This is a genomic window from Phenylobacterium conjunctum (genome assembly GCF_042679085.1).
Lineage (GTDB): Bacteria > Pseudomonadota > Alphaproteobacteria > Caulobacterales > Caulobacteraceae > Phenylobacterium > Phenylobacterium conjunctum.
Genome location: NZ_JBHTLQ010000006.1, coordinates 1 through 105,875 on the forward strand (window position 1 = coordinate 1; position 105,875 = coordinate 105,875).

General features: G+C 68.2%; 133 protein-coding genes, 2 tRNA genes and 1 pseudogene (1 of these 136 running past the window's edge). 76 read left to right on the plus strand and 60 right to left on the minus strand.

From position 1 onward, the window contains the following. Positions 1 to 432 (plus strand): annotated as a pseudogene (locus ACFQ27_RS03650) (hypothetical protein); the annotation flags it as partial. A gap of 98 nt (positions 433 to 530) precedes the next feature. After that, complete coding sequence (locus ACFQ27_RS03655; RefSeq protein WP_377352761.1) at positions 531 to 2,324, plus strand: ABCB family ABC transporter ATP-binding protein/permease; 1,794 nt, start codon at positions 531 to 533, stop codon at positions 2,322 to 2,324. Positions 2,325 to 2,346: 22 nt separating this feature from the next. On the opposite strand, the gene ACFQ27_RS03660 is transcribed toward ACFQ27_RS03655, so the two are convergent. Both ACFQ27_RS03660 and ACFQ27_RS03665 read right to left on the minus strand, forming a co-directional pair. Then, positions 2,347 to 2,763 (minus strand): NUDIX domain-containing protein, encoded by a 417-nt coding sequence (locus tag ACFQ27_RS03660; protein WP_377352552.1) that lies wholly within the window; start codon positions 2,761 to 2,763, stop codon positions 2,347 to 2,349. Between the two features lie 9 nt (positions 2,764 to 2,772). Then, positions 2,773 to 3,339, minus strand: coding sequence for a TetR/AcrR family transcriptional regulator (locus tag ACFQ27_RS03665; protein WP_374346177.1), 567 nt, complete (start codon positions 3,337 to 3,339; stop codon positions 2,773 to 2,775). 122 nt (positions 3,340 to 3,461) lie between these two features. On the opposite strand from ACFQ27_RS03665, the gene ACFQ27_RS03670 reads away from it, so the two are divergent. From ACFQ27_RS03670 to ACFQ27_RS03695, 6 genes are all read left to right on the plus strand, one after another. After that, positions 3,462 to 4,046, plus strand: coding sequence for a 2-hydroxychromene-2-carboxylate isomerase (locus ACFQ27_RS03670; RefSeq protein ID WP_377352554.1), 585 nt, complete (start codon positions 3,462 to 3,464; stop codon positions 4,044 to 4,046). Next, a complete protein-coding gene (locus ACFQ27_RS03675; protein ID WP_377352555.1) occupies positions 4,043 to 4,741 on the plus strand; it encodes an SDR family NAD(P)-dependent oxidoreductase in 699 nt (232 codons plus the stop codon). Before ACFQ27_RS03670 ends, ACFQ27_RS03675 begins: the two co-directional genes overlap by 4 nt. A 5-nt stretch (positions 4,742 to 4,746) precedes the next feature. After that, positions 4,747 to 5,220, plus strand: a complete 474-nt coding sequence (locus ACFQ27_RS03680; protein ID WP_377352557.1) for a PaaI family thioesterase — start codon at positions 4,747 to 4,749, stop codon at positions 5,218 to 5,220. Next, the gene (locus ACFQ27_RS03685) at positions 5,213 to 6,421 is read left to right on the plus strand and encodes a multidrug effflux MFS transporter (RefSeq protein ID WP_377352559.1); all 1,209 of its coding nucleotides are present in this window, start codon (positions 5,213 to 5,215) and stop codon (positions 6,419 to 6,421) included. Before ACFQ27_RS03680 ends, ACFQ27_RS03685 begins: the two co-directional genes overlap by 8 nt. A 116-nt stretch (positions 6,422 to 6,537) precedes the next feature. Continuing rightward, on the plus strand, positions 6,538 to 6,954 hold the full coding sequence (locus ACFQ27_RS03690) for a hypothetical protein (protein WP_377352560.1): 417 nt from the start codon (positions 6,538 to 6,540) through the stop codon (positions 6,952 to 6,954). Next, entirely contained in the window at positions 6,951 to 7,175 is a 225-nt protein-coding gene (locus ACFQ27_RS03695; RefSeq protein ID WP_377352561.1) for a helix-turn-helix transcriptional regulator, read from the plus strand. Before ACFQ27_RS03690 ends, ACFQ27_RS03695 begins: the two co-directional genes overlap by 4 nt. Positions 7,176 to 7,188: 13 nt before the next feature. On the opposite strand, the gene ACFQ27_RS03700 is transcribed toward ACFQ27_RS03695, so the two are convergent. From ACFQ27_RS03700 to ACFQ27_RS03720, 5 genes are all read right to left on the minus strand, one after another. Beyond that, complete coding sequence (locus ACFQ27_RS03700; RefSeq protein WP_377352562.1) at positions 7,189 to 7,551, minus strand: ArsR/SmtB family transcription factor; 363 nt, start codon at positions 7,549 to 7,551, stop codon at positions 7,189 to 7,191. Beyond that, positions 7,551 to 8,213: an SRPBCC family protein gene (locus ACFQ27_RS03705; RefSeq protein WP_377352563.1), complete on the minus strand. Its 663-nt coding sequence runs from the start codon at positions 8,211 to 8,213 to the stop codon at positions 7,551 to 7,553. Before ACFQ27_RS03705 ends, ACFQ27_RS03700 begins: the two co-directional genes overlap by 1 nt. A gap of 83 nt (positions 8,214 to 8,296) precedes the next feature. Beyond that, positions 8,297 to 9,223, minus strand: coding sequence for a tetratricopeptide repeat protein (locus ACFQ27_RS03710; protein WP_377352565.1), 927 nt, complete (start codon positions 9,221 to 9,223; stop codon positions 8,297 to 8,299). Positions 9,224 to 9,313: 90 nt separating this feature from the next. Beyond that, the gene (locus ACFQ27_RS03715; protein WP_377352567.1) at positions 9,314 to 12,526 is read right to left on the minus strand and encodes an efflux RND transporter permease subunit; all 3,213 of its coding nucleotides are present in this window, start codon (positions 12,524 to 12,526) and stop codon (positions 9,314 to 9,316) included. 81 nt (positions 12,527 to 12,607) lie between these two features. Continuing rightward, on the minus strand, positions 12,608 to 13,678 hold the full coding sequence (locus tag ACFQ27_RS03720; protein ID WP_374346164.1) for an efflux RND transporter periplasmic adaptor subunit: 1,071 nt from the start codon (positions 13,676 to 13,678) through the stop codon (positions 12,608 to 12,610). A gap of 238 nt (positions 13,679 to 13,916) precedes the next feature. Here ACFQ27_RS03720 and ACFQ27_RS03725 point away from each other — a divergent pair, with 238 nt between their 5' ends. After that, positions 13,917 to 14,375 (plus strand): VOC family protein, encoded by a 459-nt coding sequence (locus ACFQ27_RS03725; RefSeq protein WP_377352569.1) that lies wholly within the window; start codon positions 13,917 to 13,919, stop codon positions 14,373 to 14,375. Between the two features lies 1 nt (position 14,376). Here the strand turns inward: ACFQ27_RS03725 and ACFQ27_RS03730 are convergent, their stop codons facing one another. After that, positions 14,377 to 16,035: a tetratricopeptide repeat-containing sulfotransferase family protein gene (locus ACFQ27_RS03730; RefSeq protein WP_377352571.1), complete on the minus strand. Its 1,659-nt coding sequence runs from the start codon at positions 16,033 to 16,035 to the stop codon at positions 14,377 to 14,379. A 125-nt stretch (positions 16,036 to 16,160) separates the two neighbouring features. On the opposite strand from ACFQ27_RS03730, the gene ACFQ27_RS03735 reads away from it, so the two are divergent. Next, positions 16,161 to 16,994, plus strand: a complete 834-nt coding sequence (locus ACFQ27_RS03735; protein ID WP_377352572.1) for an FAS1-like dehydratase domain-containing protein — start codon at positions 16,161 to 16,163, stop codon at positions 16,992 to 16,994. Positions 16,995 to 17,223: 229 nt separating this feature from the next. Here ACFQ27_RS03735 and ACFQ27_RS03740 read toward each other — a convergent pair whose 3' ends face one another. From ACFQ27_RS03740 to ACFQ27_RS03755, 4 genes are read right to left on the minus strand one after another with little or no spacing between them, the layout of a single operon-like run. Beyond that, positions 17,224 to 18,189, minus strand: coding sequence for an HpcH/HpaI aldolase/citrate lyase family protein (locus ACFQ27_RS03740; protein WP_377352573.1), 966 nt, complete (start codon positions 18,187 to 18,189; stop codon positions 17,224 to 17,226). Positions 18,190 to 18,241: 52 nt separating this feature from the next. Further along, positions 18,242 to 19,237 (minus strand): HupE/UreJ family protein, encoded by a 996-nt coding sequence (locus tag ACFQ27_RS03745; RefSeq protein WP_377352575.1) that lies wholly within the window; start codon positions 19,235 to 19,237, stop codon positions 18,242 to 18,244. Continuing rightward, a complete protein-coding gene (locus tag ACFQ27_RS03750; RefSeq protein ID WP_377352577.1) occupies positions 19,234 to 20,055 on the minus strand; it encodes a peptidyl-prolyl cis-trans isomerase in 822 nt (273 codons plus the stop codon). Before ACFQ27_RS03750 ends, ACFQ27_RS03745 begins: the two co-directional genes overlap by 4 nt. A 9-nt stretch (positions 20,056 to 20,064) precedes the next feature. Then, positions 20,065 to 22,002, minus strand: coding sequence for a DUF3604 domain-containing protein (locus tag ACFQ27_RS03755; protein ID WP_377352578.1), 1,938 nt, complete (start codon positions 22,000 to 22,002; stop codon positions 20,065 to 20,067). Between the two features lie 341 nt (positions 22,003 to 22,343). Here ACFQ27_RS03755 and ACFQ27_RS03760 point away from each other — a divergent pair, with 341 nt between their 5' ends. Then, positions 22,344 to 23,552, plus strand: coding sequence for a tyrosine-type recombinase/integrase (locus ACFQ27_RS03760; protein WP_377352580.1), 1,209 nt, complete (start codon positions 22,344 to 22,346; stop codon positions 23,550 to 23,552). Here ACFQ27_RS03760 and ACFQ27_RS03765 read toward each other — a convergent pair. The 34 genes from ACFQ27_RS03765 to ACFQ27_RS03930 all read right to left on the minus strand — a co-directional run bounded on the left by ACFQ27_RS03765 (position 23,491) and on the right by ACFQ27_RS03930 (position 36,868). Next, positions 23,491 to 23,676: a helix-turn-helix domain-containing protein gene (locus ACFQ27_RS03765; protein ID WP_377352582.1), complete on the minus strand. Its 186-nt coding sequence runs from the start codon at positions 23,674 to 23,676 to the stop codon at positions 23,491 to 23,493. The genes ACFQ27_RS03760 and ACFQ27_RS03765 overlap by 62 nt on opposite strands. Further along, positions 23,669 to 24,055 (minus strand): DUF2493 domain-containing protein, encoded by a 387-nt coding sequence (locus ACFQ27_RS03770; protein ID WP_377352583.1) that lies wholly within the window; start codon positions 24,053 to 24,055, stop codon positions 23,669 to 23,671. Before ACFQ27_RS03770 ends, ACFQ27_RS03765 begins: the two co-directional genes overlap by 8 nt. Then, positions 24,045 to 24,479, minus strand: a complete 435-nt coding sequence (locus tag ACFQ27_RS03775; RefSeq protein WP_377352585.1) for a hypothetical protein — start codon at positions 24,477 to 24,479, stop codon at positions 24,045 to 24,047. The genes ACFQ27_RS03770 and ACFQ27_RS03775 overlap by 11 nt, the downstream gene beginning before the upstream one ends. Next, on the minus strand, positions 24,476 to 24,781 hold the full coding sequence (locus tag ACFQ27_RS03780; RefSeq protein ID WP_377352588.1) for a hypothetical protein: 306 nt from the start codon (positions 24,779 to 24,781) through the stop codon (positions 24,476 to 24,478). Before ACFQ27_RS03780 ends, ACFQ27_RS03775 begins: the two co-directional genes overlap by 4 nt. After that, complete coding sequence (locus tag ACFQ27_RS03785) at positions 24,771 to 25,010, minus strand: hypothetical protein (protein ID WP_377352591.1); 240 nt, start codon at positions 25,008 to 25,010, stop codon at positions 24,771 to 24,773. Before ACFQ27_RS03785 ends, ACFQ27_RS03780 begins: the two co-directional genes overlap by 11 nt. Beyond that, complete coding sequence (locus tag ACFQ27_RS03790; RefSeq protein ID WP_377352592.1) at positions 25,003 to 25,512, minus strand: Lar family restriction alleviation protein; 510 nt, start codon at positions 25,510 to 25,512, stop codon at positions 25,003 to 25,005. The genes ACFQ27_RS03785 and ACFQ27_RS03790 overlap by 8 nt, the downstream gene beginning before the upstream one ends. Continuing rightward, a complete protein-coding gene (locus tag ACFQ27_RS03795; protein WP_377352594.1) occupies positions 25,502 to 25,786 on the minus strand; it encodes a hypothetical protein in 285 nt (94 codons plus the stop codon). Before ACFQ27_RS03795 ends, ACFQ27_RS03790 begins: the two co-directional genes overlap by 11 nt. A gap of 1 nt (position 25,787) precedes the next feature. Continuing rightward, positions 25,788 to 26,096: a hypothetical protein gene (locus ACFQ27_RS03800; protein WP_377352595.1), complete on the minus strand. Its 309-nt coding sequence runs from the start codon at positions 26,094 to 26,096 to the stop codon at positions 25,788 to 25,790. A gap of 5 nt (positions 26,097 to 26,101) precedes the next feature. Beyond that, positions 26,102 to 26,347, minus strand: coding sequence for a hypothetical protein (locus ACFQ27_RS03805; protein ID WP_377352597.1), 246 nt, complete (start codon positions 26,345 to 26,347; stop codon positions 26,102 to 26,104). Then, positions 26,340 to 26,564: a hypothetical protein gene (locus ACFQ27_RS03810; RefSeq protein ID WP_377352599.1), complete on the minus strand. Its 225-nt coding sequence runs from the start codon at positions 26,562 to 26,564 to the stop codon at positions 26,340 to 26,342. Before ACFQ27_RS03810 ends, ACFQ27_RS03805 begins: the two co-directional genes overlap by 8 nt. A 234-nt stretch (positions 26,565 to 26,798) precedes the next feature. Further along, entirely contained in the window at positions 26,799 to 27,137 is a 339-nt protein-coding gene (locus ACFQ27_RS03815; RefSeq protein ID WP_377352600.1) for a hypothetical protein, read from the minus strand. Then, positions 27,134 to 27,295 carry a hypothetical protein gene (locus ACFQ27_RS03820; protein WP_377352603.1) on the minus strand — a complete coding sequence of 54 codons (162 nt, stop codon included), beginning with the start codon at positions 27,293 to 27,295 and terminating at the stop codon, positions 27,134 to 27,136. The genes ACFQ27_RS03815 and ACFQ27_RS03820 overlap by 4 nt, the downstream gene beginning before the upstream one ends. Beyond that, positions 27,292 to 27,486, minus strand: a complete 195-nt coding sequence (locus ACFQ27_RS03825; RefSeq protein WP_377352605.1) for a hypothetical protein — start codon at positions 27,484 to 27,486, stop codon at positions 27,292 to 27,294. Before ACFQ27_RS03825 ends, ACFQ27_RS03820 begins: the two co-directional genes overlap by 4 nt. Next, the gene (locus ACFQ27_RS03830; RefSeq protein WP_377352606.1) at positions 27,483 to 27,686 is read right to left on the minus strand and encodes a hypothetical protein; all 204 of its coding nucleotides are present in this window, start codon (positions 27,684 to 27,686) and stop codon (positions 27,483 to 27,485) included. The genes ACFQ27_RS03825 and ACFQ27_RS03830 overlap by 4 nt, the downstream gene beginning before the upstream one ends. Then, positions 27,670 to 27,900, minus strand: coding sequence for a hypothetical protein (locus tag ACFQ27_RS03835; RefSeq protein WP_377352607.1), 231 nt, complete (start codon positions 27,898 to 27,900; stop codon positions 27,670 to 27,672). Before ACFQ27_RS03835 ends, ACFQ27_RS03830 begins: the two co-directional genes overlap by 17 nt. Then, the gene (locus ACFQ27_RS03840) at positions 27,897 to 28,994 is read right to left on the minus strand and encodes a DNA cytosine methyltransferase (RefSeq protein WP_377352610.1); all 1,098 of its coding nucleotides are present in this window, start codon (positions 28,992 to 28,994) and stop codon (positions 27,897 to 27,899) included. Before ACFQ27_RS03840 ends, ACFQ27_RS03835 begins: the two co-directional genes overlap by 4 nt. Further along, on the minus strand, positions 28,994 to 29,311 hold the full coding sequence (locus ACFQ27_RS03845) for a hypothetical protein (RefSeq protein ID WP_377352612.1): 318 nt from the start codon (positions 29,309 to 29,311) through the stop codon (positions 28,994 to 28,996). Before ACFQ27_RS03845 ends, ACFQ27_RS03840 begins: the two co-directional genes overlap by 1 nt. Continuing rightward, the gene (locus ACFQ27_RS03850) at positions 29,311 to 29,754 is read right to left on the minus strand and encodes a hypothetical protein (protein ID WP_377352614.1); all 444 of its coding nucleotides are present in this window, start codon (positions 29,752 to 29,754) and stop codon (positions 29,311 to 29,313) included. The genes ACFQ27_RS03845 and ACFQ27_RS03850 overlap by 1 nt, the downstream gene beginning before the upstream one ends. After that, positions 29,754 to 30,155: a helix-turn-helix domain-containing protein gene (locus ACFQ27_RS03855; protein ID WP_377352616.1), complete on the minus strand. Its 402-nt coding sequence runs from the start codon at positions 30,153 to 30,155 to the stop codon at positions 29,754 to 29,756. Before ACFQ27_RS03855 ends, ACFQ27_RS03850 begins: the two co-directional genes overlap by 1 nt. An 8-nt stretch (positions 30,156 to 30,163) precedes the next feature. Next, complete coding sequence (locus ACFQ27_RS03860) at positions 30,164 to 30,403, minus strand: hypothetical protein (RefSeq protein WP_377352618.1); 240 nt, start codon at positions 30,401 to 30,403, stop codon at positions 30,164 to 30,166. Next, entirely contained in the window at positions 30,396 to 30,917 is a 522-nt protein-coding gene (locus tag ACFQ27_RS03865; protein WP_377352620.1) for a hypothetical protein, read from the minus strand. Before ACFQ27_RS03865 ends, ACFQ27_RS03860 begins: the two co-directional genes overlap by 8 nt. Beyond that, positions 30,914 to 31,990: a recombinase RecT gene (locus ACFQ27_RS03870; RefSeq protein WP_377352622.1), complete on the minus strand. Its 1,077-nt coding sequence runs from the start codon at positions 31,988 to 31,990 to the stop codon at positions 30,914 to 30,916. The genes ACFQ27_RS03865 and ACFQ27_RS03870 overlap by 4 nt, the downstream gene beginning before the upstream one ends. Next, complete coding sequence (locus tag ACFQ27_RS03875; RefSeq protein WP_377352623.1) at positions 31,987 to 32,895, minus strand: PD-(D/E)XK nuclease-like domain-containing protein; 909 nt, start codon at positions 32,893 to 32,895, stop codon at positions 31,987 to 31,989. The genes ACFQ27_RS03870 and ACFQ27_RS03875 overlap by 4 nt, the downstream gene beginning before the upstream one ends. A gap of 74 nt (positions 32,896 to 32,969) precedes the next feature. Further along, a complete protein-coding gene (locus ACFQ27_RS03880; RefSeq protein WP_377352624.1) occupies positions 32,970 to 34,142 on the minus strand; it encodes a hypothetical protein in 1,173 nt (390 codons plus the stop codon). Between the two features lie 10 nt (positions 34,143 to 34,152). Then, a complete protein-coding gene (locus ACFQ27_RS03885) occupies positions 34,153 to 34,443 on the minus strand; it encodes a hypothetical protein (RefSeq protein ID WP_377352626.1) in 291 nt (96 codons plus the stop codon). Then, positions 34,440 to 34,643, minus strand: a complete 204-nt coding sequence (locus ACFQ27_RS03890; protein WP_377352627.1) for a hypothetical protein — start codon at positions 34,641 to 34,643, stop codon at positions 34,440 to 34,442. The genes ACFQ27_RS03885 and ACFQ27_RS03890 overlap by 4 nt, the downstream gene beginning before the upstream one ends. After that, a complete protein-coding gene (locus ACFQ27_RS03895; protein ID WP_377352629.1) occupies positions 34,640 to 34,858 on the minus strand; it encodes a DUF1153 domain-containing protein in 219 nt (72 codons plus the stop codon). The genes ACFQ27_RS03890 and ACFQ27_RS03895 overlap by 4 nt, the downstream gene beginning before the upstream one ends. Positions 34,859 to 34,961: 103 nt before the next feature. Beyond that, positions 34,962 to 35,108 carry a hypothetical protein gene (locus tag ACFQ27_RS03900; protein ID WP_377352630.1) on the minus strand — a complete coding sequence of 49 codons (147 nt, stop codon included), beginning with the start codon at positions 35,106 to 35,108 and terminating at the stop codon, positions 34,962 to 34,964. Further along, positions 35,105 to 35,377: a hypothetical protein gene (locus ACFQ27_RS03905; protein ID WP_377352631.1), complete on the minus strand. Its 273-nt coding sequence runs from the start codon at positions 35,375 to 35,377 to the stop codon at positions 35,105 to 35,107. The genes ACFQ27_RS03900 and ACFQ27_RS03905 overlap by 4 nt, the downstream gene beginning before the upstream one ends. Continuing rightward, entirely contained in the window at positions 35,374 to 35,655 is a 282-nt protein-coding gene (locus ACFQ27_RS03910; protein WP_377352632.1) for a hypothetical protein, read from the minus strand. The genes ACFQ27_RS03905 and ACFQ27_RS03910 overlap by 4 nt, the downstream gene beginning before the upstream one ends. Next, positions 35,652 to 35,831: a hypothetical protein gene (locus ACFQ27_RS03915; RefSeq protein WP_377352634.1), complete on the minus strand. Its 180-nt coding sequence runs from the start codon at positions 35,829 to 35,831 to the stop codon at positions 35,652 to 35,654. The genes ACFQ27_RS03910 and ACFQ27_RS03915 overlap by 4 nt, the downstream gene beginning before the upstream one ends. Further along, a complete protein-coding gene (locus ACFQ27_RS03920; RefSeq protein ID WP_377352635.1) occupies positions 35,831 to 36,205 on the minus strand; it encodes a hypothetical protein in 375 nt (124 codons plus the stop codon). Before ACFQ27_RS03920 ends, ACFQ27_RS03915 begins: the two co-directional genes overlap by 1 nt. A gap of 94 nt (positions 36,206 to 36,299) precedes the next feature. Beyond that, positions 36,300 to 36,512 carry a hypothetical protein gene (locus ACFQ27_RS03925; protein WP_377352637.1) on the minus strand — a complete coding sequence of 71 codons (213 nt, stop codon included), beginning with the start codon at positions 36,510 to 36,512 and terminating at the stop codon, positions 36,300 to 36,302. Beyond that, positions 36,512 to 36,868, minus strand: coding sequence for a hypothetical protein (locus ACFQ27_RS03930; RefSeq protein ID WP_377352638.1), 357 nt, complete (start codon positions 36,866 to 36,868; stop codon positions 36,512 to 36,514). Before ACFQ27_RS03930 ends, ACFQ27_RS03925 begins: the two co-directional genes overlap by 1 nt. 152 nt (positions 36,869 to 37,020) lie before the next feature. On the opposite strand from ACFQ27_RS03930, the gene ACFQ27_RS03935 reads away from it, so the two are divergent. Further along, positions 37,021 to 37,431: a DUF2513 domain-containing protein gene (locus tag ACFQ27_RS03935; RefSeq protein ID WP_377352640.1), complete on the plus strand. Its 411-nt coding sequence runs from the start codon at positions 37,021 to 37,023 to the stop codon at positions 37,429 to 37,431. Positions 37,432 to 37,675: 244 nt separating this feature from the next. On the opposite strand, the gene ACFQ27_RS03940 is transcribed toward ACFQ27_RS03935, so the two are convergent. From ACFQ27_RS03940 to ACFQ27_RS03950, 3 genes are all read right to left on the minus strand, one after another. After that, positions 37,676 to 37,927 carry a hypothetical protein gene (locus ACFQ27_RS03940; RefSeq protein ID WP_377352642.1) on the minus strand — a complete coding sequence of 84 codons (252 nt, stop codon included), beginning with the start codon at positions 37,925 to 37,927 and terminating at the stop codon, positions 37,676 to 37,678. A gap of 73 nt (positions 37,928 to 38,000) precedes the next feature. Then, positions 38,001 to 38,564, minus strand: coding sequence for a carboxypeptidase-like regulatory domain-containing protein (locus ACFQ27_RS03945; protein WP_377352643.1), 564 nt, complete (start codon positions 38,562 to 38,564; stop codon positions 38,001 to 38,003). Then, positions 38,543 to 39,199 carry a LexA family transcriptional regulator gene (locus tag ACFQ27_RS03950; RefSeq protein WP_377352645.1) on the minus strand — a complete coding sequence of 219 codons (657 nt, stop codon included), beginning with the start codon at positions 39,197 to 39,199 and terminating at the stop codon, positions 38,543 to 38,545. The genes ACFQ27_RS03945 and ACFQ27_RS03950 overlap by 22 nt, the downstream gene beginning before the upstream one ends. A gap of 149 nt (positions 39,200 to 39,348) precedes the next feature. Between ACFQ27_RS03950 and ACFQ27_RS03955 the strand changes: the two genes are divergently transcribed. From ACFQ27_RS03955 to ACFQ27_RS04015, 13 genes are all read left to right on the plus strand, one after another. After that, positions 39,349 to 39,555: a hypothetical protein gene (locus tag ACFQ27_RS03955; RefSeq protein ID WP_377352646.1), complete on the plus strand. Its 207-nt coding sequence runs from the start codon at positions 39,349 to 39,351 to the stop codon at positions 39,553 to 39,555. A gap of 422 nt (positions 39,556 to 39,977) precedes the next feature. Then, on the plus strand, positions 39,978 to 40,460 hold the full coding sequence (locus ACFQ27_RS03960; protein ID WP_377352647.1) for a hypothetical protein: 483 nt from the start codon (positions 39,978 to 39,980) through the stop codon (positions 40,458 to 40,460). A 55-nt stretch (positions 40,461 to 40,515) separates the two neighbouring features. Continuing rightward, positions 40,516 to 41,202, plus strand: a complete 687-nt coding sequence (locus ACFQ27_RS03965; protein ID WP_377352649.1) for a hypothetical protein — start codon at positions 40,516 to 40,518, stop codon at positions 41,200 to 41,202. Next, positions 41,203 to 41,655, plus strand: a complete 453-nt coding sequence (locus ACFQ27_RS03970) for a hypothetical protein (protein WP_377352650.1) — start codon at positions 41,203 to 41,205, stop codon at positions 41,653 to 41,655. Beyond that, positions 41,652 to 41,939, plus strand: a complete 288-nt coding sequence (locus tag ACFQ27_RS03975) for a LexA family protein (protein WP_377352651.1) — start codon at positions 41,652 to 41,654, stop codon at positions 41,937 to 41,939. The genes ACFQ27_RS03970 and ACFQ27_RS03975 overlap by 4 nt, the downstream gene beginning before the upstream one ends. Positions 41,940 to 42,001: 62 nt before the next feature. Further along, positions 42,002 to 43,432 carry a GP88 family protein gene (locus ACFQ27_RS03980; protein WP_377352653.1) on the plus strand — a complete coding sequence of 477 codons (1,431 nt, stop codon included), beginning with the start codon at positions 42,002 to 42,004 and terminating at the stop codon, positions 43,430 to 43,432. Further along, on the plus strand, positions 43,429 to 43,695 hold the full coding sequence (locus ACFQ27_RS03985; protein WP_377352655.1) for a hypothetical protein: 267 nt from the start codon (positions 43,429 to 43,431) through the stop codon (positions 43,693 to 43,695). The genes ACFQ27_RS03980 and ACFQ27_RS03985 overlap by 4 nt, the downstream gene beginning before the upstream one ends. Next, complete coding sequence (locus ACFQ27_RS03990) at positions 43,692 to 43,892, plus strand: hypothetical protein (protein WP_377352656.1); 201 nt, start codon at positions 43,692 to 43,694, stop codon at positions 43,890 to 43,892. Before ACFQ27_RS03985 ends, ACFQ27_RS03990 begins: the two co-directional genes overlap by 4 nt. Next, on the plus strand, positions 43,889 to 44,065 hold the full coding sequence (locus ACFQ27_RS03995) for a hypothetical protein (protein ID WP_377352658.1): 177 nt from the start codon (positions 43,889 to 43,891) through the stop codon (positions 44,063 to 44,065). The genes ACFQ27_RS03990 and ACFQ27_RS03995 overlap by 4 nt, the downstream gene beginning before the upstream one ends. 220 nt (positions 44,066 to 44,285) lie before the next feature. Further along, positions 44,286 to 45,791: a replicative DNA helicase gene (locus ACFQ27_RS04000; RefSeq protein WP_377352659.1), complete on the plus strand. Its 1,506-nt coding sequence runs from the start codon at positions 44,286 to 44,288 to the stop codon at positions 45,789 to 45,791. After that, positions 45,791 to 46,702, plus strand: a complete 912-nt coding sequence (locus tag ACFQ27_RS04005) for a YdaU family protein (RefSeq protein WP_377352660.1) — start codon at positions 45,791 to 45,793, stop codon at positions 46,700 to 46,702. The genes ACFQ27_RS04000 and ACFQ27_RS04005 overlap by 1 nt, the downstream gene beginning before the upstream one ends. After that, on the plus strand, positions 46,699 to 47,058 hold the full coding sequence (locus ACFQ27_RS04010) for a hypothetical protein (RefSeq protein WP_377352662.1): 360 nt from the start codon (positions 46,699 to 46,701) through the stop codon (positions 47,056 to 47,058). The genes ACFQ27_RS04005 and ACFQ27_RS04010 overlap by 4 nt, the downstream gene beginning before the upstream one ends. After that, a complete protein-coding gene (locus tag ACFQ27_RS04015; RefSeq protein ID WP_377352664.1) occupies positions 47,058 to 47,897 on the plus strand; it encodes a hypothetical protein in 840 nt (279 codons plus the stop codon). The genes ACFQ27_RS04010 and ACFQ27_RS04015 overlap by 1 nt, the downstream gene beginning before the upstream one ends. A gap of 409 nt (positions 47,898 to 48,306) precedes the next feature. On the opposite strand, the gene ACFQ27_RS04020 is transcribed toward ACFQ27_RS04015, so the two are convergent. Together ACFQ27_RS04020 and ACFQ27_RS04025 are read right to left on the minus strand one after the other, a co-directional pair. Next, positions 48,307 to 48,600, minus strand: a complete 294-nt coding sequence (locus ACFQ27_RS04020) for a hypothetical protein (RefSeq protein ID WP_377352665.1) — start codon at positions 48,598 to 48,600, stop codon at positions 48,307 to 48,309. A gap of 342 nt (positions 48,601 to 48,942) precedes the next feature. After that, positions 48,943 to 49,191 carry a hypothetical protein gene (locus ACFQ27_RS04025; RefSeq protein ID WP_377352666.1) on the minus strand — a complete coding sequence of 83 codons (249 nt, stop codon included), beginning with the start codon at positions 49,189 to 49,191 and terminating at the stop codon, positions 48,943 to 48,945. Positions 49,192 to 49,423: 232 nt separating this feature from the next. Between ACFQ27_RS04025 and ACFQ27_RS04030 the strand changes: the two genes are divergently transcribed. The 31 genes from ACFQ27_RS04030 to ACFQ27_RS04180 all read left to right on the plus strand — a co-directional run bounded on the left by ACFQ27_RS04030 (position 49,424) and on the right by ACFQ27_RS04180 (position 73,354). Then, positions 49,424 to 49,873: a terminase small subunit-like protein gene (locus tag ACFQ27_RS04030; RefSeq protein WP_377352668.1), complete on the plus strand. Its 450-nt coding sequence runs from the start codon at positions 49,424 to 49,426 to the stop codon at positions 49,871 to 49,873. After that, complete coding sequence (gene terL, locus ACFQ27_RS04035; RefSeq protein WP_377352670.1) at positions 49,873 to 51,465, plus strand: phage terminase large subunit; 1,593 nt, start codon at positions 49,873 to 49,875, stop codon at positions 51,463 to 51,465. Before ACFQ27_RS04030 ends, terL begins: the two co-directional genes overlap by 1 nt. A 10-nt stretch (positions 51,466 to 51,475) precedes the next feature. Further along, positions 51,476 to 52,930, plus strand: coding sequence for a DUF4055 domain-containing protein (locus tag ACFQ27_RS04040; protein WP_377352671.1), 1,455 nt, complete (start codon positions 51,476 to 51,478; stop codon positions 52,928 to 52,930). After that, complete coding sequence (locus ACFQ27_RS04045) at positions 52,930 to 53,946, plus strand: minor capsid protein (protein WP_377352673.1); 1,017 nt, start codon at positions 52,930 to 52,932, stop codon at positions 53,944 to 53,946. The genes ACFQ27_RS04040 and ACFQ27_RS04045 overlap by 1 nt, the downstream gene beginning before the upstream one ends. A gap of 26 nt (positions 53,947 to 53,972) precedes the next feature. Then, on the plus strand, positions 53,973 to 54,230 hold the full coding sequence (locus tag ACFQ27_RS04050; RefSeq protein WP_377352674.1) for a hypothetical protein: 258 nt from the start codon (positions 53,973 to 53,975) through the stop codon (positions 54,228 to 54,230). A gap of 136 nt (positions 54,231 to 54,366) precedes the next feature. Then, a complete protein-coding gene (locus tag ACFQ27_RS04055) occupies positions 54,367 to 55,122 on the plus strand; it encodes a DUF6651 domain-containing protein (RefSeq protein WP_377352675.1) in 756 nt (251 codons plus the stop codon). Between the two features lie 116 nt (positions 55,123 to 55,238). Then, entirely contained in the window at positions 55,239 to 56,372 is a 1,134-nt protein-coding gene (locus ACFQ27_RS04060) for a hypothetical protein (protein WP_377352677.1), read from the plus strand. A gap of 116 nt (positions 56,373 to 56,488) precedes the next feature. Further along, positions 56,489 to 56,851: a hypothetical protein gene (locus tag ACFQ27_RS04065; protein ID WP_377352678.1), complete on the plus strand. Its 363-nt coding sequence runs from the start codon at positions 56,489 to 56,491 to the stop codon at positions 56,849 to 56,851. A gap of 38 nt (positions 56,852 to 56,889) precedes the next feature. Beyond that, positions 56,890 to 57,477, plus strand: coding sequence for a hypothetical protein (locus tag ACFQ27_RS04070; protein WP_377352680.1), 588 nt, complete (start codon positions 56,890 to 56,892; stop codon positions 57,475 to 57,477). Between the two features lie 3 nt (positions 57,478 to 57,480). Then, positions 57,481 to 57,942, plus strand: a complete 462-nt coding sequence (locus ACFQ27_RS04075; protein ID WP_377352681.1) for a hypothetical protein — start codon at positions 57,481 to 57,483, stop codon at positions 57,940 to 57,942. Continuing rightward, complete coding sequence (locus tag ACFQ27_RS04080) at positions 57,926 to 58,453, plus strand: DnaT-like ssDNA-binding protein (protein ID WP_377352683.1); 528 nt, start codon at positions 57,926 to 57,928, stop codon at positions 58,451 to 58,453. The genes ACFQ27_RS04075 and ACFQ27_RS04080 overlap by 17 nt, the downstream gene beginning before the upstream one ends. After that, positions 58,453 to 58,875 (plus strand): hypothetical protein, encoded by a 423-nt coding sequence (locus ACFQ27_RS04085; RefSeq protein ID WP_377352685.1) that lies wholly within the window; start codon positions 58,453 to 58,455, stop codon positions 58,873 to 58,875. Before ACFQ27_RS04080 ends, ACFQ27_RS04085 begins: the two co-directional genes overlap by 1 nt. Continuing rightward, positions 58,875 to 59,267 carry a hypothetical protein gene (locus tag ACFQ27_RS04090; RefSeq protein ID WP_377352686.1) on the plus strand — a complete coding sequence of 131 codons (393 nt, stop codon included), beginning with the start codon at positions 58,875 to 58,877 and terminating at the stop codon, positions 59,265 to 59,267. Before ACFQ27_RS04085 ends, ACFQ27_RS04090 begins: the two co-directional genes overlap by 1 nt. Continuing rightward, positions 59,264 to 59,668 carry a phage tail terminator-like protein gene (locus tag ACFQ27_RS04095; protein WP_377352688.1) on the plus strand — a complete coding sequence of 135 codons (405 nt, stop codon included), beginning with the start codon at positions 59,264 to 59,266 and terminating at the stop codon, positions 59,666 to 59,668. Before ACFQ27_RS04090 ends, ACFQ27_RS04095 begins: the two co-directional genes overlap by 4 nt. Positions 59,669 to 59,722: 54 nt before the next feature. Further along, a complete protein-coding gene (locus tag ACFQ27_RS04100; RefSeq protein WP_377352689.1) occupies positions 59,723 to 60,961 on the plus strand; it encodes a phage tail tube protein in 1,239 nt (412 codons plus the stop codon). Between the two features lie 101 nt (positions 60,962 to 61,062). After that, positions 61,063 to 61,488, plus strand: coding sequence for a hypothetical protein (locus tag ACFQ27_RS04105; protein ID WP_377352691.1), 426 nt, complete (start codon positions 61,063 to 61,065; stop codon positions 61,486 to 61,488). A 35-nt stretch (positions 61,489 to 61,523) separates the two neighbouring features. Further along, positions 61,524 to 61,847 carry a phage tail assembly chaperone gene (locus tag ACFQ27_RS04110; protein WP_377352693.1) on the plus strand — a complete coding sequence of 108 codons (324 nt, stop codon included), beginning with the start codon at positions 61,524 to 61,526 and terminating at the stop codon, positions 61,845 to 61,847. Positions 61,848 to 61,865: 18 nt separating this feature from the next. After that, positions 61,866 to 65,264, plus strand: coding sequence for a phage tail length tape measure family protein (locus tag ACFQ27_RS04115; protein ID WP_377352694.1), 3,399 nt, complete (start codon positions 61,866 to 61,868; stop codon positions 65,262 to 65,264). Next, entirely contained in the window at positions 65,264 to 66,778 is a 1,515-nt protein-coding gene (locus ACFQ27_RS04120; RefSeq protein WP_377352696.1) for a hypothetical protein, read from the plus strand. The genes ACFQ27_RS04115 and ACFQ27_RS04120 overlap by 1 nt, the downstream gene beginning before the upstream one ends. Before the next feature lie 15 nt (positions 66,779 to 66,793). After that, on the plus strand, positions 66,794 to 67,645 hold the full coding sequence (locus ACFQ27_RS04125) for a hypothetical protein (RefSeq protein WP_377352698.1): 852 nt from the start codon (positions 66,794 to 66,796) through the stop codon (positions 67,643 to 67,645). Further along, positions 67,645 to 68,583, plus strand: a complete 939-nt coding sequence (locus ACFQ27_RS04130; RefSeq protein ID WP_377352700.1) for a hypothetical protein — start codon at positions 67,645 to 67,647, stop codon at positions 68,581 to 68,583. The genes ACFQ27_RS04125 and ACFQ27_RS04130 overlap by 1 nt, the downstream gene beginning before the upstream one ends. A 4-nt stretch (positions 68,584 to 68,587) precedes the next feature. After that, positions 68,588 to 69,154, plus strand: a complete 567-nt coding sequence (locus ACFQ27_RS04135; RefSeq protein ID WP_377352702.1) for a hypothetical protein — start codon at positions 68,588 to 68,590, stop codon at positions 69,152 to 69,154. 9 nt (positions 69,155 to 69,163) lie between these two features. Next, the gene (locus ACFQ27_RS04140; RefSeq protein ID WP_377352704.1) at positions 69,164 to 69,724 is read left to right on the plus strand and encodes a hypothetical protein; all 561 of its coding nucleotides are present in this window, start codon (positions 69,164 to 69,166) and stop codon (positions 69,722 to 69,724) included. 34 nt (positions 69,725 to 69,758) lie between these two features. Then, entirely contained in the window at positions 69,759 to 70,283 is a 525-nt protein-coding gene (locus tag ACFQ27_RS04145; RefSeq protein WP_377352705.1) for a hypothetical protein, read from the plus strand. Then, the gene (locus ACFQ27_RS04150; protein ID WP_377352707.1) at positions 70,280 to 70,588 is read left to right on the plus strand and encodes a hypothetical protein; all 309 of its coding nucleotides are present in this window, start codon (positions 70,280 to 70,282) and stop codon (positions 70,586 to 70,588) included. Before ACFQ27_RS04145 ends, ACFQ27_RS04150 begins: the two co-directional genes overlap by 4 nt. A 165-nt stretch (positions 70,589 to 70,753) precedes the next feature. Beyond that, positions 70,754 to 71,932, plus strand: coding sequence for a hypothetical protein (locus ACFQ27_RS04155; RefSeq protein WP_377352710.1), 1,179 nt, complete (start codon positions 70,754 to 70,756; stop codon positions 71,930 to 71,932). After that, positions 71,929 to 72,312, plus strand: coding sequence for a M15 family metallopeptidase (locus ACFQ27_RS04160; protein ID WP_377352712.1), 384 nt, complete (start codon positions 71,929 to 71,931; stop codon positions 72,310 to 72,312). Before ACFQ27_RS04155 ends, ACFQ27_RS04160 begins: the two co-directional genes overlap by 4 nt. A 97-nt stretch (positions 72,313 to 72,409) precedes the next feature. Further along, positions 72,410 to 72,541: a hypothetical protein gene (locus tag ACFQ27_RS04165; RefSeq protein ID WP_377352714.1), complete on the plus strand. Its 132-nt coding sequence runs from the start codon at positions 72,410 to 72,412 to the stop codon at positions 72,539 to 72,541. Positions 72,542 to 72,550: 9 nt separating this feature from the next. After that, complete coding sequence (locus ACFQ27_RS04170; protein WP_377352716.1) at positions 72,551 to 72,814, plus strand: hypothetical protein; 264 nt, start codon at positions 72,551 to 72,553, stop codon at positions 72,812 to 72,814. Beyond that, a complete protein-coding gene (locus tag ACFQ27_RS04175) occupies positions 72,814 to 73,176 on the plus strand; it encodes a hypothetical protein (RefSeq protein ID WP_377352717.1) in 363 nt (120 codons plus the stop codon). The genes ACFQ27_RS04170 and ACFQ27_RS04175 overlap by 1 nt, the downstream gene beginning before the upstream one ends. Before the next feature lie 34 nt (positions 73,177 to 73,210). Continuing rightward, complete coding sequence (locus ACFQ27_RS04180) at positions 73,211 to 73,354, plus strand: hypothetical protein (RefSeq protein ID WP_377352718.1); 144 nt, start codon at positions 73,211 to 73,213, stop codon at positions 73,352 to 73,354. A 276-nt stretch (positions 73,355 to 73,630) separates the two neighbouring features. On the opposite strand, the gene ACFQ27_RS04185 is transcribed toward ACFQ27_RS04180, so the two are convergent. Then, positions 73,631 to 73,706, minus strand: a tRNA-Asn gene (locus ACFQ27_RS04185). Between the two features lie 109 nt (positions 73,707 to 73,815). Then, positions 73,816 to 74,856, minus strand: a complete 1,041-nt coding sequence (locus ACFQ27_RS04190; RefSeq protein WP_377352719.1) for a DUF7064 domain-containing protein — start codon at positions 74,854 to 74,856, stop codon at positions 73,816 to 73,818. 339 nt (positions 74,857 to 75,195) lie between these two features. Here ACFQ27_RS04190 and ACFQ27_RS04195 point away from each other — a divergent pair, with 339 nt between their 5' ends. Further along, positions 75,196 to 76,596, plus strand: a complete 1,401-nt coding sequence (locus tag ACFQ27_RS04195) for a Mur ligase domain-containing protein (protein WP_377352720.1) — start codon at positions 75,196 to 75,198, stop codon at positions 76,594 to 76,596. Positions 76,597 to 76,808: 212 nt separating this feature from the next. Here the strand turns inward: ACFQ27_RS04195 and ACFQ27_RS04200 are convergent, their stop codons facing one another. Then, complete coding sequence (locus tag ACFQ27_RS04200) at positions 76,809 to 78,146, minus strand: acyl-CoA dehydrogenase family protein (RefSeq protein WP_377352721.1); 1,338 nt, start codon at positions 78,144 to 78,146, stop codon at positions 76,809 to 76,811. A 206-nt stretch (positions 78,147 to 78,352) separates the two neighbouring features. Between ACFQ27_RS04200 and ACFQ27_RS04205 the strand changes: the two genes are divergently transcribed. The 8 genes from ACFQ27_RS04205 (at position 78,353) to ACFQ27_RS04240 (ending at position 85,527) form a co-directional block, all read left to right on the plus strand. Next, on the plus strand, positions 78,353 to 79,267 hold the full coding sequence (locus ACFQ27_RS04205; protein WP_377352722.1) for a phosphotransferase family protein: 915 nt from the start codon (positions 78,353 to 78,355) through the stop codon (positions 79,265 to 79,267). Continuing rightward, positions 79,264 to 79,623 (plus strand): DUF6285 domain-containing protein, encoded by a 360-nt coding sequence (locus ACFQ27_RS04210; RefSeq protein ID WP_377352723.1) that lies wholly within the window; start codon positions 79,264 to 79,266, stop codon positions 79,621 to 79,623. The genes ACFQ27_RS04205 and ACFQ27_RS04210 overlap by 4 nt, the downstream gene beginning before the upstream one ends. A 45-nt stretch (positions 79,624 to 79,668) precedes the next feature. Continuing rightward, on the plus strand, positions 79,669 to 80,904 hold the full coding sequence (kynU, locus tag ACFQ27_RS04215; protein ID WP_377352724.1) for a kynureninase: 1,236 nt from the start codon (positions 79,669 to 79,671) through the stop codon (positions 80,902 to 80,904). Next, entirely contained in the window at positions 80,901 to 81,707 is an 807-nt protein-coding gene (locus ACFQ27_RS04220; RefSeq protein ID WP_377352725.1) for a tryptophan 2,3-dioxygenase, read from the plus strand. The genes kynU and ACFQ27_RS04220 overlap by 4 nt, the downstream gene beginning before the upstream one ends. Next, positions 81,704 to 82,351, plus strand: coding sequence for an arylformamidase (gene kynB / locus ACFQ27_RS04225; protein ID WP_377352726.1), 648 nt, complete (start codon positions 81,704 to 81,706; stop codon positions 82,349 to 82,351). The genes ACFQ27_RS04220 and kynB overlap by 4 nt, the downstream gene beginning before the upstream one ends. 71 nt (positions 82,352 to 82,422) lie before the next feature. Continuing rightward, on the plus strand, positions 82,423 to 83,223 hold the full coding sequence (locus tag ACFQ27_RS04230; RefSeq protein WP_374346399.1) for an enoyl-CoA hydratase/isomerase family protein: 801 nt from the start codon (positions 82,423 to 82,425) through the stop codon (positions 83,221 to 83,223). A 307-nt stretch (positions 83,224 to 83,530) separates the two neighbouring features. Then, positions 83,531 to 85,123 (plus strand): flavin monoamine oxidase family protein, encoded by a 1,593-nt coding sequence (locus tag ACFQ27_RS04235; RefSeq protein ID WP_374346400.1) that lies wholly within the window; start codon positions 83,531 to 83,533, stop codon positions 85,121 to 85,123. Positions 85,124 to 85,140: 17 nt separating this feature from the next. Beyond that, complete coding sequence (locus ACFQ27_RS04240; RefSeq protein WP_374346401.1) at positions 85,141 to 85,527, plus strand: c-type cytochrome; 387 nt, start codon at positions 85,141 to 85,143, stop codon at positions 85,525 to 85,527. A gap of 9 nt (positions 85,528 to 85,536) precedes the next feature. Here the strand turns inward: ACFQ27_RS04240 and ACFQ27_RS04245 are convergent, their stop codons facing one another. Next, on the minus strand, positions 85,537 to 87,429 hold the full coding sequence (locus ACFQ27_RS04245) for an alkyl/aryl-sulfatase (RefSeq protein WP_377352728.1): 1,893 nt from the start codon (positions 87,427 to 87,429) through the stop codon (positions 85,537 to 85,539). Between the two features lie 175 nt (positions 87,430 to 87,604). On the opposite strand from ACFQ27_RS04245, the gene ACFQ27_RS04250 reads away from it, so the two are divergent. Both ACFQ27_RS04250 and ACFQ27_RS04255 read left to right on the plus strand, forming a co-directional pair. After that, positions 87,605 to 88,081: a DUF2061 domain-containing protein gene (locus ACFQ27_RS04250; RefSeq protein ID WP_377352729.1), complete on the plus strand. Its 477-nt coding sequence runs from the start codon at positions 87,605 to 87,607 to the stop codon at positions 88,079 to 88,081. A 46-nt stretch (positions 88,082 to 88,127) separates the two neighbouring features. Beyond that, on the plus strand, positions 88,128 to 88,904 hold the full coding sequence (locus ACFQ27_RS04255) for a PIG-L deacetylase family protein (RefSeq protein ID WP_377352730.1): 777 nt from the start codon (positions 88,128 to 88,130) through the stop codon (positions 88,902 to 88,904). Here the strand turns inward: ACFQ27_RS04255 and ACFQ27_RS04260 are convergent. The 4 genes from ACFQ27_RS04260 to ACFQ27_RS04275 all read right to left on the minus strand — a co-directional run bounded on the left by ACFQ27_RS04260 (position 88,883) and on the right by ACFQ27_RS04275 (position 92,852). After that, positions 88,883 to 90,043, minus strand: a complete 1,161-nt coding sequence (locus ACFQ27_RS04260; RefSeq protein WP_377352732.1) for a Gfo/Idh/MocA family protein — start codon at positions 90,041 to 90,043, stop codon at positions 88,883 to 88,885. The two genes, ACFQ27_RS04255 and ACFQ27_RS04260, sit on opposite strands and share 22 nt — an antisense overlap. Positions 90,044 to 90,047: 4 nt before the next feature. Next, positions 90,048 to 91,373: an aspartate aminotransferase family protein gene (locus tag ACFQ27_RS04265; RefSeq protein ID WP_377352733.1), complete on the minus strand. Its 1,326-nt coding sequence runs from the start codon at positions 91,371 to 91,373 to the stop codon at positions 90,048 to 90,050. Between the two features lie 28 nt (positions 91,374 to 91,401). After that, positions 91,402 to 92,712 carry a carcinine hydrolase/isopenicillin-N N-acyltransferase family protein gene (locus ACFQ27_RS04270; RefSeq protein WP_377352734.1) on the minus strand — a complete coding sequence of 437 codons (1,311 nt, stop codon included), beginning with the start codon at positions 92,710 to 92,712 and terminating at the stop codon, positions 91,402 to 91,404. A 66-nt stretch (positions 92,713 to 92,778) separates the two neighbouring features. Further along, positions 92,779 to 92,852 (minus strand) — tRNA-Cys (locus ACFQ27_RS04275). Positions 92,853 to 93,005: 153 nt separating this feature from the next. On the opposite strand from ACFQ27_RS04275, the gene ACFQ27_RS04280 reads away from it, so the two are divergent. The 9 genes from ACFQ27_RS04280 to ACFQ27_RS04320 all read left to right on the plus strand — a co-directional run bounded on the left by ACFQ27_RS04280 (position 93,006) and on the right by ACFQ27_RS04320 (position 105,571). Further along, a complete protein-coding gene (locus ACFQ27_RS04280) occupies positions 93,006 to 93,575 on the plus strand; it encodes a protein-L-isoaspartate O-methyltransferase family protein (RefSeq protein WP_374346408.1) in 570 nt (189 codons plus the stop codon). 122 nt (positions 93,576 to 93,697) lie between these two features. Beyond that, complete coding sequence (locus ACFQ27_RS04285; protein ID WP_377352735.1) at positions 93,698 to 95,194, plus strand: TolC family outer membrane protein; 1,497 nt, start codon at positions 93,698 to 93,700, stop codon at positions 95,192 to 95,194. 145 nt (positions 95,195 to 95,339) lie between these two features. Further along, positions 95,340 to 95,855, plus strand: coding sequence for a DUF2497 domain-containing protein (locus ACFQ27_RS04290; protein WP_449304999.1), 516 nt, complete (start codon positions 95,340 to 95,342; stop codon positions 95,853 to 95,855). A gap of 84 nt (positions 95,856 to 95,939) precedes the next feature. After that, a complete protein-coding gene (locus ACFQ27_RS04295; protein WP_377352737.1) occupies positions 95,940 to 98,603 on the plus strand; it encodes a valine--tRNA ligase in 2,664 nt (887 codons plus the stop codon). A gap of 104 nt (positions 98,604 to 98,707) precedes the next feature. After that, entirely contained in the window at positions 98,708 to 100,477 is a 1,770-nt protein-coding gene (locus tag ACFQ27_RS04300; RefSeq protein ID WP_377352738.1) for an amidohydrolase, read from the plus strand. 13 nt (positions 100,478 to 100,490) lie between these two features. Continuing rightward, on the plus strand, positions 100,491 to 101,366 hold the full coding sequence (locus ACFQ27_RS04305) for a glycerophosphodiester phosphodiesterase family protein (protein ID WP_377352739.1): 876 nt from the start codon (positions 100,491 to 100,493) through the stop codon (positions 101,364 to 101,366). Between the two features lie 110 nt (positions 101,367 to 101,476). Continuing rightward, positions 101,477 to 102,967, plus strand: coding sequence for a S10 family peptidase (locus tag ACFQ27_RS04310; RefSeq protein ID WP_377352740.1), 1,491 nt, complete (start codon positions 101,477 to 101,479; stop codon positions 102,965 to 102,967). Between the two features lie 108 nt (positions 102,968 to 103,075). Continuing rightward, entirely contained in the window at positions 103,076 to 104,830 is a 1,755-nt protein-coding gene (locus ACFQ27_RS04315) for a class I adenylate-forming enzyme family protein (RefSeq protein ID WP_374346416.1), read from the plus strand. Next, entirely contained in the window at positions 104,831 to 105,571 is a 741-nt protein-coding gene (locus ACFQ27_RS04320) for a TlyA family RNA methyltransferase (RefSeq protein ID WP_377352741.1), read from the plus strand. A 39-nt stretch (positions 105,572 to 105,610) separates the two neighbouring features. Here ACFQ27_RS04320 and ACFQ27_RS04325 read toward each other — a convergent pair whose 3' ends face one another. Next, a protein-coding gene (locus ACFQ27_RS04325; protein WP_374346418.1) for a glycine zipper 2TM domain-containing protein crosses the window boundary here: on the minus strand, positions 105,611 to 105,875 show its end. The gene runs 359 nt beyond the window's last position; only the last 265 of its 624 coding nucleotides appear in the window; its start codon lies beyond the right edge, outside the window; its stop codon occupies positions 105,611 to 105,613.

A 105,875-nucleotide genomic window follows, 5' to 3' on the forward strand; every position in this document is an offset into this window, starting at 1 on the left:
GAGGGCTATGTGCTGCTGGCGCCCAGTGGCCAGGGCTGGCTGTTGCGCGCGGGCGCCGGCGCCCTGCGGCTGGGCGGCTCGGCCGCGCCGGGGGTGACCGCGGTGGATTTCGACCGCCAGGGCGCGGTTGTGGTCTCTGGCCGGGCCGCGCCCAAGGGTGGGGTCAGCGTCTGGATTGATGGCCGCCGGGTCGCCGAGGGCCGCGCGGACGAGGCCGGACAGGTCAGCCTGGCCCTGACCGAGCCCCTGGGGCCGGGGGCGCATGATGTGAAGCTGTTCGGCGACGGCCTGGACGCGCGGCTGCGCTTCGACGCCGGGGCCGCCGCGCCCCTGACCACCGGCCCCTTCCGGGTTCAGGCGAGTTCGGGCGGCCTAAGGGTCGACTGGATGACCCCTGGCGGCGGCGTGCAATCGACCATATTGGCGCTCTGAATTCGGCGCCCTGATGTAGCGTTCTGCGCCCAAGGATATTTGATTTGGCTTTTCATCACGCCCACGGCGCCGGCTCCACGGCGGCCCCCGATCCGACCATGCGGGCCGCGGAGAAATTCGGCTTCTGGCGCTCGATGGGCGAGCTGGGCCGCCTGGTGCTTCGCTCCGGCGCGGCGGGTCTGCGCTGGCGGCTGCCGGCGGCCCTGGCCCTGGTGTTTCTGGGCAAGCTGGCCGGGGTCTGGGCCCCGGTCATGCTGGGCGACGCCATCAACACCCTGGCGCCGGCGGCCGGGACGGCGGTCCGGATCGGCGCCGACTTCGTCACTCTGGCGGTGGCGTTCGCCGCCCTGCGGCTGATCTCGTCCTGCGCGCCCTATGCCCGCGACGTGGTGTTCACGCCCGTCTCGCAGCAGACCATGGCCAAGGCGGCGGTGGAGACCTTCGCCCATTCGCTGGCCCTGTCCCTGGATTTCCACCAGTCGAAGCAGACCGGGGCCCTGGCGCGGATCATCGACCGGGGATCGCGGTCCACCGACTTCCTGCTGCGCAGCGTGGTCTTCAACCTGGGCCCGACGGCCATCGAGCTGGTCCTGGCCATGGTGGTGATGGTCACCCGCCTGGATTGGCGGTTCGCCGTCGCGGCGATGGCGACCATCGTCCTCTACACCTTCCTGACCTTCCGGATCACCGACTGGCGGCTGTCGCACCGCCGCCGCCTGAACGAGACCGACACCCGCGCGGCCGGCGTCTCCGTCGACGCCATGATCAACTTCGAGACCGTGAAGACCTTCGGCGCCGAGGCCCGCACTGTGGGCCGATACGAGACCGCCATGGGCGAATATGTCGGCGCCTCGGTTCAGGCCAACGCCTCGCTGTCGCTGCTGAACGCCGCCCAGGCCCTGGTGCTGAATGTGGGCTTAGGCCTGATGGCGGTGATGGCCGGGATCGAGGTCATGCAGGGCCACATGCGGATCGGCGACGTGACCACCGCCATCCTGCTGCTGACCGGCATCTATGGCCCGCTGAACATGCTGGGTTTCAACTACCGGGAAATCCGCCAGGCCTTCATCGACATGGAGCAGATGGTCGGCCTGACCTCGATGAAGCCTGACATCACCGATGCGGCCCAGGCGACACCCCTGCCGCCCGCGACGGGGAAGGGGGCCGAGCTCGCCTTCCGCGAGGTGGAGTTCCGCCACGACGCCCGTTCCACAGGCCTGACCGGGGTGAGCTTTGTCTCTCCGCCGGGGACCACCACCGCCCTGGTGGGGCCGTCCGGGGCCGGCAAGACCACCGCCGTGCGTCTGGCCCTGCGCCTGCTCGACCCGCAGAGCGGGGTGGTCAGCCTGGACGGGGTGGACCTGCGGTTGGCCCGCCAGGCCGATGTGCGCCGGGCCATCGCGCTCGTGCCCCAGGACGTGGCCCTGTTCAACGACACCCTGTTCGCCAACATCGCCTTTGGCCGGCCCGAGGCGACCGAGGCCGAGGTCCGCGCCGCCGCTGACGCCGCCGAGCTGGGGCAGTTCATCGAGAGCCTGCCCAAGGGGCTGGAGACCGTCGTGGGCGAACGCGGCCTGAAACTGTCTGGCGGCGAGCGCCAGCGGGTCGGCATCGCTCGGGCCCTGCTGGCCCAGCCGCGACTGCTGATCCTGGACGAGGCCACCAGCGCCCTTGACGGCCCCACCGAGGCCGCCATCCAGGAGACCCTGCGCAAGGTCCGCACCGGCCGCACCACCCTGGTCGTCGCCCACCGCCTGTCCACCATCGTCGACGCCGACCAGATCCTGGTCCTGCGCCGGGGCAAGGTGGTGGAGCGCGGGACCCATGCCGAACTGCTGGAGAAGGCCGGGGAATACGCGGCGCTCTGGCGGCGGCAGACGCGGGCGCACTAGGGGCGCAATATCGGCGCGACCGTCAGCTTGCGCATCGATCCCGCAGCTGATCGGCGGCGGTTGCGGCTGACAACGCCAGCGGCGAGGGCAGGGCGTCCAGCTTGAACCAGCCCAGGCCGGTGTGTTTCTCGGGTTCGAGCAGGATGGGCTCGCCTTCGAACCTCTCGGCCAGGAAGGTCGGGGAGACCCAGTGGGCGTCCGGGGTCAACAGGTCCACGACGCAGAGGAGCTGGAGATCGCCCAGGCGCAGGCCGACTTCTTCGAGGATTTCACGGCGGGCGGCGTCTTCGGTGCGTTCCCCAAGATCGATCTTGCCGCCGGGCAGGCTCCAGCAGCCGGCTTCAGGCGGGCGGGCGCGGCGGATGAGCAGCAGGGCGTCGTCGCGAAGGATGGCGACGCCGCAGCCGACCCTTGGCTCGTTCCGTGATTCTGCGCCCATCCGGGCAGACTAGGTCGGTTCGGCCATCCCGTCGTTCGCCAGGGCGCTCAGGCCCCGACGCACCGCCTTGAGCATCAGGTCCGAGCGGGCCGGGTCGGTCATCACGCGGGAGAGGGCGAGGCCGCCGACCAGGGCGCTGACCGCCAGCATGGCGCGCTCTTCATCGCCGTCGAGGGTCCTGGCCAGGGTGGCGATGAAGCTGTCGACGTGGTCGCTCATCACCGCGCGGGCGGGCTCGTCGGCGCGGGCGGCGTCGCAGACCAGGGCGGCCACCCCGCATCCGCTGTCGCGGCCGTCGCGGTGCGAGCGGCTGAGATAGCCGCGGACCATGTCCTCGAAGCTCAGGCTGGGGTCCTGGGCCTTGGCTTCACCGTCCTCCAGGGCGCGCTCGAGCGCCTCGGTCAGCAGGGCCTGGCGGTTCTCGAAATGGCCATAGAAGCCGCCATGGGTCAGGCCCGCGCTCTTCATCAGGGCGCCGACGCTGACGGATTCCAGCCCGTCGCTGCGAACCTGCCGTGCGGCCTCGGCCAAGATGCGCTCGCGGCTCTGCGCCTTTTCGGCCTGCGAGTGGCCCATGGCAAATCTCCTGGTTGACGATCAACATTATGACCATCATCTTTCTGGATGACAAACATCATGCAGATGGCGCGGCCGTTCAGACGGCAGTCACGACAACCCGGTGTCCAGAGGAGCCCCCCTTGGCCAAACTCGACTTCTACTTCGACTACCGCAGCCCCTACGCCTACCTGGCCCAGACCCAGGTCCGCAGCCTGGGGGCGGAGATCGCCTGGCGGCCCTTCGAGATCCTTCAGCTGATGGACAAGGTGGGCAATGTGCCGACCAGCATCACCTGCAAGCCCAAGGGGGCCTATCTGGGCCGCGATCTCATGCGCTGGGTGGGGCTCTACAAGGTTCCGTTCCAGCGGCATCCGCAGTCCAGCCAGATCGACGCGCGCCGGCTGTTGCGGGCGACGCTCGCCGCCGAGGAACTGGGCCAGGCGGACGCCGCGGTCCGTGCCATCTTCAACGCATATTGGGGGCAGGGCTTGCCCCTATCGACGCCCGCCGACGTGGTGGCGGTGCTGAGCGCAGCCGGGGTTTCGGCGTCGGGTCTGTTGGAGCGCATCGACGCGGCCGAGCTTGACACTGCGCTTGACGCCGGCACGGACGCCGCTGTGGCGCGGGGCGTGTTCGGTGCGCCGACGATGTACGTCGGCGACGAGATGTTCTTCGGCAATGACCGCTTTGACTTCGTCCGCGCCAGCCTGGGAGCCGCCGCATGAAGCCGCTGGCCATCATCACTGGCGTTGGCCCGGGCACCGGCGCGTCCCTGGTCCGCCGCTTCCATGACGGAGGCTTTCAGGTGGCCATGCTGGCGCGCAACGCCGAGCGGCTGGAGGCCCTGGCCAAGGAGCTTCCTGACGCCTTCGCCTTGCCCTGCGACGTGTCGGACCCGGTCGCCTTCGAGGCCGCTCTGGCTGAGGCCGAGGCGCGGGGCGGGGTCCCCAAGGTAGTGATCCACAATGCGGTCGGCGGGGCTTTCGCCAACTTCCTCGACGCCGATCCGGCGGTTCTGCAGCAGAACTTCCAGGTCAATGTCATGGCCCTGATGCACCTGGGACGTTGGGCGGCGCCGCGCATGGAGGCGGCCGGCGGCGGGGCCTTGATCGTGACCGGCAACACATCGTCGGAGCGCGGGCGCGCCAACTTCGCCGCCTTCGCGCCGACCAAGGCGGCGCAGCGGATCCTGGCCGAATCCATGGCCCGCGCCATGGGGCCGCGCGGCGTGCATGTGGCCTATCTGGTCATCGACGCGGCCATCGACCTGGAATGGCAGCGCAAGATGAACCCGGACAAGCCCGACGATTATTTCTGCCATCCCGACGATATCGCCGCCGAGGTCTGGCACCTGGCGCACCAGCCGAGGTCGGCCTGGTCGTTCCGGGCCGAGATCCGCCCCCACCGCGAGGTGTGGTGACCGGCATGTCGCAGGACAAGGACGAGGCCCCGGACGGCTTCCAGCAACTCCAGGCCATGCTGACGCAGGACATCCGGGCGCCCATGGCCAGGACCCTGGACTTCCGGCTGATCGAGATCGAGCGGGGGCGGGTGGTCTTTGAGGGGCGGCCGGACCGCAGCGTCTATAACCCGATGGGCGGCGTGCACGGCGGCTATGCGGCGACCCTGCTGGACAGTTGCTGCGGGATCGCGGTGCACTCCCAGCTGGGCGCGCACAAGGGCCACACGACCCTGGAGCTCAAGGTCTCCTATGTGCGCGGCCTGACTGAGCGCAGCGGGCCAGTGCGCGCCGAGGGGCGGGTGATCTCGTCCGGGCGTCGGGTGGCCTTCGCCGAGGCGACCCTGCACGACAATGAGGGGCGGCTGTGCGCCACGGCCACCTCGACCCTGCTGGTGTTCGACGTGGATCCCGAGCCGGGCGGCGTGCTGCGTGGGTGAGACCGCGGGGTCCGAGACGCCCGCCCCCCTGACCGGAGGCCGGCTGGCCCTGCTGGCCAGCCTGGCGGCGCTGGGGGTGCTGGCCACCAACATCATGCTGCCGGCCTTTCCCCAGATGGCGGCCAGCCTGGCCGTCACCCCGCGGGAAATGGCCTGGACGCTCAGCAGCTTCTTCCTGGTGTTTGCGGTCGGCCAGCTGGCCATCGGCCCGCTGTCGGACGCCTATGGCCGCGCGCCCTTCGTGATCGGCGGCCTTGTGGCCTTCCTGGCGGGCAGCCTGGTCTGTGGGCTGGCGACCGCCCTGCCGGTGCTCATCGCCGGGCGGATGATCCAGGCGCTAGGCGCTTGCGCGACCTCCGTCCTGTCGCGGGCGATTGCGCGAGATTCCTATGACGGCGTCGAGCTGACGCGGGCCATCGCCCTGATGATGATCGTGATGGCGGCGGCGCCCGGCTTCTCGCCCGCCCTGGGAACCGCCCTGACGGCGGCCTTTGGCTGGCGCAGCACCTTTGTCCTGTCGTCGGCGGCGGCGGTGACCATCGGGGCCGCCTACGTCCTGAGCCTGGGCGAGACCCTGCCTCGGAAGCGGCGGCGCACCGCCTCGCCGGGCGCCGTGGGGCGCACCTATGCCGGCCTGGCCGTCGATCCGAGGTTCATCTTCCCCGGCCTGTCCGTGAGCCTGGTGATCGGTTGCCTCTACGCCTTCTTTGGCGCGGCGCCGGCGATCCTGATGGGCGCTATGGGCGTCAGCGCCGCGGGCCTGAGCGTGTTCTTCGCCGCCACCGTCGTGGTGGTGTTCGGCGCCGGGTTGTCGACCGGCCGGCTCATCCGCCGTTGGGGCGCGCCGAGGGTGGGGCTGGCCGGCGTGCTGATCGCCCTGGCCGGCGGGCTCTGGCTGCTGCTCCAGGCCGGGTCGACGTCCCCGGCGCCCTTCATGGCGGCGGTGACCCTGTTTCTGGGCGGCATGGGGCTGATCAATCCCATCGGCACCGCCATCGCCCTTGAGCCCTTTGGCGACCGCGCCGGCCTCGCTTCGGCGCTGCTGGGATTCTTGCAGATGTCCCTGGCGGCGACCGGCACCGCTCTGATTGGCGCCCTGCCTATCGGCGCGGCTAGCGCCTATGCCTGGATCGTGTTCGGGGGATGCGGACTTGCGGCCTTGGCCTTCGTTCCGGTGCTAGCCGCTGCGCGCCGAGCCTGACCGGGAACAGGGATCGGTTACGCCGACGCTGACGATATAGTGTCAAAGATATTTGACATCCAGCCTCGTCGCGCCCAATCATGTGTCCAAGATATTTGACACTTGCGGAGGCGGGCATGTCGTTGCGCGAGATTTCGGCCTGGGTGATGGGGGCGGTGATGCTCATCACCGGGGCCTACTACGGGAAGCTGGTCCTGGCGGCGGCGCAGGCGGGGGCGGGGCTGCCGCCGCCGGAGGACTTCCTGGGGCCGGCCATCTGCGCCTTCGTGGCGACCATCGTCGTCGATATCGCCCTGGCCATCCTGGCGCCGAAGGGGGCGGACCTGCCGCCGGACGAGCGCGAGCGTCCGATGCTGTGGCGCGCCGGCCATTGGGCGGGGCTGGTGCAGGGCGGGCTCGCCGTCGCCGCGGTGCTGTACGTGGCCCACTCGGGCGATACGGCCATCCTGTTCTATCTGATCGTCGGCGGGCTGATCCTCTCGCAGTTCGTCGAGTACGTCCTGCAGATCGCTTTCCTGCGCTCCGGCTCATGATCGGCCGCAAACCGCTGCCGATCACCAACCGGGTCTCGGCCTATCGCGACCAGCATGGCGGCATGAGCCAGGCGGCGCTGGCCGAAGCCATTGGGGTGAGCCGCCAGACCGTGGTGGCCATCGAGAAGGGCCACTATTCGCCGAGCCTGGAGACCGCCTTCAGGATCGCCCGGCTGTTCGGCGTGGGCGTGGAGGACGTCTTCGGGTGGGATGAGGCGTGAGCCCGAACCGCCTCTAAGCCCTTTCCCCATCCCTCCGTTTGAGCGGCGCCATCCGCCGCTCGCGTTTGCCGCGGGCGATTTCGGTGGCCAGGGCGTCGAGCTTGGGTTCCCAGAAGGCGCGGAAGCCGCCGAGCCAGGCGTCGGCGGCCTGGAGGCCCGCGGGGTCCAGGGCGTAGATGCGGCGCTGGGCCTGAGCGCGGACAGTGGCGAAGCCGTTGTCGCGCAGGACCTTGAGGTGCTGGGAGACCGAGGGCTGGCTGATGCCGAACTCGGCGCCGATGATCTCCACCACCTCATTGGCGGCGCGCTCCTCCGTCGCCAGCAGTTCGAGGATGCGGCGGCGGACCGGGTCGGCGAGGACGTCGAAGGCCTGCATCAGCTGCCTGTGCCCGGATGCGCCACCTCGGGCGGCGGCTCGCCCTGGAAGAAGGCGATGGTGCGGTCGGAGCGGACCTTGGCCTCGGCGGGGTCTTCACCGCCGGTGACATCCGCCGCGCGCCAAGCCTCGCCGCTCTCGGCGACGAAGGCCTTGCCCTGGTCCGAGGCCATCCAGGCGAAGACCTCGGCCTGGTCGAGGGCGGCGCCGCTGTCCAGGTGCAGCAGAAGTCCCATCAGGCCCATGTCCCAGCCGATGCCCACGGCCCCGGGGCCGAACTGGGTCCAATGGTCCTGCACGAGGGCGGTGTGTTCAAGCGTAAGCCGCGCCTGGTCGCCCTCCCGGGTGAGGCGAACGGCGATCCAGGTGACGTCGCCGCCGAACTCCCAGGTGGCTTCGAAGCGCTGGGGCGGGGCGCAGGCGGTGATGGTCCCGCCGGCGTTGCCCTGCAGCTGGTAACGGCCGCCGACCTGCAGATCGCCCTCAACCGGCAGGAACCAGCGGGGCAGGCGCTCGGGGCTGGTCACCGCATCCCACAGGTCCTCGACGTCGGTGTCATAGAGGCGGGTCAGGGTGACGGCGCTGGCGGCCTTGCCGTCCTTGTCGAAGCGCCGCACCGAGCGGTCCATCGGGCCCAGCACCCGGGCGATGTCGATATCCATGGCGTCTTCCTCCGTGTGACAGGGGGAAGTCTATCGGCGCGTAGTTATATAAGTAAAGAGCGATATTGAGTTTGGCGCTCGCGTCAGCCCGTGCGGTACTCGTCGCTGATGCCGATGCCGTAGCGGGTCTCGATCCACTCCGGGATCTTGGGGTCGATCTTCAGGGCCTGGGCGCGCTTGACCTTGCTGGCCGCCTTATCGCCCCGCATGGCCAGGATCAGGCCCTGGGCGAACAGCGCCGCGGCGTTGTCCGGCTCCTGGGCCAACAGCTTGCGGAAGCCGGCCTCGGCCACCGCCTGCTTGCCGATGATCAGGTTGAGGAAGGCGCGGTCCAGGTGGACCTCCGCCAGGGTCGGGTTGAGCTTGAGCGCCTTGTCGCAGTCCCCGGGCGTGGTCTCGCGCCATCGGCCCCTGGCGCCCGCCGAGCACAGCCAGGCGAAGACGTTCGGATCATTGGGCCGGGCGGCGGCGATGGTCTCATAGGTGTCCGGCGGCGTCTGGTATTCCCGCTGGGCGGCGTGCCGGTCGGTGAAGGTCCGTCCGGCCTTGGCCCCGCCGCAGAGCCGGGGGACCTCGGTCTCCTCGGTGTCCGCGGGCCGGCCGTAGCGGCCGCCGGACAGCAGCTTGGTCGACAGGGGCTTGCCGTCGACATCAAAGGCGCCCTGGTCGCCGTCGAAGATTCGGCCCTTGGCGCAGTCGATACGGATGCGCTGGCTGGTCATGGCGGCTCCGCCGTCAAGGCCGGTCGGCGATGAGGCGACCACCAGGACCACAGCCTCGGTGAGCTTGCCGGCCGGTGGAACCGAGTCCAGAGCGAGCAGGCGCGTCTGCTTGAAGCTGGTTCTCAGGAGCTCCAGGCGGCCCTTGGGCAATTCCGGCGTCCACCGGGCGTCGGCCTGGTCCTGGGCGGCGCTGACACTGTCGCGATAGAGCCAGGCCCCGCCGCCGGCGAGCAGCACCACCGCGACGCCCACGCCCGCGAGCAGCGGCAGGTTCGAAGATTTCGGCATGACACAGTCCCCCCGTCCGCCTTGATAGCGAACCGAAGGTGTGCGCGCCAGATATTCCCGTCAGGGGCGTGTTTGCCCCTTTACCGCCAGCTATTCCGCCGCCTTCGGCAGACCCTGTGTCCCCGCGCGCCGCTTGCGCAGGCCCATCTTCTCGAACAGCCAGGCGAAGCGGCGGGAGGCGACCTTGGGGGCCGCGAGCAGGACTGGGGTCAGGACCAGGGTCAGCAGGGTGGCGAAGGACAGGCCCCAGACCACGGCGGCCGACAGCTGCACCCACCACTCCGAGCCCGGCGCGCGGTACTCCATGTGGAAGTTATGGAAGTTCGGGTGGATCTGGAACATCAGGGGCAGGAGGCCGACGACAGTCACCAGGGTGGTGAGCATCACCGGCCGGAAGCGCTGGGCGCCGGCGCGGACCGCGGCCTCGTCGGCCTCATAGCCGGCGCGGCGCAGCTGGTAGAAGGTGTCGACCAGCACGATGTTGTGGCCCACCACCACCCCGGCCAGGGCGACGATGCCGGTCCCCAGCATGATCACCGAGATGTAGTCGAAGGTCCCCAGCAGGTTCACCTCGACCCCCAGCAGCACCCCGACCGTGGACAGGACCACCGCCGAGAGGGTCACGAACACCCCGTAGAAGCTGTTGAACTGCCACAAGAGGATGATCATCATCATGAACAGGGCCGCCGAGATGGCGGTCATGAAGAAGACCACCGCCTTGCGCCCTTCCTCGTCGGCGCCGGTGAACTTCCAGCGCACAGAGGGGTCGATGGGCGCCTTCTCCAGCCAGGGCCGGAGCTGGGCGATCTTCTGGTTCGCGGCCACGCCCTCGATTGTGTTGGCCTGGACGACGATCAGGCGCTGGCTGTCGCGGCGGGCGATGGTGGTCACCTGCTGGGCGGGGACGCGCTTGACGAAGTAGCTGGCCGGCACCGGGCCCATGGCGGTGGGGATCTTCAGGGTCTCGAAGGCCGCGACGTTGCGGCCCTCGGGCGTGAAGCGGACGCGGATGTCCAGCTCGTCCTCGGCGTCGTCGGGCCGGAAGCGGCCGACCAGCACGCCGCCGGTGGTGTACTGGATCGCCTGGCCGACGCTGAGCACATCGACGCCGTAGCGGCCGGCGGCCTCGCGGTCGACGGTCAGGTTCCACTCGATGCCCGGCGAGGTGCGGTTGTCCTCCAGCTCGATCAGCTGGGGATCCTGGGCGAGCTTGGCCTTGACCATGTCGGCGGTGCGGTTGAGGGCCGCGGGATCGTTGCCGCGCAGCTCGACCTGGACGTCCTTGCCGGTGGGCGGGCCGCCCTGGGGCTCGCGGACCTCGACCTGCATGCCCGGCACATCGGCGACGCGCTTGCGCACCTCGTCGGCGATATCCTTGCCGCGCAGGCCGAGCGCCTTGCGGTCCTCATAGTGGAGGAACTCCACCTGGATGCGGCCGATGGTGTCGTTGGGCGGGGCGTTGGGGCCTCCGCCGGAGCTGGCTGAGCCCGTGCGCACATAGAGGCTCTCGACGCCCTTGATGCCCATCAGCCGGCGTTCCACCTGGCTGACCAGCACGTCCTGGGCGTCGGGCGACATGTTGCCCCGCGCCTTGACGTAGACCGAGACCCATTCGGGATCCTGCTCCAGGAAGAACTCGGTGCGGTGCGGGGTTTTGCCGAACACCACGAAGACGGCGATGACGATGGCCAGGGTGCCCAGGCTGGTGCGGCCCGGATGCTGCGCCAGGGTGCTGAGGGTGCGGGCGTACCAGCCCATGAAGCCGCTCATCTCGCGCGGGTCGCCGCGCTCGGACTTCTCGATCTCGGCCAGCAGGTGCTCATCGACGCCGGCCTTGCGGCCCATGATCGAGCCGAGCGCCGGGGTGAAGATCAGAGCCACGAAGATCGAGGCCCCCAGCACGAAGAACAGGGTCAACGGCAGGAAGCTCATGAACTTCCCGGCGATCGAGTTCCAGAACATGAACGGGATGAAGGCGCACAGGGTCGTCAGGGTGCCGTTCAGCACCGGCCAGAACATGCGCTTGCCGGCGGCGGCGAAGGCCTCCTCCTTGGGCAGGCCCTCGGCCATCTTCCGGTCGGCGTACTCCACCACCACGATGCCGCCGTCGACCAGGATGCCGACGGCCAGCACCATGCCGAACATGACCATCTGGTTCAGGGTCACGTGCATGGCGTTGAGCATCAGGAAGGCCAGCATGAAGCAGGCCGGGATCGCCAGGCCCACCATCAGGCCCTGGCGGATGCCCAGGCTGGCGATAATGATCACCATGACCAGCAGGGTGGCCGAGATCAGGCCGCCCTCCAGGACGTTGAGGGTGCGGCCGATGAAGTCGCTCTCATCGAAGGTGTAGGAGACGTGGACCGTCTCCGGCCACCGCTTCTGCTCGGCCTCTACGGTGGCCCGGACGCGCTTCACCGTGTCGAGGATGTTGGCGCCGGCCCGCTTGGAGACCTCCAGCGAATAGGCCGGCTGGCCGTTGAAGCGGGTGATGTAGTTTGGCTCCTTGAAGGTGCGCCGCACATCGCCGATGTCGCCGACCGTGATCAGGCGGTCGCCGTTCTTCTTGATCGGCAGGGCCAGGATGTCCTCGGGCTTGTCGACCACGCCGGGCACCTTGACCGCGAACTTGCCGCCGCCGGAGCGCAGGTCGCCCGCAGGGACCAGCTGGTTATTGCGGCTGATCACCTGGGCCAGTTCGCCGGTGGTGACGTTGTAGGCCTCCATCCGCACAGGATCGACGGTGACCTCCAGGAACTCTTCGCGGCCGCCGCTGAGCTCGGCTTCGAGCACGCCGGGGGTGGCCTCCAGGCGGTCCTTCAGGTCGCGGGCGACGCGGACCAGCTCTCGCTCGGGCGCGGCGCCGGACAGGACGATCCCGATGACCGGGTCGCCGGAGAAGTTGGCTTCCTGGATGATCGGCTCTTCGGCGTCGGGCGGGAACTTGCCGCGGGCCAGGTCGACCTTGGCGCGGACGTCGGCCAGCACCTTGTCCTTGTTGAAGTCGGGCTCGAACTCCAGGGTCACCACGGCCATGCTCTGGCGCGCGGCGGCGTTCATCTGCTTGATCCCCTCAAGGGACTGCAGCTGGGTCTCCAGCGGCTTGACCAGCAGGCGCTCGGCGTCTTCCGGGCTAACGCCGGGGTAGGGGACCACCACCGAGACGAAGGGGATGGTGATGTCCGGGTTGGATTCCCGGGGCATGGCCATATAGGCCAGGAAGCCGAAGAAGCTGGCGATCACGGTCACGCCGAGCACGACCTTGCGACGCTTGATGGCTCCGTCGATCAAGGGACCGATCATCTCTTCGCCTCCCAGGGCGCGAGGCAAGCCCCGAGCGCCCGTTCAAACTCTTCAGGGACCCGCCTGGGCGGGCCCGGCGGATCAGCGGCTGGCGCCGATCTGCACCTTCTGGCCCTCGGCCACATAGGACTGGCCGACGGTGATCACCTTCACCGCGCCGGACAGGCCGGACACCCAGACGCCCTGGGGCGTCTCCTCGATCACATTGACCGGCGAGAAGGCGACCACGTTGTCGCCCTGCACGTGGCGCACGCCCTGGCGACCGGCGGCGTCGAGCACCAGGGTCGAGACCGGCACCAGATGGGCGGGGCCCTGGCCGGTCAGGATCCGGACCGTGGCCGAAAGGCCCGAGCGGACCGCCAGCGACGGGTTCGAGGCCGTGACCTCCACGTGATAGGTGCGGGTCTGGGCGTCGGCCTCGCGGGCGACATAGCGGACCCGGCCGCTCAGCACCTTGCCGTCCAGCAGCTTGGCGCTGGCCGTGGCGCCGACCCGCAGGCGCGAGGTCTCCAGCTCCGGCAGGTCGCCGACGATCAGGATCGGGTTCAACTCGATCATCGAGCCGCAGGACTGGCCGGGCGCCAGATAGGCGCCGACCTCGGCGTCGCGCTTGTCGAACACGCCGTCGAACGGCGCGCGGATGTTCATCTGCTCAAGGGCGACCTCGGCCTGGCGCAGGGTGGCCTGGGCGTTGTCCAGGTTGGCCTGATCCTGCAGGACCTGGGTCTGGGACCGATAGCCCTTGGCGGCGAGGTCGGTGGAGGCCTGGCGGGTGAGCTGGCGCGAGCGCACGAGGGCGCGGGCCTGGTCGACGGCGGCCTGGCGGGCGTCAACGTTCAGGCGGCACAGCACCTGGCCCTTGCGGACAAAGCTGCCTTCCACGGCCGGGGTCTGGGCCACCGTGCCGGCGCTCTCGGAGCGAACGACAACAGAGCGCGCCGCTTCGGTGCGGCCGCGGATGGTGACGGTGTAGTCGTGCAGGGTTTCCTGGGCGACCAGGACCTGGACCGTCGGCAACTGGGAGGCCTTGGCCTGGGCGGCCTTGGCGTCCGCTTTGGGCTTGCCGTCGCCGCTCAGGCTGCCGATCGTGAAGGCCAGCGCCACCACCACAAGGATGGCGATCACCACGATGTACGAAGACTTCATACGCATACGGTCGTGTCCCCAGCGCGACTGTCGCTACTCCGCCGGGCGAGACGCCCGAGGGAATCCCCTAAGCCTGATCAGATAGTTGCTTGCGCTTCTGCTGCCACCGTTCGGCGAAAACAAATGAAATCGCGGACAGGAAGCGCGAGGCCCGGCTATTGTGCCCTGCAAGCCGCAACCTGACGGCATGGTTTTGCGCGCGCCGCACCTTTGGCGCGTGGGTTTGAACGGGAGTGATCCGGCGATGAAGTACCTGCACACCATGGTCCGCGTGACCGACCTTGAGGCCTCCCTGGACTTCTACTGCGCCAAGCTGGGCCTGAAGGAGGTGTCGCGGGTGGACAACCCGGCGGGGCGCTTCACCCTGGTCTTCCTGTGCGCGCCCGGCGACGAGGCGACCGCCAACCAGCCTGGGGCCACGACCCTGGACCGGTCCCCGGCGGTGGAGCTGACCTATAACTGGGACCCGGAAGAGTATGGCGGCGGTCGCAACTTCGGCCACCTGGCCTATGCGGTGGACGATATCTACGAGACCTGCGCCCGGCTGCAGGCCGGAGGGGTGACCATCAACCGGCCGCCGCGCGACGGGCGCATGGCCTTTGTCCGCTCGCCAGACGGCATCTCGGTGGAGCTGCTGCAGGTCGGCCCGGCCAAGACGCCGGCGGAGCCCTGGGCCTCCATGCCCAACGTCGGGACCTGGTAGCTCAGGCCCCGTAGCCGAGCCGCTCCACCCAGGGGGTCAGGAGCGGCAGGACCGGCTTCAGCTGGTCCTCATAGCGGCGCCAGGCGCCGACGCCCTCCGAGCTTAGACCGCCGGTCAGCTGGGCGGTGGAGGGCGTGGCGATGGCGCGAGTGGCCGTGCGGGTGCCGAAATCCGCCATCTCAGCGGTGAACTCCAGGCCGATGGCGTCGCAGATCTTGCGCATCTCGCCCTCGAAGTCGGCCACCAGGGCCTCGTGCCGGACGGTGTGGATCGACTGGCCCAGCACCGGACGGACCTTGTGGGCGAAGCCCATGACTGCGTCATAGAAGCGCGCGGCGCCTTCCAGGGTCAGGAACTCGTACATCGGCGCGCTCATGGCGAAGCGGCGGCGGAAGCAGCTCAGCACCACGTCACGGGGGTCGCGCTCGGCGAACAGGATCACCGCATCCGGGAACAGCCGTGCGATCAGCGGCAGCTTCAGGGTGTTCATCGGGAAGCGGTCGAGGAACACCTTGCCCGCCACCTCGGCCCCGGCCTGGAGGCACAGGTCGAAATAGGTGTGGCGCAGGTCTTCGAGCTCGCGCTCCGAGGCCTGGGTCAGGCGGTCCAGGGCCGGGCTGGCCATGAAGACGCGGGCGGCGGGGGCCAGGGCGTCCTGTTCTTCCAGGGTCGCGACATCCGGATGGCCGGCCAGGGCCACTTCCAGCAGGGTGGTGCCGGAGCGCGGGAAGCCCAGCAGGAACACGTGACGGCGCGGCTCATTGGCGCGCGGGGCGCGGGCCGGCGTCTTTGTCCAGGTCGGGCCCTGGGCGAACCAGCGGGTCATGGCCTGGGTGAAGGCGCGGGCGCCGTCGCCGCCGAACCGCGGGGCGTAAAGCGACTTCAGCGCGGTGTTGCAGGCCTCGTAGGCGGCGAAGGCCTCAGGCGCGTGACCCTGGGCGTCCAGGGCGTCGCCCAGCGCGCTCTGGGCGTTGGCGACTTCCAGGGGCGTCAGGCGCGGATCGGCCAGCTGGCGACGCATGCGGGCTTCGGCGGCGGGGGCGTCCTTGGCGGCCAGGTCGGCCTTGGCCAGGGTGAGCTCGGCGTCCGCATAGCCGGGGTGCTGGGCCAGCACCTTTTCCGCCAACTCACGGGCGGTGGTGTGGTCGCCCTTCTGGCTGGCGATGGAGGCCAGGCCCGCCAGGGCGATGGGATGGTCCGGCCACAGTTCGAGCGCCCGGCGGTGGGCGGTCTCAGCCCAGTCCAGGCGGCCGACCATCTGCAGGGCCAGACCGCGGCTGGCGTGCAGGAAGGGCAGGTCCTTGTCGAGGGTGAGCGCGGTGTCGAAGGCTTCCAGCGCCTCCACCGGGCGTTCCAGCCGCACCAGGATCAGGCCCAGCGCGTTCAGCACGCCCAGGTCGGTCGGGGCGATCTGGCGAGCCCTTGACAGGACCTTGAGCGCGTCGCCCAGATTGCCTTCCCGCTCGAGCTTCACCGAGACGATGTTCATCAGATAGGGGTGCTCAAGCCCGCCCTGCAGCAGTTGGGCGGCCTTCAGCGCGGCGGCTTCCATGTCGCCGGCCTGGGCCAGCTGGGCGACGGACTGGAGGGCGGCGCGGTCGGCGTCCGGGTTGCGCGCGATCGTCTGGGACGTCTGGGGGGACTTGATCGTGAATTTCATGTCCCAGCCATACGAAATCCTCAGGCCGCCGCGCCACTAAATCCGTGCGTGAGGCGAGCGCGGGTTTGCGCTGTCGCCTGAAAATCCGCATTGAGGCGGCGCGTGTTTTCGAAAAGGGGCGGGCAATGAGCGAGAGCCTGGATCAGAGCCTGGTGGACACCTGGCGCGGCTGGATCGGCCGGGAGGAACGGCGCACCGAGGCGCTGGACGTCGAAGCCTTGCGCCGGTTCGCCGCCGCGGTCGGCGCGGGGCTGGAGGTCGAGGCTGCGCCGCCGCCCCTGGCCCACTGGGCTTTCTTCCTGCCTGTGGCTGCCGACGACCAGATCGGCGAGGACGGCCACCCCAAGCGCGGTGGATTCCTGCCGCCGGTGACCCTGCCCAGGCGGATGTTCGCCGCCTCGTCCATGAGCTTCGATGCGCCGCTGGCACTGGGTGCGGAGGCGGAGATGGTCTCGACCATCCTGGATGTGAAGCACCGCTCGGGCCGCACCGGCGACCTGGTGTTCGTCGAGGTGGAGCGGGTGATCCGCCAGGCGGGCGCCCAGAAGCTGCGCGAGCAGCAGACCATCGTCTATCGCGAGGCCGGCGACCCGACCCCGGCGCCGACCCTCAAGCCCCATGTGCTGGAGCGCGAGGACGAGCTGTGGAGCCCGACGCCGGTCAACCTGTTCCGGTTCTCGGCCGTGACCTTCAACAGCCACCGGATCCACTATGACCGGCCCTATGCGCAGGGCGAGGAAGGCTATCCGGACCTGGTGGTGCACGGCCCCTTCACGGCCGCACGCCTGCATGACCTGGCGACCCGCAGGCTGGGCCGGCCGCTCAAGCGCTTCGCGTTCCGCGCCACCTCGCCGATCTTTGTCGGCCAGCCGGTGAAGCTGACCGGCGACGTGGCTACGGGCGTCTTCAAGGCCATCCGCTGTGACGGCGCCGAGGCGATGACGGCGGAGGCGGGTTAGGCTCCGAACTCAATTGGGTTCGGTGGGGGCCGGCTGCATTCGTATCCTTCTCCCCTTGCGGGAGAAGGTGTCAGCGAAGCTGACGGATGAGGGGTCGCGCGAGCCTGTCCGCCCTATCCCAACGCCGTGCTTGAGAGATTTGAGAGACCCCTCATCCGACCCTGCTCCGCAGGGCCACCTTCTCCCACAAGGGGAGAAGGACGCCTCCCGCGAACAATTGCGTGGGGACCTAGGCCAACCCGATCCGGCGCGCCTTTTCCACCAGGCCCTGGGCCTGACGGATGGAGGCGATGTCGATCATCTTGCCATCCAGCACGACGGCCCCGCGGCCCGCGGTTGAGGCTTCTTCCAGGGCGGCCAGGATCCGGCGGGCCTTGTCGATCTCGGCCTCGGAGGGGCTGAAGGCGGCGTTGAGCGCGTCGATCTGGCTGGGGTGGATGGCCCACTTGCCGTCGAAGCCCATGGCGGCTGACCGGCGGGCGGCGACTTCCAGGCCCTCGGCGTCCTTGAAGTCGGCATAGGGGCCGTCGACGGGCCGCACGCCGGCGGCGCGGCAGGCGACGACGATGCGGGCCAGCACATAGTGCCAGGGATCGCCCAGGAACCGGTGACGCACGCCGGCCGCATCGGCGTCGGCCAGGATCGCATAGTCCGGCACCGGACCGCCGATGGAGGTGGTGCGGGCGCCGATGGACGCGGCGAAGTCGCCGGGGCCGAAGTGCAGGCTCTCCACCCGCGGGCTGGCCGCGGCGATGGCCTCGACATTGTTCAAGCCCTCAGCGGTCTCGATCTGCAGCTCCAGGCCCAGGCGGCGGCGGCCGGTGGCGGCCTCGATCTGGGAGAGCAGGACGTCCAGCAGGTGGACGTCGGCGGGCTTGTTGATCTTGGGGACCATGATCAGGTCCAGGCGGTCGCCGCCACGCTCGGCCACCTCGATCAGGTCGCGGTACATGAAGGGGGTGTCCAGCGCATTGATCCGCACCGACACGGTGCGCTCGCCCCAGTCGAGCTCGTTCAAGGCCGCGATCACCGTCTCGCGGGCGGCCGGCTTGTCCGGCGGGGCGACCGAGTCTTCCAGGTCCAGCATGACGATGTCGGCGGCGCTGGTGGCGGCCTTGTCCAGGAACCGGCGCTGGGAGCCGGGGACCGACAGCTGGGAACGGTTGAGGCGGGCGGGGCGGGTGAGGTCGAGCATGGGCGTCATATGTCAGGGCGCGCGGCGGGGCGTCCAGATGCCGTTGGGGGAGCTAGACCGCCAGCACCCGCTCGATCACCCAGAAGGCCGCGAGGCCGCCGATGACGTAGGCTGGCAGGGCCTGGGCCCAGGGGGCGTCAAGGACGGGCGCGCGCAGACGGATGCGCCGGAGGGCCAGGATCACCGCGACGGCGCCGGCGATGAACATCAGCTGGCCGATCTCGACCCCGACATTGAACAGCAAGAGCGCCAGGACCGCGCCGTCCTTGGGCAGGCCGATGTCTGACAAGGCGCCGGCGAAGGCCAGGCCGTGCAGAAGGCCGAAGGCGAAGGCCACGACCCAGGGCCAGCGTTGGGTGAGGGTCGGCTCGGCCGGCTTCACCAGCAGCTCGCGGGCCACGAAGACGATGCTGAGCGCCACCAAGGCCTCGATCACCGCGCTGGGGAAGCGCATGTAGCCGAGCGCCGCCAGGGCCAGGGTCAGGCTGTGGGCCACCGTGAAGCCGGTGACCGCCTTCAGCACGCCCCAGCGCGGGCCGATCAGCAGCAAGAGGCCCAGGACGAACAGCAGGTGGTCCGGGCCGGTGAGGATGTGCTCGATCCCCAGCAACAGATAGGCGGGGACGGCGAGAGCCTGGGGCGCATCCGCGCCGAGCCGCATGGAGGGCGAGGCGGGCTTGAGGACCGTGTTGATCTCGGTCCCGTCGGGGGCGCGGATGCGGACCAGAGCGTCGGTGACGGACTGCGGCAGGCCCTCGATGGTCAGGGTCTGGCCGGCGAGGGGGGCGCCGCCGCGCACCTCCCAGGTGCGGACCAGGAAGGCGGCGGTGGAGGTCTCCGCGTCCGGGCGGCGGTCGATGGCCCCGCTGGAAAGGTGCGGACGCAGGCGCACGGCCATGTCGCCCACTACCGGCTGCTTCCAGGTCACCTCGTAGTCGCCGGGCGCGGTCTGGAGGATCTGGACCAGGGCCGGGCGCACCTCGTGGGCGGCGGCGGGGAGGGCGGTCGCCAGCCAGACCAGCACCGCCGCGAGGACCGCGCGGATCATTGCGGGGCGCCGCTCACGACGACCCGGTAGCGCTGGCGCAGGCGGTCGAGATAGCGGGTGTTGGCGGCCTTGCGGGCCTCGGCCAGCAGGTCCTCGCGGACCAGATCGCGCACGCTGTCGAAGGCCGGCGGGTGGGGCGGCTGGCGGGCTTCGACCAGGAGCACATGCAGGCCGTAGGGCGAGGCGATGGGGCCGACCCATTCCCCCACTGGCGCGGTCTCCGCGGCCTTCACGAACTCTGCGCCATAGTCCCGCTCCAGGTCGCGGGGCGCGACGTCGGCATAGGTCAGGGGCAGCATGAACGGATCGCCGTGCGGCTCGCCCTCATTGGAGCCGGCCACGGCCAGGACCTTCAGGACCTCGCGATGGGCGTCGTCGGCCTTGCGGTCGCCGCTGATGAACACGTGGCGCAGGGCGACCTTGCCGGGATTGGCGTAGCGGGCGGCGTGGTCACGGAAGTAGCGCTCGAGCTGGGCGCGGGTGGGCTCGCGCACCGGGGCCGCGTCCTCGCTGGCGAAGGCCATCTTCTGGGCCAGGCGCCGGCGGATGATCAGGTCGTCCTTGTCGAGGCCGAGCCGGAGGGCCTCGCGGGCCAACAGCTCATCATTGACGCGCTCGTCGATGATCGCCTTCAGCTCTTCGGAGGTCGGCTGGCGGCCGGCCTGGGCCGACCAGTAGCCGGCCAGCTGCTCGATCTCGGCGGCGTCCAGCCGGACCGTGGGGCGATGGGCCGCCTTCAACGCCGTCATGCCGACGAAGAGGACGAGCCCGATCGCAATGAAATGAACCAGGGGCTCCCGAAGGAGGCGCTTCCACATGAGAACGGATCAGGCCTTGGGTTCAAACCAGATCGGCGAAGACCAGGCGCGCTCCATGATGGTCGGGGCGAGCTTGGGGTTCGGGGGCGTGCCGTTGCGCAGGGCGTCCCAGGTCGACCAGCGGCAGGAGGGGTTCTCCAGCACGCGGACGTAATAGAAGGCGCGCTGCTTCGGATTGTACTCCGGGTCCTTCCAGACGGTCTTGAGCTCAACATCACCCTTGAAGCGGTCGGGCTCGCAGGTGGCCATGTTGACGCCGGCGCCGTTGGACGGGCAGCGGCTGGTGGCCGGATCGAGCTTCAGGCCGTCGGAGCAGGCCACGTCAAACACCTTTTCCTTGGCGACGCCGTTCTCGACCCAGCCCTTCACGATCTGGGCGCGTTGCAGATAGCCGGAATTGGGGTCGCGGACCGCCCAGACCAGGAACTGGGGCGAAGCCTTGGCGGGCGTCACGTCGCCGCCCATGGGCGTGCCGTGAGCATAGGCCTGGCGCACCGAGTCCGGCCGATCGAGGATGTTCTCGGGGAAGCCATAGCCGGCGAAGAAGCGGACGCGGATCCGCGGGCCGGAGGTGGCGAAGGTCTCCTTGCGGCGCATGGCGGCGTAGATCGCCTGGCGGCTGTTTTCCTCAGCCCAGACCCCGGCGAGGCCCGAGGCGCCCCAGGTCTGGAATCGCGCCTGGCGGGGATCGGCCGGCGGCGCCTGATCCCAGCTGGTCACGCCCTTGGGCGGCAGGGAGCCACGCAGTTCGCCGGTGGAGTCGGAGCGGCCGACCTTGCCCACATAGTGGGTCTCCTCGGCGCTGCCGGGGGCGGCGTTGTGGGTGTCGGTGGAGCTGATGAAGCCGAACTTGAATGGGTTGAAGCCCTTGGTCTCGCGCGAGAGGATCCCGTCTTCCAGCGCCCGCCGCACATAGCCGCCGACGAACTTGGTCACCGGCTTGTCGGAGCCGATGTAGCTTTCCATGATCTCGAAGTTGGCCCACTCGTCATTGGGCGACAGGGACGGATGGGTCTCCGACGTGCCCTTGACCTGGGAGATCTCGACCAGGGGCTCATTGCGCATGCGAAGTTCGGCATAGGCGCGGTCGATGGGCGCGCCATTGCGGCGCACGGTGTCGAACATCAGGCCGTCGGAGCCGTTGGAGTTGTGCGGGATGGCCAGGGCCTCGACGCCCTTGCCGCGCCAGCCGTCCATGGTCCGCCACAGGTTCTCAGGATCGTTGGAGATCAGGGCGGTGTAGGGCGCGTCGGGAACCTTGGCCCCCTTGAAGATCACGTTGCGGTGCAGGTTCCGGCCGTCGGGCGCGGAGGTGTACTCATAGCCCACGAAGGTTGTGAAGCGCCCCGGGCGATTGTACTTGGCGGCGGCCTGCTGGACCTCGGTCCAGGCGCGGGAGGCGATGGCCGGATCAGAGAACTCCTTGGGCAGGGTGCCGTGCTCGTAGCCGGTCACCATGGTGTTGAAGGCCTGCATGATCTGCTTGGGCTCAGTCGAGAACAGGCCCTGGACCAGGGGCAGCTTGTTCAGCGGGCTCGACTTGTCGGCGGCCTCACGGATGGCGCCCATGTATTCGGAGTGGTCGGTGACGGCGGTGAAATCCAGCGGCCCGCCCTGCAGACGGATGTCATAGCCGCCCGCATGGCTAATGGGCTGGCCCAGGGCGAAGCGATAGGCGTCCTCCGGCGTGCGGCGCACATTGAAGATGTAGGCGTCGAAGGACAGGTAGGTGTGGACGTGCAGGTCGCCGAAATAGGCGTTGCGGTCCTGGCTCCAGCCCGGGAGGTGGTTGTCCGCGGCGGCCTTGGGCTTGGCGGCCGCCGGCGCGGCGGTCGGCGCCGGCTTCGGCGCGGCGTCAGGCTTGGCCAGTTCGGCCCCGATGGCGACGGCTCCGCCGGCGATCAGGCCGACCAGGACCGCAGGCGCAAGCTGCTTGAGCGTGGACATGACGTTTTCCTCCCCCCGGCCGTCCCACCCAGAACCGGGCGACCGTTCGTTAGGGGGAAATTTGCACGCCGACTGCCATCTGGGGAGAGGCAAAACGCACGGGGGCGAACCAAACTGTGTTTGGTTTTTCAGGTTTGCGATGTGAGGAAATCTGAAGCCCGCGATGGCTCCCCGAGCAGAGATAGAACCGCCGTCGCAGCCTGTCGTGGGTTGTCGCATTTCGCCCTTGCGGGAAAGGCCTTCCGGCGCCCAAGGTTCGCCCATTGTCGCAGCCTGTCGTCACCTGACGCTGGCGGCTTTTAGGGTTGGGCTTAGGGTTGGCGGGGCGAGTATCGAACAGGTTGAACGCGAAGTCGGTCGCCGCGACGAAGGCGGCCGGGCGTTATGCGGACGGCTCTGGCCTCTATCTGGTCGTCGACGACAAGGGGAATCGGCGCTGGTCCTTCGTCTTCCAATACGGCGGGAAGCGCAAGGAGATGGGCCTGGGGACTGTTGAGGACGTGGACCTGAAGGAGGCCCGCGAAGCCAGGGACGCGGCGCGCAAGCACCTCGTGGCCGGCCGGAACCCGATAGAGGTTCGGCGGCTCGAGGCGGCGGCCCGGGCGGAGGTCCCAGAGTTCGGCGCCTACGCGAACAAGATCGTCGACGGCCTGACCCTCAAGAGCGACAAGCACCGGGAGCAATGGCGCCGGACCCTGACCGACTATCTGCCGGGCCTGCAGAAGCTCCCCGTCGACGCCATCGCGACCCACCACGTTCTCGACGCCCTAAAACCCCACTGGACGGAGATCCCCGAGACGGCGGAGCGCATCAGGGGGCGCGTGGAGCGGGTTCTGGACGCCGCCAGGGCCGCCGGCTTCATCTCAGGCCCCTGGGAGAACCCCGCCCGCTGGAAGGCCCACCTAGCGCTTCTCCTGCCGCGCCCGGAGCGCAAGGTCCGCCACCACCCCGCGTTGCCGTATGAGCAGTTGCCGGACTTCATGGTCGCCTTGCGGGAGCGGGGCGGCGTGTCAGCTCGGGCGCTGGAGTTCACGATCCTGACGGCGGCGCGGACGCAGGAGGTCAGGTTCGCGGTTCCTGCCGAGATCGAGGGCGCCGTCTGGTCCGTCCCGGCTGTGCGGATGAAGATGAAGCGGCCACACCGGGTTCCGCTGACCCTGGACGCACTGGAGGCCGTGGCCGCCGCAAAGCCGCCGCCTGGCTACAAGGTCGCCTACCTGTTCCGAGGGGCCAAGGCCGGCGACCCGCTCTCGAACATGTCGATGGATCGGGTTCTGCGCATCATGAACGTCGACGTGACCGTCCACGGTTTCAGGTCAACCTTCAAGGATTGGGCGGAAGACACGACGGGCTTCTCAAGCGGGGTGATCGAGGCGGCCCTTGCGCATCTGGTCGGGGATGAGACGGAACGGGCCTATCGCCGCGGCGACGCCCTGGAGAAGCGGCGCAGGCTCATGGAGGCCTGGGCCGACTTCGCCCTCTCCAAGGTCAGGCCGCCGCGCTACTTGCGGCCCGATGCAGGGCCTCCTTCAGATCCTCCGCCAGGATGACGGAGCGGCCGGCGAATTTGACCAGCCGGAGTTCGCCGGCCTTGACCAGGCGATAGATGGTCGCCCGGTGGACCCCTACGGCTTCGGCGGCTTCGGAAACGGTGTAGGCGAGCTTGTCAGCCATCCTCCCCCTCCTTCCCCATCAGGGCGCGGAGGGTAGCGATTTCGACCACGCGAACGCCGGCCTTTGTGGCTCGGCTCACCATGTCAGCAGTCCCGCGCCCACCGGGAAAGGCCAGAACAAGGTCTGGGCTGTAGCCCAACATGGCCTCGTTCCGCATCGGCCCGGCCCGCTTGCCGTACTTCGACCACTTGGCGGGGCATGGAGCGGCCTGAACGCGCCGCGACAGGCACCAGTCATGGGCTAAAGCATCAGCCCCGCGCGCATTCCCATGGATAACCATGCGGATCGGCTGGAGGGCGTCCAGCTCGGCAAATACGCGGTCTCGGTCGGCGTAGTCGCGGCCACCGCAGACCAGAACTCGAAAGCCGTCAGCGGCCATCCTCTCCCCCTTTCGCGGCTCTGATACGGGTGAGGGCGCTGGACGCCATGAGCGTCGCTTCTTGCTGGTCTAAGCTGTGACCACCCATTGCGCGACGCGCTAATGGAGTGCAGAACGCGCCCTTCAGCGCCTCCAACGCCCTCTCTGCTTCCTCCAGAGCAGCCTCTAGTTCTGCCTCACGGGGGCGGCTGTTCCAGCGGCGGTCCGCTTCTGCGCTGGCGGCCTCGTTGCTTTCTGGGTCATCTGGCCTGCGATATCCCCACGGCCCCATGACGCGAACGGAAAGCTTCGCGCCGCAGTCCGCGTTTTCGCATCTGATCACAAAAGCGCGCGCGTGGTCGCCCTCCGCATAGTGGTCTTCGGTCCTTCTGACGGGTGCGGCGCCGCACCAGCACGCCTTCAGCTCTTGCGTCTCAGCGGTCATGTGGGCGCCTCCTGGCGATCCAGTCGCTCGATCTCAGCGACGATGAGCGCAGCGGCCTTGATCAGATCGCGGCGGCGGCCTTGAGGCTTGAACCAGGAAAGGCACCACGGCCACCAATGACCAACGTCCGTCAGTCGGCCTCGCTCGTCCGCAATTCGGCGTGTGGTCGCGTAAACGGCGGCGGCATCGGCAAGTTCTCCCGCCGTGTGCTCGTCGTCGTGCTCTGGCGTCCAGCCCTCCACCTCGATCTGACGGCGCCGCTCGGCGGCGATCTCTTCAATGACAGTCGTCTCAGTGGTCATGGCCTTCTCCTTCCGGCTGGGCGGGGTGGGTGGTGAGGGCGGTCCACGGGGCCTTGACCCCTTCCGTCTTCCGCCAGGGGTTGCCGGTCTCGACCGTGTTGATGACCTCGACGGCGTGCTGGTAGCAGGCTCGGTAGTAGCGAGCGCCGCCCATGCCCTCGGTGCACTCTGAGCACCCCTTGCACTCGCCACGGATGACCCTGCAAACCCGGTGGACTTGCTCACTCACGGCCTTCCCCCTCCCTACTAGCCCGTATGGTGGAGAGGGCAACGCGCTCATCTATTCGCCGATTTATGGCGTCAAGGAGAAGGCCTCGATTTCCCGCTTCAAGGCAGTTGGATGCAAACTTTGCCCCGGCTATCCACGCGCTATCTTGAAGAACATCCTGCGTTGCATCGCCGTATCGCTTGCCCTCGTAGAGATTTCTCAACCTCCCCACCTCAGCCTCTAGGCGGGCATGTTCTCCGCTCCAGACCACTTGAGCAGCCTCGGAGGCGGCTCGCACTTGAGCCCTAAGCGCCACCACCTCAGCCTCTAGGGCTTCTTCACGGGGGCGGGTGTTCCAGGCGGTGATGGCTTTGGCTTCGGAAAGCGCCATCGGCCCCATCACGCCACACTTGCAAATCACCCGGAACGTCGGCTTGGGAACATCTCTGACCTTCGCCACGCTTTGCTTCTCGCCGCACCACGGGTTCGGGCATGCCTTCAGCTCTTGCGTCTCAGTGGTCATGGGTGGTGTCCTGGGTGGGGGTCAGATGCTCTTGACCAAACCTCTGTTTTGAGACCAGCTTTACGCCTTCGCGCAGCTCTAGTTCGGCACGCCATCCGGGGATAAAGCTATCCAGTTCCCCTACGCCGAAGCCGCCGCGACAGTTGCGCCCTTCAAGGTCCAATAGGGCCCTCTGTTCACCCCAACGCTTTTCGTAAACCTCGTAGGCGCGAAGGTGCATATCCCACGGAATGCCACCGTCTAGCCCCTGAACCGGCGCTCGCTTGTTGCTCACCCTACCCCTCCTTGATCAGAGAGGCGGGAGGGGCGGCGGCAAGCATGGCGGACCAAGTGCCTTCAGCATCAGGCGCACCGCCGTAATTCAGCCGCGCGCACTCGTCGGCGTAGTCGCCAGCGGCCTTCAACATCTCCCGCGTCGGTTCCACCGGCACCACCACGAACCCCTCTCCCGGCCCCTGGGTGCGGGCTTGGCGGGCGGCGGATAGGAGGGCGGCGACCTCTTCGGGGTAGTTGACGACCAAGGCGTGAAGGGCGGTGTAGGGCTTGACCACTCGGTCAATCAGCGCCCGGTCTTCGTCAGTCATTTGGGTCATTGGTCGGCGTCCTTGGAGCGGCGGGTGTTCTTGATGCGGTTTCCGACGCCGTGCAGGTAGTTGGTCAGGTTCTCGGCGCTCGCGAGCACGTCATCGACTTGGGACGTGAAGTTCTCGCCAAGCTCCTCGTGCTCGACGCCCACGGCGGCAATCATGTCGGACAACAGGGCGGCGGCTTTATCGGCTAGGGTGCTTGCCCGACGCTCCCACGCGCGGACTTGCTTTAGGGTCAGATCACCCACCTTCAGAGCCCTCCTGTTGTAGGGTGGTGGAGAGGGCGGCTAGGTCCTCCTCATCGTCGTCTTGTGCGCCGTAGCGGAGCGGGTCGATCTCGTTGCCCTCAGCGTCGAGCATGACTTCAAAGCTTCGGTCGCCGTCGTCGCAGAGGTCGCACTTGTCGTGCAGAAGCGTCTCGACCTCGGGCGGCAAGTCCGGGTCTAGGGATCGCGGGTAGGACATACGCCGTCCACACGACCGGCATGCGAGCGTGATTAGGGCGCTACCCATTGGTCTTCTCCCCTTGGGTGGTGGGGCGGGGTCTTTCCGCCATGAGGCCGGGGCAATACGCAGACCGATCAGAGGCCATCTCGCCGTCGATGCGACGTGCAGCGGCGCTCCGCAGATAGCGAGGGATGCGCAGCGGAAGCCCGAAGAAGACGCCCCGCTTGTTGTAAGGCGTGTGCTTCTCGCCCATCACTCCCCCTCCCCTTGGGTCCAGCGGAGGGCGGCGTCGATCTCCTTCAGCAGGTCCCGACCGTCTGAATGCTCGTGGGCGTCCAGGGCGTCGGTGACGTACCAGCGCGCTCGGGTTAGAAGGTCGCGCATGGTGTCAGCCCGCGCGCACTCGTCGGCGGCAAGGCGTTGAAGGTCCAGCCGCGCCGCGTTCTCGGCCTTGAGCAGGGCCTCCTGGCCTACGATGGCGTTGGCGGCGTCGGCGAGGACGTCGCGAGCGTGCATCCTGGCGCCGCTGTCCGTGACCCAGGCCCGCATCATCTCGCGGACGTTGATGATCCGTTCGGCTAGGGCGCTCATTCCGGCTTCTCCTGCGGTTCGACCTCGCCCAGCATCTTCAGGACGAACCGCGCCCCAATCGCCGCGCTGCGGTCTAAGATGTCGCCAGCTTCAAGCTCGCGGATGGTTCGCCAGATGGTGGCAATGGTATGCGTGCTAGCCTCGATCATGACGATCACGTGCGGGCTCCGATCTTCTTGAGGCATTCGACGACGGCCCGCGCCCCGTCTCGCGAGGTCCAGTCCATGTCCATGCTGTCGGAAATAGCGTCGGCGATAGCGTCCTCAAGATCAGTCCAGTCGAGGGCTGGATAGGTGGACAAGGACCACGCAAGGGCTTCATCGGCGGGAATGACGCGAGGCTCGCTCATTGGTCGTCCTCCGCTTCAGCCGCCCGCTCCAGCACCGCATCGGCGCAGTCGTCGCAGATCAGCTCGCCAGAGACCTCAAACGCCTCGACGTTCGGGCTGGCGAAGTCATCACCGCTCACGCCACACTCGGCGCAGGCGGACAGCGAGTGAAAGACGGGGCGTTTCTTCTCAGCCTCTACGGCTTCATTGCTGATGGTCATTGGTCTGTCCTTGGGGTTGGGGGCGGGCGTCGTGGCCGATCAGGATTTCGTGGATCCGGTAGAGGGAGCAGGCCCGGTCGGTGGCGCACATGATCGGGCGAACCCGCACCGGCTCGCCGTCCAGGACGATCACAGGCGGCGGAGCCCCGAAGCACTCGCCCTCAGACGACACCGGAGCGCCTTCGCGGTGCTGGCAGGTCTTGCAGGTGGTCATGCGGCGGCCTCCATCCAGGCGGCGAGCACCTCTGCGGCGAGGTGCGGCTGGATGGCGTTGCCGAAGCCGCGCCACGCGCCGACACGGTGGATCAGGTGGCCGCGCGCTTGCTCTGGGATTTGCGCCGCGGCGGCTCCGATGGCGTCGCCAAGAGCCACGCGACCCCGTATCCCTGAAGCCAGCAGGGGAAAACCGGGTTCGGGGATCCTGCGGGCCTTTCCGTCGTGGCACTCGATCCAGGCGTGGCGGCTCCAGAAGCCTCCAGCACCTGCCGGGCCAGCGGTCGGCCCTTCTTGCCGTACATCTCCTCGCTGGAGACCTGGGACCGATCCGAGCGCCAGTCCCTGGCCGCAGGCGTCGCCCAGGGCGACCCCTTCATCGCCGCCGGCAAGCCCACCTGCGCCTTGGTCCCGTCCGGCCTGCGACCTGTCGCCGACGTCCCTGCCGGGTTCGACCGCCCGCCGTCCAGGTCCGCCGCTGCCGGCGTGGGCCAGTGAGAAATCCCCGCCATCACGGTTTGCAGCGATAAGCCCGTCGCCGAGCGTTCCGCCTTGGCGAAGTCCGGCCCGGCAGTTGCGGCCTTCGGCGTCGGCCACGGCGATCCAGTAGAGCCGTTGTCGGATATGGGGGGCGTCCACGGCGCAAGCCGGGATATCGACGCCCCGGCTGGCGTAGCCTTCTCCCGCCAGATCAGCGCGCACTCCGTCGAGCCAACCATAGCCAGCCGCTCCCGCAACCTGCTCTCCCATGACGACAGCGGGCCGGCAGGAACGGATGAGGCGAAAGAAGTCGGGCCACAGGTGCCGAGGGTCGTCTGTACCGGCGCCTTTGCCCGCGACCGAGAACGGTTGGCAGGGGCATGAGCCGGTCCAGAGAGGGCGATCATCGGGCCACCCAGCAAGTCGAGCTGCATGGGACCATCCGCCGATCCCGGCGAAGAAATGCACTTGGCTGTAGCCGTTGATGTCATCGGGGCTCACGTCCTTGATGCTGCGTTCGTCGACATCGCCGGGCGCGATCAGGCCCTCGTCGATCAGGTTGCGCAGCCATTGGGCCGCGAAGGGGTCGAACTCGTTGTAGTAGGCGCCGCGCATCACGCTTCCGCCCCCACGGCTTGCCTGGGGTGTCCGAAGATCCGAACCGTGGCCGTCGAAGGAACCACGGCGTCGCTCGGGCCGCGTTGCGCGAGCCATGCGCGGCCGGACGCGGTGATCGTCGGGACCGGCTCGCGGATGACCAGGCCGTCGCCTTCGAGGTGGACCAGGAGGCGCCAGGCCTTGTGCTTAGCGCTGGCCCAGCTTTGGCTCGGCCCTTGGACGATCTCCGCCAGCTCTGTCTGGGTCGCCGGCCCCTTGGCGAGGCGTTCGAGCATGCGGTGAGCCCGGCCGCCGGGGGTGTATTTCTCGGCCATCAGTCACGCCCTCGCAGATAGGCGTCAGCGTCTGCGAGGGTCTTCGCGATGCCGGCCGGCGTGAACTCCGGGTCCTCGGCCCATCGCTGCGCCTCTTCCGGGACCGCGCGGCCATTCAGCAGGACGTCGCCGCAGTCGACGTGCGCATAGTCCGCGCCCTCGTCGTAGTAGTAGACGACGTGCCCCTCGCGGATCGGGGCGTTGCATCCGGTGCAACACGGCCAGTGGCTTTCGCCGGCCAGGGCATCGCGCAAGGCCGCTACAGTCGGCATGATCACCGACACCTCGACGAAAGAGGCCCTGTCGAGGTCGCCGCGCTTGCGGTCAGCACTTGCGACGGCCACGGCCATTGAGAGCCGCGCCGCTGCGTCCTGCCGCCAGTGGTCGCGCTCCTCCATGAGCGTACCGGCCAGGACCGGCATGATGTCGAAGAAGAGGCCCATCACGCCGGCTCCCCGATCTCGGCGAGCTCGCGGGCGAAGCCTACGACGGCACGGCGCAGTTTCAGGCCCAGCGGGGCGAGGGCGGTCGCCGCCTCGAAGCCGTCGGCGCTGGCCATGAACCTGAGGGCGCCGGCGGCCTGCGCGGGGAGGTCCTCGCGGGTGAGCTCCTCCAGGCCGTCGAAGAAGTCGCCCGGCTCCATCTTCAGCGCCTTGGCGGCGTGGTACATCATCGAGGCGCTGATCCTGTTCGCGCCCCGCTCGTACTTCTGGATCTGCTGGAAGCTGACGCCGAGCGCATCGGCCAGGGTCGCCTGGGACATCTCCAGCTGCTTGCGGCGCAGGCGGATCATGTTGCCGACGTGGACGTCGACGGGGTCGGGGGTGTTGTTCTGTTCGGTCATTGGGAGCCTCAGAAGGGGATTTGGAGGTCGTCGTCGAAGTCCGGCGCGTGGTCGCTGAACCGGGTCTCGTCGAGGTCGCGCTTGCGGAAGCCGGTCGCGGCCGCCATGACCACGAAGTGCTTTCCGGGGTAGGCGCGGGCCAGGCGCTGGGCCTCGGCCTTCGCGGCGCCGTAGGTGATGTGTTTGACGGTCGGCGGACCGCCGTCCTCGCACCAGACGAGCCAGAAGGGCGGACGGAAATCAGGCATGCTCGGCCCCTTGCTTGACGGTGGAGAACCGGCGCAGGACTGCAGTCCCGTCCTCGCCGGCCAGGTAAGCGGCGTAGAGCGCGGCGGAGAGGTCGCCGGGATCCACGCCGAGGCGGTTCCAGAAGGCGCGCTCCTCGCCGGCGTGCTGGTCACCGAGGTGGTGGTCGCGGCAGAGCGGGGTCGCGTGCCTGTCGCTGGGCTTCGAGGCCAGGCCGGGGTTGCGCCGGCCCTTGGCCGCGTCGCTGAACCGGAGGTGCGCGGCCTGCGTGGCGCCGCCGCAGCCGGGGACGCCGACCACGGAGGCGATGCAGGGCAGGCGCCGGAGGAAGGCCAGATAGCCAGGGTCGCGCTCGCGGGGCTGGCGCTGGCCGGGCGTCCGGACCAGGGCCTTCGCGCGAGCCTTCCGCTCTGCGGCGGCCTTGGCCTTCTTCTCGGCGTCCTTCTTCGCCCGGAGCTCCTTGGCCCGGCGGTCGATGTCGCGAAGTTCGCGGCGCTCGGCGGGGGTGAGGCTCAACGGGAGGCCTCCCCCGCGCGCTCCGCCTGCTCCTTCTCAGCTAGTTCGGCAAAGCGCTGATTGAACAGCCCGTCGAGTTCGGCCAGGCGCTCCGGCTCGGAGGCGTCGATCCGGACCCGCAGCTTCGTGTTGGCCGCGTAGATCGACTGAAGCTTGGTCGCGCTCGGAGCCTCTCGCAGCCGCGTCTCGTAGGCAGCGATCAGTTGGTCGAGGGTGAGCTCGTCGGCTTGCGGAGGCGTCGCGGGCGCCTGCTCCTGGGCGGGCGCGACGTCGGTCTGCGTCCCAGCCTCGGTGGAGGTCTCCTCGATCTCGGCGTCGATGATCTCTCCGGTGTCCTTGTCGAACCGCGGGACGTCATCGCCTTCGAGCGGGTCGGCGGCGCCGGTCTCGCGGGCGACATGCGAGGGGTCGAAGCCGGTCGGGGCCGCGGCGCGAGATTCCAGCCGGGCTTTCATGCCCGTGCCCTGCGCCTGCTTGGGCGTCACGTTCCGGAAGGTCTCGACCTCGTCCGGCGTATAGACGCCGAGGATGACCTCGGGAGTGTGGCGGCGGGCCCAGGAGCGGATCGAGAAGTAGCCGAGCTGCTGGTCGGGGTCCGACTTCCAGAGCGGCGAGTTCTTGGTGGTGATCTGGTCGAAGCGCGGGCTGGTGTACTCGCGCTCCTCGCCGTCGCTCATCCGGCAGACGACCTTGCACTGCCGGGAAGGGCCCTCGCCCAGGTAGATGTAATTCGGCCGCCCCTGGATCGGCGCGCGGGTGTGGACCACGGCCGCCACGAGTTGGGCCTCGTAGGCGATCCGGTTGTTCACCTCGTAGGTCTTGTTCGCGACCGCGAAGGCGTCCATGTCCCAGCGGTGGGCCTGCATCGTCACGGCGAGGCAGGCGCCCGCGTTGTTGCGGAGGTGCTTCGGCAGGGCGATGTCGGCCCTCGCCATGACCTGCGCAAAGGCGACGACCTCTCCGAGGGTCTGGGGCGCGAGAGAGCCGCCACCGGCGCCCGACGAGGCCATCCCGATCTTCGCGTAGCCGACCTTTTCGTCGGCCAGCGTGGCGAGTTGCTGCGCTTCACTCATGCGTTTTCGAGCTCCTGTTCGAGGCGGGCGCGGTGATCGGCCGCCCGGGTCCGGCTCCAGTCGGAGCGTTTGATGGTGACGGCGTCACCGCGCTGGCCGGCGGGGCCAGGCCAGCGGCCGGTTTCGAGGCAGCGGGCGAGCACCCGCAGCGCGGTTCGGTTGTCCTGGGCGGCGGCCTGCAGGTCGTCGGGATCGAGCTCGATCACGTTGACCGGGTGCGGGATCGACTTCTCGACGAACACGAAGCCGAAGCTGTCGAACCGGTGGCCCGTGGCCTGCTCAAGGCAGAGCGAGGCGAGATCGGCCTGCATGTCGTAGCGCCGATCATCGAGCGCCTTGGCGATTGCGCGGTCCGAAACGTCGGCGCCGGTCTTGAGGTCGTTGAAGTCGCGGGAGTCGGTCGGGATGACGTCGGGCCGCGACTTGAGCCAGAGGCCCGTCTCCTCGTCGAAGGCGATGATCGTGTGCTCGATTAGCCCTTGCAGGGCGCCGGCGCGGACCAGGGGCGAGTTGGCGAGCCCGCTGTCTTCGAGCCCCTTCTGCCAGGGGAGGACCCCGGCCATGCCCTTGATCATCTCGACCTGACCGGGCTTGAGCACGGTCAGGCGGTTCCTTGCCGCGAGCGCAAGCCATTCCTTGCAGTCGTTGCGGCGCGTGTCCCAGTCCTTCCCGAGATACTTCTCCGGCCGGGCGATGAAGTGGCGGCTGAAGTGCGCCTCGCCGAGCACGAGGTGGTGCGTCGCGCGCCCCTCGATGTAGGCGGCCTTGTCCGGCTCCTCGAGCCGGTTCGGGTTCATGGCGCTGTAGACCCAGAACGCCATCGGGCTCTTGGTGAAGATCGTCCGGAGCCCGGACGAGGAGACCGAGGGGCCAACGCACAGATTGGCGCTGTGATAGACCTCCATCGGAACGCCGCTGTAGATGCCGGGGGACGAGATCGGCTGGCCGTCCCAGGGAATGACCTTCACGGGCTGGATCCTCAGAACCGGATCGAGACGTTCGGGATTTCGCCGGCAGCAATCGCCAGGACGGCGGCCTTCGCCGCTTCCTCGGTGATGCCGGCGTGGGTCATCAGGGCTTCCTTGGCGGCCCCCATGACGCTGCCGCGGTGCTTCCGGTCCGCCTCGCGCTTGCGCTGGGCCTCGGCCTCGGCGTCCGCCTTCGCCTTCTCCTCCTGCTCACGCCGGGCCTGGGCCTCGGCTTCGGCTTTCCGGGCGGCCTCGGCGGCCTCCGCTCGGCGCTGGGCCTCGGCGAGTTCCTCGCGGTGCTTGCGCTCGCGCTCCTCCTGCTCCTGGCGGGCCTGGGCCTCGGCCTGCTCGCGGGCCTTGCGGGCGGCCTCCTCGGCGGCGCGCTGGGCCGCGGCCTCCGCCTCAGCCTTGGCTTGGGCTGCAGCCTCTTCCTGGCGGCGCTGACGCTCCGCTGCCTCGGCCTCTTCGCGCTGGCGCCGCTCCGCCTCCTCGCGCTCCTGGCGCTCCTGCTCGCGGCGGGCGGCCTCGGCCTTCTCCCGCTCCTCCTGTTCTCGCCGGAGCCGGGCGAGCTCGGCCCGGTCGGCTTCCTCGCGGAGCAGCTTGGCGTGATAGGCGGTGAGGTTCTCGACGACCCGGGCCTTGCTGGCCTGGGCGATCTCGGCCGTCTCGCGGAACTCCTCGGGGTCGATGGAGAAGGCCTCGGCCTCCTCGAGGCGCAGGGCGACCACGTCGCTGTCGTCGTCGACTTGGATCGCGGTCAGGCTATCGAGGCGGGACAGCGCCACCTTCACCCGCTCCTGGCGGGCCTCCTCGGCCTCTTCCCAATCGGTCAGGGGCTTGCGGGCCTCGTCGCGGAGCTCGTCGAGCTTCTCCCGGATTTTCCGGCGGGAGTCGTCGACGGTCTTGACCTGCTTCCGGAGGTCCTCGGTGAGCGACTTGCCGGCCTCGTCGAGGGCGGTCTTCGTCTTCGTGACCTTGTGGGCCAGCGACGCGATGGCCTTCCGACCCTTGTCGGTCGTCAGGTCGGGAACGTGAGAGCGGACTTCGGTCCTGATCTTGTCGAGCAGGTCCTCGAAGGCCTTCTCGTCGGTCAGCAGGGCGATCTTGGTCTTTTCGTTCAGGACGGCCAGGTCGCCGGCGGTGACTTCGGCCTCGGGCGTAAGGGTGGCGGTGGGAGCGTTCATGTGGTCCTCGTCAGAAGGGAAGTTCAGCTTCGAGTTCGCGCTCGGCCGCCTCTTCAGCGGCGAGGCGCTCGTAGAGCTCTCGGCGCTCGCGGGCGCGGCGTGCGGTCTGGGTCTCGACCCCCAAGTCGGCGAGTTCGGCGTCGATCAGCGCCTGTGCGGCTGCGAGCCGGTGGCCGGTCAGTCCGCCGTAGAGGGAGAACCAGAGGCCGCGCAGCCGGAAGACGCGAAAGGCGCGCTCCTGGGCCTCGGTGCGCTTGATGTGCCGGCGAGCGCCGGGGTTCTTGGGGCGGCGGAGGGTCAATGGAGCGCCCCCCCTTCCGCGCGATAGGTCGTCGCCTCGACGAAGGCCTCCTGCCGGCGCAGGTTCGCGGCCTGCAGCGCTGCGTGAGTATGGGCGCCGACGAGCGCGGCCTTCAGATCAATAGGTCCGGCCCGGTCGTCGGAAAGGACGCGCTCGATCAGCTTGACGATGTGCTCAAAGCTCTCGCGTGGGGAGATCACGGACGGGCCTCCTGCAGCTTCAGGACGGCCAGGCCGCGGCGGCCGTGGCGCTTGAACCGGGCCGCCCAGCCGTTGAACTCGGCCAGGGACAGGTCGAACCGGGCGCAGGCGTCCTCGAGCGCGAGCTCGCCGCGGCGGACGGCCATCACGACGGCTTCCTTGTCGCTGGCGAGCCAACGGCCGGAAGGGCGGGGGAGGTGGCGGAGGTCGCTCATATCCGCCCCACCGCGCGCAGCCAGGCGTAGGTGAAGGCGACGAAGCCGCCCCCGCCTGAGCCAACGGCAAGGCCCGCCAGGAACCACGCGTAGGACCGCAGGCTCACGCCCGGCCCCCGAGGTAGGCGACGGCCAGGACCAGGATGCCGGCGGCCATGATCTTGACCGTGTTCTCGGCGACCTTGCGCAGGAGCCGGGCGGTGCGGGAAGTGACCGGCGGGCGCCAGTCGATGAGGCCTGGGCGGGTCATTGGACCTGCACTCCCGCGCGCTGGACCATCCCGGACATCTCGTCGGAGAGCTCGGCGATCTGCTGGGCCGTCATTTCCTGGGCCTGTTTCAGGCGCGCGGGCGAGACGGACGCCGCGATGTGCTGCGAGAGCGCCATGATCAGGAGCACCGACACCGTGGCCGGATCGTGGGCCTTGCCAGTGATGATCGTCGCCATCTCATTGGCCGCGTCGACGATGGCGTCAGAGGCCTTCTGGGCCTGCAGAATTTGGGTGTCGGGACGGGTCACGAGGCCTCCTCTTGATCGGCTGGAAAGGCGCAGGCCGCAGCGGTCTCGGCGGCGAGCTGCTGGACGGCGGCGCCGAACATCGGGCCATCGGCGACGGCGAACCGGTCGCGGAGCCGGGAGGCCTCGGCCAGGGCTTGGGCGGCGGTCATTGAGCCGCCCTCGAACCGCGCCCGGGCGGCCTCAACGGCGTCGAGTTGGCGCTGCATGTCCGCGGCCTGGGCGAGCAGGTCGGCGAGCGAGACCTCTGGGGCGGAGTCGTTGGCGGGGATCGGGCTCACTGCGACAGCCCCAGTTCCCGCAGGGCGCAGCGGTACCGGTTCTCCGGCGCCAGAGGGTCAGCACCGCGCCGTCGGCGGATCGTGACGTCGGCGTTGTGCTGGGCGATGGCCTCGACCAACTGACGGTTGGCGAACACGACGTCGGCCCGCTCGGGGTTGACGAAAGCCGGCGGCATCACGCGGCCCCCGTCAGGGCGTCGTCGATGCGGGACCGGCGCGCGAAGTCCGCCGCCTCGTCAGCGTCGGCCACGTCCCGCTCAGCCGCCTCGGCAAGCATGGCGTCGCGCAACTCGTCGTGCAGGTCTTCCAGCTTTTCGAGGATGGGGATGAGCAGGCCCGGCGACTGTTCGACCGAACGCCCGTCGATGCTCTCGACGCGGATATCCTCGACCTCAGCCGGTGAGCCGGGGTCGTACAGTTCGGGCGGACCGAAGCGCCCGCTCTCGGGCGATCCCGGCGAGACCGTGAACGAGACGGTCACTTCGATCTCGGCGGTCGGGACGTCGCCGCCCCAGTTGAGGCAGGTCGAATAGGTGTAGCGGCGCGACATCGTCACAGCCCCTTCGCGGTCAGGATGAGGTGGCAGATCACGGCCAGTGGCGCGGCGGCGACGGCGACCCAGGGGGAGAGGCGGGGCAGACGCATCAGCGAGCCCCCCGAGCGATCTCGGCCAGCCGGTCGAGGGCGGCCTCGGCGGCCTTCACAGCCTCCCAAGCGGCGTCGATGGTCGGGAAGCAGAGGGCGGGACACGGGCCGCTGCGGGCGCCGGGGCGATCCGGGTCGTCGACCAGAACGTGATCAATCGACAGGAGCGCGCCGGTGTGGCCGACGCGGAGATCGGGGACGGCGGCGCGCATCAGGCAGCCTCGACTTCGGCCGAGCGCATCACGTAGACGACCACGTACTCGGGGCGGGTCGAGCGCTCGCCGGCGACGCGGGCGCACAGCGCGTTGGCGTCTTCCCAGCGGAGTTCGTAGGGCAGGCCGCCGTTGCCGCGCCGGACCTGCGTGACGGTTTGGCAGGAATAGAGAAGCCCGGTCAGGTCCTCATAGGACATCGCCGAAAGGTCGGCGCCGAGAGCGGCCTGAACCTCCTCATGGGCCTCGTGCAGCCGCAGAAGGCCCATATCGAAGACGTAGGGGCGACCGTAAACGAGGCGCTCGCCGGGGCGGCAGATCGGGGCGGTTTCGGGGGCTTGGGTCTGGGTGAACATCGGTGTCGGCTCGCGCTGCGGATGAGCCGACTATGCGCAAACCGCACAAATGAGTCAATGCGGAAAGTGCACACACTGTGCGGTTTCCGATAAACGCCTATACTCCCCCCATGACCGACGCCCCTACCTCGCCAAGCGCTACTCCGCCCGCCATGATCCACCTGAACCCGCGGGGAGTGGTGGCGATGAAGCGCGACATGGAGTTGGTGGCGAAGCTGGTGGAGGTTATCGAGGCCAAAGACAGCCTGAGGCCGGAGCCCATCTCAGTGGACGGCTATGAGGAGTGGATCGTGCAGCGTCATCTCGAGGCGCTTTCGCACGAAGGCATGGTCGACGCGATCATCAGCAGGACGCTCGACGAGCTCCACCCCACGGTATTCGTCCGCGATTTGACCTGGGCCGGCCATGACTTCGCCGCCACGCTGAAAAGCCCGGCTTGGCAGGAAGTGAAAGCGAAGCTGACCCCAGTGGAGATGATGACAGCATCATTCAAGGTGCTGAGCGACATCGGGGCGGAGGCGGTGAAGGCCTACCTGCTCAAGAAGCTCGGATTGGGATCGTGAAATGCGCCGTGCCGGGCAGGGCAATGGAGACCAAACATGACAAAGCGCGTCGTCTGGTTCGTGTCCGCTTTGATACGGATGCGCGCAAGCATGAGGTGCGCTAGGCGACATGACCCAACTGGGGTTCAGTCCGGGATCACCCCGGGCGGAGGGAGTTTGAGCCGGGCGCGTGCCGTGACGCGAAACCCTGATGGGAACTGGACTGAAACCGTCTAGGCCCTGCGCAGGAAGTGCGATTAGCTGTTCACTCGCCAGTAATCCTGAGGGGTTTCACTCCAGGGATAGCTTCGTAAGGCTCCCCAAGTCGTCCTTGAACTAGAGCGTTCGCAGCATCGCGCGCCTTCGCCAGCACCGCGCCCCACTTGCCGAACACTGTCCCGCAGGCCTTGCACCAGACGTCGGTGTCGTCCGTCATGTCATCGGGGCCTTCAAGTACCTCGCCGCCGCAATGATGGCAGAGGAAACCGATCTCGACATCGACTTGGCCGTCCGTCATCAGATGCGCCGCCCCGATCGGGAAAGAAGGTGCGCCTCGGTCGGGCCGCATCGATCTCCGGACAAGACCGAGGTCACGGCGTCAGCGAAACCGTGACTGTTTGGCCCCCGATCAGGCGGACCAGCTGCGCAATCTCGCCCCCCTGTGGCTCTCCGCCCAAAGCCTCCCAGGTGACCCTGGCGATGACATAGTACGAGCCGTCCGGAAGGCCGGCGAACGTGAACTCACCCCGCGAATTGCACCGTGTCTCTGGGAAGTAGCGGAAGGCGTTGGCGTCGACCCAGCCCCAACGCTTGTCGGCCTTCTCCAGGCGAACGGCGCCACCTTCAGCCGATCCAAAGGTGTCTTGGACGAAGGTGCGGGTGTACTCGGCCATGGGCAATAGGCGCACCGGGCCGCCTGCACAGGTGATCACCTGACCGCCGCGGGTTCGCATGAAAGCATCCCCGCCGACGCTATTGCGCCCCGGCTTCATGGCCCACGCCAACGCGGCCGGTTTGAAGGTGACGACTTCAGTCGCCTCGCCAGCGACCAACGGCTCCGGCAGCGGTGTGATCTGGCCGAGAGCAGGGCCCGCCGCGAGCATGGCGGCCGCAACGACAAGCCTTCTCATCATCAGATCCTTCTGCCGAGCCATACGGGTCTCCCCATGATCCGAACCTCGTCGGGATCGCATAGGTCATCGGAATAGGCAGGGTTGCTGGAGAAAACCCGCAACTTGCCTGTGGCGCGGATGATCTCGACGTTCTTCACGACATAGCCGTCGTCGTACCAGAGGGCGAACGGGCCGGGCTGGCGAGGGTTCACGTCGCGCCGGTCAATCAGCAGCTGGTCGCCGTTCTCAAACCTGGGCTCCATGCTGTCGCCGCGGACATTGATCAGCAGCAAGTCGGCGGCTCGGGCGTGTAGTTCGGCCTCGACCAGGCTGCGCGGCATCAGCGCGGTCTTCTGGTCGCCGTCGCCAGTCCCGCCGCCACCCATGCCGGCGTGCGTCGGCAAGACCTCCACCTCGACATAGGCGATCTGCGCAGGTGGGTCGGGGAGGTCGGGCGTGTTGCCGATATGAGCAGGCGACGCGCCGCCTGTCGCCGCGAGGTAGGCGCGGATCTGATCGGCCTCCCTTGCCGAGATGTCGCGCGTGCCCTGGACCATGCGGTTTACGATGGCCGGCGTGGTCAACTTCATGAAACGGGCGAGAGCCGATTGAGACCGTCCGGGCTTCGCTAGCTCGGCCTTCAGCCAATCCGCGTCGATTCCAAAGCGCTCGGTCATGGGCGGATTAAGCGGAAAGCGCACACTGGCCGATATAGACGATAGCGCACAGGTGTGCGGAAATCGCGTTGACCAACTGTGCGGATTGCGCATATCTAAGCGCCATGACACCAGCGTCTGAAATTCTGAAGCGTTGCGGAGGCCCAAAGGTGGTCGCCGAATGGCTGGGCTTGGACCGTTCGGCTGTCCAGCGCTGGGCGTATCCGTCGCCCAAGGGTAGCGACGAACAGGTGCCGATGAAGCACTGGCCGGCGCTGATCCGGGAGGCCGCCAAGCGCGGCTTGGTCATCACCGTTGCCGAGTTGATGCCCGACGACGTGTCGGAAATCGCCAGAGCGCAGCAGAGCGCCGCCTGATCCATGCGACTGGGGGCATTCACCGACATCGAACACGCGCGCGGGTCATCCCCCCGCTTGACCGCGCGTGTGGCTGGCCGAACTCTCACGGTCGGCCGGGGCGTCGCCGGTTCCTCGCCGGTTCCTGGCGGCGCCCCAGAGGACACCGTTCCGCTGTCACGACCGGCGGGCAAACGGGCACGACCGGCAGGCCCCCTCTATGTGGGCTTGCCGGTTCGTGATCTTGACCATCAACGCCGCGCCAACGGCTCGATGGCGAAACTCCATCTTCCTGAAGCCCGACGCATGGTCGGGGTATCGCTCCGCCAGAGCGCGGTGGCGAGCGGCCAAGACGAGCCGCTCAATGAGCCTGATCACCAACTGATCGTCCGCGTCCTCCGTCATCCGCGCGCCTCCAGCGCCGCCGCCAACCGAGTGGCAGCATGACGGTGACGCACATGGAAATCCGCGACGACTTTGGGGAAAATCTCCCCGGGTTTGAGCTGGCCAGGGCCCGAGACGCCTTGGCCAAATACGTCGAACTCCGTTGGCCTTGGGGGCGGCGCAAGGCCGTCGCTCGGGAGTGGGGGCTCAACGACGACGAGGCCCGCTCGGTCTGCTCCGGCCGGGCCTCCTGGGCGACCTTCGACAAGATCGTCACGCACCCCCACGGCGGCTGGCAGGTCCTGCTCCCGGTGTTCGCCGCGCTCCTCGACCAGACCGCCGAGCAATTCATTATCGAGAAGAGAAATGCGCATGCGAAGCGCGCTGAGCGCCTTGGGGCGCTGGTTGGCGATTGGTGGGCTCTGCCTGCTGATCCTGGCGTCGGCGCCGCCGACGATGGCCGCGGATCGGATCGCAGACCTCGGAACGGACCTCATCGCCTGGGCAAGGCTGCGCATCCGCGCGCTCGTTCGGCGCCGTGACTGAATCCCCGAAGAGCCCCCGGGGTTCAGCGGGGCCGATGCACAGGAGGCGGGCATGGCCCGATCCGACGCCCCGCTGGGGCTCAAGCCCGAGGAGCATAGTCAGCTCCTCGTCTATCACACCGACAGGCTGCGCGTGGCCCAACGGGCTGTCGACAAGGCCAAGGAGCCCCTGAAAGACGCCCAGGAAGAGCTCACCGCTCGCTTCAACGAAGCCAAGGCCGACCTGGGCAAGGGCTACTCCCGCAAGTACCTCACCAGCCTGCTCGAAGACGTCACCGCGCAGATGCGGGACCAAGTCACCGAGGAAGCCCGACGCGCCCAGGACCGGGCAACCCTGGGCCTTCCGGTCTACGGCGCCCAGCAAGACCTGTTTGGGGCCGGCGCCGCCCAGATGCCCGACGAGGCCCGGGACGCGATGTTCTGGGAACTGGAGGGCTTCAAGCGCGGCCGCAACGGCGCGCTCGAGGAAATCCCGGACGGCTGCCCGCCGCGGTTCCACCAAGCGGTCATGAAGGGCTACGAAGCCGGCCAGAAGCTGACCCAGGCGGACCTCCTGGCGGCGGCCGAGCTGAAGGCCAAGATGGGCCAGCCCGACGCTGGTGAAGGCGACGAGCCGGACCTCAACGCCGGCGGCGAGGAAGACCAGGAAGAGGCCCTGGAAGAGGGCGTCCGCAAGCTGAAGCGCTCCGGGTTCACCCAGCGCTCGGCGCCCGCCAACGAAGACGTGGTGGCGGCCTAGATGCGTAAGCCGGCCACGCCCGCCCAATACGAAGACGAGGACGCGCTGCAGATCGCGACCGCGGACTATCTGCGGCTGGCGTGGCCGAGCCATCTCCTCTGGTGGCACACGCCGAACGGCGGCGAGCGCCCGACCGTCGAGCGCATCGACCGACGGACCGGCGCGACTTACCGGTTCTCGCCCCAGGCCGCGAAGCTCAAGCGGATGGGGACGCTTCCGGGGGTCGCCGACTGCGCCCTGCAGCTACCCAAGGGCCGTATGGGCTTCATCGAGCTCAAGGTCGGCGACAACAAACTCGATCCGCCGCAGGAAGACTTTCGAGACGCCTGCCTCGCCAACGGCCACGGCTGGGCCCTGTGTAGATCGGTCGAACAGGTCGAGGAGACCTGTATTCGTTGGCTGGCGACGTTCGGCCTTGTGCCCAGGGCTCGGCTCGCGGGGAGGGCGGCATGAGCGCGCTGACCCACCGCCAGGCCGAATGCCTGGGCTTCATCCGAGAATATGCGGCGAAGCACGGCGCGAGCCCGTCCTTTTCGGAGATCGCCGTCGCGCTGGGCTTGTCGCCCACGTCCAAGGGCAACGTCTCCACTTTGGTCGGCCAGCTGGTCGGCCGCGGCTACCTGCGCCACGCGCGCAACCGTGCACGCTCTCTGGAGATCGTCGAGCACCGCACCCCGCTGACGCGCTTCTCCACCCAAGAACTCGAAGCCGAACTGGAACGGAGGGCCGGGCTGTGACCGACGCCGGCACTATGACGAGGCGAGCGCCTGGCGCCCTTGAGGCCGCACGGACAGAAGCCGTGCGGCTCTACAACAGCGGCCTCAGCCTGCGTGAGGTCGGCGAGCGGATGACGCCGCCACGCTCCCACGAGGGGGTGAGGCTTCTGCTGCTCGCCGCTGGCGTGGAATTGCGGGAGCCGCATGTGACCCTGGCGTCCGGGCGCAAGGCGTCGACGTCGACAGGATGGACTGGCGGCGAGCGTGATCCCGGCGCCGAGAACCTGTCCCGCTTCGGCCACGCCAAGATCGATGTCAGCCAGGCCACCGGCCTGAAGCCGGATCACCCCGCGGTCATGGAAGGCCGGACGCTCTTTCCGTCCACGGTCGTCGCCCCTGCCGCAAGTCCGCGTCTCCTGGTGTCGGGGCACAACAACCCGAAACTCGGCAAGCAGGTCATGCGCGGCGACCGCGCCGGCTGGCCGATCTTCCACCTGGCCCTTGAAGAACGGGCCACATGCCCGCGGTCCTGCGCTATGTGGGGCGCCTGTTATGGGAACGCCATGCACATGGCCCGTCGGCACCGCGCCGACGACGACCTGATGCCCCGCCTGCGCCGCGAGATCGGCGTTCTGGCCGCCAAGCATCGCCAGGGCGTCCTGATCCGCCTGCACACCCTCGGCGACTTCTTCTCGGTCGAGTACGTGGCGTTCTGGGCGGAGATCCTCCGCGACCATCCGAACGTCGCCTGCTTCGGCTACACGGCGCGCCGGGTCGATGACGAGGACCGGAACAGCGCCCGTATCGCCCGGGCGCTCAAGGTGCTCACGGACGGCGCTTGGTCGCGGTTCGCGATCCGGACCTCGCATGTTGAGGCCGGGCCCGAGCGGTCCGTGGTGGTCGACGATGCGCCCCTGCGTGAAGACGTGGTGCTTTGCCCCACCCAGACCGAGGCGACGCAGGCCTGCGCCACATGCGGCATCTGCTGGGCCGCAGGCTCGAGGTCCAAGACCATCGCCTTCCTGCGCCACGGGATGAAGCGCAAGGGCCGCAAGATGGTGGATGCCGAGCTGACCGCCGAGCCCGAGCCGCCGGTCGTGGACATCCCCGCTGAACCGGCCACGGTCAACGTCATCGCGCCTTCGAAGCCATCCCCGATGCCTCCGCCGGCGCCGCCGCGCACTCCGGCGGCCCCCGAGCGCAGACCGGAGCGGCCCTCCGTCCCCGTGGCGCGGCACAATACCGGCCACGCGCTGACCCCGCTCGTGTTTCGCCGTGCCGACCGACTGGCGAAGTCCGATCTGCCGCCGGTCCGGGAAAAGGCGCTGCCCGATCAGATCCTGGACGCGTTGGCTGACCGCCCCCTGACCACGAACACGCTGGCGGTGCTGCTGGGCGCCAAGGAGCTGCCGGTCGGCGACTGCCTCACCAACCTGATGCGGGCCGGCCAGGTCTCCTGCGAGGAGTTCATGGAGGGCGAGGTCAGACGCCGGCGCTGGAGCCGCACGGCATGAGCAGTTCCGCCTCCCAAGACGAAGTCGAGGACATCGTGACCGCCGAGGTCGCGCGCGTGATCGACGAGATCGTGCTGCACTCCGTCGCCCGAAGCTGCGCCGCCGTCACTCTGCAGCGCGCCGCTGCGGCCGCATTTATCCGGCACGGCGGCAACGCCTTGGCCAAGCTGGCGAGCCACGAGGACGCCTTCCTGACGCACACGAAGCTGGCCCGCCGCCACCAGGAGCGGATGAGCCAGGTACAGGGGGCTCGCCGCCGATGAGCAAGGACAACATCGTCCCGATCAGCCCTGAAGCGAGCCGCCGGTTGGCCGAGGCCCGCGTGGCCGGAGCCTTTGAGGCGCTCTACGAGGCCGGCGGTGTCCTGGCCTGCGCGCACATGGTCACCGTGCTCCTGGAGCGCCTCGAGGCCCGCATCCGGGCGGACGTCGCCAGAGACACCGGAAGGAGCGCGCCGTGACCCGCGACGACATGATCGCCCGAGAGGTCGAGAACGCCGCCCTCTATGAGCGCGAGGCCAAGCGCAGAACCAAGAACCCCGCGCTGGTCGAGGAGCTCCGCGCCTGGGCCAAGGCCTCGCGCATCAGGGCGGAGCGCCTGAGGGCCGGGCCGTTGTTCGGGGGGAAGGAATGAGCCTCTTCGACAGCCTCCCGCCCGCCAGGAAGCCCCAGGAGCCCGCCCAGCGCCCGGCGAGCGCCTACGCCTTCCCGCACCCCAGGCCGGCTACGCGGCGGCCGCCGACGGCGGGTGAGAAGGCCTGCGGCTGCGGTCTGGCGGCGACCTGCGCCGAAGGCTCCGCCGCATGGTGTCCCTGGCGCGCCCCGGCGACCTTCTGGCCGGCGAGGAGGGGCGCATGAGCTTCACGCCCGCCCTTGGCCTGCGAAAGGCCGAAGAGGCTAAGGTCGATCATGTCCCGGCCAATCTTGAAGCGGAACAAGCGCTCCTGGGCGCCCTGCTGTACGACAACGCCGCCTATGAGCGCCTGCCCGACGGTCTGAGGGCAGAGCAGTTCTACGAACCCCTGCACCAGCGGATGTTCGCTGAGATGTCGCTGCAGATCGGCAAGGGCCACTTGGCCGACCCAATCCTGCTGGCCGACCGGTTCGTGAAGGATGAAGCCTTCGCGGAGTTCGGCGGTGTCGCCTATCTGGCCGATCTCGTGGACCGCGCTCCGCCATCGGTGAACGCGCCCGACTACGCCCGCCAGGTCATGGACCTCGCAATGCGTCGGGCCGTCTTGAGCATTACCCAGGAGGCCGCGGCGGCCGTTGTAGATCCCGAGGATCAGCGCAGCGCCCGCGAGCACGTCGAGAGCATCGAGGGCGCGCTCTACAGCCTGGCGGAGACCGGCAAGACGGCGACGGGGTTTGTGGACTTCGCTACAGCCCTATCCGGTGCGCTGGCCCAGGCGGCCGAGGCATTCCAGCGTGAGGGCGGCATAGCCGGCATCTCTACGGGCTTGATCGACCTGGACCAGAAGATCGGTGGCCTCCACGGCTCCGACCTCGTCATCCTGGCGGCTCGCCCGTCGATGGGTAAGACGTCCCTGGCCTGCAACATCGCCTTCGACGTCGCCCGCAAGTACGCCTACGAGGCCCTGCCAGACGGCGCCCGCAAAGCGACGGCCGGGGGAGTGGTCGCCTTCTTCTCCCTCGAGATGTCCGCAGAGCAGCTCGCCCTGCGGCTGGTGGCCGAGGCCTCCGGGGTCCCGGGCGACAAGATCCGCAAGGGGGAAATCACCGCCGTCGAGTTCGGCCGGGTCCGCGACGCGGCCATGGAGATTGAGCGGGCGCCGCTGTTCATCGACGCCACCGGAGGTATCAGCCTCGGAAAGCTCTGCGCCCGGGCGCGCCGGATGAAGCGCTTGCACGGCCTCAATCTGATTGTGGTCGACTATTTGCAGCTGATGACCGGCGACAAGCGCTATGGCGGAGGCCAGCGGGTTCAGGAGGTCAGCGAGATCACGGTCGGGCTGAAGGCCTTGGCAAAGGAACTCAACGTCCCGGTCCTGGCCCTGTCCCAGCTATCCCGCCAGGTGGAGCAGCGCGACGACAAGCGCCCCCAGCTGTCCGACCTGCGGGAATCCGGCTCCATCGAACAGGACGCCGACATGGTCATGTTCATCTACCGGGAGGAATACTACCTCAGCCGCAAAGAGCCGGAGCCCGGCACGCCTGAGCACCTGGAATGGCGGCAGCAGATGGACGCTGTCGACGGGGTCGCAGAGGTCATCATCGGCAAGCAGCGCCATGGCCCAATCGGGACCGTCCGCTTGGCCTTCGACGGCGCCCTCACGAAGTTCAACAACCTCGCGCGCGAGCTCTTCCACAGCGCTCGCTCGCCCCATGGTGACGACTGATGAGCACCCACCCCTATATCCCGCTCTACGTCGACGACTATGACGCGCACACTGCCCACCTGACCCCAGCGGAAGATGGCGTCTACCTGCGCCTCCTGCGCCTATGCTGGCGGACGCCTGGATGCAGCCTGCCCAATGACGACGCCTGGATTGCGCGCAAGATCAGGCTGAGCCCTGAGGACTATGAGGCCATCGCCCGCCCGGTCCTGGCGGAGTTCTTCAAGCTGTCGCGCGGGCGTTTGATCCAGCGCAGGCTGAAGGACGAATACGATGACATCTCGCGTAAGAAATCCGCTCGCGCCAAAGCCGGAAAAAGTGGTGGCGACGCGAAGGCGCTGAAAGCAAAAGAAAACGCCTCTAGCAATGCTAGGCTTTTGCCATCGGACACGCGCGCGTTTCCAAACCCAGAACCAGAGCCAGAAGATATAACCCCCCAACCCCCCTCGGGGGGCGTGAGCCATGACGAGTTCCTCGCCATCTGGTCAGCCTATCCGGAGGCTGGCAGGGCCACTTGCCCGATGGCGACGGCCAGGCAGGAGGTCGACGAGGCCGCCGCTGAAGGCCACACGGCAGCGGCCATGTTGACCGGCGCCAAGCGGATGGCGGCCCACGTCCAAGCCGGCGGCAGGGCCAAGCGCTTCGACCGTTGGGCCAGGGATAGGCTGTTCGAGAACACCACGCCGCGCCGCCCCGCCATCGCCGAGGCCTGGGATGGCCCGCCCGACCTATGGGACGACGTGTCGAAGGCGAAGGGGCCGGGGTGGGCGGCGAGCTACCTCGGGCCCTGCCTATGGCGGGATAACGTCCTGGTGACCACCAGCAGCACGGTGAGGCGCGCCATTGAAGGCGAAGTTCGGCACATTCTGGAGGCGCACGGAGCGCGGATCGAGATGCAAGGAGTGAGCGCATGACCAAGGAAATTGACGGGATCGTTTGGGCGCTGGATCGCCTGCTCAGCGCCTATCGTGTCGAGCTTGATAGGCAGGCGATGACGCGGGACCTCCCGCCTGAGATGCCAGAATTTGACTGGAGCGACCCCAAGGTCACCAAGGCCCAAACCATCGCCCATTCCCTGGTGGAAGATCCCGTAGGCAGGGCGATGACGCTCGCCATCGAAAGCCTTGGTCGACGGTTGTTCGAGGCTGGTGGCATGAAGGCGATGCACGACGCGCTCATCGCGGTCGGCGACATGAACCCGGATCAAGAGTCCTGGCGTGAGGGGGTGCTGGATCGGCGCTGGTCGGGCATCGGAAGTTGGATGGCATGATGGCCGAAACCGAACTCCGCGACCCCGACATCGTGGCCTTCATCCAGGGACAGGCCGAGGTGATCGCCGACCTGCAGACCGAGGTGGACCAGCTCGAGGCTGCGGGAAGCCAGAAGGCGCGGCGCCGGGCCAAGTCGCTGCGAGGCCTGATCGGCGAGGCTCAGGCCAAGATCGCCAAGGCCAGGGACATCGAGGTCAGGCGCGACGCCCTGGTGGGCGAGGGCCGGGACGCGCTGATCCGCGCCAAGCTCCGCGGCGAAGAGGTCGAGGTCCGCGAGGTGGAGCGCGCCTCCTTCGCTCTGAACGAACATGGCGGCCGGATCATCAACCGCGCCGGCCCGAACCGCGGACTTCCGGTCCTGGTGTACGAGCGCGGTGTCAGCATCCGGACGCTGACAGGGATCGAGCATGCGTTCGCCCGCGGCTACCTGGGTCACGCAAGGACCGGCGCCGGTGGCGAGGCCCTGCTACAGATCGGCCATGCCTACGCGGAGGCGGTTGTGAAATCCGACCCGCTGAAGGCTGTAGACCCGACGCAAACCGGCGGGGGCGGCTTCGGGCCGCGGGGCCCGCAGGCGGCAGCGTGCGAAGCGGCTGAGTGGCTGGAGGTCGCGAGGGAGAGGCTGTCATCGCGCCAGCGAATCGCGCTTGATGAAATCTGTGGGGCTGGGAAGACGGTCCCTCAGCTTCGGGCCGAGCGCAGCTGGGGCTTCAATGCGACGGTGCGAGCTCTCCGTGGAGGGTTGGCCCAGGTCGCTGCTAGCCTGCATCATGCCAAGGGAGCCGGCAGCATGGTTGTCGGCCGTCGCCTAGCCATGGCGAAGAGGATGGGGATCTGATGCGCGGGATTGCCGCCTTGTGCGTGGCGCTCTTCGCCGGCCCGGCCCTGGCGGATCCGTGCAGGGCGATCCCCGACAGCGGGCGGCTGCCCCCATACCTGGGCGTCGGGAAGACCTTCTCCGGGCCTGTGACGTACGTTGGGGATGGGGATAGCCTCTGCGTGGCAGTAGGACCTGGCCCGGAACAATGGGTCGAGGTTCGGCTCGCCGACTTCTATGCCCCCGAGCTCCATGATGCCGGCGGGATGGCGGCCAAGGCCACCCTCAGCGGCATCACAGCGGGTCGCCGCCTGGCCTGCGTCTTCGATCATCGTTCCTATGACCGAGCCGTGGCGATCTGCAGGATCAACGGTCGCTCTGTTGGAGACTTGATGCGCGCCGTCGGCGTGGTCGAGGGCGGTCGAGGGCGCTAGGCGGACACCCGTTGGCGCTTCGATTTCCGGTCCCGCTTGGCTGTCTTGTCGTACAGGCGCTCTGGGATGCCCCCTGGGGGCAGGGCCCCCCTCAGACACATCTCGATCTGACCAGCCAGCATCCAATGCACCGGCTCGTTTCGGCGATGGAGAGCGTTGCGGATGATCTCGCCTGGATCCTTGGCGGGGTTGTTCAGCGCCCGGCCGAGCTCGGTCGCGCAGGGAGCCCGGTCCCAGCCCCACATCCTGCCGAGCGTGATCATCGCCTTCTGAAGTTCAGAGCCGGTCATCAGGATGTTGTGTCGAATTGGGTCTGGAGCCCTATATCTGCCATAGCAAGGCTCGGGTCCACAACCCGACCTCGCGCGCGTGCGCGGACAGCCCGTTGCGGACCGGACCAGATCGAGGCATCAGATTTGCAGACGCGGAAGTCGCGCCTCGGTCGAGGCCCCCGCGTCCATCCCCCGCCAGATAGCTTTGCACCCGGGAGACATCCGGGCGCCGCGGCGGGGTAGGGCGCCTATCCCCAGGCTGTGACCATGGCTCTCCGCCTCGGTGACGCGCCCCGGCCCTCGCTCGAGGGCCACCCCCGGGGAAGAACCCCGGGGACCTATTCAGGTGCCGAGGCTGCGTCAGTCATCAAAGAGCGGTTCGCCCGGTCCGCTGATGATGCTGAAGCCGGTGATGTTCTCACGCGCCCAGCCGATCGCCTCTAGGGCCTCCACACCGACGCCCTTGTTCTTGAGGCGATACTCGCCTTCGTCGAGACGCTTGATGAACGCGTCGGACGCGCCCGGGTCTCTATCGTCCATGGTCTTGACCAGCGCGGCCACCAGCAGCGCTACGCCCTTCTTCAAGTCGTCCATCTTGGGATCGGTCACCGTCAGCTCCTGGTGAAAGTTCAGCTTGGACCGCAAATGGGGGTTGGGCGAGCACGGCGGAATACCTCTCGGTAGCAACGAGCGCTTCCATCCACAGGACATCATCACCGCAGCAGGCCTTGCACCGGGCAGAGAACCCCAGCGGCGACCACTTCGCGCCAAGCGAACAGCAGGAAGAAGGCGCCCCGTCTCAATAGGGCTAGGCCGCAATCCGACCCAGGAGGCGCACACTATGAGCGAGGCCACAGCCAGCGGAAAGCGCAGGCCTAAGCCGGAAGACCTCGACCCCCTGCTCGACCACATCTGGAACGGCCTCAGCCTCCGTTCAGCGTGCGGCAAGCTAGGCCTCGACACGCCTTCGACGGACAAGTGGCTCCACGCCGATGATGAGAGGCGCCAACAGTACGCGCGCGCGTGCGAGGGCCGATCCGACTATCTGCAGGAGGACGCGCTGGTCGTGAACCGAGCGGCGGCCATCGGCGGAACGGTCAACGGCAAGAAGGTCGATGCCTCCGGCGCCAAGGGCTACCTGGAGGCGGTCAAGTTCTCGATTGGCCGGATGGCGCCCAAGACGCTTCCGCCCCAGCACCATGTGCTCCACCACGAGTTCGCATCCATGAGCGATGATCAGGTCGCCGCCGCCATCGCCCAGATGGAGGCGCAGAAGCCGAGCGAGGACTGATGGCCGCTCCCGCTGTTCAGGGTGCGACCTCATGGGTTGAGCTCCCTGGAGGCCGACGCCTGCCTCGGGCCCAGGCCGAAACCTACCTGGCGCTCCTGCAGGAGCAGCGCCGTCGCCACGAGGCTCGGCGGACGCAGACCGAGCGCGACCAGATCCTGGCGAACTGTCGGACGCTGCACGGGTTCATCCGCGAGTTCTGGCATGTGCTGGAGCCTGTCGCGCCCTTCCGCACAGGTTGGGCCTTGCGGGCGATGTGCGACCACCTTGAAGCCGTCACCGCCGGCCACATTCGGCGCCTGCTGATCACCGTGCCGCCGGGGATGATGAAATCCCTGCTGCTGGTGTTCTGGACGGCCTGGGAGTGGGGCCCGAAGGGGATGCCGCACGTTCAGGTGCTGGCGACCTCCTACAGCCAGGTCAACTGCTTCCGCGACAACCAGAAGCTCCGCGACCTCGTGACGAGCGAGAAGTTCCAAGCCCTGTGGCCGCTCACGCTCCGCGACGACCAGAACGCCAAGGGCAAGTTCGTCAACACCGCGAGCGGCTTCAGCGAAGCCCGCCCGTTCTCGAAGATGACCGGCGGCCGCGCGAACCGGGTCAAGATCGACGACCCGCACGACACCGAGTCGGCGGAGAGCGATGTGCAGCGCGCCGCCGCCGTGCGGATCATGCGCGAGGCCATCTCCGACCGGATGAACGATCCCACCCGGGACGCGATCATCCTGATCATGCAGCGCCTGCACGCCAAGGACTGCGCCGCGGTCGCCAAGGAGCTTGGCTACGTCCACCTCGAGCTCCCCATGGAGTTCGAACCGGCCAGGCGCTGCGTCACGGTCCTCCGGCCGGCGAACGACGGCAACCCGGCCGTGCTCTTCGAGGATCCTCGGGAGAAAGACGGGGAACTCCTGTTCCCCGAGCGCTTCCCGCGCGAGACGGTCGAGGAACTGAAGCGGGCCAAGGGCTCCTACGCCTGGGCAGGCCAGTATCAGCAGCGCCCTGCGCCGCGCGAGGGCGGCCTCTTCAAGCGCCACTGGTTCGAGGTCGTGTTCGCGCTCCCGGTCACCGCCACGCGCAAGACCAGGGCCTGGGACATCGGCGCGACCGAGGGCGGTGGCGACCCGACCGCAGGCGTCCTGATGAGTCGGGATGGTCGAGACGGCTTGTTCTACGTCGAGAACTCGATCCGCGAGCAGCTGGGCCCCGCCGGCGTCGAGCGCCTGATCCTGAACACAGCATCGCAGGACGGCCGTCGCTGCAGGGTCCGGCTACCTCAAGACCCCGGCGCCGCCGGCAAGGCCTACGCACAATCCCTGGCCCTTAAGCTGGCGGGCTACGAGCTCAGCATTGTCGCCCCCACCGGCGACAAGGAGACGCGGGCCACGCCAGCCGCGGCCCAGGCTGAGGCCGGCAACATCAAAATCCTGGCGACCGGCGACCCCGCCAAGGACGCGTGGATCGAGCCCTTCCTCGATGAGGTCTGCACCTTCCCAGCCGGCGCGAATGACGACCAGGTCGACGCCTTCGCCGACGCCTTCAACGAGCTCGCTCTCGGGCCTGTCCACACGACCTCGATCACCGCCCTAGCCATCTGACGGAGTGCTCATGTCGACGAAGGTGTTTGAGCGGTCCGGGGCCGTGATGAAGCTCGTCCCGGCCTGGAACGTGATCGAGCCCCTGATGGGCGGCACCCTGGCGATGCGCGAGGCCGGCGAGCGGCTGCTGCCCCGCTTCCCGAGCGAGGACGCCACCGCCTGGACCCGCCGCAAGGACGCCGCCACCCTGTTCCCCGCGCTGAAGCGCACGGTTCGCGTCCTGGCCTCGAAGCCGTTCTCCAAGCCGATCACCCTGTCGGACGAAACCCCGCCCGAGATCGTCGAGTGGGCCAACGACATCGACCGCGAGGGCGTGAACCTGCACACCTTCGCCGCCGAGATGCTGGCGGAGGCCCTGGCCTATGGGCTGGCGGGCATCCTCGTTGATGCGCCGCCGGTGGCCGAGCCTGGCAAGGTGCAGACCAAGGCCCAGCAGCAGGCCGAGGGCCGCCGCCCGTACTGGGTGCGGGTCCGTCACAATCAGATCTTGGGCTGGCGGGTTGAACAGGTCGAGGGGCGCACCCGCTTGACCATGCTGCGCCTCGCCGAGCCCGCCGAGGTCGCGGACGGCGAGTGGGGCACGAAGATCGTTGAGCGCGTGCGCGTCCTGCGCCCTGGATCCTGGGAAATCTGGGAGAAGCAGGAGAAGGCCGCCGGCGTCGAGGGGGAGGCCGAGTGGAAGAGGACCGAGAGCGGCCTGTCCGGCGTCGAAGAGATCACCTTCGTGCCGCTCTATGGCGCCCGGAAGGGCTTCATGGACGCGGAGAGCCCGCTCATCGACCTCGCCCACCTGAACGTCAAGCACTGGCAGAAGCAGAGCGATCAGGACAACATCGAGCATTGCGCGTGTGTCCCGATCCTCGTCGCGACCGGCTTCGCTGACACCGACGACATTCCCATCGGGGCCTCGACGGCAATCAAGTCCTCGAACCCCGACGCCAAGGTCCAATGGTGCGAACTACAGGGGTCTTCGATCAAGGAGGGCAAGGACAGCCTGTCGGCCCTCGAAGACCAGATGCTTCAGTGCGGCGCCGAACTGCTGGTGAAGAAGCCCGGGAGCCGCACGGCCACCGAGGACGCCAACGACGCCGAGGCCAACAAGTCGGACCTGCAGCGCATCACCGAGGGGTTCGAGGACGCCCTCGACACCGCGCTCAAGTTCACGGCCGCCTACGTCAAGAAAGACGAGGGCGGCAAGGTCACGCTGTTCAAGGACTTTGGGGCCGCGCTCCTGAGCGACGCCTCCGCCCAGCTGGTCCTGTCCCTCCAGCAAGGCGGCCTGATCTCCAAGCCGACCGCGATCAAGGAACTGCAGCGCCGCGGCACCCTGTCAGCGGACATCGACCCCGAGGAAGAGGCTGAAGCCGTCGCGGCTGAAGGCCCTGCTCTGGCGGAGGTGGATGACGACCCGGCCGACCCTGAAGAGAAGGCCGAACCGCCGGAGCCTGAGAAAGAGGCCGCCTGATGCCCGCCAGTCCCGAGGCGATCCACGACCTCGCGGTCCACCATCGGATCGCGTTGAACCGGTACAGCAATGCCGTGGTCCGGCGCGTCCTGGCCCTGGTGAGGCGGGTGGAGGAAAGCATCCTGGCCCGGCTCACCGCGGCCGACCTGACCGACCTCAACCGGGCGCGCCTGGAACAGACCCTGGAAGAGTTGCGGCGCATCGAGGCCCAGGGCTGGCAGGCCATCGACCAGCGCCTGCTGGCTGATCTCGACGCCCTGGCGGAGAACGAGCTCGACTTCGGCACCCGGCTCGCCCAGGCCGCCGGCGCCACGCGGGTTGAGATCATGTCCGGCCGGCCGTCGCTGACCCAGGTCATCGCGGCCGCGCGAGCCCGCCCGTTCTCGGGGCGCGTGCTCAAGGACTGGCTGAAGGACGCGGAAGAGGGCCAGGCCCGCCGGGTGCGTGAGATCATCCGCCAAGGGGTCGTGGAAGGCCAGACCATCGACCAGATGGTGCGGGAGATCCGCGGGACCAGGGCCGCGAAGTACCGCGACGGGGCGCTAGAGACCTCGCGGCGCTCGGCCGAGACGATGGTGCGGACGGCGATCACCCACGTCGCCAACGTGGCGCATCAGCAGGTGTTCGAGGCGAACGCCGACGTGATCACCGGGGTCATCTGGACCTCGACCCTCGACGCGCGCACCTCGGATATCTGCATGGCCCGGTCGGAGAAGGTGTTCCCGCTCACCAGCGGGCCACGGCCGCCGGCTCACCCGAATTGCCGGAGCGTCATGCGCCCCCAGATCGCGCCCATCCCCGGCGTGACGCCCTTCGAGCCGAAGTCCTACAGCCAATGGCTGAAGGGTCAGTCGGCCGAGATCCAAGACGATATCCTGGGGCCAAAGCGGGGCGCCCTGTTCCGGCGCGGCGGCCTGACCCTGGATCGGTTCGTCGACCACGCCGGCAAGACCCTCACCCTGGCCCAGCTGCGTTCGCGAGATGCTGCAGCCTTCCGGCGAGCGGGCTTGGAATAGGGGAGGGCGGGGCATATCGTCCTCCGGTGAGCAAGCCGCCCCCGCGACGCTTCGCCGTGATCGACGGCACCCCGGCGCCTGAGACGCCCGTCGAGGGCACGCTCAAGCGCCTGCGCAAGCAACCCCGGCCCCCCAGCCTCGTGCGGTGTCCCCACTGCACCAGCGCGGCCGTCCTTGAGATCAAGATCGGCGTCGAGCTCCGCAACGGGAAGCCCCGCGGCGGCCAGAAGCAGCTGATCTGCGCCCCCTGCTTCGCCAGGGGCGAGACCCGCATCCTCTACTAGGGGCCCAGCCCCTTTCACGCCTTCCACAAGCCCCGAGGCCTGCGCTTCGGGGCTCTTCCATGCCCGCTGCTCGGATGAGCGGGGCGCTCGGCCTGATGGCCGCCCAACCCGGCGGATGCCGGAGAAAGCCTGACCCATGAAGCTCAAGATCGACGAGAACGGCGCTGTAGTCCTCGACAACGGCAAGCCGGTCTACGTGGCTGATGACGGCAAGGAGTTCGCGCTCGATGGCGCGCATCTCTACAACCGGGTCCGCGAGTTGACCCAGGAGGCCGCGGGCCATCGGCAGGCCAAGGAGGCCGCCGAGGGCAAGCTGCAGGCCTACACCGGCATCGAAGACCCCGCCGCCGCTCGTCGCGCCCTGGAGACCCTGGCGAACCTCGATCAGAAGAAGCTGGTCGACGCCGGCGAAGTCCAGCGCGTGAAGGACGAGGCGATCACCGCGGTCAAGGCGCAGTTCGAACCCGTGGTCGCCGAGCGCGACCGCCTGATGGGCGAACTGCACCGCGAGAAGGTCGGCGGCGCCTTCGCCCGCTCGAAGTTCGTCGCGGACAAGCTGGCGATCCCGGTCGACCTCGTGGAGGCCTACTTCGGTGCCCGCTTCAAGCTGGAGGAAGGGCGCGTGGTCGCCTTCGATCCGTCCGGCAACAAGATGTTCAGCCGCATCAACCCTGGCTCGCCGGCCGACTTCGAGGAAGCCCTCGAAATGATGGTCGATGCCTACCCGAACCGGGACCACATCCTGAAGGGTGACGTGCAGGGCGGCGGCGGCTCGCAGAACCGAACCCCCCAGGGTTCCGGCGTCAAAACCATCAGGGCGGCTGACTTTGAAAAGCTCTCGGGCGCCGAGCGCGCCGCCAAGATGGCCGATGGCTTCAAAGTCATCGACTAGGGCCTAGCCCACCAAATTCGAGCGTTCCGCGCGGCCCGGATGGGCGGCGGCGCTGGGTCGGATGACCCCCTCAAGACCCCTCACCCGACCCAGCATCAAACGGAAAGGCACGCACGATGCCCAATGTGCTTACGGCTATCGCCCCCACCCTGTTCAGCTCTGCCCGCATGGTGGCGAATGAACCCTTCGGCTGCGTTGCAGCCATCGACGCCCGCTTCAACGACAAGGGCGTCGCCAAGGGGGACACTGTCACTGTCCCCGTCGCTCCGATCCGCGCGGCCTCCGACTTCACCCCCTCGAACGTCCCGTTAACCGGCGGCGATTCTTCGGCGGCCAACGTCGGCGTGACTATCACCAAGTCGCGGAAGGTCGACTGGCATCTGACCGGCGAGCAAATGCGCTCGATTGAGAACGGTGCCGGCGTTGAAGAGTGGGCCGGCCAGCTGGTCGCCCAGGGGATGCGCACCCTGCGCAACGAAGCGGAAATCGACTGCGCCCTGGCCATCAAGGTCGGCGCGTCCCGGGCCGCCGGCACCGCCGGCACCAACCCGTTCGCGACCGCCCTCGATCCCCTGGTCGATGCCCGCACCATCCTGCAGGACAACGGTGCTCCGCTCGCGGATCTTCAGTTCGTGGGCAACACCTCGGCCGGCAACGCCATGCGCAAGCTGGGCGTGATCACCAACGCCTATCAGGCGGGTTCGGATCAGGAACGCCGCACTGGCGAACTCGGCCGCCAGTTCGGCTTCGTGCCGACTGAATCGGCGGGTATCGCGACCCACACGAAGGGCACCGGCACCTCCTACACCACGAACACCGCGGGTTATGCCATCGGTGCGACCCAGATCACGCTGATCACCGGCTCGGGCACCATCGTGGCCGGCGACGTCGTGACCTTCGCGGGCGACAGCAACAAGTACGTCGTCGCGTCGGGCGTCTCGGCTCCGGGCGTCATCACCCTGGCCGAACCTGGCCTGCGCCAGGCCCTGCCGGCCTCGGCTCAAGCCGTGACCGTGGGTAACAACTATGTCGCCAACGTCGCCTTCGAGCGTGGCGCCATCGTGGGCGTGATGCGTCCGCCGCTCATGCCGGCGAACCCGACCATCACGCAGATGCCGATCACCGACCAGTTCGGCATGACCTACCTGATGCTCGATATCGCCCAGTACGGCCAACGGACCTGGGAGCTCCACCTCGCCTGGGGCTTCAAGACCGTCACGCCGATGTTCTCGGCGCTCCTGCTCGGCTAACGCCGCGCACCCTCAGCGGCCTGGGCTTCGGCCTGGGCCGCTACCGGGTTCTGTCGAACCCGCCCCCAGGTTCGAGCGAACCTAACCCCCCGTTCCACAGAACACGGACCCCCAAGATGTACGACACCCCCGCGACCGTGAAGATCGTCTCCGATGTCCCCGAGACCGGCGGCTTCATCGTGATCAACGAGACCGACTTCAACGCCGAGATCCACGAGCTCTACGTCGCGCCCGAGGGTGACGGCACGGACGCCCCCACCGGCGGGCCTGAGCTCACCACCGCCTCGACCGATGCCGCCGAGGCCTCCGGCTCCACCGGGGGCGCCTCCGAACTGACGAAGGCGGAGATCATCACCGACCTGGAGGCTCTGGGCGTCGACTACAGCCCAGCTGCGAGCAAGGCTGTCCTGCTGGAAATCCGCGCCAAGGCGCGCGCCGAGCGTGACGCCAAGGCCGCTGAAGCCGCCGCCGGCGCCTAAGCCACAAGCCACCCGCCCGAACCCCTGGAGGGATAGACATGCAAGCCATTGCCGCAATCAACAAGGGGTTCCGGGCGCTGCTGGTGCAGGCCGCGACGCCCTACCTCATCGGCGCCGCCGACAACGAGCCGGAGCGCAACACCTACCGCGCGTTCATGTACGGCCTGGCGCCGGCGGCCGCGATCAGCGACCTCCTGCTGCTGCGAGGGGCCGCCGGCAAGACGATCCGCCTCAAGGCGCTGGCAATCTCCGGGAGCGCAAGCGCCGCGACCAACATCGGCGTCTATCTGGCGAAGCGCACGGCGGCCCCTACCGGCGGCACACCTACCACTGTGACCCCTGGCGCGGCCGACAGCACCGATCCGAACCCCGCCGCGACCCTGCAGCACTACGCTTCGGGCGCGCCCACGCCTGGCGCTGGCGCCGTCTTCGACGGGGGCCGCCTCAACCTCGCGCCGGCTGCGAACGGCTCCATCGACCGCCTCGTGTTTCAGTACACCTGGCAGAACGACAAGGCGCCGCTGCTGGTGAGCGCGAACGAGTGGTTCGCCCTCAACTTCAACAGCGCGAACATCTCCGGTGTGGCCGGGGCCGTCGATATCGGCATCGCCTGGACCGAGGAATAGCGCTTGAGCTGCGTCCTCTTCGCCCAGGGGGCGCTCTGGGGCGATGGGCGGGCCTGGGGCGGCCGCGGCTGCGCTACGCCGGGCGGGAAGCGCAAGGTGCACCTCCTGCCTGACGGGGCCGCCGTGGGTATCGTCTCCGGTGTCGTCGGCGAGCCCGAGAAGTTCCTGGCGTGGCTCAAGGCCGGCGGAGACCCCGAGGCGTGGAGGGGCGACAAGCCCGACCTTCGCGCCCTCGTGCTGCGTCCCGATGGAACGCTGCTGCTCCACGACGACAGCTTGTGGGCAAGCGGCCCGATTGAGGCCGAGCTCTACGCCATCGGCTCAGGTTCGGACTACGCGCTCGGGGCCATCAGCGCTGGCGCCTCCCCCCTGGAAGCCCTCGCTATAGCCGCCCGCTGGGACGTTAACACCGGCCCGCCCTTCGCCACAGTCAAGCCGGAGAAGCCCGATGGCCCTGATCGTTGAAGACGGCTCGATGGTGGCCGGCGCGGAAAGCTACTGCAGCGTCACCGCGGCCGACACCTACCACTCCGATAGCGGCAACACGGCCTGGGCGGCCCTCGCCACGGCCGCCAAGGAGCAGGCGCTGCGCAAGGCTACCCGCTACATGCTCGGGGCCTACAGGCACCGCTGGGCGGGCACCCGCAAGACCACGACGCAGGCCCTCGACTGGCCGCGCTACATGGTCCCGATCCGCGACACGCCGACCTTCCAAGGCACGAACCTCGCCTATGTCTCGGCGACCATTGTTCCGACCGAGGTCATTCAGGCCTGCGCCGACCTGGCGCTGACCAATGTGACCGGCGGGGCCCTGGCGTCCGACCTGACCTCCCGCGTGCTCCGCGAGAAGGTGGGTGAGATCGAGGTCGAGTATGACCGAGGCTCGCCTCAGTTCACCGTCTATCGCTCCATCGACATGATGCTGCGCCCCTACCTCAAGAGCGGGGGCAACGGCATCGTGGGGCTGACCCGCTGATGGCTGACTATGACCTTCGCGCCCAAGCTCTCGCGGCCCGGCTGCTCGCCCCGAAAGCGGCGGGCGGCAAGGGCCAGCAGATCACGCTCGTGCACCAGTCGGCGGGCACCTATGACCCGGCCACGTCCCAGCTGACGGGCGCCGGCGCCGTGACGCAGATCACCTCAGGCGTGGTGTCCGAGTACAAGGAAAAGAGCCGAGGCGGCCTGCAGCGGATCGACGGCTCCCTGGTGCAGTCTGGCGACCGGAACATTCGGATCTCGCCGGTCACGGTGGACGGCTCGACCCTGGCGCCCGGCCCCCAGCTCGACGACACCGTGACCTTGGCGACCGGCCAGTCCTACACGATCACTCAGGTCTCGATCATCGCTCCGGCCGGCCTGACCCTCTACTATGACTGCAACATCCGCGGGGTGACCTGATGCCCGGCCCGTTCGAGATGGCCCTTCGCCAGTTCGCCGAGCGGGCAGGGGACAACGCCGACAAGGTGGTGCGCCAGGTTGTGCTGGAGATCGGGAGCCGGCTCATCTACCGATCGCCGGTGGACACCGGCCGTTTCCGGGCCAACTGGTTCTATTCGTTCAACGCCCTGAACCACGCCTCCACCGAGGCGACCGGGGCGACAGCGGTCAACGACATCGATCAGGTTCCCGGGCGGGCCGCGATGGGCGTGCACTACATCCAGAACAACTTGCCCTACGCGATGGCGCTGGAGCGGGGGCACTCGCCCCAGGCGCCCGGCGGGCTGGTGGGCATCACCGTCGCTGAGTTCGACGGCATCGTGGATCGAGCGGCGGCGGAGGTGCAGCGATGAGCCTTTTGATCGTCCGCCAGCAGCTTGAGCAAGCCCTCGACGCCATCACGCCCAAGATCGACACCGCCTGGGAGAACGTCTTCTACGTCCCCACCAAGGGCGTGCCGTTCCAGCGCGTGCAGCTGTTCTACGGCGAGCCCGAGAACCCCACGATGGACGGGTTCTATCGCGACGTCGGGTTTCTGCAGTCGACCCTCTACTACCCCCTGCAGTCAGGGCCCGGTGACGCGATCACGCGGGCCCAGCTGCTCCGCACCACCTTCTATCGCGGGCGATCCTTCGTGAGCGGCAAGATCACGACCGTGATCAAGGGCACCGCCCAGCGCCTGCCCTCCATCGTCGAGGACGACCGCTTTCTCGTCCCCGTCCGCGTCCCGTTCTTCGCGAACGTCCTGCCCTAGACCACGGCCCGCCACGGCCGCCTCTCCACCTCCCTGACATGATCGGAGATACCGATGCCCATTGCTGTTGGCGTCCGTAAAACAGTCGCGTTCAAGAAGCAGTCCGCCCTCGGCACGCCGGCCACCGGCGGCGCTGCAACCGGCCAATATCTGCGCCGCGTCGAGTCTGGCCTCGACCTCGGGAAGCAGACCTTCCGCTCCAAGGAAATCCTGCCCTCGCAGCAGCGTCGGGACTTCCGGCATGGCGTCCGCTCGGTGAGCGGCGAGCTCAAGGGCGAGCTTTCGGTCGGCGGCTACCAGTCGTTCTTCGAGAGCCTGCTGCGCCAGAACGTCCAGACCGCCGCCACCACGGGCGCGCTGACCAACGTGACCGCCGCCGTCACCGTGGCGCCGGCCGGCACCTTCACCCGCGCGGCCGGCTCGTTCCTGACGGACGGCTTCAAGATCGGCGACGTGATCAACTGGACCGGCTGGGCCACGACCGGCACGCCGAACAACAACCACTACATGCTGATCACGGCCCTGACCGCGACCGTGATGACCGTCATGCCGCTAGATGGTGTCTCGGTCGGCGCTAAGGCCGCGGGCGATAGCGTCACCTGCGTTCTGGTCGGCAAGAAGACCTGGACGCCGGCCGCCGCCGGCTCCCAGACCCGCGACTACTACACCATCGAGCACTTCTTCAGCGACATCAGCCAGTCCGAACTGTTCACCGACTGTGTGATCGCCGGCGCGAAGCTCGATATCACCCCGAACGACATGGCCGGGGTGGCCTGGAACGTCATGGGCCTGAACATGACGACCAACACCTCCGCCTACTTCACCTCGCCGACCGCGGCATCGACCGGCTCGATCCTGGCGGGCGTGAACGGCCTGATCATGCTGCAGGGCCAGACCGTGGGGCTCGTGACCGGCCTGTCGATCGATATCGAGGGCTCCTTCACCGCCCCCGATGGCGTGGTCGGCAAGAACGTCGCTCCCGACATCTTCCCAGGCGGCCTGGACGTCACCGGCGAGGCCAAGGTCTACTTCCTCGACGGCACCTACCGCGACCTGTTCCTGAACGAGACCGAAGCCTCGATGGCCGTGGTCCTGACGGGGAACAACACCGCGGCTCCGCCCTTCACCGCCTTCGTCATGAGCCGCATCAAGTTCGGCGGCGCCGAGAAGGACGATGGCGAGAAGGGCCTGATGCTGACCCTGCCGTTCACCGCCCTGGAAAACATCAACGGCGGCGCGGCCCTGGCCGACCTGCAAACCACCATCAGCGTGCAGGACAGCCTGTTCACCTAAGCTAGACGCTGATCGGCCCGAAGAAGCGCCGACACAGCCTTACCTCCCCCACCAACTTAACGGGCGGGTCGCACCCGTCCGCCTTTTCAGAAGGCTACCCCATGCCCATCAAGACCGGCATCTCGCTCAAGGCCCTGGACGCCCGCCAGCACTCCGAGACCCCCTTCGTCTTCGAGTACAGCTACCCGGACGGCTCGTCCTCGGGGATCAAGTTCCACGTCATCGGCGCCCAGGCTCGGGCCGCCCAGGAGGTGACGAACCGCCTCGTGAACGAGCGCCGCCGCATGGATCAGGCGAGGGCCGCCACCAGCGGCGCGCGGGGCGAAGAGTTCACGCCTATCGAGCAGGATATCCGCTTCGCCCAGCAACTGGCCGCCTCGCGCCTCGTGGGCTGGGAAGGCATCGACGAGACCTTCACCCCTGACCTCGCCCTGCAGCTTTGCGAGGGCAACCCCGACATTGCCCAGGAGATCCTGAGGCAATCGAACAACCTCGCCAATTTTATGAATCGCTCGTCTCCGAACTGATCGCCTTCGCGAAGTCGGAGTTCGAGCTCGGGGCCGTGGAGAGCGACGGCGCCACGCTCCGCCAGCACCTCGAGGTGGTGGTGAAGCGGTTCGGGATCATCCCGCCCGAGCTCGCCCAGGCGCCCAAGTGCCCCCCGATGGCGGCGCACGTCTGGCGCTACTTCAGCGACCTCAGTCGCGGCCGGCCTGTGACCGAGTTCGGCGAGGGGCGCATAACCCGCCTCGATATCCGCCTCTGGGAAGAAGACGAGGGCCTGATCCTCGAACCCTGGGAACGCCGAGCGATCCTGCTGCTGGACGAGATCTACCTCACCCGCCCGACCAGGGCGCCAGCGGCGCCGACGCCGCCACCCTCATAGCCCGCGAAGGGAGACGAGATGCCCGATATCGCCTCTCTGGTCGTCAAGGTGGACGCGACCCAAGCCCAAGGCGCCAGCGCGGCCCTGGAGCGGGTCGCGGCGGCCGGTGGGCGGGCCGAAGCGCAAGCCGGCCGCCTTGGTAGCTCCAGCGCCCGAGCGGCCTCCAGCCTCGCCGAAATGGGCCAGGCCGTCCGCGAGGCTGACGCTGCCATGAGCGAGATGGTGCGCGAGACCGCACGGGTCGTGCAGGCCCAGACCGAGATCGCCACCGGCTGGGAGGGGGTTGCCGCGGCCTGGCACGAGAACGACTTCGTGCGCGAGTATCAGACCGCGACCGGCGCGCTCGACAAGAGCCGTGGCGCGGCGAAGCTGACCGCGAACGAGATGCTGAACCTCTCGCGCCAGTTCTCCGACATCGGCGTCACCGCAGCGATGGGCATGAACCCGCTCATGATCCTGGTGCAGCAGGGCCCCCAGATCGCCGACACGCTGTCCCTGGCGGCGCAGCGCGGCGTCTCGGCTTCTGAGGCGTTCAAGATCATGGCCGCCGAGGCCTGGGGCGCCGTGGCCCCCATAGCGCCCTTCGTGGCCGGCGCGGCGGCCCTGGCGGCCGTGCTGGGCGGCGGCCTGCTGATCGCGACCCACGAGATCAACAAGGCCAACGGCGACCTCACCAAGGGCCTCGGGCTCACCGAAAAGCAGATGGAGAAGGTCAAGAACAAGGGCGTCACGATGGGTGACGTGCTGAAGGGGACCTTCAAGTACGTCGCCGAGAGCCTGTCCCGCGAGTTCGCGCCGCAACTGGAGTGGATGCACAAGGCCCTGAGCGCGACCTATCAGTTCATGCTCAACGCCACGAAGGCGGCGATCTCCGCCATCGTCGGGGCCTGGGGCGGGGTAGGGGCCGCCATCTCCGCCGCCTTCAAGGGTCAGGACATGGGGGTGGCGTTCGTCGAGGGCTATCAGAAGGCCGTCGCGGGCCTGCCCAAGATGTACGCCGACCTCAGCGCCTCCATCGTCGGCGTGGCGCAGGCCAGGATCAAGGAAGAGGCCGGCACGTCCAAGGCGACCAAGGCGCTCAAGGACCACACGAAGGCGGTCAAGGAAGCCGTCGCGGCCAACGGCAACCTGGTCGATGGGATCGTCGAAGCCGATATGTCCAAGGCCCACTGGATGATCGATGAGATCAAGGTGGCGTCCGTGGATGGCCTGTCCAACATCGCCGCGCAGGCCAGCAAGTCCTGGGGCGAAGCGATGACAAACGACGAGGCGGCGTTCAACGCCAGCCTCGACGGCATGAAGGACAGCTTCAGGAACTTCTTCGAGCAGATCGTGGTCGAGGGGAAGGCCAACTGGAAGTCCCTGCTCGGGTCGCTGCTGAACAACTGGCAGGCCGCCTTCGAGAAGATGCAGACCTCCACCGGGCTCCTGAGCAAGGGCCTCGGCCTGGTGGTCTCGTCCCTCGGCAAGGCCGCCGGGTCCGTCTCCACGTCGGTCGGAACGGCTATCGGCCAGGCCGCGGGCCTGGGCACCGGCAACGGGACGGCCGACATGCTGCTCGGGGTTGGCGGCGCCGCCGTGGGGACGATGTTTGCCGGCACGTCGGCCAACCTCGCCCTGGCTGGAACTGTCGGCACGGCCCTGGGCGCCGGAACTTTGGGCGCTGGTGTCGCCACGCTTCTATCGTCCGCCGCCGTCCTTGGGCCCATCGCAGCTATCGCCGCGCTGGCGGTCGGCACGCTTTTCAAGTCCAAGCCCTCGAACAACGGCGCCCTGGCCACCTTCAACGGTGACACCTTCGATATCTCGGGGAGCAAGCGCACCGACGAGACTACCCAGATGGCCCAGGCCGCGGCCAACGGCATCCTGCAGGGGCAATCCATCCTGCAGGCCGCCGGCATCAAGCTCGCGACCACGGTCAAGTCCATCGATATCGGCACCCGCGACGCTACCGACATCATCCTGTCGGATGGCCGAGCCCTGACTTCGGCCGTGGGCGACGCGGCCGCGGCCGCCGAGACCGCGCTGAAGGGCATCCTGCAAGGCGCGACCTACGCCTCTGACGCCCAGAAGAAGCTGGTCGAGAGCATGCTCGCGGCCGGCAAGGGCTTCGACGCCATCGCTCAAAGCCTGCAGGACTACCAGGCCGCCCAGGGCTTCACGGACAACATCGTGGCCCAGATCAAGGCGATCACCGACCCAAGCGGGGCCGAGCTCGATCAGCTGCTCGCGTCGCAGAAGGCGCAGCGGGACAGCCTGAAGGGTCTGGCGGACGCCGGCTATCTCACGGCCGATCAGTTCGCGGAGGCCTCGAAGCAGCTCGGTATCCTCGAAGGCCTGCAACTGGACAACCTGTTCAAGGGCATGGCCGGCGCCGGCGGCGCGCTTGCGACGAAGGTCGACGAGGCGCGGCAGTCCCTGTCCGACGCCTATGACGCCCAGTCGCAGTCGCTGAAGGACCTGATCGGGCGCTTCTCGGCCCTGTCGGACAGCCTGCGCAAGTTCCGGGCAAGCCTGGACACCAGCGGCCTCGGGGGCCTGTCCCCGGAGGACCGCTATGCCTCCACGAAGTCGGCTTTCGAGGACGTGGCGCGCCGAGCCAAGCTCGGCGACGAGACGGCCCTCGGCCAACTGCAGGACGTCAGCCAGGCCTATCTTGAGGCCTCGAAGGACTACTACGCCTCAACCGAGCCCTACTTCCGCGACCTCGCGGCCGTGAAGGAGGCGCTACAGGGGGCGCAGGACACCGCGGATCGCACCGTCGCCAACGCTGAAGCCCAGTTGACCGAGCTCCAGAAGATGGTGACCGGGCTGCTGGACGTGAAAGCGGCCACGCTGACTGTCGCCGACGCCGTGAAGGCCCTCAACGGGGCTCTCGCGGCCCAGGCGGCGGCGCTTCAGGCGGCGCAGGCGCGGCTGGAGGTTTCAACCTCCACCTCCGCCACGGCGAGCACCTTCAATGGCGCCGGCTACCTGTCGGCGAACCCGGACGTGGCGGCCGCCTATCAGGACTACCTCGCAGGGACCGGCCCGTACTCATGGGCCTATTCGGCGGGCCTGACGGCGGAGCAGTTCGCCAAGGCCCACTACGACATGCAGGGCCAGTCCGAAGGCCGCACCGGCTACGCGACCGGCGCCGTTGTCACCCGACCGATCTCGCTCGGGGATAGCGGCGTCGCGGGCGAAGCCGGGCCCGAGGGCATCCTCCCGCTCGCCAATGTCAACGGCCGGCTGGGGGTGCGCGCCTCGATCAATCAGGGCTCGGATCAGGAGACCAAAGACCTCCTGCGCCAAATCCTGACGGAGATGAGGGCGTCCAACACCCTCGGGAGCGCGGCCGCCAAGCAGACCCTGGACAAGCTGGACGCGCTCGCCGCCAACGGCGAGGCGCAGATTAGGAAGCTCGCGCGGCAATGATGGCCATCGAACTGACGGCGGCCATCGACGCCGCCGGCACCCTCCAGACGTTCTACCTTGCGGACGGCCGGCTCGTGACCGGGTCGGGCGACACGCCCGCGAACGTCGCCTTCGACGACAGCCTGATCGACCCGGGAAGCGTGGGCCTCGCTGCGTTCGGCTACGGCCGCACCAGCGGGGACACGCGACTGGACACCGGCGAGATCGTGATCGCCAACGTGGATGGCGCCTATGACGCCTGGGTCGGCTACGGCTTCGACGGCCGGCCCATCATCATCCGGTCGGGCGACCCCGGCTCGCCGTACCCCGGCGGCTGGACGACCGTGATGGTCGGCACCGCCGAGGCGCCTGAGGCCACCTACAAGCAACTGGTGATCCGGCTCCGCGACCGCCAGTTCGTGCTCGACAAGCCGGCCCTGCAGAACCTGTTCGCCGGCACGAACTCCTTGCCGAATGGCCTGGAGGGGACGCCCACCGACATCAAGGGGAAGCGGAAGCCCAAGGTCTATGGCCTGGTGCGCTCCATCGAGCCGTTCCTGGTGAACACCTCGAAGCTGACCTATCAGGTCTGCGACGGCGCCGTGCAGTCGATCACCGCCTATGATCGGGGCCTCGCCCTCACGCCAGGCTCGGACTACGGGACCAGCGCGCTCCTGCAGGCGGCCACGGTCACGGCCGGGACCTTTGCAACCTGCCTCGCGGAGGGCTACTTCCGCCTCGGCTCGACGCCGGCGGGTCTCGTCACCGCCGACGTCACCCAGGGCGCGAACGCAGCCGCCCGGACGGCTGCGCAGATCGCCAAGGCCATCCTTACCGACGCCGGCCTTGGAGGCCTGATCTCGGCGAGCGACGTCACGGCGATGGACACCGCGAACTCCGCGGTCTGCGGCATCTTCGTCTCGGACGACACGACCATCGCCCAGGCCCTGGATTTCGTCGTGGGCGGCGTCGGCGGCTACTACGGCTATGACCAGACCGGGGCGATCAGGATGGGCATCCTGACGGCCCCCAGCGGCTCGCCGGTGACGACCATCCAGAAGCTGGACATGCTGTCCATCGAGCGCCAGCCGGCCAAGGATGCGGGCATCCCGATCTGGCGGGCGACGATCAATCACTCAAAGCTCGGCCGGGCCCAGCCCACCGACCTCGCCTCATCCGTCACCGCGGCCGAACGGGCGCGGCTGCAGGACACTTGGCGCGCGTCATCGGCCGCCGACGCCAGCATCAAGACGCAGTTTCTGATGGCGGGTGAGATCACGAGGGACAGTCCGCTCACCGACGACACCGCGGCGGCGGCCGAGGCGTCCCGGGTGCTCGCCCTCTACAAGGTGCGCCGGGATATCCTGGAAATCCCGGTCCACATCGACTTCGCCACCCAGAACGGCCTGTGGCTGCTCCAGGTGGTGAACGTGACCATCAGCCGCTTCGGCCTCAACGCCGGGAAGCTGTTCCGCATCATCGGCATCCGCTTCGAGCTCGGCGACCGCCGGGCCGTCCTGACCTTATGGGGGTGAGCCTTGGCGAACGTCATGCTCGGCTACGGCAACCTCATTGACGCCGCCACTCTGGGCGGCGGCTCGTGGGTTGGGACTTTGCCCCTGTCGAACCTGAAGGCGCGTGCGCTGGGCAAGGTCGCCAGGACCACCAACCTGACCTTCGCCAATACGCTGTTCACCGTCGATCACGGCGTCTCGAAGCCGGTGCGGATCGTCGGCCTCGTGAACCACTCGATGCAGCTGTCGGCGCAGTTTCGGGTGGTAGGCGGGAGCGATCCGGGCTTCTCGACGGGCGTGCTGTACGACAGCGGCTGGCTTGACGTCTGGCCGGCGGTTTACACGACCCTCAGCCTGGAGTGGCCCTCGACCAACTTCTGGGGCGGCCGCTACACCGACGCCGAGCGGATCGGGGTCACGCCCACCAGGGGTCTGATCCTGCCCAACACGGTGAGCGCCCGCTACTGGCGGGTCGAGCTCAAGGACGCCGCCAACTCGGACGGCTTCATCCAGATCGGCCGGGTGTTCATGGGCGCGGCCTGGCAGAGTCAGGTGAACGCCCTCTACGGGGCGACGTCCATCGCCTGGGAGACCACGACCGAGATCCAGGCGGCGATCAGCGGCGCCGAGTATTTCGACCGCCGCACCCCCTTTCGGGTCGCCCGGTTCTCGACTGAGTACATGAGCGAGACCGAGGGCATGTCCTACGCCTTCGAGATTCAGCGCCAGATGGGCGTCGACGGCGAGGTGTTCTACGTCCACGACCCTGACGACGTGTCCCATGCCTTGCGCCGGCAATTCCTGGGCCGTCTGCGCGAACTTTCCCCCGTCGAATATCCCTACGTCGGCCTCCTGAAGACCGCTTGGGAAGTGAAGGAGCTGCTCTGATGGCGAGCGTCTATTTCGACCCGGCCGTTGGCGGTGACGGCTCGACCGTCACCGACGACAGCAACGCCTCGACCGGCCTGGACAACGGCGGCCACCGCACCCGCTTCGTGCCGGCGCTCGCTCAGATCGTGGCAATCGCGGCGAACGTGGTCACCAAGGCTGCAGCCGCCGCCGCGTCGGCCGCCAGCGCCCTCGGCGCGCCGGGCACGAACGCCACTTCCACCTCATCGCTTACCATCGGCACGGGCGCGATCTCGCTCACCCTTGCCCAGACCGGCAAGGCGTACTCGGTCGGCCAGTCCGTGGTCATCGCCCGGACCTCGGCGCCCGCCACTACCGCCATGTGGGGCGTGATCACCGCCTTCAACTCCGGCACCGGGGCGATGACGGTTCAGGTGGCGACGGGCCAGACCCTGGGCTCGGGCACCTTCACGGACTGGACGATCAGCCTGACTGCTTCGGGCACGGGCGTGCCCGGCACCCGCCAGATTTCCGCCGCCGGCCTCGCTACTGGCGGCGGCGATTTCACGGCCGACCGCACTATCACGGTGACGGCCGCCGCTCTGGCGGCGGTGAGGACCGGGACCACCAAGACCCAGGTGATGACGCCGGGTGACACCTATGACGCCCTGGCCGAGGTGACGCTGACCGACGCCGCGACCATCGCCGTGGATATGTCGACCTTCGTCAACGCCACCGTCACCCTCGGCGGCAACCGCACCCTGGGCAATCCGACCAACGCGAAGCCTGGTCAGACCGGCCGGATCAGGGTGGTGCAAGATGGCACGGGCGGGCGGACCTTGGCCTTCGGGTCGAACTGGAAGCGCGAGGGTGGCGCGCCCACGGCCAGCACGGCCGCCGGGGTCGAGGACTACATCGACTTCGACGTCGTGAGCTCGACCAAGATCCGCTACAACTTCGCCAAGAACCCGAGCTGATCCAATGCTGATGCGCAACCGCATGCTCTTGGGCGGCTATCGCAAGCCAGTGTTGATGACCACTGGCGCCGGTCCGGGCACGATCACGCCCAACACCGCCGGCTATGCCCTGAGCGGCTTCGCCGACACCTGCTTCGCGTGGCTGGACGCGCCGAAGACGCAAGGCAAGTGGTACTGGGAGGTGGTCAAACAGGGCTCGCACGGGCTGTTCGGGATCGCCGACGACGTGGCCACGTCCGCCAGCTATGGCGGCTATTCCGGCGCCAACGCCGGCATTTACACCACCACGCCGAGCCTGTGGGCCGACGCCGGCTGGACGGGGGCTTCGTGGGGCGGGGGGTGGAGTGGCGCCGCGGTGGCGAACGGCGACGTGCTGGGCTTTGCCCTCGATGTCGATAGCAAGACGCTTCGCATCTACCAGAACAACACCCTTGCGGCGACGCTGAGCTGGACCAGCGGCCCGACCACCCTGTGGCCGCTGATCGCGTTCCAGTTCGGGCCCGCAGCCCAGGTCAATCTCGGCCCCTCCGGCTGCACCTATGCGCCGCCGGCCGGCTACACCCACATCTAGGAGCTCGCCGTGACCACAAAGATCCTTGCGACGCTTGACGCCTCCGGCCTGCCCATCGCCATCCCCCCGGCCGGCCCAGCGACGACCTGGTGGGTCATTGTCGCCGACGAGCAGGAGGTGGCCTGGAGTTTCACTCCAGTGGGCGACCGAGCGCCCTTTGAGGTCAACCATCCGGCTGGGCAGGCCCAGGCCTATGACGCGGAGACCCGAGCGCGGTTCTGCATCCAAGAGGTCGCCATGGCTGATGCGCCGGCTGGCAAGCGAGTGGCGAGCCACGGCCTGACCCTCGAAGACGGCGTGATCGTCGCCCATCCGACCTTCGAGCCGATGCCGCCGACGCCAATCTTGCCGGTCAGTCGGATGCAGGCAAAGCTCGCGCTGAACGCCGCCGGCCTGCTCGAAGATGTGGAGGCGGCCGTCGCCAGCGCCTCGCGCGAGGTTCAGATCTACTGGACCGAGGTGAGCGAGCTCCATCGCGATCATTCGATCCTGATCGAAATGACCGACGCCCTCGGCTGGACGTCTGAACAGGTCGACGACCTGTTCCGCGCCGCCGCGGCGATCCTCTGACGAACTGCCCCACCCACAATCGAAGGAGGCGGCCGTGCCGCATATCCACGCGCTGGCGGTCGCCGCCTGGGCGCTCATTCCCCTGTTCGCTTGGGCCGACCGGACCGTGGGGGGCGCAGGGCGTCGGTCCCTTGCCTTCGGCCTGGTGCTCCTGGCCGGCGTGGTCTTGTGGGCGCTCTCTCGCGACCTCACGCCAGTCTCGATGGCGCTGGTCTGGATCGGCTATCGATCGCTCCCCTGGAAGGTGGGCGGCTCCACCACGCCCCGCGGCCCCGGACAGGTGGCTCGAGCTCTGATGCGCCACGCCTGGCCGGCGGCTATCGCGGCGGTCATGCACTACGCGGGCGCGGCCTCTTCAGCGCTTGTGCTGCACCTTGCCTCTTATGCCTTGGTCGCGACCGGGCTCGCGGTCTTCTACGCGCATAGGGTCGATGTCCTGGCGGCTCGTGGCGAGGCCGAGGACGGTCGGCTGAACGCCTTCATCGAAGGCATCAGGGGAGCGGCCTTCGGCGCGGCACTGGCCTTTGCCCTGAGCGCTTCTCTGGGAGGCGCCGGATGACCTTCGCCAACTGGGCTTCCATGATTGGCGCCGGTGTCGCCCTGTGCGGCCTGGGGCTGCACGTCATCACCTACGCCTTCCGCGAGGGGGCGAAGAACCAGCGCCTCGCCGAGGTGGAGCGCAAGGTCGCCAAGATCGAGACAACGGACGGGGCGCTCCAGTTGCTGGCCCTGGAGGTCAAGCACTTGGGCGAGCGCTTCTCAGAGGTCAGCGCGGACACGTCGAAGAAGTTCGACGAGATCCAGCACTCGATCAAATCCCTCATGATGCGGCCGCCGGCCAGGCGGCGAGCCGGCGAGGACTGAGGTGAGCCGCGAGGCGATCTTCAGGTCGACCGCTGAGTGGCTGCAGCGGGCGTATCACCGCCAACGCGCAGCCTGGGCCGAAGAGACCGGCCGGCCATTTCCCAAGCGTCGGAAGAAGGCGCGGCCGCCGCCGGCGACGATGGACGCAGAGCCGGAGAACGGTTGATGCACTCGCCCCTCAAGATTGACGAAGCCCTGTTCGAGTACGCAACGCCGAGGCAGAGGGAGCTCCTAGAGGCGGTCAATCAGTACGGCGGAGCGAGAGCGGCCTCCGCAGCGTTGGGGGTCAACAAAAACCGCTTCCACCAGTCGCTGAAGGCGGTGAGGAAGCGGGCGGCGCTCCAGGGCTACGCTCCGGACCACGACATGCGCCGCCCCGTGCCGGACGGGTTCAAAGTCAAGGGGGTCTCGACCTTCTACGACCGCGACGGCGCCGTGCGCGGCCAATGGGTCAAGTCCACGGCGGACCATGAGCGCCGGGCCGAGCTGCTTCGAGAGGCCGCCGAGGCGATGGCGGAAGACCTGCCTCGGTTGGACCCGATAGAGCCTCCGGCCCAGACGATGGCGGCGCTCGCCAACCTCTACACCGTGACCGACTATCACCTGGGCATGTACGCCTGGGCGGCTGAGGGCGGGGCAGACTGGAGCCTCGACATCGCCGAAAGGACCCTGCTCGCAGCGTTCGGCCAGATGGTCGCCAGCGCGCCGCGCGCCAGGGTCGGGATCGTCAACATCCAAGGCGACTTCCTGCACACCGACGGCCCGACGCCGGTCACCCCGACGCACGGCCATATCCTCGACGCCTCGGGACGGTTCTCGCAGATGGTCCGGGCGGCGATCCGAGTTATTCGGCGCGTAGTGGACTTGGCTCTGATGCGCCATGAGCGCGTTGATCTCGTCATCGTGGCCGGGAACCATGACCTCTCGTCGGCCATGTGGCTCCGTCACATGTTCAGCGCGCTCTACGAGGCCGAGCCCCGGCTGGTCGTCAATGACAGCGAGATCCCATTCTACGTCGTCCAGCACGGCGAGGTGATGCTGGGTTTCCACCACGGCCACACGGTCAAGAACGACGCCTTGCCCGGCCTGTTCGCGGCGCAGTTCCCGAAGGTCTGGGGCGCGACAACGCGCCGATACGCCCACTGCGGCCACCGCCACCACGCCGAAGAAAAGGAGCACGCCGGCATGACCGTCGTGCAGCACCCAACCCTGGCCGCGCGCGACGCCTATGCGACTTACGGAGGCTGGATCGCAGACCGCGCCGCCCAAGCCATCACCTACCATGAACGGTTCGGCCAGGTCGGCCGGGTCGTCGTCACCCCTGACATGCTGGAGACCGCATGACCTTCGCACTCGGCGCCAAGTCACTCGCCCGCCTTGAGGGCGTCCACCCCGACCTTGTGCGCGTGGTCAAACGCGCCATCGAGATCACGCCCGTCGATTTCACCGTTACCGAGGGCCTGCGGACCGTCGAGCGGCAGCGCGCCCTCGTCGCAGCCGGCGCCTCGCAGACCATGAAGTCACGCCACATCACCGGCCACGCGGTGGACTTGGCCGCCCTGGTCCTGGGCGAGGTCCGGTGGGACTGGCCGCTCTACGCCAAGCTGGCCGGCGCGATGAAGGCCGCGGCGAAGGAACTCGCCATCCCGCTCGAATGGGGCGGGGACTGGAAATCTCTGAAGGACGGGCCGCACTTCCAACTGCCCTGGGCCAACTACCCGTGATGCACGCCCTCGTGACGCTGCGCCTCGGCCCCCGCACCCGCGCCTGGTGCGGCATCTGCCAACGCATCTGGCCGCCGGGCCTGCACTGGATCGGCCCATGCTCGTCTCCGGCCTGATCTTCGTCGCCAAGATGCTCGGGTTCGTCGTGGCCTCGCTCTGCGTCCTGGTGGTGTTCCTGCTCATCGTCGGCAAGCGCGTCATGCGCCGGCTGCTTCACCCTCGCTCATAGGAGGCCGTCATGGCTGAGCCCGAAACTGCCCCGAAACCTCAAATGGCCCTGCCCGAACACCCGATCCGCTCCAACGTGATCTACCAGATGTTCGACCGGCTGTGGCGCCCAGCGCTCGGTTGGGTCGCGTGCCCCATGGCCGTGCTCTATGCGACGGTCCTGGCCCCCGCGACTGGCCACCCCCTGTCGGACGGATACCTGATCCAGGTCCTGACGTTCTCGGGCGCGATCTACGGCCTCAAGACCTTCGAGAAGACCAAGGGCGTCGCCTGATGCCTTTTCTCGCCTCCTGGCGCCTCTGGGCGCTCCTGGCGGCCCTCTTGGCGGCTATTGGGGCCTTCGCCTACGTCCGCCACCTCCAGGCCGAGAATGGCCGCCAGCGAGCCGCCCTGGCCGCCGCGACCCAGCAGGCCGCGAACAACGCCGAAGCCGTGCGCCAGGTGGACCACTACGAGCACACCCAGACCATCATCCGCGAAAGGGCCTCCGATGCTGTCCAAGCCGTCCAAGCCGCTCCCGACGCCTCTGCGCCGCTCCCTGAGGGCCTTCGGGCTGCTTGGGCTTCTGGGATTGCCAGCGTGCGCGGGAACGGCTCCAGCGGCCTCCCTGACGGTCCCGCAGACGTTCCGCGCTGAATGCGCCGGGCCTTCGACTGACGGAGTGCTGACGGTGGGCGACCTCGCGGCCTTCTCGATCCGCCAAGCCGAGGCGTTGAAGCTCTGCGACGCCAAGCGGGCCGGGGTCGTCGCCATCGTGGATGCAGCCGCCCAGAAGCCTCGAACGTGGTGGCCGATCCGCCTGCCGGGGAGCTAGTCGTGTAAACGAAAGCCCCGTCCGCTTAACACGTCCGCCGGACTTGTAAGCGGGGCTTACACGTTCCCAGCGTCGAGCCCACCGGCTCCGCTCCAACCCTTGAGCAATCCTCAAGAGTTCAAGGCCCCCGGCTTCGGCTGGGGGCCTGTTTTCGTTTCAGGCCTCGCCATCCGCCGCCGGCAGATCGGACGGGCCGCTTTGAGGGTTTGGTTTAGGGCTCACCCCCGCCTGGCGAGCCGCAAACCCAAGCGCCGCAACGGATTGGCGCGAAACGAATGGCTCCCCGAGCAGGACTCGAACCTGCGACAAGTCGGTTAACAGCCGACTGCTCTACCAGCTGAGCTATCGGGGAACATCGCTGGAGGCCGGGCGTATAGACTGGCCTCGCCGGTCGCGCAAGCGAGTCGTGGAGACGATCTGCGCTTTCGTGACCGGCCTTAGCAAAATCAACAGCTTGGCTATCAGTAGCCGGCCTGCTTGCCGTTCGGCTTGCCGTCGATGATCTGGTCCAGGTACTCGCTGAGGCCGTAGCCGACGAGGTCGCCGCAGCGGTACTCGGTCATGCCTTCAGTGATGCGGGTCTGGAGTTCGGTTCCATCGGGCGCCGTGCGGCGGTTGCGCAGGGGGATCAGGGACAGGACCTCGCCGGTGACCTGATACTCCTTGCCGCCCTCGGTCTTCACTCGGGCGCGCAGGGCGGTCTGGTAGCCGGCGTCATCCCAGTCGCTCTCGATCACGCATTCCTCGATCAGGTCATAGATCCCGTCGCGGAACACCATGCCGCCCTGGCGGGCGCCGCCCTTTCCGTCGCCGATCACCGACAGCATCATCCCGAAGTCGCGGCCGAAGTTCATCGGGCACCAGCGATACCATTCGATGGCCTGCCAGTGACGCGGGCCCCAGGACTTGTCGCGCAGGCCGTAGCCGGAGATCTCGAAGGTCTCGTCGCCGACGGTGAAGACGCCCTTGGCCGCGCAGTGCTGTTCGTAGTGCGCCTTGGCGAAGGACTTCTCGGGGTCGATCTCGATGGGGCTGCCGTCCGCCTTGACCGTCTCGCCGCCGTACATGGGCGAGACGCCCTCATAGTCGAGGGTCAGGGTGCAGGGGACGGTGGGGTTTTCGCGGAAGGCCTTCTTCGGGTCGGCCATCTCGTGCGGCCGCTCTAGCAGCAGGACCTTGCCGGAATAGGTGACCCGCAGGTGCTTGAAGGGGGTGACCACCTCGACCTTCAGGCCGCCGGCGTTCAGCTCCTTGTTCCCCTCGATGGTGGGGCGGGCGAACATGAAGGCCACCCGGCCGTCCGGCAGATAGAGGCAGACGCTCATCTCGGCGTAGTGCTCATTGGGTCGGTTGCCGACCCGGAACCAGCCGCCCGTCTTCTTCACCGGATCGAAGACGTTGAAGTACATGCTTTCGTTGTAGTTCTTGGCGTCGCCCGGATCGTGCGGATACTCGTCCTGCGGCTCCAGCCGGGTCTTGAACCCCTGTGGCGTCTTGGCCATCGCGAACCTCCCTCTCGAATGTTGGGGGAAGCGTGCGCGCCTTTCCCCTGGGGACGCCAAGGGGTTGCGACCGGGTTTGAGGCGGATCAAATCCAGGGCCGGCGCGGCCGGGCCAAAAAAAAGCCCGGCGGGTGGGCCGGGCTGTTTGAAGTCGGTGATGGTGGGGTGTCTTCAAGGAAGACGCTCACAGACTCGCCCCTGGTGGTTACCTCGGGGTTAACGGCGCCCGTTTAGACTGATTAATCGTCTGCAAAGGCGGAATGTCGCAGGCTTGACCCTGGGCGCGAAGACTTGCATCGCGGTCCGAGCGGCGGACGAATTCTCCAGGGGCGAGGCGAAATGCGCATTCATTTCACGGGCATAGCGGGCGCGGGCATGAGCGCGGTCGCCCTGATGCTGCGTGACGCCGGCCATGAGGTCTCGGGCTCGGACGAGGACGTGTTTCCGCCGATGTCGACCTATGTGGCCGGCCTGGGCTTCCCGGTGGTTTACCGATTCGACCCTGCGAACCTGCCCGATTCGCTGGACATCCTGGTGCTGGGCGCCAGCGCCAAGCTGGGCGGCGAGCAGAACCCGGAGGTGGCTGCGGCCCGCGCCCGGGGCGTCAAGATCACCACCTTCGCCGAGCTGGTGGGGGAGGTGACCGCCGAGCGCCAGAACACCGTGGTGGCCGGATCGTTCGGCAAGTCCACCTGCACCGCCCTGATGGCTCATGTGCTGAAGAGCGCCGGCGTCGACGCCGGCTGGATGATCGGGGCGATCTCGCCGTCGTTGCCGGCCACCGGGCATTGGGGGACCGCGCCCCAGATGGTGCTGGAGGGCGACGAATACATTGTCAGCCTGACCGACCGGCGCTCGAAGATCGACCTCTATAATCCGCGCGACCTCTTGCTGACCTCGCTGATCCACGACCACGTGAACGTGTTTCCGACCTTCGCCGAGTACGAGGCGCCGTTCCTGCGGATGCTGCGGGGCCTGCCCAAGGACGGCCTGGCGGTGATGCGCCATCATCCGGCGATCCAGTCGGTGGCCCATGAGACCGGTGCGCGGGTGGTCTGGTACGACACCGAACCCTGCGACGGCTGGCACGCCCGCGACGTGGTGTTCGGCGAGGTGAGCCGCTTCGCCCTGGTTGGCCCCGGCGGCCGCGAGCTGCCGCTGACCACCCAGCTGCTGGGCGCGCACAACATCGAGAACATCGTCGGCGTCAGCGCCTACCTGCTGGAGCGCGGGCTGGTAGGCGAGGCGGCCTTGGCTGAGGCGATGGCCAGCTTTGGCGGCATCCGTCGCCGCCTGGACCGCGTGACGACGACCTCGAAGGTCCCGCTGATCGAAGGGTTCGGCTCGTCCTATGAGAAGGCGCGCTCAGCCATCGAGGCCATGCGCCTGCACTTCCCCGAGCGGCCGCTGACCGTGGTGTTCGAGCCGCACACCTTCTCCTGGCGCTCCAAGGATGCGCTCAGCTGGTACGATACGGTGTTCGAAGGCGCGGCCCAGGTGCTGGTCATCCCGCCGCCGGAACACGGCGCGGCCAGCCACCACCAGTCGACCTATGAAGAGATCCTGGCCCGCACCGCGGCGACCGGCGTGCCGACCAGGGCGGTGCGGTCGAATGAGGATGCGACTGCGGTTCTGTCAGGTCTGAAGGGCGACGAAGCCGTCCTGCTCCTGTCCTCCGGGCCCTTGCTCGGACTGCCTGACACGCTCCCGGCGGTTATGGACCGGCTGTACGGCGGCTAGGCCCCCCAGTTCCCTTCTCCCCTTGCGGGAGAAGGTGGCCCTGCGGAGCAGGGTCGGATGAGGGGTTTCTCAGACCCCTCCGAGAATACAATTCAGCGACGCGACGGAGAGGGGAGTGCGACCCCTCATCCGTCGGGCTGCCGCCCGACACCTTCTCCCACAAGGGGAGAAGGGACGTGACGTGGTCAGCATTGCGACCCTGAGGTCTCTGCTCACCCGTGCCGCGACGGGATCGGCTGGGTGTATTCGTTCTTCACTTCGCCGTCGGCGAACATCTTCTTGCGCGGACCCATGTAGCCGAACAGGAAGGCGGCGACCTTGCGCATCTGGATCTCCTCCGAGCCCTCGGTGATCCGATAGCGGCGGTGGTGACGATAGATGTGCTCGAAGGGCTTGTGGCGGGAATAGCCGATGCCGCCGTGCACCTGCATGGCGCGGTCGGCGGCCTCGCAGACCAGCCGGTTGGCCCAGTAGTTACACATCGAGACCTTGTCGGAGATCTGCTTCTCGATCTCCTTGTGGTCCAGCTGGTCCATTTCCCAGGCGGTCTTGCGGATCAGCTGACGCAGCATTTCCGACTGGGTGTAGAGCTCGACCAGCGGCCACTGGATGGCCTGGTTGTCCGACAGCGGCTTGCCGAAGGGCTTGCGTTCGCGGGCGTACTTCACGCTCTCATTGATGCAGTAGACCGCCGCGCCCAGGGACGAGGCCGCCTGGCGGATGCGGTTCTGGTGGACGAAGGACTGGCCCAGACCCAGGCCGCGGTCGATCACGCCCCAGTAGCTGTCTTCCGGCACCCAGACGTCGGTGTAGCTGACCCGCGGGTGGTCGGTCGGCATGTTGAAGGTCCAGAGGTATTCCTCGACCTTCACCCCGGGGGTGTCGGCGGGCACGATGAAGCAGGTGATGCCGGTGGCGTCGCCGTCCTTGCCGCTGGTGCGGGCGAAGACCATGCAGTGGGTGGCCACGTGCATGCCGGTGGACCACATCTTCTCGCCGTTGATCAGCCAGCCGGGCTTGCCGTCCTTCTCGTGGCGGACCGCGCGGGTCTCCATGAAGGTGGCGTCAGAGCCGTGGTTCGGCTCGGTCAGGCCAAAGGTGGTCCGCATCTGGCCCGACAGCAGCTTGTCGTTGTCGCGCTCGTACTGGGCGTTGGTGGCGAACTCCTTGAACATCAGCACGAAGGGGTTGTTGCCGACGATGGAGTGCTCGTTCTGCAGGTCGTTGTGCAGGCCCAGGCCCTTGGCGGCCAGGTGCTCGCGGATCACCGCCATGTCGAGCTGGCTGCCGCCCTTGCCGCCCATCTCGCGGGGCCAGCCATAGCGGTAGTGGCCGGCCTCGTCGGCCAGCTTGCGCGCCTCGGCGAGCAGGGCCTCCCATTCGTGGCGAGGCAGGCCGCCAGCGTCCCAATCCGTGCGGGCGTGCTCCCGCCGGTGGTCGAAGAAGCGGATGTTGTCGTCCTTGTTCTCCAGCGGCTTGATCTTGGCCTCGATGAAGGCGTCAAGCTCGGCCAGATAGGCCGTCAGTTCAGGCGACAGATTGAAGTCCATGGTCTCACTCCCTCGGGCCGGGCCCGTGTTCTTGCCGACAAGATGAGCGCCCAAATTGGCGATTTACAAGCCGGCGTTTCCTCCTGCAGATCATCGGAAATCAGTCTTCGGGGAGGTTCCGCGACGTCATGGAAGTCGATATCGCACAAGCGCTTGCGCGACTTGCGCCTAAGTTTGGGGCGCCCGGCGGAACCATTGAAAACCTGGTGCGCCTGTCTGGCGGGGCCAGCATGGAGACCTGGGCCTTTGCGGCCGTTGCGGAAGGTGACCGCAAAGAGTTCATCCTGCGCCGCCGCCCCGGCCCCTTCGATGAGGAGACTTCGCGCTCGACCTCGCTGGCGACCGAGGCCGCGTTGATCCGCGCCGCGGAGCACGCCGGAGCTCCCGTGGCCCGACTCATTCACCTGGCCGAGCCCGGTGACGGCCTGGGCGAGGCCCACATCACCGAGCGAGTCGAGGGCGAAACCCTCGGCAAGAAGATCGTTTCCGACCCCAGGTTCGAGACGATCCGCCCGCATCTGGCCCGCCAGTGCGGTCAGATCCTGGCCCGAATCCACTCGATCAAGCCGGACGGGATTCCCCTGAAGACGGCGGACGCCCCCACCGAGCTGGACCGCTACGAGGCGGTCTATCGCGCGTCCGGCGCTGAGCGGCCGATCCTGGAGCTGGCGCTCGCCCACCTGCGCAAGAATCCGCCGCCGCCCATGCCCGATGTCGTGCTGCACGCCGACTTCCGGAACGGGAACCTGATGATCCACCCCGACAAGGGGGTGACGGCGGTGCTGGATTGGGAGCTGTCGCACCTGGGCGATCCGGCCGAGGACCTGTCCTGGATCTGCGTGAACTCCTGGCGCTTTGGGCGCGCGGACAAGCCCGTGGGCGGCTTTGGCCACTATCAGGAACTCCTGGAGGGCTACGCCGAGGCGGGCGGGGCGGAGATCCCCTTGAGCCGGGTGCTCTACTGGCAGGCCCTGGGGTCCCTGAAGTGGGGGATCATGTGCCTGATGATGTACCAGTCCTATGCGACCGGCACGGAAAGCTCCGTGGAGCGGCCGATGATCGGCCGGCGCGTCTCCGAAACCGAAATCGACCTGATCCATCTGCTGGAGGCCGGCCTGTGATCCAACATCCGAAAGCCGAGGAACTGGTTGAGGCCGTCTCCAAATGGATCGACGGCGTGCGCCCGACTTTGGGGCCCCGTGACGCCTTCCTGGCCCGCGTGGCGGTCAATGTGCTGGGCGTGGTGCGTCGCGAGCTGGCGCAAGGGGCGGCGGCGGAAGCCGCGGCTACGGCGCGCATGGCTGAGCTGCTGGGACATGACGGCGACTTAGCGACGCTGAACAGCGAGCTTTGCGAGGCCATCCGCACCGGCGCGATGGATGTGGGTACGCCCGGCCTGATCCAGGCCCTGAAGGCCAGCATCCACGAGCAGATCGCCATCGACCAGCCGAACTACAATCCCGAGCCCGTGCGCTAGGGACGGCCGCTGGCGGACCGCGCGGAACGGGGCTAATCCCAGGGCATGACCCTGACCCGCGCGGCCTGCGAGGCCCTGGACCGTGAAGACCCCCTGGCGTCCCGGCGGGCGCTGTTCGACCTGCCGGACGGCGTCATCTACCTGGACGGCAACTCGCTTGGCGTCCTGCCGCGCAACGTGCCCGCCCGGCTGGAGCGCGCCGTGCGCGAGGAGTGGGGCAGGGACCTGATCCGGTCGTGGAACAGCGCCGGCTGGATCGACCTGCCGACCCGGGTGGGCGCGCGGATCGCGCCACTGATCGGAGCCGGCGCCGACGAGGTGATCTGCGCGGACTCCACCTCGGTCAATATCTTCAAGCTTGCGGCGGGGGCCTTGGCGATGAGGCCCGGGCGCAAGGTGATCCTGAGCGAACCCGGCAACTTCCCGACCGATCTTTATGTGCTCGAGGGGCTGGCCGGCCTGGCGGGTGACGTCGAGCTGCGGCTGGCGACGCCGGACGAGCTGCCCTCCGCCCTCACGGATGATGTGGCGGTGATGCTGCTCACCCACGTCCACTACAAGTCGGGCCGCCTGCACGACATGGCGGCCCTGACGGCCAAGGCGCGTGAGGCCGGCGCCCTAGCCCTTTGGGATCTCAGCCATTCGGCCGGCGCGCTTCCGGTGGACCTGAACGGCGCCGGGGCCGATCTCGCCGTAGGTTGCGGCTACAAGTACCTGAACGGCGGCCCTGGCGCGCCGGCTTTCGCCTATGTGGCGCGGCGCCATCAGGCGGCGTTCCGTTCGCCCCTGTCGGGCTGGATGGGCCATGCCCGGCCCTTCGACTTCATCGACGCCTATGAGCCCGGCCAGGGCATGGCGCGCGCCCTGTGCGGCACACCGTCTGTGCTCGGCATGACGGCGCTGGAGGCGGCGCTGGAAGCCTTCGAGGGTGTCGACATGGGCCAGGTTCGGACCAAGTCCATGGCCCTGGGGGACGTGTTCCTGCAACTGGTCGACCAGCGCTGCGCCGGCCACGGCTTCACGGTCGCCTGTCCCCGAGGCGCCACCCTGCGCGGCAGCCAGGTCGGCCTGGCCCATCCGGACGGTTACGCCATCATGCAGGCCCTGATCGCCCGCGGGGTGATCGGCGACTTCCGCGCCCCCGACATCCTGCGCTTCGGTTTCACGCCGCTCTATGTGGGCTTTGCCGATGTCTGGGACGCCGTCGAGCACCTGGCCCAGGTGATGGCGAGCGGGCAATGGCGCGAACCCCGGTTCCAAGAGAAGGCGGCCGTCACATGACCGAGCAGATCCACGCCCGACCGGACATCAGCTATGGCCAGTATCTGGGCCTCGACCAGCTGTTGTCGGCGCAGAACCCGCGCTCGCCGGAGCATGACGAGCTCTTGTTCATCATCATCCACCAGGCTTCGGAACTGTGGCTAAAGCTCTCGATCCACGAGCTTTCCGCCGCCCGCTCTCACATCGCCCAGGACGATCTGGGACCGGCCTTCAAGATGATCGCGCGGGTCAGCCGTATCCAGGCCCAGCTGATCCAGTCCTGGGACGTGCTGGCGACCATGACCCCCAGCGACTACGCCCTGATCCGCCCGCACCTGGGCCAGAGCTCCGGCTTCCAGTCGCACCAGTATCGGATGCTGGAGTTCCTGATGGGGGCCAAGGATCCAGAGATGCTGCGGGTGCATGAGGGCACGCCGGCGCATGCGGCCCTGCTGACTGAGCTCGCGGCGCCCAGTCTCTATGACGAGTGCGTGCGGCTGCTGGCGCGTCGCGGCTCGCCCATCGCGCCGGAGATCCTGGCGCGCGACCTGACCAAGCCGCATGTGGCGCACGCCTCGGTCACCGCCGCCTGGAGCGAGGTCTATCGCGATCCTGAGGCCTTCTGGGACCTTTACGACCTGGCCGAAAAGCTGGTGGACCTGGAATTCCGGTTCCAGCAGTGGCGCTTCGCGCACCTGAAGACCGTGGAGCGGATCATTGGCTTCCAGCGCGGCACCGGCGGCTCGTCGGGGGCGACCTATCTGGCGCGGGCCCTGTCCAACAGCTTCTTCCCCGAACTGTTCCAGGTCAGGACCGGCCTGTGACCGAGACTGATGAGACCGGCCGGCGGATCTGGGACATCAGCCAGGCCTTGCGCCCTGGGGTTCCGGTCTGGCCCGGCGACACCGCCTATGCCGAGGAGCGGACCTGGGTGCTGGAGGGGGACTGTCCGGTCAATGTCAGCCGCCTGACCCTGTCCACCCACACCGGCGCCCATGCTGACGCGCCCCTGCACTATGACCCGGCCGGCGAGCCGATGGGCCAGGTCTCGCTGGTTCCCTATCTAGGTCCGGCTCAGGTGATCCACGCCGTCGGCGGGCCGGAGCGGATCGCCGCCGAGGAGATCATGGGCTGGGTGCGCCCCGGGGTCCGCCGGGTGCTGATCCGCACCTATGAGCGGTTCCCGCACGAGGCCTGGCGGTCGGACTATCGCTGCCCCTCGGTGGAGTTGATCGAGGCCCTGGGCGCGGCCGGCGTGGTGCTGATCGGCCTCGATAGCCCGTCGATGGACCCGGAGAGCGCCAAAGAGCTCGTGGGCCACCTGGCGGTGCGCCGCCGGCGGATGGCGATCCTCGAAGGCCTGGTGCTGGATGCGGTGGAGGAGGGTCTCTACGAGCTGATCGCCCCGCCGCTGCGGCTGGAGGGCGCTGACGCCGCCCCGGTGCGGGCCCTTCTGCGCAGCCTCTGACCCAAGGTCAGGCTTGCCACCCCTGTCGCGGGGTCCTTAGCTGGGGCCAACGACATAGGGAGAAGACGGCCATGAGCGCGACCAGCGATGAAGTCCTGTACGAGGTGTCCGAGGGGATCGCGACCCTGACCCTCAACCGGCCCGACCGGCTGAACACCATTTCCGGGCCGATGCTGGACCAGCTGACCCAGCTGCTGCTCAAGGCCAACGCCGATCCGGAGGTCAAGGTCATCCTGCTGACCGGCAAGGGGCGCGCCTTCTGCGCCGGCCTGGACCTGGTGAGCGCGACCCAAGGGACCGGCATCGGCGGTCAGACCGAGCGGGTGGCCGTGGACCTCGACCTGCGCAACACCCCGCCGACTGTGCTGTTCGCCCTGGATAAGCCGTCGATCTGCGCCATGAACGGCTCGGCGGCGGGTTACGGCATGGACGTGGCGCTGGGCTGCGACATCCGGATCATGGCGGAAGGCGCCAAGATGGCCGCGGCGTTTGTGAAGCGCGGCATCGTGCCGGAGAGCGGCGGGACCTGGTACCTGCCGCGGATGATCGGCTGGGCCAAGGCCGCTGAGCTGATCTTCACCGGCCGCACCCTGACGGCGGCGGAGAGCCTGGAGATGGGCCTGGCCAACCACGTGGTTCCCGATGACCAGGTCCAGGCCAAGGCCCGCGCCCTGGCCGCCGAGATCGCCGCCAATGCGCCGCTGGCGGTGCAGAGCTCCAAGCGGCTGATGCGCATGGGCCTGCAGGAGACGTTCAACGATCACGTCCACCACGTCTTCCTGCAGCTGATGCAGCTGTTCCGCACTCAGGACTTCAAGGAGGGCATGACCTCCTTCCTGGAGAAGCGTCCCGCCGACTTCCAGGGGCGCTGAGGGCGGCCGCGGGCGCCTGGACCCCCTCAGGCGCCCGATCTCTGCGCCGTCCGCCCAAGCAATGGGCGCCGCCCTCGTATTTGATTTGCTCATGCGAGGGTGGACGAGATCGCGATTGTCAGCCCCGGGCCGCGTCCGTCCATTGAGCATGTTCAAGGACGGCTGGACCGCGAGTCCAGGCCTTCTGCGGGCGCCGAAGTTCGCGTGGGTGAGACCAGCTTGCCAGTCGACCAGAGGCGCCGCGTCCCGCGGGGTCTCCCCGCCGCCGGGACGCTGAACGGCGACCTGGGGAGCGGGGATTTGGAACATGGCGTCGCGGTTGGGTGCGGGACTTGGGGTTTCACGGCGCAGCTTCCTGGAGGGGCTGAGCAGCGTCGGCGGCTCGGCCCTGCTGATGGCGGGCATGAGCGCGCTGGGGTTCGGGATCGCCTCGGCCCAGGAGACGCCGCCGGCCCTGTCGGGCGGCGGGGGCAAGAAGGTGGTGGTGCTGGGCGCCGGCGTCGCGGGCATGACCGCCGCCTACGAACTGGGCAAGGCCGGCTATGACGTCACGGTGCTGGAGGCGCGCAGCTTCGCGGGCGGTCGCTGCCAGACGGCGCGTAAGGGCTTCAAGCTGACCGAACTGGGCGGCGACACCCAGGTCTGCGACTTCGACGAAGGGCTCTACATCAACCACGGCCCGTGGCGGATCCCTTATCACCACCGCTCGACCCTGCATTACACCAAGGAATTCAACGTCCCGCTGGAGGTGTTCGTCAACGACAACGACGCCTCCTATGTGATGTTCGACAAGGGGACAGGGCCGCTGGCCGGCAAGCCGGTGCGCAAGGGCCAGATCGCCGCCGACATCCGCGGCGGGGCCGCCGAGATGCTGGCCAAGCTCGCCAAGCAGGGCGCGCTGGACGCCCAGATGACCGCCGACGACCGCGACCAGTTCATCGCCTACCTGTCCCAAGAGGGCTATCTGACGCCGGACCTGGCCTATAAGGGCACGGACGGCCGCGGCTTTGACGTCAATCCAGGCGCCCTGATGGTTCCGGGGCCCGGTAAGCCCTCGACCCCCTTCGCCTTCGCCGACGTGCTGCACTCCAAGGCCTGGCGGACGCTCGCCTCGGTGACCAATTACGAGCAGCAGCGGACCATGTTCCAGCCGGTGGGCGGCATGGACCGGATCGCCAAGGGCTTTTCCGACGCCCTGGGCTCGAAGATCAGCTATTCCTGCCTGGTGAAGAAGGTCCGGCAGAACGACAAGGGCGTTGAGGTGACCTATGCCGACGCCACCGGCCAGACCCAGGTGTTGAAGGCCGACTACTGCATCTGCGCCATGCCGCTGTCGGTGGTCCGCCAGCTGGACTTCCAGGTCTCCAAGCCCTTCAAGGAGGCGATCTCCCAGGTGTCCTACGCCCTGGTGGGCAAGATCGGCCTGCAGATGAAGCGCCGGTTCTGGGAAGAGGATCACCACATCTATGGCGGGCACGTCTATTTCGACGATCCCGACATCAACTCCATGTCACTGCCGTCCACGGGCTGGCAGAGCAAGAAGGGCGTGATCCTGGGCTATTACCAGTTCGGGGCCAATGCGGCGAAGGTCAGCGCCCTGTCCCCCGCCGACCGCCAGGCCCTGGCCGCCAAGGCCGGAACCAAGGTGTTCCCGGAGTTCGGCGACAACGTGGAGACCTCGTTCTCCGCCGCCTGGCACCGGATCGAGCACAATCTGGGCGGCTGGGCGCAGTGGAGCGACGAAGCCCGGCGCGACGCCTATCCGATCCTGTGCGAACCGGATGGGCGCATCTATCTTGCTGGGGAGCACATGTCCTATCTGCCGGGCTGGCAGGCTGGCGGGATCGAATCCGCCTGGGCCCAGATCGCCAAGCTGCACGCCCGCGTCCACGCCGCCTGATCGAAAGAGACCCGACCATGCGAATGATTTTCCCGCTCGCGGCGGCCGCCGCGCTTCTGTCCGCCGCGCCCGCCCTGGCCGCAGATGGCAAGCAGATGTTCATGGACAACTGCTCGGCCTGTCACCAGGCGACCGGCAAGGGCATCCCCGGCGCCTTTCCGGCCCTGGCCGGCAGCAAGGTCGCCCAGGGCGATCCCAAGGAGCCCATCGGCCGCATCCTGAATGGCCGCGGCGGCATGCCGGCCTTCAGCCAGGAACTGTCTGACGCCGAGATCTCGACCATCCTGACCTATGTGCGCGCCTCATGGGGCAACAAGGCCGCCCCGGTGAAGCCGCAGCAGGTCGCCGCCCTGCGCACCGGGGCCAAGCGCGAGAACGCCAAGGAAAAACTCCAGGCGCACTGAGCCTGAAGATCAGGGCCGCCAGACGATGGGGAAGTCGGCCTTGAAGGCGTCCATCCAACCCATGACCTTGCCGAAGGCGGCCGCGTCGCCGTCCAGCTTGACCTGACCGCCCGCGATCATCGGCTCGACCTTGCCGCCGGCCATGGTCAGCATCAGGAATACCGGGCGGTTCAGGGTCAGGGTGGCGTCAGTTGAGCCGGAGGCCGGATTGGCTTCCCAGGTCAGGACGCCATTGGCGACCGCGACGCGGAAGTGCTCCTTGCGGTCGGGGAAGACCAGGTCGACGGTGGCGTGATCGGCGCCGGCCTTGTCCGCGTTGAGCCGCACCGACATCAGGTCGAGCAGCATCGGCGTGGTCATGTTGCGCACCAGGTCGAGGGAGATGGCCGGGCCTGAGCCGGTCTTCACCCCGTTGCGCAGCTCCGTCGCCGCCGACAGGTACATGTTGCGCCAGATGGCGTTCTCGGTGGCGTAGGCCATGGCGTCATAGACGCCGGCGAGCTCGTTGCGGGCCACCTGGTCCTTGGCGTTGGCGTAGACGAGCCGGTTCAGCAGTTGGGCGGCCCAGCGGTCATCGCCCTTGGCGTGGGCGGCCTTGGCGGCGGCCAGCACCTTCTTTTCGCCGCCCATGGCCGCGACGTAGCGGGCGGACTCATCGGCCGGCTCCAGCGGGGCGAGGTTCACCGGGTTGGCGTCGTACCAGCCCATATAGCGCTGATAGACCGCGCGGCTGTTGAAGCTGAGCGAGCCGTAGTAGCCGCGGTTGTACCATTCGTTGTCGAGGGCCGGCGGCAGCTTCAGGCGGTTGGCGATCTCCGGACCGGTGAGCCCCTCGTTCATCATCCGCACCGACTGGTCGTGCAGGAACTTGTAGGCGTCGCGGTGCTTGGCCAGGAAGTCGTCGACCTGGGCCTGGCCGAAGCGCGGCCAGGCATGGCTGGTGAACATGACGTCGGTCTTGTCGCCATACAGGCGCAGGGATTCGGTCAGGTAGTCGGCCCAGGCCTTGGCGTCGCGCACCAGGGCGCCGCGCGGGGTCAGCAGATTGTGCTGCGAGGCGTTGGCGTTCTCGGCCATGCAAAGGGCCTTCAGGTCCGGCAGATAGATGTTCATCTCCGCCGGGGCTTCGGTGCCGGGCGTGACCTGGAACTGCAGCCGGACCCCATCCACCGTCATCTCCTGGCCGGTGGTCTTGATGGTGACGTTGGGCGGGATCAGGGTCTGGGTGCCGGGGCTGATCGCCGCGCCGATGCCGGCCGACAGCTGTCCGGTCGGACCCTTAGGCAGGAAGTAGCCGAACTGATAGGTCGCCCGACGGCCCATGGCGGCGCCGGCGATGATGTTCTCGCTGACCGCGTGCTCCAGGAAGCCGTCCGGGGCGATGATCTGGACCTTCCCGGCGTCCACGTCGGCCTGGGAGACCAGGCCGCGGGCCCCGCCGAAGTGGTCGGTGTGGCTGTGGGTGTAGATCAGGGCGACAACGGGCTTGGCGCCCAGGTTCTCGGTCACCAGGTCATAGGCCGCCTTGGCGACCTCGGCGGAGGTCAGGGGGTCGATGACGATCCAGCCGGTCTTGCCGGCGATGAAGGTGACGTTGGAGATGTCGAAGCCGCGCACCTGCCACACGCCCTCGGAGACCTTGAACAGGCCGTGCTTGGTCAGGAGCTGGGACTGGCGCCACAGGCTGGGATTGGCGGTGGCCGGGGCAGGGGCCTTGAGGAAGTCATAGGCGGTCAGGTCCCAGATCACCCGGCCGTCCGAGCCCTTGATCAACGGGTCCTTGCGGGTGGCGACGAAGCCGCGGTCGGCGAAGTCGAAGTCCTGGCGGTTGTTGAAGTCCGGGGCCGCCAGGGCGGGCGTGGCGGCGAGGGCGAGGGTCAGGCTGACGAGGGCTTTGCGCATGGCGGTCTTTCCTGGGGCCGACGCGATTTCGCGTGCGTTTGAATTGGCAGTAAGCGCGCCATTAGGGGTTGTCCAGCCGGATCAGCCGCCCTGATCGGCCCCCCAGTCTTTCTGGCGCCGCCCTCTCGGAGGGCCGTAGTATTTCTACGGACGAACTAGGATTTCTGGGGTCCCCATGGCCGGCGACGCGCAAGACCACTTCGGCGAGACCCACCTGCGCTCCCTGATCAAGGGGATCAGCTGGCGGGTGGTGGGCAGCCTGGACACGGCGCTGCTGAGCTTCCTGGTCACCGGCAGCCCCAAGTGGGCGGTGACCATCGCCTCGATCGAAGCCCTGACCAAGATCGCCCTCTACTATGGACACGAACGCGTCTGGGGCCGGGTGCGCTGGGGCCGGGACGGCGAGGCGCACCTGCGCTCAGTGGCCAAGGGCGCCAGCTGGCGCGTGGTGGCGACCCTGGACACCTTCCTGCTGAGCTGGCTGGTGACCGGCAGCGTCAAGCACGCCGGGGCCATCGCCAGCCTGGAGGTCTTCACCAAGATCGCCCTGTTCTATCTGCATGAGCGGGGCTGGAAGCTGGTGCCCTGGGGCAAGATCGCCGCCGCCGGGTCCACCGGCGCTCTGCCCGCGGAACCGGCGGTCGCGCGCTAGCGTCATTGCCGGGCGCGGCCTAGGCTGAACGCCTGGGAGGCCCCGCATGACCACGATCCTGGCGATCCACGCCCATCCGGACGACGTCGAGACGCTCGGCGCGGGGGCGCTGAAGATCCTGGCCGACCAGGGCCACGCGATCCGCATTGTCACTGTCACCGCCGGCGACTGCGGGGCGGTCGACACGCCGCCGGATGAGACCGCGCGGATCCGCAAGGCCGAGGCCGCCGCCGCGGCGGCGATGATCGGAGCGGACTATGCCTGCGCCGACATTCCCGACCTCTGTGTGTTCAACGACGACGGCTGCCGCCGCCGGGTGACCGAGATGATCCGCTGGGCGCAGGCTGACATCGTCATCACCTCGTCGCCCGAGGACTACCACCCGGACCATGAGGCCACGAGCATCCTGGTCCGTGACGCCTGTTTCGCGGCCTCGGTGGGCAATTACCGGACCGGGCCGTCGGCGCCCTTGGCGGGCGTTCCGCACCTCTATTTCATGGACCCTATCGGTGGGCGGGACCGCGAGGGCCGCTGGGTCGAGCCGCACTTCGGCGTCGACATCACCGAGGTCTATGAGACCAAGCGCGCCATGCTGGCGGCCCATGTCAGCCAGGACGCCTGGGTCGCCAAGCAGCACGATATCGCCGACCACCAGGACAGCCTGGCCCGCTGGTGCCGCAGGCGAGGCCGCGACTTCGGCGTGCCGATGGCCGAGGGCTTCCGGCAGTACCGCCACCATCCCTATCCGACCACGGCCCTGCTGCAGGACCTGTTGGGCGAGGCGTTGGTCGCGCCGCTGGATCAGCCCAGCGCGGCGTCGTAGCGCGCCCACATCGGGGCGCAGTCGACCATCTCGCCACGGGTCATGGCGTCATCGATGGCCATGACCGTCAGGCCGGCCTCCATCGATTCGAACGGGGTGACGGGGAAGGGCTGCTTGCCTTCCAGGGTGGCCAGCAGGTCGCGAGCCATGGACTGGTCGGCGCCGTTGTGGCTGTCCTCGGTGCGACCGCCATAGTCGATGCGCTCGGGCTTGCCGCGGTCCATGGCCTTGCGAACCATCAGGCGGTTGCGGACCAGGTCGGCGATCAGGGTCCCGTCGGTCCCGGCCACGTACCAGCGGCGCTCGGGCAGAGCCACGTGGCTGTTGGCGTGGAAGGACAGGCGCACCCCGTTGGCGTACTCGATGAGCGCGTTCTGGTGGTCGGTGACGTCCATATCCGAATGGAAGGCGTCATTGGCGCTCGACCAACCGGCGTCGCGCAAGGCGTAGGCGGGCTGGCCATCGCTGTAGGTCTTGGGCGCGGTCTCCGCCCGCGCGGCGGTGAAGATGCTGCGGCCGCCGAAACTGGCCACCTTGGCCGGGCGCGACCGGGCCAGCCGGCCGAAGATATCGAAGTCGTGACAGACCTTATCCAGCAGGTAGGAGCCCCCGAATTCCTGGCGACGGCGCCAGTTGCGGGCGAGATAGCCGCCGTGCTCGGGGGGCAGGTGCTCGGTGGCGTCGATGGAGACCAGCTGGCCGATCTCGCCGGAATCCACCCGGGCGATGGTCTCGCGGACGATGGACATGGAGCGCATGACCAGGCCGATGAACACCGGCGGGCCGCCACCTTTGGCGAGGCGCTGGGCCAGGGTGACTGTCTCGTCCTCGGTGCGGACGATGGGCTTCTCGGCGAAGATGGGGAAGCCGGCGTCGAGGGCCAGGTTCAGGTGCTCGGAGTGTAGGTGGTTGGGCGAGCCGATCATGACGAGGTCATAGGGGCCGCGCGCGAACAGCTCGGCGGGGGTGTCCAGCGCCACGCCCGGATCGATGCCGGCCGCGGCCAGGATAGGTGCGCCGACCGGGGCTGGGTCCACATGGGCGGCGACATTCAGGCTCCAGCCCACCTCCTGCATGGCGGCGAGCACGTGGGCGATGCGTTGGCCAAGGCCGATGACGCCGATGCGATAGGTCTTCATGAGATCAGTCGAGGCTCGCAAGAACGCCGCGCAGAAGGCTGAAAAGCTTCTCGATTTCGGCGGGCTGGACGATGAGGGGCGGGGAGAGGGCGATGACGTCGCCGGTCGCGCGGACCAGCAGGCCGGCGTTCAGCGCCTTCACCAGGGTCTCGTAGCCTCTGGCGCCTGGCGCGCCATCGCGGGGGGAAAGCTCAATGGCGCCCATCAGGCCGATATTGCGGATGTCGATGACGTTGGGCAGGTCGGCCAGACCGTGGATCGCGGCCTCCCAGATCGGCGCCATGGCGGCAGCGTGGGCGAACAGGCCCTCGCGGGCGTAGATCTCCAGGGTCGCCAGGCCCGCCGCGCAGGCGGTCGGGTGGCCGGAATAGGTGTAGCCGTGGAACAGCTCGATCAGGGTCTCCGGCCCCTGCATCAGGGCGTCATGGATCTCACGCTTGGCGAACACCGCCCCCATGGGCAGGGAGCCATTGGTCAGGCCCTTGGCGGTGGTCATCAGGTCCGGGGTGATGCCGAAGTATTGAGCGGCGAAGGGTGCGCCCAGGCGGCCGAATCCGGTGATCACCTCGTCGAAAATCAGCAGCAATCCATGCTTGTCGCAGAGACTCCTCAGACGCTCGAGATAGCCCTTGGGCGGCGGCAGGACCCCGGCTGAGCCCGCCACCGGCTCGACGATGACCGCGGCGATCGTCTCGGCGCCATGCAGGGCGACCAGGCGCTCCAGTTCGTCGGCCAGTTCGGCGCCATGCTCCGGCAAGCCCTTTGAGAAGGCGTTGCGCTTGAGGTCGAAGGTGTGGGGCAGATGGTCGGCGCCGGGCAGGGTGACGAAGGTGCGGCGGTTGTTGACCAGGCCGCCGACGGAAATCCCGCCAAACCCCACGCCGTGATAGCCTTTTTCCCGGCCGATGAAGCGGACGCGCTGCCCTTCGCCTCGGGCCCGATGATAGGCCAGGGCGATCTTCAGGGCGGTGTCCACCGACTCCGAGCCTGAGCCGGTGAAGAACACCCGGTCCATGCCGGGCGGGGCTATGGTGGTCAGGGCCTGGGCGAACTCGAAGGCGATGGGATGGCCCATCTGGAAGGTCGGCGCGTAGTCCAGGGTCAGCAGCTGACGATGGACGGCGTCGGCGATCTCCTGGCGGCCGTGCCCGGCATTGACGCACCATAGGCCCGAGGTGCCGTCCAGAACCTCCTGACCCTCGAAGGTGCGGTAGTACATGCCCTTGGCCTGCGCCAGCAGGCGCGGCTCGGCCTTGAACTGGCGATTGGCCGTGAATGGCATCCAGAAGGCGGAAAGATCGGGGCGGTTGTCGCCGAAGCCGTCGCTCATGGTGCAGGTCTCCTTGAGGCCCACGAGATCACGTTCGCGGAACGCCCGCCACCTGATTGAGGCGCGCCCAGCTGCGGCCATAGCCGGGTCGGTTGCAGCTGCGCGTCGGTGGGACATGGGCGCTGGCCCAGCGGGCTTCGGCGGCCTCGGCGTCGCGCCAGCAGGCGGCGATGGCGGTGGCCAGGTCGTCATCGCCGGCCCGGTCGATGCGGACCCGGAAATCCGCCTCCAGGGCGTCGCGCTCGGCGGCGATCAGGGCGTGGCCGGCGGCGTGGTCGGCCAGCATGGCGCGATGCAGACGCTCATGCCGCCACCACAGGCTCTCGGTGTCATAGGCGTCGGTGGGGGGCGGGCCTTGTGCGGGCAGGGGCAGGCCCAGGATCACCGGCTTGAAGACGCTGAGGCAGGGGGCTGAGGTCCCGGTCAGCCAATGCACCGTGCGGCCCTGGCGGATCTCCGAGACCATGGAGCCCACCGACTGGCTGCGCCGGGCGCCTTCGGCTGCGTGCATGCAGATGGTCCGGCCCGTGGTGTTGGCCGGGCTCCAGTCTGCGGCGTCGCCGTGATCGCGCAGGATCGCCATCATGGCGGCCGGATCTAGCCTGGGCGCGCCCTGGTCCAGCAGGGCCTGGCCCCGCGCGCAGCGGCCACGGCCGAAACTGGCGGCGTCGCGGGTTTCATCCAGCAGGGCGCGGGCGACATCCAGACGGCCGTCGCCGTCCAGCCAGCCTTCGGCGCGGGCGTGGGCCATCAAGGCCGGGCTGATCCGGTCGTGGTCGGTGGTGATGCTGTAGGCGTTAGAGAGCGAGCGGGTCGCGCGCACCTGCTGGACAGCCCACCAGCGCCCCGCTGTCTCCAGCACATAGGCCTGACCTGTGTCGGCGATGATGAAGCCGTTGTTGTAGTAGAAGCGGTTCAGGTGCCCGCAGTCGCCGCCCTGGCCGTACTGCTCCAGCAGCCTGATGATCACCTCCACCGCCTCGGCGGCTGTCGCGGCCCGCTCCAGGGCCAGCCGCAGCAGGTCCATGCCGGTCAGCGCCCGCCGCCGCTGGGCGCCGGTGCGGGCGTGCAGGGCCTCATTGCCGATCACGACTCCGTGCTCGTTGGCCCCCATCTCAGCCCCCCACATCCAGAAGGGCCGCGAGATCAGGACGGCGTGGGTCTCCTCGACCTCCGGGATCGACAGGTAGGTGAGTCGCATCCGGCCCGAATCAGATCGTCGCCGCCGGGGGTGGATTTCGAGGGCCTGGGCTTCGTTGCGTTCGCGGTCGCTGTTCTTGGCGAACAGGGTCGCGCCGCGGGCGGTTTGGGCGGAAAGGGCCACGAACGTATCGCACATGGCGAAAGCTTAGCGGGCGAGGGGCCGCTGTCGACGCCCGCAGTGTCCGGATTTTCGGGGAAAGTTTGGAGGCCTGACCCGGAATCGAACCGGGGTGCACGGATTTGCAGTCCGCTGCGTAACCACTCCGCCATCAGGCCGCCGCCAACGTTTTAGGCACGTCGGGGTCTCGAAGAGGGCGGAGGGCTATCAGAACCGCCCGCCTCATTCAATCTCTGTCGCAAGGCCGCATTGCGTTCGAGTTAAGGGCGGACCTATAAGCGCGCAAATCGCTCGAACAGGTTCGAGGCCAAATGTCCGATCTCGCCCAAGCCCGTCTCAACATGGTGGAAAGCCAGGTGCGCACCGCCGACGTCACGGATGTCCGCATCCATGACGCCATGCGGGTCATCCCGCGCGAGAGCTTCGTGCCGGCCGGCAAGGCCTATCTGGCCTATGCCGACGAGGCCGTGGAGTACGCACCGGGCCGCGTGCTGCTGAAGCCGCGCGACGTGGGCAAGCTGCTGCAGATCCTGAAGCCCCAGGAAACCGATAAGGTCCTGGCGATCGCCGCGCCCTATGCGGCGGCGATCCTGGAGGCCATGGGCCTGACCGTCACCCGCCTCGACGCCGAGGACCTGACCCGTCCGCCGGGCGGCGGCTACGACCTGATCATCTGCGAAGGCGCGGTGGCCAAGGCGCCTGCGGCCTGGACCGATGCGCTGGCCATGGGCGGTCGCCTGGGCGTGATCGAGCGCGAGGGGCCGGTTGGCAAGGCCTGCATCTATGTGAAGGCCGAGGATGGCGTCGGTCGCCGGACGGTGTTCGACGCGACCCCGCCGGTCCTGGCCGGCTTTGAGCCGCAGGTCGGCTTCGCTTTCTGACGACCCTGCAACACCCCGGAAACCCTTAGGTGAAAAAAGCTTAAGGCTCGGGCTACTGGTCTAGAAGCTCATCGGCCGTCATATAGGGGCCCGGTAAGTCTCGCCGCATTCGGGGATTAGGAATGTTGATTAGCCGTCGCGGAGGCCTCCTGGCCGCGGTGTCGGGCGCCGCCGCCCTGGTCGCCGGTTCCGCCAGCGCCGAAACCCTGGCCGATGCGATTGCGCTGGCCTACCAGACCAATCCCACATTGCAGGCCCAGCGCGCGACTTTGCGGCAGCTGGACGAGAGCTGGGTTCAGGCCCGGGCGGGCTATCGCCCGACCCTGACCGCCACCGCGCAGGGCAACTACGAGCAGACCCGGATCAATGGTCGAACCACCCTTGCCGACACCAATGGTGACGGCGTCAAGGAGGTGGTCAGTAACGCCATCACCGAGACCAACAGCGCCACCGGCGCCCTGACCTTCAGCCAGCCGATCTGGACCGGCGGCCGGGTCGGCGCGGCGGTGTCGGCGGCCGAGGCTGACATCCTGGCCGGGCGCGAGAACCTGCGGCGCACCGAAGCCACGGTGCTGGGCACGGTGATCCAGGCCTATGTCGACGTCCGCCGCGACCAGGAAGCCCTGCATATCCGCGAAAACAACGTCGCGGTCCTGACCCGTCAGCTCGAGGAATCCAAGGCCCGCTTCGACGTGGGCGAGATCACCCGCACCGACGTGGCCCAGTCCGAAGCTCGTCTCGCCGCCGCTCAGGCCCAGCTCCAGTCCTCCCAGGCCCAGCTGGCCATCAGCCGTGCGGCCTACGCCGCCGTGGTCGGGCAGAACCCGGGTGACCTGGCGCCGGAGCCGTCCCTGGCTTCGCTGCTGCCCAACGACCCGGACGCCGCCTTTGACCTAGCGGAAAAGAACAATCCGCAGATCCGCGCCGCCGAGTACGCCGAACAGGCCAGCCGGGCGCGGCTGGCCTCGGCGCGGGCCGAACGGATGCCGACGGTCTCGGTTCAGGCCAAGATGGCCTGGGTCGGCGCTGGCGACCCCTTTGACACCGACCGCATGTACCGGGACGTGACCGGCGCCGCGGCGGTGACCGTGCCGCTGTTCAATGGCGGCCTGACTACCTCGCGCGTCCGCGCGGCCATCGAGCGCAACAACGCCGATCGACTGTCTGTTGAGTCGGCCAAGCGCAGCGTGCTGCAGAACCTGACCAACGCCTGGAGCACCCTGCTGTCCACGCGGGCCAACATCAGCTCCACCGACGTGCAGGTGAAGGCCGCCCGCATCGCCGCCGAGGGCACCCGCCAGGAGCAGCAGGTGGGCCTGCGCACCACCATCGACGTCTTGAACGCCGAGCAGGAACTGCGCAGCGCTGAACTGTCGCAGGTGACCGCCCGCCACGACGAGTACATCGCCGCGGCCAACCTCCTGAGCCAGATGGGACGCCTGGAGGCGGCCTACCTGGTGCCCAACGCGCCGCGCTACGACCCGAAGGCCAATTTCGGCAAGTTGCGGATCACCTGGGGCTGGACGCCCTGGGAGGAGCCGATCGCCATCGTCGACGGGGTCCTGACGCCCAAGACCAAGGAGCTGCCGCGCGAGCAGCCCCCCGCGGCGGCCAAATAGGGCGCGTACAACCCCCAGCAGGCGCCTCTAGTCGCCCGCGACACGAATCCGCCCTTGCTTAGCTGGGCGGAAATTGCAGGATCACGGTTCGGCGCTTACCCTTGCGCCGAGGGATTCTTTCATTCGCACGAGCGCCGGTTCGCCCATGTCCGACCAGTCTTCACAAGAACCGACAATGGAGGAAATCCTCGCCTCCATCCGACGCATCATCTCCGAAGATGATGCGCCCGCGTCGGAGGAAGCCGCGCCCGAGCCGGAGGCCGAACCGGAACCCGAGCCGGCGTTCGAGCTTCCGCCGCTGGAAGAGGACGAGGACGACGGCGTCTTGGAGCTGACCGAGAAGGTCGACAGCGTCGGCGATCTCGATGTCTACGCCGCCACCACCAGCGAGCCTGAGGAAGAAGAAAGCTTCGACCTGCCGCCGCTGGACGATGGTCCGGGCGAAGGCCTGGTGAGCGACCCGACCGCCGCCGCCGCGGCCGCCGCCTTCGGCGCCCTGTCCAAGAACATCCTGATGCCGCCCGAGGGCCGCACCCTCGAGGATGTGGTCAAGACCCTGCTGCGCCCGCTCCTGAAGCAGTGGCTGGACGACAACCTGCCCAGCATCGTCGAAGCCGCCGTACAGGCCGAGGTAGAACGCATCGCCCGGGGCCGCCGCTAAGCCGGTTGGCCCCGCTCAATCGGGGCCGCCCAGCCAGCAAACTTGACGTGGGCGGCGCCTCTGTTAAGCGCCGCTCACATCATCATGCTTGAAAAAACCTTCGATCCGAAAACCGCCGAGCCCCGGCTCTACGCCGCCTGGGAAGCCTCGGGCGCCTTTGCACCGACGAATGACCCGGCCGCCGAGCCGTTCGCCATCGTCATCCCGCCGCCGAACGTCACGGGTTCGCTGCACATCGGGCATGCGCTGAACAACACCCTGCAGGATGTGCTGATCCGCTTCGAGCGGATGCGCGGCAAGGCGGCCCTGTGGCTGCCGGGCACCGACCACGCCGGCATCGCCACCCAGATGGTGGTCGAGCGTCAGCTGGCCGCCGCGGGCAACGCCAGCCGCCGGGACATGGGCCGGGACGACTTCGTCGCCAAGGTCTGGGAATGGAAGGCCGAGAGCGGCGGCACCATCATCAACCAGCTGCGTCGCCTGGGCGCCTCGTGCGACTGGAGCCGCGAACGCTTCACCCTGGACGAGGGCCTGTCGGCCGCCGTCCGCAAGGTGTTCGTCAAGCTGCACAAGGACGGCCTGATCTACCGCGACAAGCGGCTGGTGAACTGGGACCCGCAGTTCCAGACCGCCATCTCCGACCTTGAGGTCGAGCAGAAGGAGGTCGACGGCCACTATTGGCACTTCGCCTATCCGCTGGAGGATGGCTCTGGCGAGATCGTCGTCGCCACCACCCGGCCCGAGACCATGCTGGGCGACACCGCCGTCGCCGTGCATCCGGATGACGAGCGCTACAAGCACCTGATCGGCAAGTGCGTCCGCCTGCCCATCGTCAACCGCCCAGTGCCAATCATCGCCGACGAGTACGCTGATCCCGAAAAGGGCTCGGGCGCGGTGAAGATCACCCCGGCCCACGACTTCAACGACTTCCAGGTGGGCAAGCGGCACAACCTGCCGCAGATCAACATCCTGGACGACTTCGCGCGCATCAACGCCAACGGGCCGCGGGACTATCAGGGCCTGGACCGCTTCGCCGCCCGTAAGAAGGTCATCGAGACCTTCGAGGAACTGGGCCTGCTGCGCGGCATCGAGAAGACCCGTCATATGGTCCCGCACGGCGACCGGTCCGGTGTCGTGGTCGAGCCTTACCTGACCGACCAGTGGTACGTGGACGCCAAGGTCCTGGCCCAGCCGGCGATCAAGGCGGTGGAAGAGGGCAAGACCGTCTTCGAGCCCCGCCACTGGGAGAAGACCTACTTCGAGTGGATGCGGAACATCGAGCCCTGGTGCATCTCGCGCCAGCTCTGGTGGGGTCACCGGATCCCGGCCTGGTATGGCCCGGACGGCCATGTCTTCGTCGACGAGACCGAGGACGCCGCCAAGGCCAAGGCCCGCGAGCACTATGGCCGCGACGAGCCCCTGCGCCAGGACGAGGACGTGCTCGACACCTGGTTCTCCTCTGGCCTGTGGGCGTTCTCGACCCTGGGCTGGCCGGAGAGCACAGAGGACCTGCGCCGGTTCTATCCGACCAACACCCTGGTCACCGGCTTTGACATCATCTTCTTCTGGGTCGCCCGGATGATGATGCTGGGCATCCACTTCATGGATGACGTGCCCTTCCACCGCGTCTTCATCAACGCCCTGGTCCGCGACGCCGAGGGCAAGAAGATGTCGAAGTCCAAGGGCAACGTCATGGACCCCCTGGAGCTGGTGGACGACTACGGGGCCGACGCCCTCCGCTTCACCCTGACCGCCATGTCCGGCCAGGCCCGCGACATCAAGCTGTCGCGGGAGCGGATCGAGGGCTACCGCAACTTTGGCACCAAGCTGTGGAACGCCACGCGCTTCTGCCAGATGAACGGCTGCGCCCGGGCCGAGGGCTTCGACCCGGCCCAGGTGAAGGGCGTGCTGAACCGCTGGATCATCGGCGAGACCGCCAAGACGGTGGAAGCCGTCACCGCGGCGCTGGACACCTGCGGCTTCGACGGGACGGCCAACGCCCTCTACCGCTTCATCTGGAACACCTTCTGCGACTGGTACGTCGAGCTGGCCAAGCCGCTGCTGAACGGCGCGGACGAGGCGGCCAAGGCCGAGACCCAGGCCACCGCCGCCTGGGTGCTGGACGTGATCCTGAAGCTGCTGCACCCGGTCATGCCGTTCCTCACCGAGGAGCTGTGGGAGAAGACCGCGGACCTGGGCGCTGGCCGCAGCGAGCCCATGCTGATCTCCGCCCGCTGGCCGGACCTGTCCGCCGCCCTGGTGGATCCCAAGGCCGAGGCTGAGATCGGTCTCGTGGTCGCCGCCGTCAGCGAGGGCCGTTCGGTCCGCGCCGAGCTGAACGTGCCCCCGGGCGCGCGGCCGGCCCTGCTGGTGCTGGAGGCCACGGCCGAGCAACGCGCGGCTTTCGAGGCCAATGCGCCGGTGATCGGCCAGACCCTGCGTGTCTCCGAGGTCCGCTTCGAGACGACCGCGCCGGAAGGGGCCATTCCCTTCGTGGTCGAGGGCGCGACCTTGGCCCTGCCGGTGGCCGAGTTCATCGATCTGGCGGCCGAGAAGGCGCGGCTCGCCAAGGAGATCGCCAAGCTCGACAGCGACGTGGCCCACGTCATGAAGAAGCTCGGCAATCCCGACTTCCTGGCCCGCGCCAAGGAAGAGGTGATCGAGGAAAACCGCGAGCGCCTGGCCGAGGCCGAGGCCGCCAAGGCCAAGCTGGCGGCCTCGCTGGCCCGCCTGGGCGCCGTCGGCTGATCCGGACGGCCCGCTCATACGGCGGGCCGATTTGGGTTATCGCGACCTCGACAGTCCTTCCCGGAACCCGATAGCCCTTATCGGGTCTCAGGGGAGGGACGCACATGATCCGGGCGATGACCCGAGCCGGACGCATCGCGGCGATCGCCGTGAGCGCCCTGGCCCTGCTGCCTGTGGCCGCCCAGGCGGCCCGCGGCGCCGACACCATCTATCGCGATGCGACGGTCCTGACCGTCGATGACCAAAAGCCGCGCGCCCAGGCGGTGGCGATCCGCGACGGCCTGATCGTCGGCGTCGGCTCCGACCGCGAGATCCTGGCGCGCTGGGGGCAGGGCGCCCGCATCGTCGACCTGAAGGGCAAGACCCTGGTCCCCGGCTTCGTCGATGGTCACAGCCACATTGGCGACCTGGTCTCCCTGTGGCGGCTGCCGGACCTGTCGCCGCCGCCGGTGGGGGCAACCCGCACCATCGCCGATGTGCAGCGGATCCTGGGCGCAGCCTTGACCAAGGCCGCGCCGGCGCCGGGCAAGGTTCTGCTGGGCGTCGGCTATGACGACTCTCTGCTGGCCGAGCGTCGCCATCCCTCGAAGGCTGATCTCGACGCCGTATCAACCAGCCAGCCGATCTGCATCATGCATGTCTCGGGTCACATGGCCCGCTGCAACAGCGCCGCCCTGGCCCTGATCGGGGTGACCCGCGACACGCCGGATCCGGTCGGCGGCCATCTGGGCCGCGACGCCCAAGGCGAGCCCGATGGGGTGATTGAGGAGAATGCGCTCGCTTTCGTGATGAAGGCCGCGCCCATCCCGACCTATGCCCAGGCCGTCCAGGACTTCGCCGAGATCCAGACCTACTACGCCGCCCAGGGCTATACGACCGCCCAGGACGGGGCGACCTCCAACGCCGTGACCTTCCAGCTGCTGCAGGACGGCCAGCGGGACAACAGCCTCATCCTCGACATCATCGCCTATCCGCGCTGGGACGTGATCGACGCCGCGGTCGCCAAGCGGGGCCTGCAGATCGGGGCGCCGTTCAAGAACCACCTGAAGTTCGCTGGCGTGAAGGTGATCGGCGACGGCTCGCCCCAGGGCAAGACGGCCTGGCTGAAGGAACCCTATGTCCACCCGCCGCACGGCGCGCCCCTGGACTATCGCGGCTTTCCCAATGTGCCGCCGGCCGACCTCGCCAAGCTCTATGACACCTATCTGGGACGCGGCTGGCAGGTGCAGACCCACTGCAACGGCGACGCCTGTATCGACAGCGTGATCGACGCCCTGGGCAAGGCCGAGGCGGCCCATCCCGGCGCAAAGGACACCCGCCCGGTGGTCATCCACTCGCAGGTGACGCGGGCCGACCAGCTTCAGGCCTATGCAAAGCTGGGCGTCTTTCCGAGCTTCTTCGCCGAGCACACCTACTACTGGGGCGACTGGCACCGGACCGAGACCTTGGGACCGGATCGGGCGGCCTTCATCAGCCCCACGGCCCAGGCCCTGAAGGACGGCGTCCGCTTCAGCCTGCATTCCGACGCCCCTGTCGTGCCGCCGGTGGCCATGCACGTGATGTGGAGCGCGGTGAACCGGGTGACCCGCAGCGGCTATCCGCTGGGGCCCGACCAGCGCCTGACGCCGATGGAGGCCTTGCGGGCGATCACCCTGTGGCCCGCCTGGCAGCAGCACGAGGAGACGACCCGCGGCTCGATCACGGTCGGCAAGCAGGCCGACCTAGTGGTGCTGGAGGCCAACCCCCTGACCGTCGAGCCGATGTCGATCCGCAACATCAAGGTGCTGCTGACGGTGAAGTCCGGGCGTGAGATCTTCCGCCTGGGCGAGACGCCTGTCGCGCGCCGGCCCTTCGCCGGAGAGCCGGTGTCCTAAGGGGGAGTTTGGAATGCCGGAGCCGATGATCATCGCAGGCGCCTGCGGCTACGGGCTTTGGCCGACCAATTCCCTGGAAGGGGCGCGGGGTTGTCTGGAGGCGCCGGTCGCCGGGATCGAGATCGACGTCCACCTGACCGCGGATGGCCATGTGGTCGCCCACCATGACTACCGGATCGCCGCCGCGGCCTCGCGGCTGAACGGCGCGTTCCTGGAGACGCCGGGGCCGCTGCTCAGGGACGCGACCCTGGCCGAGCTGCGCGCCTATGACCTGGGGCGTCTCAAGCCCGACAGCCGGGAGCTGAGACGCTATCCGCACAAGCAGGGTCTGGACGGGGTGGTGATGCCGACCCTGCCGGAGCTGCTGGACCTGTTGGCGCAGGCGCCTGGGCCGAAGCGCTGGATCTTCGTGGAGATCAAGACCGATCCCGCCGGCTACGCCGAATCCGCCGATCCCCGCGCTCTGACCGACGCCGTGCTGCGCGACCTGGACAGGGCAGGGTGGGCGGACCGGACCAAGATCATTGCCTTCGACTGGTCGATCCTGCGCGACCTGAAGGCCCGCCGCCCGGAGATCCTCACCGCCCACCTGACCGTGCCTGACGCGATGAAGCCGCAGGTGAGGCTGAACGCTGATGGGGCATCGCCCTGGACCGATGGCTGTGACCCCAAGGACTTCGGTGGCTCGGAGGCCGCCGCCATCGCCGCCCATGGCGGGCGGGAGTGGTCGCCGCACATCTCCGACGTGACGCTGGAGCGGGTGGCCGACGCCAAGGCCCACGGGCTGGCGGTCGGGGTCTGGGGTGTGTCCAAGCCCGAGGACTTCGCGGTCATGACCGCCATGGGCGCCGATGTGTTGACGGTCTCCGGCCCAGCCTGGAGCGCCTGAGCGCGGCAGGACCTGCCTCAGCCCTCGGCGCAGCGCGAATATCTAGGTCCCCATGGCTTGCGGCGCAGCAGGTTTTCGCCATTCTGCGCCGCAATTGGGGGGACAGAACCATGCGGACCATCCTGCGCGCGATCCTGGCGGCGAGCCTTCTGACGGTTGGGCTGGCGCCCGCGGCCCTGGCGGATGAGCCGAAGGCCGCAGAGGCCAAGATCGACCTCCCGGCCTTCCCCACCGACGCCTCGGTCAAGCAGGTGACCCATGTGGCCGGCAAGGCCCTGAACTACACCGCCACCGTCGGCTCGCTGCCGGTGCGCGACGAGAAGGGCAAGAAGATCGCCGAGGTGGTCTTCACCGCCTATGTCCTGGACGGCCCCCGTGATCCCAAGCGCCCGGTGACCTTCGCCTTCAACGGCGGCCCCGGCGCGGCCTCGGTCTATCTGAACCTGGGCGCCATCGGTCCCAAGCGCGTGCAGTTCGGCGCTCAGGGCGACGCCCCCTCCGACCCCGCCGTGCTGGTGGACAATCCCGGCACCTGGCTCGACTTCACCGACATGGTGTTCATCGACCCCGTGGGCACCGGCTTCTCGCGCTCGCTGGTCGACATGGAGGAGACCAAGAAGCGGTTCTTCGGCATCGACGCCGACATCAATTACCTGTCGCGCATCGTCTATGACTGGCTGCTCAAGAACGGCCGCATGGCCTCGCCCAAGTATGTGAGCGGCGAGAGCTATGGCGGCTATCGCGGCCCGCGCATCACCTACACCCTGCAGACCAAGCTGGGCGTCGGCGTCAACGGCATGATCCTGGTCTCGCCCTATCTGGAGCCGCCGCTAGACCTGTCGCCGGACCTGTCGCCCATGGCCTGGGTGTCGACCCTGCCGTCCATGGCGGCGTCCAACTATGAGCGGCAGGGCAAGGCGCTGTCGCCGGCCCTGATGGCCGAGGTCGAGGCCTATGCCCGCGGGGAGTACGTCACCGACCTCTTGAAGGGCCGCCGGGACCCGGCCGCCGTGGCGCGCCTGGTCGATAAGGTGACCGCCTATACCGGCCTGGACCGCAACTTCGTGCAGCTGTCCGGCGGGCGGATCGACAGCCGCGCCTACCTGCGTGAGCTCTACCGCAAGGAGGGCAAGATCGGCTCCTGGTACGACAGCAATGTCACCCAGGACGATCCCTTCCCGTGGTCGGCCTATGGCCGCCGGGGCGACCCCATCCTGGATGCGATCATTGCACCGACCACCAGCGCCATCGTCGACTTCACCACCCGCGTGGTCGGGTGGAAGGTGGAGGGGCGCTATAACGCCCTGTCCGAAGAGGTGGGCCGCAACTGGGAGAAGGGCGTCGAGCTGACCAGCGCCTCGGAAGACCTGCGCCAGGCCGTCGCCGCCGACCCGAAGATGAAGGTGCTGATCGTCCACGGCTATGACGACCTCAGCTGCCCCTACTTCATCTCCCGGCTGGTGATCGACCAGATGGCGATGAGCGGCGATCCGAATCGTGTGCGGCTGGCCCTCTATCCGGGCGGCCACATGTTCTACAGCCGGCCGGACAGCCAGACCGCCTTCCGGCAGGACGTGAAGGGCCTGTTCGGAGCGCCCTAGGGCCGTCGAACGCGGGTCTCAAACGTCCGTTTGCGTCCGGGCCTAGGTTATGCTTGTTCACCTATATGACGCGGGGTCAGAACCGCGCGCCCATTAGGAGAACGCCCCATGTCCGAGGCTGCCCTGCCGGCCGGTTGGCCCGCCATGTCCGTCGCCCAGGCTCACGCCATGCTCACCTCACCGGGCATGCCGTTCGAGATGGAGACGGTGAACATCCGCGGCGTGGAAGTGCGCGCCTGGAAGAACCAGCCGCCGACCCTGCGGGCCGTGTTCGAGGCTTGCCGCCAGCACGGCGAGAAGATCTTCCTGGTCTATGAGGACGAGCGCGTCTCGTTCGAGGCCTTCCACCGCGCCGTGGCCGCCTTCGCCAACGACCTGCAGGCCCAGGGCGTGACCAAGGGCGACCGGGTCGCCATCATCATGCGCAACCTGCCCGAATGGGTGGTGGGCTTCTACGCCGCCGTCTCCATCGGCGCGATCGTCACCCCGCTGAACGCCTGGTGGACGGGCGCCGAGCTGGAATACGGCCTGACCGATTCCGGCTCCAAGATCGCGATCATGGACGCCGAGCGCTATGAGCGCCTGAAGGAGCATCTGCCCAACTGTCCGGACCTGAAGCGGGTCTATGTCAGTCGCGAGATGGAAGAGATCGCCCATCCGCTGGTGACCACGGTCGAGTCGGTGCTGGGCGGCGCCAATGACTGGATCAAGCTGCCTGACCAGGCCGTGCCGGCGGTGGACCTCGTCCCCGATGACGACGCCACCATCTTCTACACCTCGGGCACGACGGGGAAGCCGAAGGGGGCGCTCGCCACCCATCGTGGCGTGAACTCCAACATCATGTCCGGCGGCTGCGCCGGGGCGCGGGCCTTCCTGCGTCGGGGCGAAGCGCCGCCCCAGCCCGATCCGAACGCGCCGCAGCGCTCGACCCTGCTGTCGGTGCCGTTCTTCCACGCCACCGGCTGCTTCGCCGTGCTGAACCCCATGCTGTGGCTGGGGGCTAAGCTGGTGATGATGCACAAGTGGGACGTGATCCGGGCCTTCGAGCTGATCCAGCGCGAGAAGATCCAGTCTGCGGGCGGCGTGCCGACCATCGCCTGGCAGCTGATCGAGCATCCGCTGCGCGAGAAGTACGACCTGTCGTCGCTGGAGAGCGTCTCCTACGGCGGTGCGCCGTCCGCGCCCGAATTGGTCCGCAAGATCAAGGAAACCTTCCCGAAGTCGGCGCCGGGCAACGGCTGGGGCATGACCGAGACCTGCGCCACCGTCACCACCCACGGGGCCGAGGACTACACCAACCGGCCGATGTCCTGCGGTCCGGCCGTTCCGGTGGCGGAGCTGCAGATCCGCGATCCCGCTGATGGCGTGACCGTCCTGGAGCCCAACGCCGTGGGCGAGCTGTGGGCCAAGGGCCCGATGATCGTGAAGGGCTACTGGAACAAGCCGGAAGCCACCGCCCAGACCTTCGTCGACGGCTGGGTGCGCACCGGCGACCTGGCGCGGGTGGACGAGGAAGGCTTCTGCTTCATCATCGACCGGGCCAAGGACATGCTGATCCGCGGCGGCGAAAACATCTACTGCATCGAGGTCGAGAACGTTCTCTACGACCACCCGGCGGTAATGGACGCAGCCCTGGTGGGCATCCCGCACAAGACCCTGGGCGAGGAGCCGGCGGCCGTGGTCACCCTGAAGCCGGGCGCGGAAGCCACCGAGGCCGAGCTGCGGGCCCACGTGGCCGAGCATCTGGCCGCCTTCAAGGTGCCGGTGAAGGTCAAGTTCTGGCATGAGACCCTGCCGCGCAACGCCAACGGCAAGATCCTCAAGAACGAGCTCAAGAAGCTGTTCGAGGGCGAGCAGGCCTAGTTGGCCAAGACGCGGGCCGACCTGCTGCTGGTCTCGCGCGGCCTGTTCGACAGCCGCGCGAAGGCCAAGGCGGCGATCGAGGCCAGCGGCGTCACCGCCGATGGCCGCCCGGTCACCAAGGCCTCGGAGCTGCTGGACGAGGCCTGCGACCTGCAGGCTGTCGCCGCCCATCCCTATGTGGGTCGCGGCGCGCTGAAGCTGGTCCACGCCCTGGAGCTCTGGCCGATCTCCGTCGAAGGACGGGTGGTGCTGGATGTAGGCGCGTCCACCGGCGGCTTCACGGAAGTCTGCCTGCAGCACGGGGCGGCGCGGGTCTATGCGGTGGACGTGGGCCGCGGGCAGCTGCACCCCAGCCTGTCTGGCGATCCGCGGGTGGTCTCGCTTGAGGCCACCGATGCGCGGGACCTGACCCAGGCCCTGATCCCCGAGGCGCCGGACCTGGTGGTCTGTGACGCGAGTTTCATCAGCCTGACAAAGGTCCTGCCGGCGGCGCTTACCCTCGCGCGGGCGGAGGCTGACCTGATTGCGCTCGTAAAGCCCCAGTTCGAGGTCGGGCCCAAGGCGGTGGGCAAGGGCGGGCTGGTCAAGGACCCTGCGGACCGACTGCGCGCCCTGGAAGAGGCCAAGGCCTTCCTTACGGCCGAGGGCTGGGATGTGCTGGGCGAGGCGGACAGCCCGATCAGCGGCGGCGATGGGAACCTGGAATTCCTGGTCCACGCACGAAAACGCCGCCCGGACTGAGCCCGGGCGGCGCTGTGTGATCCCGCGGGGGATCAGAGCTTAGTCGACGACCTGGTAGCGGCCGTTGGAGTCGGGGCAGACGCGGACGAAGCGCTTCTGGACCCGGCCGTCCGGCAGGTAGATCGGGCTTTCGGCCAGGGTGCAGCCATTGGTGTCGGCCTGCTGCGACTGGCCGACCGTGTAGCTGTTGCCGTAGCGGTCGTAGGCGTAGCCGTCGTTCTGGTAGCCGCCGTTGTAGTAGCCGCCCTGATAGCCGTAGTTCTGATTGCCGTAGTACCCGTTGTTATAGCCGTTGTTGTAGCCA

Coding starts and splice junctions, on each gene's coding strand:
- ACFQ27_RS03720 (WP_374346164.1), bottom strand. CDS start 13,678: ATGCGTATGAAGTCTTCGTACATCGTGGTGATCGCCATCCTTGTGGTG.
- ACFQ27_RS04250 (WP_377352729.1), top strand. CDS start 87,605: ATGGCCGGCGACGCGCAAGACCACTTCGGCGAGACCCACCTGCGCTCC.
- ACFQ27_RS03930 (WP_377352638.1), bottom strand. CDS start 36,868: ATGTTCACCCAGACCCAAGCCCCCGAAACCGCCCCGATCTGCCGCCCC.
- ACFQ27_RS04255 (WP_377352730.1), top strand. CDS start 88,128: ATGACCACGATCCTGGCGATCCACGCCCATCCGGACGACGTCGAGACG.
- ACFQ27_RS03950 (WP_377352645.1), bottom strand. CDS start 39,199: ATGACCGAGCGCTTTGGAATCGACGCGGATTGGCTGAAGGCCGAGCTA.
- ACFQ27_RS04285 (WP_377352735.1), top strand. CDS start 93,698: ATGTTGATTAGCCGTCGCGGAGGCCTCCTGGCCGCGGTGTCGGGCGCC.
- ACFQ27_RS03725 (WP_377352569.1), top strand. CDS start 13,917: ATGAAGTACCTGCACACCATGGTCCGCGTGACCGACCTTGAGGCCTCC.
- ACFQ27_RS03895 (WP_377352629.1), bottom strand. CDS start 34,858: ATGAGCGACCTCCGCCACCTCCCCCGCCCTTCCGGCCGTTGGCTCGCC.
- ACFQ27_RS04195 (WP_377352720.1), top strand. CDS start 75,196: ATGCGCATTCATTTCACGGGCATAGCGGGCGCGGGCATGAGCGCGGTC.
- ACFQ27_RS03965 (WP_377352649.1), top strand. CDS start 40,516: ATGGCCCGATCCGACGCCCCGCTGGGGCTCAAGCCCGAGGAGCATAGT.
- ACFQ27_RS03745 (WP_377352575.1), bottom strand. CDS start 19,237: ATGATCCGCGCGGTCCTCGCGGCGGTGCTGGTCTGGCTGGCGACCGCC.
- ACFQ27_RS04045 (WP_377352673.1), top strand. CDS start 52,930: ATGCCCGCCAGTCCCGAGGCGATCCACGACCTCGCGGTCCACCATCGG.
- ACFQ27_RS04120 (WP_377352696.1), top strand. CDS start 65,264: ATGGCCATCGAACTGACGGCGGCCATCGACGCCGCCGGCACCCTCCAG.
- ACFQ27_RS04055 (WP_377352675.1), top strand. CDS start 54,367: ATGAAGCTCAAGATCGACGAGAACGGCGCTGTAGTCCTCGACAACGGC.
- ACFQ27_RS03920 (WP_377352635.1), bottom strand. CDS start 36,205: ATGTCGCGCCGCTACACCTATTCGACCTGCCTCAACTGGGGCGGCGAC.
- ACFQ27_RS03850 (WP_377352614.1), bottom strand. CDS start 29,754: ATGGGCCTCTTCTTCGACATCATGCCGGTCCTGGCCGGTACGCTCATG.
- ACFQ27_RS03830 (WP_377352606.1), bottom strand. CDS start 27,686: ATGACCATCAGCAATGAAGCCGTAGAGGCTGAGAAGAAACGCCCCGTC.
- ACFQ27_RS03940 (WP_377352642.1), bottom strand. CDS start 37,927: ATGACGGACGGCCAAGTCGATGTCGAGATCGGTTTCCTCTGCCATCAT.
- ACFQ27_RS03990 (WP_377352656.1), top strand. CDS start 43,692: ATGAGCAAGGACAACATCGTCCCGATCAGCCCTGAAGCGAGCCGCCGG.
- ACFQ27_RS03665 (WP_374346177.1), bottom strand. CDS start 3,339: ATGGGCCACTCGCAGGCCGAAAAGGCGCAGAGCCGCGAGCGCATCTTG.
- ACFQ27_RS03855 (WP_377352616.1), bottom strand. CDS start 30,155: ATGACCGAACAGAACAACACCCCCGACCCCGTCGACGTCCACGTCGGC.
- ACFQ27_RS03790 (WP_377352592.1), bottom strand. CDS start 25,512: ATGACCACTGAGACGCAAGAGCTGAAGGCATGCCCGAACCCGTGGTGC.
- ACFQ27_RS03915 (WP_377352634.1), bottom strand. CDS start 35,831: ATGCCGCCGGCTTTCGTCAACCCCGAGCGGGCCGACGTCGTGTTCGCC.
- ACFQ27_RS03735 (WP_377352572.1), top strand. CDS start 16,161: ATGAGCGAGAGCCTGGATCAGAGCCTGGTGGACACCTGGCGCGGCTGG.
- ACFQ27_RS03975 (WP_377352651.1), top strand. CDS start 41,652: ATGAGCGCGCTGACCCACCGCCAGGCCGAATGCCTGGGCTTCATCCGA.
- ACFQ27_RS04240 (WP_374346401.1), top strand. CDS start 85,141: ATGCGAATGATTTTCCCGCTCGCGGCGGCCGCCGCGCTTCTGTCCGCC.
- ACFQ27_RS04020 (WP_377352665.1), bottom strand. CDS start 48,600: ATGACCGGCTCTGAACTTCAGAAGGCGATGATCACGCTCGGCAGGATG.
- ACFQ27_RS04135 (WP_377352702.1), top strand. CDS start 68,588: ATGCTGATGCGCAACCGCATGCTCTTGGGCGGCTATCGCAAGCCAGTG.
- ACFQ27_RS03710 (WP_377352565.1), bottom strand. CDS start 9,223: ATGCCGAAATCTTCGAACCTGCCGCTGCTCGCGGGCGTGGGCGTCGCG.
- ACFQ27_RS03765 (WP_377352582.1), bottom strand. CDS start 23,676: ATGGCTGACAAGCTCGCCTACACCGTTTCCGAAGCCGCCGAAGCCGTA.
- ACFQ27_RS04170 (WP_377352716.1), top strand. CDS start 72,551: ATGGCTGAGCCCGAAACTGCCCCGAAACCTCAAATGGCCCTGCCCGAA.
- ACFQ27_RS04200 (WP_377352721.1), bottom strand. CDS start 78,146: ATGGACTTCAATCTGTCGCCTGAACTGACGGCCTATCTGGCCGAGCTT.
- ACFQ27_RS03825 (WP_377352605.1), bottom strand. CDS start 27,486: ATGAGCGAGCCTCGCGTCATTCCCGCCGATGAAGCCCTTGCGTGGTCC.
- ACFQ27_RS04245 (WP_377352728.1), bottom strand. CDS start 87,429: ATGCGCAAAGCCCTCGTCAGCCTGACCCTCGCCCTCGCCGCCACGCCC.
- ACFQ27_RS04000 (WP_377352659.1), top strand. CDS start 44,286: ATGAGCTTCACGCCCGCCCTTGGCCTGCGAAAGGCCGAAGAGGCTAAG.
- ACFQ27_RS04095 (WP_377352688.1), top strand. CDS start 59,264: ATGAGCCTTTTGATCGTCCGCCAGCAGCTTGAGCAAGCCCTCGACGCC.
- ACFQ27_RS03900 (WP_377352630.1), bottom strand. CDS start 35,108: ATGACCCGCCCAGGCCTCATCGACTGGCGCCCGCCGGTCACTTCCCGC.
- ACFQ27_RS04105 (WP_377352691.1), top strand. CDS start 61,063: ATGCCCATCAAGACCGGCATCTCGCTCAAGGCCCTGGACGCCCGCCAG.
- ACFQ27_RS03675 (WP_377352555.1), top strand. CDS start 4,043: ATGAAGCCGCTGGCCATCATCACTGGCGTTGGCCCGGGCACCGGCGCG.
- ACFQ27_RS03705 (WP_377352563.1), bottom strand. CDS start 8,213: ATGGATATCGACATCGCCCGGGTGCTGGGCCCGATGGACCGCTCGGTG.
- ACFQ27_RS04125 (WP_377352698.1), top strand. CDS start 66,794: ATGCTCGGCTACGGCAACCTCATTGACGCCGCCACTCTGGGCGGCGGC.
- ACFQ27_RS03935 (WP_377352640.1), top strand. CDS start 37,021: ATGATCCACCTGAACCCGCGGGGAGTGGTGGCGATGAAGCGCGACATG.
- terL (WP_377352670.1), top strand. CDS start 49,873: ATGGCCGCTCCCGCTGTTCAGGGTGCGACCTCATGGGTTGAGCTCCCT.
- ACFQ27_RS04060 (WP_377352677.1), top strand. CDS start 55,239: ATGCCCAATGTGCTTACGGCTATCGCCCCCACCCTGTTCAGCTCTGCC.
- ACFQ27_RS03715 (WP_377352567.1), bottom strand. CDS start 12,526: ATGATCGGTCCCTTGATCGACGGAGCCATCAAGCGTCGCAAGGTCGTG.
- ACFQ27_RS03690 (WP_377352560.1), top strand. CDS start 6,538: ATGTCGTTGCGCGAGATTTCGGCCTGGGTGATGGGGGCGGTGATGCTC.
- ACFQ27_RS04080 (WP_377352683.1), top strand. CDS start 57,926: ATGGCCCTGATCGTTGAAGACGGCTCGATGGTGGCCGGCGCGGAAAGC.
- ACFQ27_RS04295 (WP_377352737.1), top strand. CDS start 95,940: ATGCTTGAAAAAACCTTCGATCCGAAAACCGCCGAGCCCCGGCTCTAC.
- ACFQ27_RS03860 (WP_377352618.1), bottom strand. CDS start 30,403: ATGCCTGATTTCCGTCCGCCCTTCTGGCTCGTCTGGTGCGAGGACGGC.
- ACFQ27_RS04165 (WP_377352714.1), top strand. CDS start 72,410: ATGCTCGTCTCCGGCCTGATCTTCGTCGCCAAGATGCTCGGGTTCGTC.
- ACFQ27_RS03810 (WP_377352599.1), bottom strand. CDS start 26,564: ATGTCCTACCCGCGATCCCTAGACCCGGACTTGCCGCCCGAGGTCGAG.
- ACFQ27_RS04300 (WP_377352738.1), top strand. CDS start 98,708: ATGATCCGGGCGATGACCCGAGCCGGACGCATCGCGGCGATCGCCGTG.
- ACFQ27_RS04220 (WP_377352725.1), top strand. CDS start 80,901: ATGACCGAGCAGATCCACGCCCGACCGGACATCAGCTATGGCCAGTAT.
- ACFQ27_RS03700 (WP_377352562.1), bottom strand. CDS start 7,551: ATGCAGGCCTTCGACGTCCTCGCCGACCCGGTCCGCCGCCGCATCCTC.
- ACFQ27_RS03750 (WP_377352577.1), bottom strand. CDS start 20,055: ATGTGGAAGCGCCTCCTTCGGGAGCCCCTGGTTCATTTCATTGCGATC.
- ACFQ27_RS03770 (WP_377352583.1), bottom strand. CDS start 24,055: ATGGCCGCTGACGGCTTTCGAGTTCTGGTCTGCGGTGGCCGCGACTAC.
- ACFQ27_RS04010 (WP_377352662.1), top strand. CDS start 46,699: ATGACCAAGGAAATTGACGGGATCGTTTGGGCGCTGGATCGCCTGCTC.
- ACFQ27_RS04290 (WP_449304999.1), top strand. CDS start 95,340: ATGTCCGACCAGTCTTCACAAGAACCGACAATGGAGGAAATCCTCGCC.
- ACFQ27_RS04175 (WP_377352717.1), top strand. CDS start 72,814: ATGCCTTTTCTCGCCTCCTGGCGCCTCTGGGCGCTCCTGGCGGCCCTC.
- ACFQ27_RS03875 (WP_377352623.1), bottom strand. CDS start 32,895: ATGGAGGTCTATCACAGCGCCAATCTGTGCGTTGGCCCCTCGGTCTCC.
- ACFQ27_RS03960 (WP_377352647.1), top strand. CDS start 39,978: ATGACGGTGACGCACATGGAAATCCGCGACGACTTTGGGGAAAATCTC.
- ACFQ27_RS03840 (WP_377352610.1), bottom strand. CDS start 28,994: ATGCGCGGCGCCTACTACAACGAGTTCGACCCCTTCGCGGCCCAATGG.
- ACFQ27_RS04130 (WP_377352700.1), top strand. CDS start 67,645: ATGGCGAGCGTCTATTTCGACCCGGCCGTTGGCGGTGACGGCTCGACC.
- ACFQ27_RS04315 (WP_374346416.1), top strand. CDS start 103,076: ATGTCCGAGGCTGCCCTGCCGGCCGGTTGGCCCGCCATGTCCGTCGCC.
- ACFQ27_RS04040 (WP_377352671.1), top strand. CDS start 51,476: ATGTCGACGAAGGTGTTTGAGCGGTCCGGGGCCGTGATGAAGCTCGTC.
- ACFQ27_RS03755 (WP_377352578.1), bottom strand. CDS start 22,002: ATGTCCACGCTCAAGCAGCTTGCGCCTGCGGTCCTGGTCGGCCTGATC.
- ACFQ27_RS04015 (WP_377352664.1), top strand. CDS start 47,058: ATGGCCGAAACCGAACTCCGCGACCCCGACATCGTGGCCTTCATCCAG.
- ACFQ27_RS03800 (WP_377352595.1), bottom strand. CDS start 26,096: ATGACTGACGAAGACCGGGCGCTGATTGACCGAGTGGTCAAGCCCTAC.
- ACFQ27_RS04305 (WP_377352739.1), top strand. CDS start 100,491: ATGCCGGAGCCGATGATCATCGCAGGCGCCTGCGGCTACGGGCTTTGG.
- ACFQ27_RS04260 (WP_377352732.1), bottom strand. CDS start 90,043: ATGAAGACCTATCGCATCGGCGTCATCGGCCTTGGCCAACGCATCGCC.
- ACFQ27_RS04235 (WP_374346400.1), top strand. CDS start 83,531: ATGGCGTCGCGGTTGGGTGCGGGACTTGGGGTTTCACGGCGCAGCTTC.
- ACFQ27_RS03835 (WP_377352607.1), bottom strand. CDS start 27,900: ATGACCACCTGCAAGACCTGCCAGCACCGCGAAGGCGCTCCGGTGTCG.
- ACFQ27_RS04265 (WP_377352733.1), bottom strand. CDS start 91,373: ATGAGCGACGGCTTCGGCGACAACCGCCCCGATCTTTCCGCCTTCTGG.
- ACFQ27_RS03985 (WP_377352655.1), top strand. CDS start 43,429: ATGAGCAGTTCCGCCTCCCAAGACGAAGTCGAGGACATCGTGACCGCC.
- ACFQ27_RS04085 (WP_377352685.1), top strand. CDS start 58,453: ATGGCTGACTATGACCTTCGCGCCCAAGCTCTCGCGGCCCGGCTGCTC.
- ACFQ27_RS04155 (WP_377352710.1), top strand. CDS start 70,754: ATGCACTCGCCCCTCAAGATTGACGAAGCCCTGTTCGAGTACGCAACG.
- ACFQ27_RS03780 (WP_377352588.1), bottom strand. CDS start 24,781: ATGACCACTGAGACGACTGTCATTGAAGAGATCGCCGCCGAGCGGCGC.
- ACFQ27_RS03880 (WP_377352624.1), bottom strand. CDS start 34,142: ATGAACGCTCCCACCGCCACCCTTACGCCCGAGGCCGAAGTCACCGCC.
- ACFQ27_RS04230 (WP_374346399.1), top strand. CDS start 82,423: ATGAGCGCGACCAGCGATGAAGTCCTGTACGAGGTGTCCGAGGGGATC.
- ACFQ27_RS04280 (WP_374346408.1), top strand. CDS start 93,006: ATGTCCGATCTCGCCCAAGCCCGTCTCAACATGGTGGAAAGCCAGGTG.
- ACFQ27_RS03970 (WP_377352650.1), top strand. CDS start 41,203: ATGCGTAAGCCGGCCACGCCCGCCCAATACGAAGACGAGGACGCGCTG.
- ACFQ27_RS04030 (WP_377352668.1), top strand. CDS start 49,424: ATGAGCGAGGCCACAGCCAGCGGAAAGCGCAGGCCTAAGCCGGAAGAC.
- ACFQ27_RS03945 (WP_377352643.1), bottom strand. CDS start 38,564: ATGGCTCGGCAGAAGGATCTGATGATGAGAAGGCTTGTCGTTGCGGCC.
- ACFQ27_RS04065 (WP_377352678.1), top strand. CDS start 56,489: ATGTACGACACCCCCGCGACCGTGAAGATCGTCTCCGATGTCCCCGAG.
- ACFQ27_RS03730 (WP_377352571.1), bottom strand. CDS start 16,035: ATGAAATTCACGATCAAGTCCCCCCAGACGTCCCAGACGATCGCGCGC.
- ACFQ27_RS04270 (WP_377352734.1), bottom strand. CDS start 92,712: ATGTGCGATACGTTCGTGGCCCTTTCCGCCCAAACCGCCCGCGGCGCG.
- ACFQ27_RS04100 (WP_377352689.1), top strand. CDS start 59,723: ATGCCCATTGCTGTTGGCGTCCGTAAAACAGTCGCGTTCAAGAAGCAG.
- ACFQ27_RS03740 (WP_377352573.1), bottom strand. CDS start 18,189: ATGCTCGACCTCACCCGCCCCGCCCGCCTCAACCGTTCCCAGCTGTCG.
- ACFQ27_RS03655 (WP_377352761.1), top strand. CDS start 531: ATGCGGGCCGCGGAGAAATTCGGCTTCTGGCGCTCGATGGGCGAGCTG.
- ACFQ27_RS03775 (WP_377352585.1), bottom strand. CDS start 24,479: ATGACCGCTGAGACGCAAGAGCTGAAGGCGTGCTGGTGCGGCGCCGCA.
- ACFQ27_RS03680 (WP_377352557.1), top strand. CDS start 4,747: ATGTCGCAGGACAAGGACGAGGCCCCGGACGGCTTCCAGCAACTCCAG.
- kynU (WP_377352724.1), top strand. CDS start 79,669: ATGACCCTGACCCGCGCGGCCTGCGAGGCCCTGGACCGTGAAGACCCC.
- ACFQ27_RS04070 (WP_377352680.1), top strand. CDS start 56,890: ATGCAAGCCATTGCCGCAATCAACAAGGGGTTCCGGGCGCTGCTGGTG.
- ACFQ27_RS03695 (WP_377352561.1), top strand. CDS start 6,951: ATGATCGGCCGCAAACCGCTGCCGATCACCAACCGGGTCTCGGCCTAT.
- ACFQ27_RS04160 (WP_377352712.1), top strand. CDS start 71,929: ATGACCTTCGCACTCGGCGCCAAGTCACTCGCCCGCCTTGAGGGCGTC.
- ACFQ27_RS03845 (WP_377352612.1), bottom strand. CDS start 29,311: ATGGCCGAGAAATACACCCCCGGCGGCCGGGCTCACCGCATGCTCGAA.
- ACFQ27_RS03815 (WP_377352600.1), bottom strand. CDS start 27,137: ATGAGCGCCCTAGCCGAACGGATCATCAACGTCCGCGAGATGATGCGG.
- ACFQ27_RS04090 (WP_377352686.1), top strand. CDS start 58,875: ATGCCCGGCCCGTTCGAGATGGCCCTTCGCCAGTTCGCCGAGCGGGCA.
- ACFQ27_RS03660 (WP_377352552.1), bottom strand. CDS start 2,763: ATGGGCGCAGAATCACGGAACGAGCCAAGGGTCGGCTGCGGCGTCGCC.
- ACFQ27_RS04005 (WP_377352660.1), top strand. CDS start 45,791: ATGAGCACCCACCCCTATATCCCGCTCTACGTCGACGACTATGACGCG.
- ACFQ27_RS03870 (WP_377352622.1), bottom strand. CDS start 31,990: ATGAGTGAAGCGCAGCAACTCGCCACGCTGGCCGACGAAAAGGTCGGC.
- ACFQ27_RS03925 (WP_377352637.1), bottom strand. CDS start 36,512: ATGCGCGCCGCCGTCCCCGATCTCCGCGTCGGCCACACCGGCGCGCTC.
- ACFQ27_RS04310 (WP_377352740.1), top strand. CDS start 101,477: ATGCGGACCATCCTGCGCGCGATCCTGGCGGCGAGCCTTCTGACGGTT.
- ACFQ27_RS04190 (WP_377352719.1), bottom strand. CDS start 74,856: ATGGCCAAGACGCCACAGGGGTTCAAGACCCGGCTGGAGCCGCAGGAC.
- ACFQ27_RS04115 (WP_377352694.1), top strand. CDS start 61,866: ATGCCCGATATCGCCTCTCTGGTCGTCAAGGTGGACGCGACCCAAGCC.
- ACFQ27_RS04150 (WP_377352707.1), top strand. CDS start 70,280: ATGACCTTCGCCAACTGGGCTTCCATGATTGGCGCCGGTGTCGCCCTG.